At 68.5% G+C, this 115,343-nt stretch carries 99 protein-coding genes and 1 tRNA gene (1 of these 100 running past the window's edge); 51 read left to right on the forward strand and 49 right to left on the reverse strand.

What is annotated here, in order from left to right:
• Positions 1-418: 418 nt before the first annotated feature.
• Together CFN17_RS12065 and CFN17_RS12070 are read left to right on the forward strand one after the other, a co-directional pair.
• A complete protein-coding gene (locus CFN17_RS12065; protein ID WP_208747936.1) occupies positions 419-1,267 on the forward strand; it encodes an SDR family NAD(P)-dependent oxidoreductase in 849 nt (282 codons plus the stop codon).
• Positions 1,268-1,372: 105 nt separating this feature from the next.
• Positions 1,373-1,675, forward strand: coding sequence for an excalibur calcium-binding domain-containing protein (locus CFN17_RS12070; RefSeq protein WP_261792181.1), 303 nt, complete (start codon positions 1,373-1,375; stop codon positions 1,673-1,675).
• Between the two features lie 118 nt (positions 1,676-1,793).
• Here the strand turns inward: CFN17_RS12070 and CFN17_RS12075 are convergent, their stop codons facing one another.
• The 6 genes from CFN17_RS12075 to CFN17_RS12100 all read right to left on the reverse strand — a co-directional run bounded on the left by CFN17_RS12075 (position 1,794) and on the right by CFN17_RS12100 (position 11,769).
• Complete coding sequence (locus CFN17_RS12075; protein WP_208747937.1) at positions 1,794-3,710, reverse strand: bifunctional diguanylate cyclase/phosphodiesterase; 1,917 nt, start codon at positions 3,708-3,710, stop codon at positions 1,794-1,796.
• 144 nt (positions 3,711-3,854) lie between these two features.
• Positions 3,855-5,975 (reverse strand): bifunctional diguanylate cyclase/phosphodiesterase, encoded by a 2,121-nt coding sequence (locus CFN17_RS12080; protein WP_208747938.1) that lies wholly within the window; start codon positions 5,973-5,975, stop codon positions 3,855-3,857.
• A 174-nt stretch (positions 5,976-6,149) separates the two neighbouring features.
• The gene (locus CFN17_RS12085; RefSeq protein ID WP_261792462.1) at positions 6,150-8,312 is read right to left on the reverse strand and encodes an EAL domain-containing protein; all 2,163 of its coding nucleotides are present in this window, start codon (positions 8,310-8,312) and stop codon (positions 6,150-6,152) included.
• Between the two features lie 191 nt (positions 8,313-8,503).
• The gene (locus CFN17_RS12090; protein ID WP_208747940.1) at positions 8,504-9,700 is read right to left on the reverse strand and encodes a glycosyltransferase family 1 protein; all 1,197 of its coding nucleotides are present in this window, start codon (positions 9,698-9,700) and stop codon (positions 8,504-8,506) included.
• 359 nt (positions 9,701-10,059) lie between these two features.
• Entirely contained in the window at positions 10,060-10,299 is a 240-nt protein-coding gene (locus CFN17_RS12095; RefSeq protein ID WP_208751469.1) for a hypothetical protein, read from the reverse strand.
• Positions 10,300-10,332: 33 nt separating this feature from the next.
• Positions 10,333-11,769: a flotillin family protein gene (locus tag CFN17_RS12100; protein WP_208747941.1), complete on the reverse strand. Its 1,437-nt coding sequence runs from the start codon at positions 11,767-11,769 to the stop codon at positions 10,333-10,335.
• A 261-nt stretch (positions 11,770-12,030) separates the two neighbouring features.
• Between CFN17_RS12100 and CFN17_RS12105 the strand changes: the two genes are divergently transcribed.
• A complete protein-coding gene (locus CFN17_RS12105) occupies positions 12,031-13,470 on the forward strand; it encodes a phenylacetate--CoA ligase family protein (RefSeq protein ID WP_261792182.1) in 1,440 nt (479 codons plus the stop codon).
• Positions 13,471-13,509: 39 nt separating this feature from the next.
• On the opposite strand, the gene CFN17_RS12110 is transcribed toward CFN17_RS12105, so the two are convergent.
• The 10 genes from CFN17_RS12110 to CFN17_RS12155 form a co-directional block, all read right to left on the reverse strand.
• On the reverse strand, positions 13,510-14,346 hold the full coding sequence (locus tag CFN17_RS12110) for an HNH endonuclease (protein ID WP_208747942.1): 837 nt from the start codon (positions 14,344-14,346) through the stop codon (positions 13,510-13,512).
• Between the two features lie 37 nt (positions 14,347-14,383).
• Positions 14,384-15,595: a serine hydrolase gene (locus tag CFN17_RS12115; protein WP_208747943.1), complete on the reverse strand. Its 1,212-nt coding sequence runs from the start codon at positions 15,593-15,595 to the stop codon at positions 14,384-14,386.
• A 233-nt stretch (positions 15,596-15,828) separates the two neighbouring features.
• Positions 15,829-16,173, reverse strand: coding sequence for a ferredoxin (fdxA, locus tag CFN17_RS12120; protein WP_208747944.1), 345 nt, complete (start codon positions 16,171-16,173; stop codon positions 15,829-15,831).
• Between the two features lie 6 nt (positions 16,174-16,179).
• Positions 16,180-17,667 carry an aldehyde dehydrogenase family protein gene (locus tag CFN17_RS12125; RefSeq protein WP_208747945.1) on the reverse strand — a complete coding sequence of 496 codons (1,488 nt, stop codon included), beginning with the start codon at positions 17,665-17,667 and terminating at the stop codon, positions 16,180-16,182.
• Positions 17,668-17,728: 61 nt separating this feature from the next.
• Entirely contained in the window at positions 17,729-18,517 is a 789-nt protein-coding gene (locus tag CFN17_RS12130) for an SDR family oxidoreductase (protein WP_208747946.1), read from the reverse strand.
• On the reverse strand, positions 18,517-19,470 hold the full coding sequence (locus CFN17_RS12135; RefSeq protein WP_208747947.1) for a dihydrodipicolinate synthase family protein: 954 nt from the start codon (positions 19,468-19,470) through the stop codon (positions 18,517-18,519). The genes CFN17_RS12130 and CFN17_RS12135 overlap by 1 nt, the downstream gene beginning before the upstream one ends.
• A gap of 61 nt (positions 19,471-19,531) precedes the next feature.
• A complete protein-coding gene (locus CFN17_RS12140) occupies positions 19,532-20,335 on the reverse strand; it encodes an enoyl-CoA hydratase-related protein (RefSeq protein ID WP_208747948.1) in 804 nt (267 codons plus the stop codon).
• Between the two features lie 5 nt (positions 20,336-20,340).
• Complete coding sequence (locus CFN17_RS12145) at positions 20,341-21,609, reverse strand: CaiB/BaiF CoA-transferase family protein (protein ID WP_208747949.1); 1,269 nt, start codon at positions 21,607-21,609, stop codon at positions 20,341-20,343.
• The gene (locus CFN17_RS12150) at positions 21,606-22,988 is read right to left on the reverse strand and encodes an FAD-dependent oxidoreductase (protein ID WP_222612632.1); all 1,383 of its coding nucleotides are present in this window, start codon (positions 22,986-22,988) and stop codon (positions 21,606-21,608) included. Before CFN17_RS12150 ends, CFN17_RS12145 begins: the two co-directional genes overlap by 4 nt.
• Before the next feature lie 241 nt (positions 22,989-23,229).
• Positions 23,230-23,835 (reverse strand): helix-turn-helix domain-containing protein, encoded by a 606-nt coding sequence (locus CFN17_RS12155; protein ID WP_208747950.1) that lies wholly within the window; start codon positions 23,833-23,835, stop codon positions 23,230-23,232.
• A 522-nt stretch (positions 23,836-24,357) separates the two neighbouring features.
• Here CFN17_RS12155 and CFN17_RS12160 point away from each other — a divergent pair.
• Positions 24,358-25,662: an MFS transporter gene (locus CFN17_RS12160; protein ID WP_208747951.1), complete on the forward strand. Its 1,305-nt coding sequence runs from the start codon at positions 24,358-24,360 to the stop codon at positions 25,660-25,662.
• 27 nt (positions 25,663-25,689) lie between these two features.
• Positions 25,690-26,139 (forward strand): hypothetical protein, encoded by a 450-nt coding sequence (locus CFN17_RS12165; protein WP_208747952.1) that lies wholly within the window; start codon positions 25,690-25,692, stop codon positions 26,137-26,139.
• Between the two features lie 170 nt (positions 26,140-26,309).
• Here the strand turns inward: CFN17_RS12165 and CFN17_RS12170 are convergent, their stop codons facing one another.
• Positions 26,310-26,729, reverse strand: coding sequence for a DUF4383 domain-containing protein (locus CFN17_RS12170; protein WP_261792183.1), 420 nt, complete (start codon positions 26,727-26,729; stop codon positions 26,310-26,312).
• A 228-nt stretch (positions 26,730-26,957) separates the two neighbouring features.
• Between CFN17_RS12170 and CFN17_RS12175 the strand changes: the two genes are divergently transcribed.
• Positions 26,958-28,277 (forward strand): DUF6350 family protein, encoded by a 1,320-nt coding sequence (locus CFN17_RS12175; protein ID WP_208747954.1) that lies wholly within the window; start codon positions 26,958-26,960, stop codon positions 28,275-28,277.
• On the opposite strand, the gene CFN17_RS12180 is transcribed toward CFN17_RS12175, so the two are convergent.
• Positions 28,274-28,663 carry a hypothetical protein gene (locus CFN17_RS12180; RefSeq protein ID WP_208747955.1) on the reverse strand — a complete coding sequence of 130 codons (390 nt, stop codon included), beginning with the start codon at positions 28,661-28,663 and terminating at the stop codon, positions 28,274-28,276. The genes CFN17_RS12175 and CFN17_RS12180 overlap by 4 nt on opposite strands.
• Before the next feature lie 39 nt (positions 28,664-28,702).
• Here CFN17_RS12180 and purN point away from each other — a divergent pair, with 39 nt between their 5' ends.
• Positions 28,703-29,278, forward strand: a complete 576-nt coding sequence (gene purN / locus CFN17_RS12185) for a phosphoribosylglycinamide formyltransferase (RefSeq protein WP_208747956.1) — start codon at positions 28,703-28,705, stop codon at positions 29,276-29,278.
• 38 nt (positions 29,279-29,316) lie between these two features.
• Here purN and CFN17_RS12190 read toward each other — a convergent pair whose 3' ends face one another.
• A complete protein-coding gene (locus tag CFN17_RS12190; protein ID WP_208747957.1) occupies positions 29,317-30,669 on the reverse strand; it encodes an MFS transporter in 1,353 nt (450 codons plus the stop codon).
• Between the two features lie 152 nt (positions 30,670-30,821).
• Between CFN17_RS12190 and purH the strand changes: the two genes are divergently transcribed.
• Entirely contained in the window at positions 30,822-32,507 is a 1,686-nt protein-coding gene (gene purH, locus CFN17_RS12195; protein ID WP_208747958.1) for a bifunctional phosphoribosylaminoimidazolecarboxamide formyltransferase/IMP cyclohydrolase, read from the forward strand.
• Positions 32,508-33,801: 1,294 nt separating this feature from the next.
• Here the strand turns inward: purH and CFN17_RS12200 are convergent.
• A complete protein-coding gene (locus CFN17_RS12200; protein WP_208747959.1) occupies positions 33,802-34,818 on the reverse strand; it encodes a serine protease in 1,017 nt (338 codons plus the stop codon).
• 244 nt (positions 34,819-35,062) lie between these two features.
• Here CFN17_RS12200 and CFN17_RS12205 point away from each other — a divergent pair, with 244 nt between their 5' ends.
• Positions 35,063-37,285 (forward strand): NADP-dependent isocitrate dehydrogenase, encoded by a 2,223-nt coding sequence (locus CFN17_RS12205; RefSeq protein WP_208747960.1) that lies wholly within the window; start codon positions 35,063-35,065, stop codon positions 37,283-37,285.
• A 116-nt stretch (positions 37,286-37,401) separates the two neighbouring features.
• On the opposite strand, the gene CFN17_RS12210 is transcribed toward CFN17_RS12205, so the two are convergent.
• The 13 genes from CFN17_RS12210 to CFN17_RS12270 all read right to left on the reverse strand — a co-directional run bounded on the left by CFN17_RS12210 (position 37,402) and on the right by CFN17_RS12270 (position 52,836).
• A complete protein-coding gene (locus CFN17_RS12210) occupies positions 37,402-38,037 on the reverse strand; it encodes an SRPBCC family protein (protein WP_208747961.1) in 636 nt (211 codons plus the stop codon).
• 144 nt (positions 38,038-38,181) lie between these two features.
• Positions 38,182-38,652, reverse strand: coding sequence for a mucin-associated surface protein (locus CFN17_RS12215; RefSeq protein WP_208747962.1), 471 nt, complete (start codon positions 38,650-38,652; stop codon positions 38,182-38,184).
• Positions 38,649-39,923 (reverse strand): serine/threonine-protein kinase, encoded by a 1,275-nt coding sequence (locus tag CFN17_RS12220; RefSeq protein ID WP_208747963.1) that lies wholly within the window; start codon positions 39,921-39,923, stop codon positions 38,649-38,651. The genes CFN17_RS12215 and CFN17_RS12220 overlap by 4 nt, the downstream gene beginning before the upstream one ends.
• A 477-nt stretch (positions 39,924-40,400) precedes the next feature.
• Entirely contained in the window at positions 40,401-41,735 is a 1,335-nt protein-coding gene (locus CFN17_RS12225; RefSeq protein WP_208747964.1) for a hypothetical protein, read from the reverse strand.
• Positions 41,736-41,875: 140 nt separating this feature from the next.
• On the reverse strand, positions 41,876-42,946 hold the full coding sequence (locus CFN17_RS12230; RefSeq protein WP_208747965.1) for a Gfo/Idh/MocA family protein: 1,071 nt from the start codon (positions 42,944-42,946) through the stop codon (positions 41,876-41,878).
• Between the two features lie 188 nt (positions 42,947-43,134).
• On the reverse strand, positions 43,135-43,353 hold the full coding sequence (locus tag CFN17_RS12235) for a hypothetical protein (RefSeq protein ID WP_208747966.1): 219 nt from the start codon (positions 43,351-43,353) through the stop codon (positions 43,135-43,137).
• A gap of 18 nt (positions 43,354-43,371) precedes the next feature.
• Positions 43,372-44,883 (reverse strand): CoA-acylating methylmalonate-semialdehyde dehydrogenase, encoded by a 1,512-nt coding sequence (locus CFN17_RS12240; RefSeq protein ID WP_208747967.1) that lies wholly within the window; start codon positions 44,881-44,883, stop codon positions 43,372-43,374.
• 192 nt (positions 44,884-45,075) lie between these two features.
• The gene (locus CFN17_RS12245; RefSeq protein WP_208747968.1) at positions 45,076-45,780 is read right to left on the reverse strand and encodes an ABC transporter ATP-binding protein; all 705 of its coding nucleotides are present in this window, start codon (positions 45,778-45,780) and stop codon (positions 45,076-45,078) included.
• 2 nt (positions 45,781-45,782) lie between these two features.
• Entirely contained in the window at positions 45,783-47,225 is a 1,443-nt protein-coding gene (locus CFN17_RS12250; RefSeq protein WP_208747969.1) for an ABC transporter permease, read from the reverse strand.
• Positions 47,226-47,466: 241 nt separating this feature from the next.
• Positions 47,467-48,570 (reverse strand): sugar-binding protein, encoded by a 1,104-nt coding sequence (locus tag CFN17_RS12255; RefSeq protein WP_208747970.1) that lies wholly within the window; start codon positions 48,568-48,570, stop codon positions 47,467-47,469.
• 65 nt (positions 48,571-48,635) lie between these two features.
• A complete protein-coding gene (gene mmsB, locus CFN17_RS12260) occupies positions 48,636-49,904 on the reverse strand; it encodes a multiple monosaccharide ABC transporter permease (protein ID WP_208747971.1) in 1,269 nt (422 codons plus the stop codon).
• Positions 49,905-49,934: 30 nt separating this feature from the next.
• Positions 49,935-51,515, reverse strand: a complete 1,581-nt coding sequence (gene mmsA, locus CFN17_RS12265; RefSeq protein WP_208747972.1) for a multiple monosaccharide ABC transporter ATP-binding protein — start codon at positions 51,513-51,515, stop codon at positions 49,935-49,937.
• 130 nt (positions 51,516-51,645) lie between these two features.
• The gene (locus CFN17_RS12270) at positions 51,646-52,836 is read right to left on the reverse strand and encodes an ROK family transcriptional regulator (protein ID WP_208747973.1); all 1,191 of its coding nucleotides are present in this window, start codon (positions 52,834-52,836) and stop codon (positions 51,646-51,648) included.
• 248 nt (positions 52,837-53,084) lie between these two features.
• Between CFN17_RS12270 and CFN17_RS12275 the strand changes: the two genes are divergently transcribed.
• Positions 53,085-53,900 (forward strand): nitrilase-related carbon-nitrogen hydrolase, encoded by an 816-nt coding sequence (locus tag CFN17_RS12275; protein ID WP_261792463.1) that lies wholly within the window; start codon positions 53,085-53,087, stop codon positions 53,898-53,900.
• Here the strand turns inward: CFN17_RS12275 and CFN17_RS12280 are convergent.
• Entirely contained in the window at positions 53,879-55,579 is a 1,701-nt protein-coding gene (locus CFN17_RS12280; protein ID WP_208747974.1) for a PucR family transcriptional regulator, read from the reverse strand. The two genes, CFN17_RS12275 and CFN17_RS12280, sit on opposite strands and share 22 nt — an antisense overlap.
• Positions 55,580-55,690: 111 nt before the next feature.
• On the opposite strand from CFN17_RS12280, the gene CFN17_RS12285 reads away from it, so the two are divergent.
• Positions 55,691-57,226: an amino acid permease gene (locus CFN17_RS12285; RefSeq protein ID WP_208747975.1), complete on the forward strand. Its 1,536-nt coding sequence runs from the start codon at positions 55,691-55,693 to the stop codon at positions 57,224-57,226.
• Positions 57,223-58,950, forward strand: coding sequence for an NAD(P)/FAD-dependent oxidoreductase (locus CFN17_RS12290; RefSeq protein WP_208747976.1), 1,728 nt, complete (start codon positions 57,223-57,225; stop codon positions 58,948-58,950). The genes CFN17_RS12285 and CFN17_RS12290 overlap by 4 nt, the downstream gene beginning before the upstream one ends.
• A 67-nt stretch (positions 58,951-59,017) precedes the next feature.
• On the opposite strand, the gene CFN17_RS12295 is transcribed toward CFN17_RS12290, so the two are convergent.
• The 3 genes from CFN17_RS12295 to purU are packed head-to-tail and all read right to left on the reverse strand — an operon-like array spanning position 59,018 to position 60,937.
• On the reverse strand, positions 59,018-59,554 hold the full coding sequence (locus CFN17_RS12295) for a gamma carbonic anhydrase family protein (protein ID WP_208747977.1): 537 nt from the start codon (positions 59,552-59,554) through the stop codon (positions 59,018-59,020).
• A gap of 21 nt (positions 59,555-59,575) precedes the next feature.
• Complete coding sequence (locus tag CFN17_RS12300; protein WP_208747978.1) at positions 59,576-60,031, reverse strand: class I SAM-dependent methyltransferase; 456 nt, start codon at positions 60,029-60,031, stop codon at positions 59,576-59,578.
• A gap of 45 nt (positions 60,032-60,076) precedes the next feature.
• Complete coding sequence (purU, locus tag CFN17_RS12305; protein ID WP_208747979.1) at positions 60,077-60,937, reverse strand: formyltetrahydrofolate deformylase; 861 nt, start codon at positions 60,935-60,937, stop codon at positions 60,077-60,079.
• Positions 60,938-61,249: 312 nt separating this feature from the next.
• Here purU and glyA point away from each other — a divergent pair, with 312 nt between their 5' ends.
• The 11 genes from glyA (at position 61,250) to CFN17_RS12360 (ending at position 71,025) form a co-directional block, all read left to right on the forward strand.
• Positions 61,250-62,548, forward strand: coding sequence for a serine hydroxymethyltransferase (glyA, locus tag CFN17_RS12310; RefSeq protein WP_208747980.1), 1,299 nt, complete (start codon positions 61,250-61,252; stop codon positions 62,546-62,548).
• Between the two features lie 3 nt (positions 62,549-62,551).
• Positions 62,552-63,475 (forward strand): bifunctional methylenetetrahydrofolate dehydrogenase/methenyltetrahydrofolate cyclohydrolase, encoded by a 924-nt coding sequence (locus tag CFN17_RS12315; RefSeq protein ID WP_208747981.1) that lies wholly within the window; start codon positions 62,552-62,554, stop codon positions 63,473-63,475.
• A gap of 216 nt (positions 63,476-63,691) precedes the next feature.
• Positions 63,692-64,639 carry an ABC transporter ATP-binding protein gene (locus CFN17_RS12320; protein ID WP_208747982.1) on the forward strand — a complete coding sequence of 316 codons (948 nt, stop codon included), beginning with the start codon at positions 63,692-63,694 and terminating at the stop codon, positions 64,637-64,639.
• Positions 64,632-65,453: an ABC transporter permease gene (locus CFN17_RS12325; protein WP_208747983.1), complete on the forward strand. Its 822-nt coding sequence runs from the start codon at positions 64,632-64,634 to the stop codon at positions 65,451-65,453. Before CFN17_RS12320 ends, CFN17_RS12325 begins: the two co-directional genes overlap by 8 nt.
• Positions 65,450-66,298 (forward strand): ABC transporter permease, encoded by an 849-nt coding sequence (locus CFN17_RS12330; RefSeq protein WP_208747984.1) that lies wholly within the window; start codon positions 65,450-65,452, stop codon positions 66,296-66,298. Before CFN17_RS12325 ends, CFN17_RS12330 begins: the two co-directional genes overlap by 4 nt.
• A 25-nt stretch (positions 66,299-66,323) precedes the next feature.
• Positions 66,324-66,680: a VOC family protein gene (locus CFN17_RS12335; RefSeq protein ID WP_208747985.1), complete on the forward strand. Its 357-nt coding sequence runs from the start codon at positions 66,324-66,326 to the stop codon at positions 66,678-66,680.
• Positions 66,681-66,748: 68 nt separating this feature from the next.
• On the forward strand, positions 66,749-67,315 hold the full coding sequence (locus CFN17_RS12340; protein WP_208747986.1) for a hypothetical protein: 567 nt from the start codon (positions 66,749-66,751) through the stop codon (positions 67,313-67,315).
• Positions 67,316-67,325: 10 nt separating this feature from the next.
• Positions 67,326-68,159: an exodeoxyribonuclease III gene (locus tag CFN17_RS12345; protein WP_208747987.1), complete on the forward strand. Its 834-nt coding sequence runs from the start codon at positions 67,326-67,328 to the stop codon at positions 68,157-68,159.
• Positions 68,160-68,176: 17 nt separating this feature from the next.
• Positions 68,177-69,283, forward strand: coding sequence for a tryptophan--tRNA ligase (gene trpS, locus CFN17_RS12350; RefSeq protein WP_208747988.1), 1,107 nt, complete (start codon positions 68,177-68,179; stop codon positions 69,281-69,283).
• 4 nt (positions 69,284-69,287) lie between these two features.
• Positions 69,288-69,902: a 2'-5' RNA ligase family protein gene (locus tag CFN17_RS12355; RefSeq protein WP_208747989.1), complete on the forward strand. Its 615-nt coding sequence runs from the start codon at positions 69,288-69,290 to the stop codon at positions 69,900-69,902.
• On the forward strand, positions 69,847-71,025 hold the full coding sequence (locus CFN17_RS12360; RefSeq protein ID WP_261792185.1) for a YihY/virulence factor BrkB family protein: 1,179 nt from the start codon (positions 69,847-69,849) through the stop codon (positions 71,023-71,025). The genes CFN17_RS12355 and CFN17_RS12360 overlap by 56 nt, the downstream gene beginning before the upstream one ends.
• On the opposite strand, the gene CFN17_RS12365 is transcribed toward CFN17_RS12360, so the two are convergent.
• The 5 genes from CFN17_RS12365 to sdhC form a co-directional block, all read right to left on the reverse strand.
• Positions 70,988-71,752, reverse strand: a complete 765-nt coding sequence (locus CFN17_RS12365; protein WP_208747990.1) for a S9 family peptidase — start codon at positions 71,750-71,752, stop codon at positions 70,988-70,990. The two genes, CFN17_RS12360 and CFN17_RS12365, sit on opposite strands and share 38 nt — an antisense overlap.
• A gap of 118 nt (positions 71,753-71,870) precedes the next feature.
• Positions 71,871-72,653, reverse strand: coding sequence for a succinate dehydrogenase iron-sulfur subunit (locus tag CFN17_RS12370; protein WP_208747991.1), 783 nt, complete (start codon positions 72,651-72,653; stop codon positions 71,871-71,873).
• 1 nt (position 72,654) lies between these two features.
• A complete protein-coding gene (gene sdhA, locus CFN17_RS12375; protein ID WP_208747992.1) occupies positions 72,655-74,454 on the reverse strand; it encodes a succinate dehydrogenase flavoprotein subunit in 1,800 nt (599 codons plus the stop codon).
• Between the two features lie 120 nt (positions 74,455-74,574).
• Positions 74,575-75,039 carry a succinate dehydrogenase hydrophobic membrane anchor subunit gene (locus CFN17_RS12380; protein ID WP_208747998.1) on the reverse strand — a complete coding sequence of 155 codons (465 nt, stop codon included), beginning with the start codon at positions 75,037-75,039 and terminating at the stop codon, positions 74,575-74,577.
• Between the two features lie 3 nt (positions 75,040-75,042).
• On the reverse strand, positions 75,043-75,423 hold the full coding sequence (gene sdhC / locus CFN17_RS12385) for a succinate dehydrogenase, cytochrome b556 subunit (protein ID WP_091250876.1): 381 nt from the start codon (positions 75,421-75,423) through the stop codon (positions 75,043-75,045).
• A gap of 267 nt (positions 75,424-75,690) precedes the next feature.
• On the opposite strand from sdhC, the gene CFN17_RS12390 reads away from it, so the two are divergent.
• The 23 genes from CFN17_RS12390 to CFN17_RS12500 all read left to right on the forward strand — a co-directional run bounded on the left by CFN17_RS12390 (position 75,691) and on the right by CFN17_RS12500 (position 100,407).
• Positions 75,691-76,824, forward strand: a complete 1,134-nt coding sequence (locus CFN17_RS12390; protein ID WP_208747999.1) for a mannose-1-phosphate guanylyltransferase — start codon at positions 75,691-75,693, stop codon at positions 76,822-76,824.
• Between the two features lie 95 nt (positions 76,825-76,919).
• Entirely contained in the window at positions 76,920-78,119 is a 1,200-nt protein-coding gene (locus tag CFN17_RS12395; protein ID WP_208748001.1) for an amidohydrolase, read from the forward strand.
• A 567-nt stretch (positions 78,120-78,686) separates the two neighbouring features.
• The gene (locus tag CFN17_RS12400) at positions 78,687-79,151 is read left to right on the forward strand and encodes a MarR family winged helix-turn-helix transcriptional regulator (protein ID WP_208748003.1); all 465 of its coding nucleotides are present in this window, start codon (positions 78,687-78,689) and stop codon (positions 79,149-79,151) included.
• Positions 79,152-79,284: 133 nt separating this feature from the next.
• Entirely contained in the window at positions 79,285-79,716 is a 432-nt protein-coding gene (locus CFN17_RS12405; RefSeq protein ID WP_208748004.1) for an organic hydroperoxide resistance protein, read from the forward strand.
• Complete coding sequence (locus tag CFN17_RS12410; protein WP_208748006.1) at positions 79,713-80,744, forward strand: NADP-dependent oxidoreductase; 1,032 nt, start codon at positions 79,713-79,715, stop codon at positions 80,742-80,744. Before CFN17_RS12405 ends, CFN17_RS12410 begins: the two co-directional genes overlap by 4 nt.
• A 349-nt stretch (positions 80,745-81,093) precedes the next feature.
• Positions 81,094-82,161 carry a BMP family protein gene (locus CFN17_RS12415; RefSeq protein WP_208751474.1) on the forward strand — a complete coding sequence of 356 codons (1,068 nt, stop codon included), beginning with the start codon at positions 81,094-81,096 and terminating at the stop codon, positions 82,159-82,161.
• Positions 82,162-82,326: 165 nt separating this feature from the next.
• The gene (locus CFN17_RS12420; RefSeq protein ID WP_208748008.1) at positions 82,327-83,955 is read left to right on the forward strand and encodes an ABC transporter ATP-binding protein; all 1,629 of its coding nucleotides are present in this window, start codon (positions 82,327-82,329) and stop codon (positions 83,953-83,955) included.
• Positions 83,948-85,354: an ABC transporter permease gene (locus CFN17_RS12425; protein WP_208748010.1), complete on the forward strand. Its 1,407-nt coding sequence runs from the start codon at positions 83,948-83,950 to the stop codon at positions 85,352-85,354. Before CFN17_RS12420 ends, CFN17_RS12425 begins: the two co-directional genes overlap by 8 nt.
• Positions 85,351-86,661 carry an ABC transporter permease gene (locus CFN17_RS12430; protein WP_208748012.1) on the forward strand — a complete coding sequence of 437 codons (1,311 nt, stop codon included), beginning with the start codon at positions 85,351-85,353 and terminating at the stop codon, positions 86,659-86,661. The genes CFN17_RS12425 and CFN17_RS12430 overlap by 4 nt, the downstream gene beginning before the upstream one ends.
• Positions 86,662-86,663: 2 nt before the next feature.
• Positions 86,664-87,068 carry a cytidine deaminase gene (locus CFN17_RS12435; RefSeq protein ID WP_208748014.1) on the forward strand — a complete coding sequence of 135 codons (405 nt, stop codon included), beginning with the start codon at positions 86,664-86,666 and terminating at the stop codon, positions 87,066-87,068.
• A complete protein-coding gene (locus CFN17_RS12440) occupies positions 87,065-88,396 on the forward strand; it encodes a thymidine phosphorylase (protein WP_208748016.1) in 1,332 nt (443 codons plus the stop codon). The genes CFN17_RS12435 and CFN17_RS12440 overlap by 4 nt, the downstream gene beginning before the upstream one ends.
• Positions 88,397-88,566: 170 nt before the next feature.
• On the forward strand, positions 88,567-89,202 hold the full coding sequence (locus CFN17_RS12445; RefSeq protein WP_208748018.1) for a DedA family protein: 636 nt from the start codon (positions 88,567-88,569) through the stop codon (positions 89,200-89,202).
• A gap of 243 nt (positions 89,203-89,445) precedes the next feature.
• A complete protein-coding gene (locus tag CFN17_RS12450) occupies positions 89,446-90,195 on the forward strand; it encodes a DedA family protein (protein ID WP_261792186.1) in 750 nt (249 codons plus the stop codon).
• Positions 90,196-90,227: 32 nt separating this feature from the next.
• On the forward strand, positions 90,228-91,397 hold the full coding sequence (locus tag CFN17_RS12455) for an adenosine deaminase (RefSeq protein WP_208748019.1): 1,170 nt from the start codon (positions 90,228-90,230) through the stop codon (positions 91,395-91,397).
• A gap of 91 nt (positions 91,398-91,488) precedes the next feature.
• Complete coding sequence (locus CFN17_RS12460) at positions 91,489-92,088, forward strand: MazG nucleotide pyrophosphohydrolase domain-containing protein (RefSeq protein ID WP_208751475.1); 600 nt, start codon at positions 91,489-91,491, stop codon at positions 92,086-92,088.
• 212 nt (positions 92,089-92,300) lie between these two features.
• A complete protein-coding gene (gene eno, locus CFN17_RS12465; protein WP_208748021.1) occupies positions 92,301-93,581 on the forward strand; it encodes a phosphopyruvate hydratase in 1,281 nt (426 codons plus the stop codon).
• A gap of 86 nt (positions 93,582-93,667) precedes the next feature.
• Positions 93,668-94,399 carry a septum formation initiator family protein gene (locus tag CFN17_RS12470; protein ID WP_208748022.1) on the forward strand — a complete coding sequence of 244 codons (732 nt, stop codon included), beginning with the start codon at positions 93,668-93,670 and terminating at the stop codon, positions 94,397-94,399.
• Between the two features lie 121 nt (positions 94,400-94,520).
• Positions 94,521-95,186 carry a DUF501 domain-containing protein gene (locus CFN17_RS12475; protein ID WP_208751476.1) on the forward strand — a complete coding sequence of 222 codons (666 nt, stop codon included), beginning with the start codon at positions 94,521-94,523 and terminating at the stop codon, positions 95,184-95,186.
• Complete coding sequence (locus CFN17_RS12480; RefSeq protein WP_208748024.1) at positions 95,183-96,142, forward strand: Ppx/GppA phosphatase family protein; 960 nt, start codon at positions 95,183-95,185, stop codon at positions 96,140-96,142. Before CFN17_RS12475 ends, CFN17_RS12480 begins: the two co-directional genes overlap by 4 nt.
• A 95-nt stretch (positions 96,143-96,237) precedes the next feature.
• Positions 96,238-97,650, forward strand: coding sequence for a S8 family serine peptidase (locus tag CFN17_RS12485; RefSeq protein ID WP_208748026.1), 1,413 nt, complete (start codon positions 96,238-96,240; stop codon positions 97,648-97,650).
• Positions 97,651-97,688: 38 nt separating this feature from the next.
• Positions 97,689-99,170: an NAD(P)/FAD-dependent oxidoreductase gene (locus CFN17_RS12490; protein ID WP_208748028.1), complete on the forward strand. Its 1,482-nt coding sequence runs from the start codon at positions 97,689-97,691 to the stop codon at positions 99,168-99,170.
• Positions 99,171-99,311: 141 nt separating this feature from the next.
• The gene (locus tag CFN17_RS12495) at positions 99,312-100,301 is read left to right on the forward strand and encodes an N-acetyltransferase (RefSeq protein WP_208748029.1); all 990 of its coding nucleotides are present in this window, start codon (positions 99,312-99,314) and stop codon (positions 100,299-100,301) included.
• A gap of 32 nt (positions 100,302-100,333) precedes the next feature.
• Positions 100,334-100,407, forward strand: a tRNA-Leu gene (locus CFN17_RS12500).
• A 173-nt stretch (positions 100,408-100,580) separates the two neighbouring features.
• Here CFN17_RS12500 and CFN17_RS12505 read toward each other — a convergent pair.
• Positions 100,581-102,275, reverse strand: a complete 1,695-nt coding sequence (locus tag CFN17_RS12505) for a cytosine permease (RefSeq protein ID WP_208748031.1) — start codon at positions 102,273-102,275, stop codon at positions 100,581-100,583.
• Between the two features lie 304 nt (positions 102,276-102,579).
• On the opposite strand from CFN17_RS12505, the gene CFN17_RS12510 reads away from it, so the two are divergent.
• Positions 102,580-103,929, forward strand: a complete 1,350-nt coding sequence (locus CFN17_RS12510; protein ID WP_208748032.1) for an ABC transporter substrate-binding protein — start codon at positions 102,580-102,582, stop codon at positions 103,927-103,929.
• Positions 103,930-104,294: 365 nt separating this feature from the next.
• On the opposite strand, the gene CFN17_RS12515 is transcribed toward CFN17_RS12510, so the two are convergent.
• From CFN17_RS12515 to CFN17_RS12530, 4 genes are read right to left on the reverse strand one after another with little or no spacing between them, the layout of a single operon-like run.
• Positions 104,295-105,068: an ABC transporter ATP-binding protein gene (locus tag CFN17_RS12515; RefSeq protein ID WP_208748033.1), complete on the reverse strand. Its 774-nt coding sequence runs from the start codon at positions 105,066-105,068 to the stop codon at positions 104,295-104,297.
• Positions 105,065-106,216 carry an ABC transporter ATP-binding protein gene (locus tag CFN17_RS12520; protein ID WP_261792187.1) on the reverse strand — a complete coding sequence of 384 codons (1,152 nt, stop codon included), beginning with the start codon at positions 106,214-106,216 and terminating at the stop codon, positions 105,065-105,067. The genes CFN17_RS12515 and CFN17_RS12520 overlap by 4 nt, the downstream gene beginning before the upstream one ends.
• Positions 106,213-107,181, reverse strand: a complete 969-nt coding sequence (locus CFN17_RS12525) for a branched-chain amino acid ABC transporter permease (RefSeq protein ID WP_208748034.1) — start codon at positions 107,179-107,181, stop codon at positions 106,213-106,215. Before CFN17_RS12525 ends, CFN17_RS12520 begins: the two co-directional genes overlap by 4 nt.
• A gap of 9 nt (positions 107,182-107,190) precedes the next feature.
• Positions 107,191-108,453: a branched-chain amino acid ABC transporter permease gene (locus CFN17_RS12530; RefSeq protein ID WP_261792188.1), complete on the reverse strand. Its 1,263-nt coding sequence runs from the start codon at positions 108,451-108,453 to the stop codon at positions 107,191-107,193.
• Positions 108,454-108,962: 509 nt separating this feature from the next.
• Here CFN17_RS12530 and CFN17_RS12535 point away from each other — a divergent pair.
• Entirely contained in the window at positions 108,963-109,838 is an 876-nt protein-coding gene (locus tag CFN17_RS12535) for a hypothetical protein (RefSeq protein WP_208748036.1), read from the forward strand.
• A 292-nt stretch (positions 109,839-110,130) separates the two neighbouring features.
• The gene (locus tag CFN17_RS12540; protein ID WP_208748037.1) at positions 110,131-111,060 is read left to right on the forward strand and encodes a Bax inhibitor-1/YccA family protein; all 930 of its coding nucleotides are present in this window, start codon (positions 110,131-110,133) and stop codon (positions 111,058-111,060) included.
• 78 nt (positions 111,061-111,138) lie between these two features.
• Here the strand turns inward: CFN17_RS12540 and CFN17_RS12545 are convergent, their stop codons facing one another.
• Positions 111,139-112,377 carry an acetyl-CoA C-acetyltransferase gene (locus tag CFN17_RS12545; protein WP_208748038.1) on the reverse strand — a complete coding sequence of 413 codons (1,239 nt, stop codon included), beginning with the start codon at positions 112,375-112,377 and terminating at the stop codon, positions 111,139-111,141.
• A 20-nt stretch (positions 112,378-112,397) separates the two neighbouring features.
• The gene (galK, locus tag CFN17_RS12550) at positions 112,398-113,558 is read right to left on the reverse strand and encodes a galactokinase (protein ID WP_208748039.1); all 1,161 of its coding nucleotides are present in this window, start codon (positions 113,556-113,558) and stop codon (positions 112,398-112,400) included.
• A gap of 90 nt (positions 113,559-113,648) precedes the next feature.
• Between galK and CFN17_RS12555 the strand changes: the two genes are divergently transcribed.
• Positions 113,649-114,626 carry an aldose 1-epimerase family protein gene (locus CFN17_RS12555; protein ID WP_208748041.1) on the forward strand — a complete coding sequence of 326 codons (978 nt, stop codon included), beginning with the start codon at positions 113,649-113,651 and terminating at the stop codon, positions 114,624-114,626.
• A gap of 98 nt (positions 114,627-114,724) precedes the next feature.
• Positions 114,725-115,343 carry the 5' end (the start) of an AI-2E family transporter gene (locus CFN17_RS12560; RefSeq protein WP_208748042.1) on the forward strand. Its footprint extends 689 nt past the window's final position, so only the first 619 of its 1,308 coding nucleotides appear in the window; it begins with the start codon at positions 114,725-114,727; the stop codon falls past the right edge of the window.

Raw genomic sequence — 115,343 nt, forward strand, 5'->3', positions numbered from 1 at the left:
CCCACCCGGACCCTCCCTCACCACCCGCACCCCCACCCGGACCCTCCCTCACCACCCGCACCCCCGGACCGGACCCTCCCTCACCACCCGCACCCCCCCAACCCGACACCTGAGGGAGCGTCACCCCCAGGACCGCCGAACCTGAGGGAGCGTCACCCTCAGGACCGCGGAACCTGAGGGAGCGTCACCCACAGGACCGCCGAACCTGACGGAGGATCATCCTCAGGACCGCCGAACCTGAGGGAGGATCACAGCCGTGACTGCGACACCCGAGGGAGCGTCATAGGGGGAGGGGAACTCCCAGCATCCTCACGGGAAAGCCCCGGCTCCGGCGGAACGTTCTCCGAGGTGGGATCGTTAGAATGCGACGGGGCTGGATTCCCTAGATCAGCCGGCCACTTCGTTCTAAGGACACTCAATGACTGAGCGCACCATCGTCATCACCGGAGCCAGCGACGGCATTGGGGCGTCCGCAGCGCGGACCTTCGCCCGGCAGGGGGATCGGGTGGTCGTCGTCGGGCGTTCCGCGGGGAAGATCGGAGCGATCGCGAACGAGCTCGGCGCCGACCACTTTGTCTGCGACTTCGCCGAGCTCGGGCAGGTCCGCACCCTGGCGGCGCAGCTGAAGGAGAAGTACCCGCGGATCGACGTCCTGGCGAACAACGCCGGCGGCATCATGGGCCCGCGCGAGCTCACCGTGGACGGCCACGAGAAGACCATCCAGGTGAACCACCTGGCCCCGTTCCTGCTCACCACCCGGCTCATCGATGTGCTCACCGCCAGCCAGGCCACCGTGATCAACACTTCAAGCGTGGCCAACTCGCTGTTCGGCAAGCTGGACATCGACGACCTCGACGCCGCCCGGGGCTACTCCACCAACCGTGCCTACGGCAACGCCAAGCTCGCCAACATCCTCTTCACCACAGAGCTCCACAACCGCTACAACGCGGAAGGGATCTCGACGGCCGCGTTCCACCCCGGCGGCGTGGCCACCAACTTCGCGGCCGACTCCACGAGCCCCATGCGCTGGGCCTACACGTCATTCCTCAAACGCTTCATGCTGACCCCGGAGCAGGGCGCGGACACCCTCGTGTGGCTCGCCAACACCACCCCCGGGCACGACTGGGTTTCCGGGACCTATTACGCGAAGCGGACCCTCGCGAAGGCCAACAAGCAGGCGTACGACGCCGGCCTGGCCAAGGCCCTCTGGCAGCGCAGCGAGGCCATGGTGGCCGAGGACCGCGACAAGTTGGAGCGGCCCGCCTGAGCCTCTCCGCTGAGCCTTCTCGGTAACCGCGTCCCCCTGGGATAGCATTTCCCTGCCCCTCGCCGACTCGCGGCTGAGGGCTTCGACCTGGGGGAGTGCCCAAACGTGCGCCTGAAGAAACTGATTATTGCCTCGCTGGCGGGGACCGCCGTCGTCCTGAGCGCCACGGCCGTGCCGGCATCCGCCGCGCCCGCGCCGAAGTCCTACAAGAACTGCACGGAGCTCAACAAGGTCTACCCGCACGGCGTCGGCCGGGCCGGTGCCCGGGACAAGACCAGCGGCAAGCCGGTCACCACGTTCCGCGTCGACAACACGCTCTACAGCTACAACGACGGCGCCGGACCCCGCCACTGGGGCGAGCACGACCTCGACCGCGACAACGACGGCATCGCCTGCGAAAAGCGCTAGGTCCCGCCGGGCGATTCGCCGCAAACGGCCGCTAAGCCATGCTGCTTAGCGGCCGTTTGCGTCCAATGGGGGCATCGGGGGAGGCAGACGACGGCGGCGCTGCAGTGCCGCGGCAGGGTCACCGGCCGGCGTCGACCTTGTCCAGGGCGGTCAGGGCGCTCTCCATGGTCCCGGCGAGGTCGCTGGCCGGGGCCGGCTTGGCGAACAGGTAGCCCTGCAGCGAGTCGCAGCCGCGCTCCAGCAGGTACTTGGCCTGCTCCGGGGTTTCGATGCCTTCCGCCGTGACCTTCAGCCCCAGGGCGTGCGCGGCATTGATCATGGTGCCGAAGAACGGGAGCTGCTCCTGTCCGGTCTTGATCATGGCCACGAAGGAGCGGTCGATCTTGACCTTGTCCAGGGGCAGCTCCCGGAGCCGGCCGAGCGTGGAGTACCCGGTGCCGAAGTCGTCCATTGCGATCCGGACCCCGGCCTCCCGCAGCTGCCGGAGCTGGCCCAGCACGTCCGAGGACGCGTCGAAGAAGACGCTTTCGGTCAGTTCGAGCGTGAGCTGGCGAGGGTCGACGCCGGTGGTCCCGGCAATCGCGAGCACGTCCGCGGCGAAGTCGCGGTGCTGGAACTGCAGGCCCGAGACGTTCACGGCGACGCTGTACGCGGCGTCGCCGGCCAGCCAGGGCCGGATCTCGGCGCAGGCGCGGCGCAGGACCTCGTCGCCGATCTCGCGAATGAGGCCGCTCTGCTCCGCCACGGGCAGGAACTGGTTGGGCGGGACGAGGCGGCCGTGGCGTTCCCAGCGCGCGAACGCCTCGAACTGCACCACCGAGCCGATGCCCGGGGAAACCACCGGCTGGTAGTGCACCGAGATCTGCCCCAGCTCCACGGCCCGCCGGAGCCCGGTTTCGCCGTCGGCCTTGTGCACGGGCGTGTTCAGCATCTCGGGCCGGAACCGCAGCCAGTTGTTCTTTCCGCCGGCTTTGGCGGCGGTCATGGCGGCGTCGGCCTGCCGCAGCAGCTCCGCCCCGTCCAGTGTCTGCGCCGTTTTGGACGCCAGGCCCAGGCTCACACCGGGCCGGATCATGGTCGCCCCGACGCGCAGGGGCTCGTACAGGGCATGGGAGATCCGCTTGGCCACGGCGTCGGCGTTGAGGCATTCGGTCAGCAGGACGGCGAATTCGTCGCCGCCCAGCCGGGCCACGGTGTCGTGCGGGCGGACGCAGTTGCGCAGCCGGCTGGCCATCTCCACGAGCAGTTCGTCCGCGGCGGAGCGGCCCAGCATGTCGTTCAGCTGCCCGAAGTCGTCCAGGTCCAGCAGCAGAATGTCCACCGGGTCAGGGCGGCGCAGCGCGGCGGCGAGCCGCTCGTTGAACAGCGGACCGTTCGGCAGGCCCGTCAAGGGGTCGCGGAGGACCACGGCCTTGAGCTCGTCGTCGTGTTCGGCGAATGCGGCCGGGGCGGCGGCCGCACCGGCAGGACGACGGCGGACGAAGTCGCCGCTCAGGGAGCTGCCAACGGAGCTGCCGGCGGTGCCGCCGAGGGGGGCCCGCCCGGGCGAGGTTCCGGACGCGGCCGGGGTGCCGGCGTCGTGCTCGGCGTCGTGCCCGGCGTAGGAACCGGCGGGGAGGGGCGCGGCCCGGTGCCCGGCGCTGCGGACGGACAGCGCGACGGACGTCCCTGCCCCGGCACCGGGGACCAGGGCACAGGTGATCTCGACCGGGAGTTCGGTGCCGTCGGCCCGGCGCCCGGACCCGGCGAACGGCGGACGCGTCCCGGCAGGTTCCCTGTCAGCCGTCCCGGCAGACTGTCTTTCAACCGTTCCGGGTGCGCCCGGACGGGCCAGGCCGGCCAGGACGCCGTGGAACGCCTCGCGGGAGGACTCGGCCAGGATCAGGCTGTGGTCCGCGCCCAGGAGCTGTGTGCGGGAGTAACCGAAGAGCCGCTCCGCGGCCGGATTGAGGAAGGAAATGGACCCGTCCGGGCCGACCAGCAGCAGTGCGTCAGGACTGTGCTCCAGCAGTAATTGTGCGAATCCAGTTTCCACGATAATTGACAGCCCCCCAGGCGACGGATACGGATGACGGCGGCCCTGCGGAGAACAAGGCGCGCTGCGCTTCCTGCATCATATGTGGTGCAGGCTCCCCGGGCGTGATGGTCATCATGCCCGAAACAAATGTGTCGAAAAGCGCTACCCGGGCAGCGGCACGCCCTCCAGCGCCGCGATGGACGCCACCGCGTTCCGGACAGCCCGTGCCCTGCGGCCCGCCGGCTCGGGGCGGGAGAACAGGAACCCCTGCAGGGCATCGCAGCCGTGGTCCATGAGGTACCTCGCCTGGGCATGGGTTTCGATGCCCTCGGCCGTGACCTTCAGCCCCAGGCTGTGGGCCATGTGGATCATGGAGGTCAGGATGGGCAGCTTCTCGGCGCCGGTGTGCAGCATGGACACGAAGGACTTGTCGATCTTCACCACATCCACCGGCAGGTCCTGCAGCCGGCCCAGCGACGAATAGCCGGTGCCGAAGTCGTCCAGCGCCACCCGGATCCCGGCGTCGCGGAGGGTCTCGAGCTGGCCGATCACGTCCGAGTGGGCGTCGAAGAACACGCTCTCGGTGACCTCAAGCACCAGCTGGCGGGGGTCGACGCCGGTCCACGCCGCAATCTCCAGGACGCGCTCGGCGAAGTCCCGGTGCTGCAGCTGCACGCCCGAGACGTTTACGGCCACGCTCCGGAACGGGTCCTCCGCAAGCCACGGCGCGAGTTCGGCGCAGCTGCTCCGGAGGACGTCGGCCCCGATCTCCCGGATCAGTCCGCTGCGTTCGGCCGTCTCGATGAAGTCATCCGGCGCGATCAGCGCGCCCTCCCACTCCCAGCGGGCCAGGGCCTCGAACTGGACCACGTCCAGCCGGTCGCTTGAGACCACGGGCTGGAAGTGGACCGTGATCTGCCCCAGCTCCACGGCCCGCCGCAGCCCGGCCGTCAGCTGGGTGCGTTCCAGCAGGGCGGCGAGCATCTCGGGCTGGAAGTGGACGTAGCAGTTCTTGCCGGCTTCTTTGGCCGCGTACATGGCGAGGTCCGCCTGCCGCAGCAGCTCCGAGGACGTCTTGGTCACGGCGTCGCGGGACGCCACGCCCAGGCTCAGGCCCGGTCGCATGAGGGTCCCTTCGATGGAGACCGGGGCGTTCAGGGTGCTGACCACCCGCCGGGCCACGGTGTCGGCGTCGTGGCAGCCCACCAGCAGGACCACGAACTCGTCGCCGCCGAGCCGGGCCACGGTGCCGTGCGGGCCCACGCAGTTCTGCAGCCGCCGGGAAATCTCCACGAGCATCTCATCCCCGGCGTGGTGGCCCAGGACGTCGTTGACTTCCTTGAAGTCGTCCAGGTCCAGCAGGAGCACGTGCACGGGCTCCGGGGTGAGCAGCGCCGCGGCGGCCCGCTCGTTGAACAGCATCCGGTTGGCCAGGCCCGTCAGCGGGTCCTGGAACGCCAGCTCCTTGAGCTTGTCCGCCTGCTCGGCCAGTTCCTCGATGGCGCGGCGGGCCTGGTCCTGGGCACGCCGGCGCGAGGTGATGTCGCGGAAGTTCCAGATCCGGCCGACGATCTTGTCCGCCACCTTCTGCGGCCGCGAGTACAGCTCCACGGTGCGGCCGTCCGCGAACTCGAGGACGTCGTGGCTTTGCATCACCGAGTCGGCGTAGAGCGCCGAAACTTTCTCCAGGAAGTGGTCCGGGTCCGCGAGCTGGCCGGCGATGAACCGGACCAGCGCGCCCGGATCCTCCGAGGCCACCAGCTCCGGCGGCATGCCCCACAGTTTGAGGTACTGGTCATTGATCCCGGTGATCTGGCCTTCGCTGGAGACCACCAGGATCCCGTCCGCCGTCGTCTCCAAGGTCGCATCCAAAAGGGAGACGGCCAGCCGGCGGCCGGCGTCGGCGTCCTCCCGGTGCCCGGCGTCGCGGACGGCGACCGCCATGGCGGTGCCGGCGTCGACCGTCACGAGAGAGCACGTGATCTCGACGGCGAGTTCGGAACCGTCGCGGCGCCGGGCGACGGCGGCGAACGGCCGGCTGCCGGCGCGGCTCTTGCGGCCCAGCCGGCCGAAGACCCGCAAGAAGCCGCCGCGTTCCCCTTCCGCGAGCAGGACGGTGTGCTGCACGCCCAGCAGCTCCTCACGGGGATAGCCGAACAGCCGCTCCGCCGCCGAGTTCACGAAGGCGACCGTGCCGTCCGAGGTCAGCAGCAGAGACGCGTCAGGGCCCTGCTCCAGCAGGGCCTCACCAAACCCAATTCCCACGACGATACCGGCCCCCAAGCGACGGATGTTCACTTCAGCGATCAAGTTCCCGGACAGAATGCCAGGTCAACGCATTTCCCTGAATCATAGGGTCCTTCGGCCCAATGTCCAGCACATCGGCCCAGTAGTTCCGGCCTGCACTTCCGTCCCCGAGTTTTTCCGGGCCGTGGATCACCGGCGGATCTCCCGCGGTCACCGGTTCCCGGGCACCCGCTCGCCCCGCAGCGCGGCGATGGCCCGGGCCGCACGGTCCAGGCCGGGCCCCAGCCCGGTCTCCGGACGGGGCCCGGAAAACAGGAAGCCCTGCAGACAATCGCAGTCCAGGTTCATGAGGTATTCGGCCTGGGCAGCCGTTTCCACGCCCTCGGCCGTGACGGTCAGGCCCAGGCCGTGCGCCATCCCGATCATGGCGTTGAGGATGGGCAGCCGTTCCGTGCCGGTGCGGATCATGGCCACAAACGACTGGTCGATCTTCAGCGTGTCCACCGGCAGGTCCTGGAGCCGCCCCAGCGAGGAGAACCCGGTGCCGAAGTCGTCCAGTGCCACGCGGACGCCGGCCAGGCGCAGGGTCACCAGTTGCCGGATCACGTGGGCGTCGTCCTCGAAGAACACGCTCTCCGTGACTTCCAGGACGAGCTGGCGCGGGTTCACGCCGCAGGACTCCGTCACGGCCAGGACCAGTTCGGCGAAGTCTCCATGCTGCAGCTGGACGCCGGAGACGTTGACGGCCAGGGACCGGGAGGCGTCCTCGTCCAGCCAGGGCTTGAGCTCGGTGCAGGCGCGCAGCAGCACCTCGGTGCCGATCTCGACAATCAGGCCGCTGCGTTCCGCCGCCGGGATGAACTGCTTCGGCGCCACGAGCACCCCGTCCCGCTCCCAGCGGGCCAGGGCCTCGACCTTGGCCACCTTCCCCAAAGCCGCCGAGATGATCGGCTGGTAGTGGACGGCGATCTGCCCGTTGTCCACGGCCAGCCGCAGCCCGGCTTCGAGATCGTTGCGGTCCAGCAGGGCTTGCATCATCTCGGGCCGGAAGCGCTTGTAGCGGTTCTTGCCCGCCGCCTTGGCCGCATACATGGCGACGTCGGCCCGCCGGAGGAGCTCGGAGGCGTCCACGGCGTCCTCGCTGATGGAGGCCAGGCCCAGGCTCAGGCTGGGCCGGAGCATGGTCCCGTCGATCCACACGGGGACCCGCAGCGAGTCGACGATCCGGGCGGCGACCGCCTCGGGATCCAGCGAACCCACCAGGAGAACGACGAATTCGTCGCCGCCCAGCCGGGCCACGACGTCGTTCGGGCGGACGCACGTGCGCAGCCGCCGGCCGACCTCGATCAGCATCTGGTCTCCGGCGTGGTGGCCCAGGATGTCGTTGACTTCCTTGAAGTCATCCAGGTCCAGGAGCAGGACGTCGACGGCGGTGCCGCACGGGCCGGCGAGGGCGGTTTCGAGATAGTTGTTGAACAGCTGCCGGTTGGACAGCCCGGTCAGGCTGTCCGTGAACGCCAGCGCCTTGAGCTGGGCGGACTGGTCGGCGAGATCCGCCAGCGCGTGGGCAATGCGGTCCTGCGCCACCTTGGCCGCGGTGACGTCGCGGAAGCTCCACACCCGGCCGACCACCTGGTCCGCGACCTTCTGCGGCCGGGAATAGCGTTCAAACGTCCGGCCGTCGCGGAAGTTCAGGACATCGTGGCTCTCGGCCGCGGGATCGGCGTAGAGGGATTCGACGCGGCCGACGAACTGCGCGGGATCCTGTAGCTGGTCCAGGACGAACGCCAACACGGCGTCGTCGTCCCGGGTGGCCAGCAGCTCCCGCGGGATGCCCCACATGGTGAGGAACTGGTTGTTGACGCCGGCGATCTGGCCCTCGCTGCTGACCACCAGGATGCCGTCGGCCGTGGATTCGAGCGTCGCGGTCAGCAGCGACATCGCCTCGCGGAGGCTGTCGTCGGTCTCCGGCCGGTGCGAGGTGTCCCGGACGGCGACCACCATGCTCGCGGTGTCGGTGTCGGGGCCGGTCTTGAGGAGGGAATAGGCCACTTCGGCCGGGAACTCCGTGCCGTCCCGGCGCAGCCCGTAGGCGTCCACCGGAACTGTGGCGCCGGCGTCGGCCCCGGCATCACGGCGGAGGTTGAAGAACATCCGCTGGAAGCCGTTCCGGAACCCCTCGGCCAGGAGCCTGCGGTGGTCCGACCCCACGAGCTCCCCGCGGGCGTACCCGAAGAGGCGCTCGGCGGCGGGATTGACCATCCGGATGGAGCCGTCCTCGGCCAGTACCAGCAGGGCATCGGGGCTGGACTCTGCCAGCTGCCCGTAGCCGGCCGTGCCGGACGCTTCCGCCGGGTACGACGGCGCCGTCACGCGCCGACCGCCGGGCGAGCCTGAGACCACCAACAAACCATTCAAACCCCTCCCATCCGGAAATCATAGGCGTCCGGACGGTGCCCGGGGCAGTCAACACGGCGGGCCGGGCAGCACCCCGGCCGCCACCCCGCCCGCAGGGAAGCCACCAATCCCCGTTGCGCTATGACGTTTGGTGCTTAAGCCCGCGCTTAAACCCGTGGTCTGGCCGCCCCAAGTGACAGGGCAACGGGGCGGGAGTGGGGTGCCGGGGGCGACGCGGCCTCGGGATGGCCGATCACGGCCTTGTAGTGACCCACGAGCTCGGCGCTGAGAGCGGACCACGTCCTGCCCTGGACCGCGGCGTGCGCGGCCGCCGCGAAGGCACGGCGCTTGGCGTCGTCGCCGATCAGGTCCATCACGCGGGCGCGGAGCGCGGCGAGGTCGCCGGGTTCGTACAGCCATCCGGTCCGGGAATTCTCCACGAGGTCCAACGGGCCGCCCCGGCCCGTGGCCACCACGGGCACGCCGGATGCCATGGCCTCCTGGATGGTCTGGCAGAAGGTCTCGAACTCGCCGGGGTGGACGAAGAGATCGAAGGATGCCACCGCCCGGGGCAGGTCCGCGCCGCCGAGGAACCCGGTGAAGACGACGTCCGGCAGCGCCGCTTCCAGGGCCGGCCGCTGCGGCCCGTCGCCCACGATCACCAGCCGGGTCCCGGGAACATCGGCCAGCACGGCGAGGTCCTCCACCTGCTTCTCGGCCGCCAGCCGGCCCACATAGCCGATCACGCGCTCGCCGCCGGGGGCCACGGAAGCCCGCCACTCGGCGTCGCGCTTGTCCGGGGTGAACCGCCGGGTGTCCACGCCGCGCCGCCACATGTCCACGCGCGGAATGCCGCGGCCGCGGAGCTGGTTGAGCGCAAAAGTGGACGGGACCAGGGTCCGCGATGCCAGCAGGTGAATCTGCTCCACCCGGCTCCAGGCCCAGTTCTCCAGGAAAGGGACCCCGTACCGGGAGGCGTAGCCGGGGACCTCGGTCTGGTAGATCGCGACGGTGGGGATTCCTAGCTGGCGGGCGGCCTGGGCTGCCCGCCAGCCGAGCACGAACGGGGACGCGAGGTGGACGACGTCGGGTGCGTAGTCGGCAAGGATTCGCTTGACCCGATACACACCGCCTAACGCCACCCGCACATTCGCATAGCCGGCCAGCGGAACCGACGGGAGCCGGTGGACGTGGGCGCCGTAAACTTCGTCCGGGACGACTGTGTCCTTCGTGGACGGCGTGGACGGGGCGATCACGAGCACCTCGTCCCCGCGTTCCTGCAGATGTTCCAGCACGCGCAGGATGGAGTGGGTAACCCCGTTCATGAGCGGCAGGAATGATTCGGCGACGATTGCGATCCTCACCCCTCCACGGTGGGGGCGGCGGCTTGCGACGCGGGGGAGCGGGCGTAACCGGCAGGGGAAGATCGGGTTAACACACGGGCGAAGAAATCAGCGCAACATCGCGGGGAGGGCGTGAGCGATCGTCGTCATGCGTTGACGGCGCACCACGACCTATAGGCGGTGCCGGGCGGCATGGCGGAAGGACGGGCTATAGCGGATCGGGCCAGTTCCCGACCGGGCCGCGGGTCTGCATGCCGGAAACCTTCGGTAACCTGGCAGCCGGCCCGATGGGCTCACGCGTATTGCCTTCCATCTGAAAATACCTCCAGAGGCGACGGAACTTCAGGATACGCCCGCCGCCCCGCAGCGTCCAGAGCCCCTCAGCCCGGCTTGAGCACGTCCGGGAGTTCGTCGACGAAAACGGTCTGGGGCGGCTCGAAATAGATGACCAGGACCTGCTCGCCCACGGCGAAGACGCTGCTCTTGTCGAATGGATGGGCGTGGAACGCGCTGGTGCCGCCGCGGACGGGCAGCATGACCTCGCCGATGGTGCCCGGCCCGATCCGTCCGGTGACGCGGCCGATCTTCCCGGTCAGGCTCCGGTCAACATCCTTGTGCATCATGCGCCCCGGATTTCCGTCCCCATCCCGGCCCTACGCCTCCGGTGCCTTAGCTTCCCGTTTGGCCGCGCTCCGGCCGTTCTTGAGCGCGGACGAGAGCGCCGGCAGGTACTCGCCCACCTGTGCCAAAACCCCGCCGATCATCCGGTTGATTCCCTCGCCGCCGTTCAGGACAGTCATCTGGCCCACGTGGGCGAACGGCTCGGCCGCGGCCGCGATGATTGCCGGCATGTTCTCAGCCATTTGCTGGGAGATGACGGCGTCCTGGTTGGTGCCGAGCGCTTCGGCCCGGGCCTTGATGCCCTCCGCCTCCGCCAGCGCCTTGGCCCGGATCGCGGAGGCGGCGGCATCGCCGCGTGCCTTCGTGGCGGCGGCCTCGGCCTCTCCGGTGACCTTGGTGGCCCCGGCTGCGGCGGCTGCTGCGTTCGCGTTCGCCTGGGCCTGCAGTTCGGTCCGGCGCGCGTTGGCCTGGGCCTCGAGCTCGGTGCGCCGGGCCAGGGCCTCGGCGGCGCTGATGTCCGCGGATTTCTGGCCCTCGGCGTCGGTGCGCTTGGCGTAGGCCTTCGCGTCCGCGGGTTTCCGGATGGTGGTCTGGAGCTTCTGTTCCTCCCGGTCCGCCTCGAGCTTGGCCACCTCGGTTTCCTGGACCACCACCTGCTGGCGTGCCGTCGCGTCCGCCAGCGGGCCGGCCTGGGCCGCGTTCGCCTTGGCGCGCTCGGCGTTGGCCTGCGCCACCGACTGCCGGATCGCGGACACGCTCCGGGCATCGGCAATGAGGGCCTCGGCCTCCGCTTCCTTTTCCGCAGCCTCCCGGTTCCGGGTGGCCTCGGCGATCCGGGCCTCCATCTTGACGAGGGCGATGTGGGGCATGGCGATGTTCTGGATGTAGCCCGTGGGGTCCTGGAGGTCCTTGATCTGCAGCGAGTCGACCACCAGCCCCAGCTTCTCCATTTCGACGCCGCTGGCGCTGCGGACCTGGGAGGCCAGCTTGTCGCGCTCGCGGATGATTTCTTCCACCGTCATGCTGCCGATGATGGAGCGGAGGTGGCCTTCGAAGACGTTGTAGACCTGGCTCTCCATTTTGGGCTGCTGGCCCAGGAACCGCCGCGCGGCGTTGGCGATGAACGGCGGAGCATCCCCGATCTTGTAGATGACCACGCCTTCAACTATTACCTGGATGCCCTGGGACGTCACGCAGGAGACTTTGAGTTCGGTTTCATTCAGCGTCAGCGACAGCGCCCGCACAGTCTGGAGGCCGGGAAGCACCAGGGCCCCCTTGCCCGTGACGATCTTGAAGTCCATCCCCTCCCGGGTGTCCAGGGTGCCGCGGGTCAGGCCGGAGATGATCAGGGCCTCGTTCGGTTCGGCCACCTTCCACATCAGTTTCGTCGCCACCCAGATGACGCCGACGACGACGGCCGCGCCCAGGATGATCGAAATGAGCGGGTAGAACGCTGACAAGTCCGGCATGACCAGGTCCCTTCACGGCGGTGGAAAAGGTGGAAAGCAAAGCCCCTAACGATGCTGCTGGCAGTCCCGGCCGGCGTGGAAGGCGTGAACGAAGGCGCCGCCCCAGCCAGCTGTTGTACACAGTCTGGGGTCCTTGATGCTTGGAAGTCCAGCAATCCGGCCGTGCCAGTTCCCGGCGGTGCCGAAAGCCCCTGTCGGAGCAGCCCCGCACCGTGCCAGCGTGGGAGGGCGGGCACCGCGGGCGCGGGCCCGTGAAGGGGGATGGCGATGCGCCTCCGGGCCCGGCTGGCCGCTACGGCAGCCATGAGCGCGATTGCGGGAGACATCTGGCGGGCTGAGCGGGCCGGCCAGAACGCGATCGAACGGCGCCAGCGCGAGCGGCTCGCCGCGCTTGTGGAGTACGCACGCTCGGCCTCGCCCTTCTACCGCCGCCTGTACCGGGACGTCCCCGACCCAAAGGCCGCCACCGAGCCCGGCGGGGACCTGCTCGCGGTTTTGCGCGAACTGCCGCCGGTAGGCAAACGCGAGCTTATGGACAACTTCGACGACTGGGTGACCGACCCCCACATCACCCTCGCCGGCCTGAAAACGGATCTCCTCAGCGAGCCCGCGCGTGCCGGCACCGTCTACCGCGGCCGGTACCTGGTGCTGACGACGTCGGGATCCACCGGAGAGCCCGCGGTCCTGGTCCATGACCGCAACTCCTGGCTCGTGGCCAACCTGCTCGCCCGGATCCGCGAACGGCGGACCCTCGTGTCAGCCGCGGAAATCCGGGCGTTCCTGCGCCGGGGGCTCCGGGGCGCGGCGCTGATCGCCGACGGGGACCATTTTGCCGGCGTCGTCATGACGGAAATGGCGCGCCGCCGCAGCCCGTCCATCGCCCGGCGGCTCCGCGTCTTCTCCGTCCTCCGGCCGCTGCCGGAGCTCGTGGCGGAGCTCAACGAATTCCAGCCGACCATGCTCTACGGGTATCCGAGCGCCATGCTGCAACTGGCCGCCGAACAGAAGGCGGGCCGGCTCCGGATCCGGCCGGTCATGGCGGTCGCCTCCGGGGAGGCCCTGGCGGCGGACGATGCGGCGGCCATCGAGGCGGCCCTCGGCTGCCGCACCACGGTGCGCTACCTGGCTTCGGAGGCACTGGCCCTGACCAGCCGGTGCCGGCTGGGACAGTTCCATGTCAACGCGGACTGGTACATCGTGGAGCCGGTGGACGAGCACTACCAGCCTGTCCCGGCCGGGCAGCTCTCCCACACGGTGCTGGTCACCAACCTGGCCAACCGGGTCCAGCCGCTGATCCGCTACAACCTCGGCGACCGGGTGCAGATGGCCGCGGCCCCGTGCGCCTGCGGCAGCCCGTTCCCCGCGCTCCGGGTCGAGGGCCGCAGCGGCGACCTGTTGTCCTTTGCCGCCGGCGGGGGAGCGGTAACGGTGCTGCCGCTGGCGCTGGGCACCGTGATCGAGGAAACCCCCGGTGTCCGGCGGTTCCAGGCCATCCGCACCGGGCCGCGGCAGCTGACCGTGCGGCTCGAGCTCTGGCCGGAAAGCACGACGGCGGCCGTGCGGACGGCGGTTGCGGAACGCCTGGGTGCGTTCTTCGCCGCCCGGGGGGCCGACGTCGTGGAGGTCCGGTTTGCCGATGAGCCGCCCCTGCCGGACCGCAGCGGCAAGTTCCGCGAGGTCTGGTCCGCCTGGACGGGGTGAGCTGCTGCGTCCCGGCCGTCCGCCGTGTTGTGCTGGAGGCTAATGCTGGTCGAGGATCCTGCGGGCATCGCGCTGGGCCTGAAGCTGGTCCTCGGTCACGGTCTGTCCGGTCAGGTAACCGGCGGATGCCATGATCCTGCGCAGTTCGGCGACCGTCCGGGGCGCCGGCACACCGTGGTGGGCCATGGCGTGGCAGTTAGCGCACAGCGGCACCAGATCCGCGACAGGATCCAGCTCGTAACCGCCGCCCAGCTGCGATGCCGGGACCAGGTGGTGGACGGGAATGAAGTCCTTGCCGATCTCCCCGTAGGCGATTTCGAAGGAGAACCCGCACGCAGCGCAGCTGGTCCCGTGATGAGCGATGCAGGCCCGCCGGGAGTCCTGGCTGTGCTCGTACCGGTAGACCTGCACCCGGCTGACCGCATCCGCCGGGACGGTGCCCGGTACCGGCCGGGTGGGATCGGCCGGCGGCTGCGGGCCAAACTCGCTCCAGAGTCCGCGGAGCAGCGGTTCGTCGGCCGGTTCAACGGGTGTTCCGGAGCCGTGCAGCGCGTTCCAGTTGATGCCGGGTACAGCCTCCTGAAGGACCCCGGGCGGGACCTGGTCCCCGGCCGGAAGCAGGGAATCGAAGGCCACACGGACGGACCGCGGGGAACCCGCCGGCCGCTCCGACACGACCACGCCGTGGCCGATCAGGCCGGCGCCGTGCCGGTCGTGGAGCACCAGCCATGCCTCCGCGCCGGGAGCAGCGGCTGCCTTGCCGCCGAGCCCCCAGGTGGCCAGGAACCAGCCCGTATCGGCGACCTCTTCCACGACCTCCGGGTAGATCCACCCGTTCCATTCGTCGGGGTTCCAGACGAGGATGATGGCTGTCATGAGCCTATTGTCGCAGGGCCGATTGTCGCAGTGCTGGTCAGCCCGGCGGGGCCGCGGCGGCCTGGACATGATTGCCGGGGACCGCCTGGCAGGTGGCATTCAGGGTGTCCACCGCGATGGCCTCCATTTCGTGCAGGATGCGGGAGGCGCCGGACTGGAGCGGCTGCGGCGGGTAGGCCACGGCCATGGCCAGCTGCCGGGTTCCGTCCGCGCTGGTCAGGGCGATGGTGCCGTAGCCGGGCACGTCGCCGGGATGGCCGTAGTAGAAGTTGTTCGTGCAGAGGTCGTTCCAGCGGACGACGCCGAGTGCGTACCTGGCGTACAGCGGGCTTTCCATCTGTGTGACGGTGCCGGCCTTGAGCAGCCGGTTCTGCAGCAGGGCGCGGTAGAAGTTGTTCACGTCCGTCATGGAGGACACCATCCCGGCGGCGGCGTTGTCGATCTGGGCGGCCGGGTAGCTGACGTCGAGCCGTTTGCGGTCCAGCGTGATGTACCCGTGGACCATGTCCGCAGGCGGAAGGCCGGCCGCCGTCATGAGGGTCTCGTCCAGGCCCAGCGGCTCGATGATGTCCGTGCGGATCACCTCGCCGATCCGCCGGCCGCGCAGGCGCTCGACGATCAGCGCCAGGGCGATGTAGTTGGAGTTGGAGTACTCGAATCCCTGAGCCAGTTTTGCCTGCCAGGAGATCCGGCCCGCCATGGCCAGCAGGTCCGCCAGGCTCACCTTGGTGGTCAGCGCCTGCCGTACGGTGGCCGGATCGAAGAGGGGCCCGTCCACCGACGGCATGCCGGAGCGGTGCTGGAGCAGCTGGCGGACCGTCACGGGCCCGGGCGGGTGCATGACCTGGTTGAACTCCGGCAGGTACGTGCTGACCGGCGCGTCGAGCTCAAGCCGGCCTTCCTCCACCAGCTTGAGCACGGTCACCGCCACCATGGACTTGGTGATCCCGCCGATGTGGACCGGGTCCGTGATGGCGGCACGGGCACGGCCGTCGAGGGTGCGGACACCGTACGCGGCGGACCACTCGTCCGCGCCCAGGCGGAGCTGGATCAGCACCGCCGGGGCGCCGTTGTCCAGCATTCTGGTGCCGAAGTCCTCGAGCATGCTCCGGTAGCCGGGCTCGGACGGCGTCGGCTGCACCGGTGGTTCCGGCCCCGGACTGCATCCGCCCAGGACCGCCGTGAGAAGGACGGCGACGACGGCGGCCCTGAGCCGGAGGGTTGAGCCACGAATCCAGGTCACCGACATGGAGGGTCCTTCTTGCGGTCGGGTATGCACTCGGGGCAGGAGATGCCGTGGCCACCCCCTCCGCCTGGCCGGGCACAGTCCTGACCCTTGTGATGGTCCTCAGCCGGGCCTCCGCCGTCAAGGGCCGAAGGGGCGTGATTGGACGAAAATGGCCGCCAAGCGGAGGTGCTTGGCGGCCATCTTCGTCCAACGGGCAGGAGCGTCCGGCGGGAGTCCGGCGGGGAATGGTGCGGTCAGCCGGTGGCCCCGGCCGCCGCTGCAACCCCGGCCGCCGCGGCGCCGGCCACCATGGGGTGGTCGCGGTGGAGGTTCCCCAAGGCCGCGGCGCCCTGCGGGGAGCCCAGGTCCTCGAAGAATTCCACGTTGGCGCGCACATAGTCGAGCCATTCGTCCGGGACGTCGTCCGCGTAGTAGATGGCCTCGACCGGGCACACCGGATCGCAGGCGCCGCAGTCCACGCACTCGGACGGGTGGATGTAGAGCGAGCGTTCGCCCTCATAGATGCAGTCCACCGGGCATTCCTCGATGCACGCCTTGTCCTTCACGTCCACGCAGGGCTGCGCGATCACATACGTCACGGCAGGTCAGATCCCCGTGTAGACGGTCTTGCCCCACGTGAAGAAGTCCAGGGCGGACTTGCCCTGCTCGCGGAACGTGTTGGTGGAGGAGTCCTTGACGCCGCCGAACGGCACGTTCAGGTCCAGGCCCGCCGTCGGACGGTTGACCTTGATGACCCCGGCCTGGGCGCGGGCGGCGAAATCGGTGGCGAGGGTCAGCGAGTCGGTGCAGATGCCGGCGGTGAGACCGTAGCGGGAATCGTTGATGGCGGCGAGCCCGGCCTCGTAGTCCGGGACCTCCAGGACCGCCACCACGGGGCCGAAAATCTCCTCGGTCACGGCGGCGTCGTCAAAGGCAAGACCGGTGAGCACCGCGGGCGGGAACAGGAACCCGGCGTCCGTGCCGCCGTCGAGCTCGCTGTTGTCATAAGCGCCGTGCAGCAGTGTGGCGCCGCGTTCGACGGCGGAGCGCACCGCCGCCTGGTTCTGCGCGAACTGCTGGGCGCTCACCACAGCCCCCATGGACGCGTCCAGGCCGTCACCGGGGGTGTAGGCGGCGGCTTCCTCGACCAGCGCGGCGAGGAAGGCGGCGCGGATGCCGGGGGTGACGTAGACGCGGGAGGTCGCGGTGCAGGCCTGGCCGGTCAGCCCAAACGCGCCGGCGGCGACCACCTTGGCGGCCTTGCGGGGATCGGCGTCGTCCAGGACCAGCACCCCGTTCTTGCCGCCCATTTCCAGCTGCACCCGGGCCCGGCGGGCGTTCAGGATCTCCTGCAGGCCCAGGCCCACCGCGGTGGATCCGGTGAAGGACATCCCGGCGATCCGCGGGTCGCGGGCCAGGGCGTCGCCCACCACGCGGCCCTTGCCGTGGACCACGTTGAACACCCCGGCCGGCAGCCCGGCATCCTGCAGGGCACGGGCCAGGTGCGTCGCGGACAGCGGGGTGAGTTCGGCCGGCTTGATCACCACGGTGTTGCCGCTGATCAGCGCCGGGGCGGCTTTCCAGGCCGGGATCGCGATGGGGAAGTTCCACGGCGTGATGAGCCCGACCACGCCCAGCGGCTCGCGCCGGGTGGTGATGGTGGTGTCCGGCAGGCCGCTGGGCAGCACCTCGCCGGTGGCGGCCCAGCCGAGCGAGCCGAAGAACCGCAGCACGTCCGAGGCGCGCTTGACCTCGCCCTTGGCCTCGGCGAGGGTCTTGCCTTCTTCCCGGACGAGGTCCTCGGCGACGGCGGCCTGGCGTTCGAGCAGGAGGTCGCCGGCGGCCATGAGGATGGCGCCGCGGGCCGGGGCGGGCAGCGCGGCCCAGCCCGGCTGGGCGGCGGCCGCGGCCGTGATGGCGGCTTCTGCGTCGGCGGCCGTGCCGCTGGGGGAGAGGGCCGCGAGTTCGCCGGGGCGGGCCGGGTTCATGCGTTCGGTGTCCGCCTCGCCGAGCCAGACGCCGTTGATGAGGTGCCGGGCGGTGATCAGGTCCGGGGTGGTGGAGGTGGGGAAATCGGTCGCGGTGGAAGTCATGATGGTCCCCTTGAATGTTGGGATGGTCAGTGGTGGGAAGGTGGGTGGCGGGAAGCGGTGCCTACAGGCTGCGGATCAGGCCGCCGTCGCAGCGCAGTGCCACGCCGGTGATGTACGACGCCGGGGCGCTGCACAGGAACGCGGCGGCGGCGCCGAATTCCTCGGGTTCGCCGTAGCGGCGGGCGGGGATCATCTTGCGGGATTCGAGCTGGATTTCCTCGGCCGAGGTGCCGCGGCGCTTGGCGGCGGCCTGGTCGAGTTCCGCGACCCGGTCCGTGGCGATGCGGCCGGGAAGGAGCATGTTCACCGTGACGGCGTCCAGGGCGACTTCCGCGGCGAGGGTCTTGAGGTAGCCGGCCAGCGCGGCGCGGCCGGTGTTGGACACGGCCAGGTTGGGCAGCGGCGCCACGACGCCGCTGGATCCGACGGCCAGGATCCGGCCCCAGCGCCGTTCCCGCATGCCCGGCACGACGTGCGAGACCAGGGCGTGGTGCGGCCTGACGAGCTGCTCGAACGCGGCGGCGATGTCTTCGGCGCCGAGCGTGGCGGCCGCCCCGGGCTTCGGCCCCGGACCGTTGAGGACCAGGATGTCGATCGGTCCGAGCTCCGCCACGGTCTGTTCGACGGCGGCGGCCACCCCGTCGGGGGTGCCCAGGTCCGCCTCGATGGCGACGGCGCCGGGCCCGTAGGCGTCGGTCAGCTCGGTCACGATCTCCTTGGCCTGCACCAGGCGCCGGCCGGTGACGGCCACGCGGGCCCCTTCGGCGGCGAGGGCGCGGGCGATCGCGAGGCCGAGTCCGCCGGTGGAGGCAGCGACGAAGGCGGTCTTTCCGCTGATTCCGAGATCCATCAGTTCCTCCCTGCCGCCGTCAGCGCGCCGGTGGTCAGCGTTCCGGCCGGGGCAGGACGCGTGTCCAGGGCCTCGGCGGCCTCGGCCAGGTGGGCCAGCAGGGCTGGCCGGAGGAGGTCCGGGAATGGCGCCGCCGGGGTCCGCACGCCGGGGTCGGCGATCAGCCCGCGCCGGTACAGGCACTCCTTGCGGATGGCCAGGGCGATCCTGGCCTGCTGTTCGAAGTTGATCAGCGGCAGGTAGGGCAGCAGCTCCTGCCGGGCCGCCTCGTAGCCCCCGGCCTGCCAGGCCCGCACGCAGGCGATGAGCGCCTCGGGGTAGGAGAACCCGGTCATCGCCCCGGCCGCGCCGGCCAGGAGTTCATCCAGCAGGCCTTGGCCGCCCAGGCCGCCGAACACGGAGACGTCGACGGCGGCGGCGAGTTGGCCGATCGCCACGGAGGTGGGCGGGGCCTCGGCCTTGACCGCGATCACGAAGCCGCAGGCCTGCACCACGGTGATGAGGGACTCGGTGCTGATGCTGACGCCGCTGGCCAGCGGGTAGTCCTGCAGGACCACCTTGGCGCCGGTGGCGCGGTGGATGGCGTCCAGGTGCCGGATTACCGTGTCCGGGCGCGGCGAATTGGCCTGGACCATGACGGCCGCCAGGCGCCCGCCGGCGATGGCCTGGGCCGCGAGGACTTCCTCGATGGCCGGCCGGGTGGCCAGGGCCGTCACCCCCACCACCAGCGGCAGGCCGGTGCATTCGACGGCGGTTTCCAGGACGGCGGCGCGCTCCCCGGCGGTCAGCGCGGCGGCTTCGCCGAACACGCCCAGGACCGTCAGGCCGGTGGCGCCGATCGCCTCGTAGCGTTCGACGAGCCCGGCCAGGCTGTCCAGGTCAAGGTCCAGGCTGCTGCCCTGGAACGGGGTGGCGACGACGCCCCACACCCCGGGTGTCAGTGACTCCCGCATGGGATTCTCCTTTGCTAGTTGTTCCGGCATTCTCAGCGGCTGCATTCTCAGCGGCTGCATTTCAGCGTCCGGGCCAGACGGGCGGGCGCTTTTCCTGGAAGGCGCGGACGCCCTCGGCGGAGTCCTCGCTGTCCAGGGCCGCCATGAGGGCCGGCAGCCGGAGCCCGCGGGCCTCGGCGGCGCTCAGGTGCGAGGTCCGGGTGACCATCTGCTTGACGGCCCGCACGGAGGTGGGGGCGCAGGCGAGGACCGCCTCCACCCAGCGCTGCACGGCGGCGTCGAGCTCCTCCGCCGGAACCACTTCGTTGACCAGGCCCATGGACTGCATTTCCGCGGCCGGCGCCTTCCGCCCGGTGAGGAGCATGCCCATCGCCTGGGTGTGCGGGATGCGGCGCACCAGCTGGTGGATGCCGCCGTCGAGCGCCAGACGCCCGACGCGCGGTTCCGTCAGCCCGAAGCGGGCCGTGCCCGCGGCCACCACGATGTCGGCGCCAAGCACGATCTCCATGCCGCCGCCCAGCGCGTAGCCGTTGACCCGGGCGATCACCGGGATGTCCAGGCTGGTGCGCAGGCTCAGCCCACCGAAGCCGTTGGGGTCCAGGTCCGCCCAGTACTGCAGGCCGGTCTTGTCGACGGCGGCGGCGGACATGTCCGCCCCGACGCAGAACGCCCGGGTTCCGGCGCCGGTGATGACGACGGCGCGGACGTCGGGATCGGCTTCCAGCTGGTCCCAGATGGCGTTGAGCCGGGCCTGGGCGGTCCCGTCGACAGCGTTGAGGACGTGCTGGCGGTCGATCACGACGGTGGCGACGTGGTTCTCGATGCTCAGGGTGACCTCGTCCACCACCGCGGGGGAGTCTGTCATCGCGGTCACCGGAGCACCCCCAGCTGCTGCAGGCGCTCGATGGTCTCGGCGTCGAACCCGTTCTCCAGGAGCACCTCGACGTTGTGTTCGCCGAGCCGCGGCGCCGCCCGGCGGATGGTGGGCGGGGTGGCGGAGAGCCGGATGGGGGCGTTGAGCATTTTCACGGTGCCGACACCGGGGTGCTCGGCCTCCACGATCATGCCGTTGGCGTGTGTCTGGGCGTCGGCGAGGGTCTGCTCGAGCGTGTGCACCGGGGCGTTGAGCAGTCCCCGCTCCTCCAGCCGGGCGGTCCAGTACTCGGTGGTGTTGGTGGCGATGCGCTCGCGGAAGATCGCCTGCAGGGCCGGCTTGTGGCGGAACTGTTGCTCCAGGGTGGCGAACTCGTCCCGCTGCGTGAGGTCCTCGTCCAGGCCGAGGGCGTCCGAGATCCGGGCCAGCGGGTCCGGGGTGAAGCCGCCCACCATGCAGACGGCGCCGTCGGTGGTTTCAAAGACGCCGCTGAGCGGCATGGCGCCCCAGTTGACCTCGTAGCCGCGGTTGAGCTGCATGCAGGCCTCCTGCATCTGCAGGTGCAGCATGGAGTCGTACATGGTCACCTCCACCTTCTGCCCGACGCCGGCGGACTCGCGCGTGCGCAGGGCCAGCAGGATGCCCTGCATGAGGTGCATGCCGGTGATGTAGTCGCACAGGGTGGTGGGGTAGATCGCCGGTTTCACGTCGTCCGACTCGCGCCGCCACATCACACCGGAGTAGGCCTGGGCGATCGCGTCCTGGCCGCCCTTGTGCGAGTACGGGCCCTCGGGGCCGAAGCCCGTGCCGGAGGCCCAGATGATGCCCGGGTTCTCCGCCTTGAGGTCCTCGTAGCCGAAGCCCATCCGCTCCATCACGCCGGAGCGGAAGTTGCTGACCACGACGTCGGCATCGGCCAGGAGCCGGCGGAGCACGGCCTTGCCCTCGTCGGCGCGGGTGTCCACGGAGACGCTGCGCTTGTTGCGGTTGATGGACAGGAAGATCGGGTTGTCCTGGCCGTCCTTGTCCGGGAAGGAGTTGCGGGAGATGTCCCCGGCGCCGGGGCGTTCGACCTTGATGATGTCCGCGCCGTAGTCGCCCAGGAGCTGGGTGCAGGACGGGCCCATGAACACCTGGGTGAAGTCCACCACCTTGATGCCGTCCAGCGGCAGCGGGGTGCCGGCGCGCTCAGGTGCGGGCGCCGCCGTCGTGCGTTCCTGCCCTGTCCGTTCCTCTGCTGCCCGTTCCTGCGTCACCGTGCTCATGCCCCCACCACCGCATCGGCGTCGAGCGTGGCGTTCGACGACGGGACGTCGCCCGGGTCCGCGCCGTGCCGGCGCATCCCCTGCTGGATGTCCGCGGCGGAGACGTCCCGGACCAGGGTTCCGTTCTGGATGGCGAGCGCGGCGGCGACGCCGACGGCCTGGCCCATGGCCATGCAGGGCGGGATTTCGCGGGACATCTTCTGCGCCTCCGGGGTCGCGGAGTAGTGCCGGCCGGCCACTAGGAGCTGGTCCACCTCCTTGGGCAGCAGCGAACGGAAGGGGTAGTAGTAGTCGCGGCCGCGGGCCACGGTGTCGGCGAAGTGCCGGCGGGAGGTGACGTCCTCCTTGGTCATGACGTACTCGCCCTGGAGCAGGCGGGTCTGCCGGACGCCCATCTGGGACGCGACGTCGAGCATGTAGCAGTTCTCAAAGCCGGGCAGGTGGGCGCGGACGTATTCGACGGCCTCGGTGATCCGGTCCCGGGCGGCGAACTCGGCGGCGGTCATGTCCGCCGGGTCGACGCCGTCGTAGCCGGTCATGTGCGGGGCGTTGCACCAGACCACGCCCTCGATGGGGGTTTTGAGCCACCACAGTTCCCAGGCGCCGCCGAGGAGGCGCTTGATGGTGCGGTTGATGGCGCGGGCTTCCTTCGGGTTGGCCTGTTCGAAGGCCTCCGCGGCTTTGGTGTCCACGTTGCCGAGGCGGAAGACGAGGGTGGTGAGGTAGCTGTCCTTGACGTGGCTGGCGCCGGCGCGGGAGGCGACGTCGATGTCGCCGGTGGTGTCGATGACGACGTCCGCCATGAAAGCCTGGGGTCCGGACTTGGTCTCGCAGATAACGCCCTTCATGACCCCGTTGTCCACGATGGGGCGGGAGAACCAGGAGTGCAGGCGCAGATTGACGCCGGCCTCGCGGACGAGGTCGTTGGAGACCCGCTTCCAGCCGTCGGGGTCGAAGGCCGCGGCGTAGCAGACCGGCTTGGGGGTGGTGTGGGAGTGGAAGTCGAAGGTGCCGTAGCGGCCCCACTTGTTCCAGAGTTCCTCGGAGGTCTTGCGGTCGTCGGCCGGCGGGACGATGGCCAGGCCAAGCTTCTGGAGCCGTTCGACGTATTCGGAGACGATTCCGGTGACCGTGATTTCCTGGCCGTTGATCATGTCATCGAGCACCAGGACCATGCCGCCGGAGGCCAGGCCGCCCAGGGACGAGTAGCGCTCCAGCAAGGTGACGGAGGCGCCGGAGCGGGCCGCGGTGACGGCGGCGGCGACGCCGGCGGGGCCGCCGCCCACCACCAGGACGTCGGAGCGGGAGATGACCGGGGCGGTGAGGTCCTGCGTGGTGCTGGCCAGGTCAAGGGAGCGCATGGCTGTAGTCGAGTTCATGGGGATCCTTACGTTGCCGGAGGACCGCAGAAGCGGCAGCCGGTGAGGTAGAAGACGGTGAAGGAGGAGAAGTTGCCCGGGAGGAGGGCGCGGCGACGCTGACCGCGGACTCGCCCCGGCAGAGGGTATGGCAGAGGGTATGGCACAGCGCGGCCCGTCGCGGACCTGCTGTTGAGTGTGTCAATGTCTCCGGCGGGCACCTGGGTGCCGGCGGAGATGGCGGGCGGCTAGGGCCGCCTGATCACCACGCGTGAGGTGCGTTAACCCAAATTGCTACGCAGACCTCTTCGTAGCTGTTCTTGTACCAGTGCGGCGTGTCCGAGGAGAAGGTGATGGAGTCGCCCTCTTCAAGGGTGTAGCACTCGCCGTCCAGGTAGATGTCTTTCCGGCCGGAGAGGATGATGCCGAATTCCTCGCCGCTGTGCCGGAACGGGGTGGCGCTGGTGTCGTGGCCTGGCGGACTCACGATCCACTGGGCCTCGAGGGCGCCGTTGAGGTCGGGGGTGAGCAGTTCATAGACCGCCTCGCCCACGGACTTCTTGGTGACGCCTATGAGGTTTCGCCGCTCGCCCTTGCGGACCACCGGCGACCTGGTTTCTTCCTGTCCAAGGAAGAACTTCCCTACGGGGATGTCCAGGCCGTGGGCCAGCTGTGCCAGGGTGGTGAAGGACGGATTGGCCAGGCCCCGTTCGATCTGGCTGACGATCGCGGGGCTGAGGCCGGTGACTTCCGAAAGCTTCGCAAGGGTCATGCCTTTGTCCTTGCGCATGTTGCGGATCTTGTTGCCTACGGTGGCAAGCAGGACGCTCGTGCCGGCGGGGGATCCCGGGAGGCTCTCGTTGGTCATGGTCCGTCTTTCTCTGGATGAGTTGACCTGCATAACTATAGTGAAAATTTTTACCGAATCAATGGTTTTTTGAAGATTCTTGAGTTTTCACTTAACCGTTGACTCTGTGAAGATCTTCAATATAGTTGTGTGAGCTGCAGCACTCGGAACCGACGCACTGCGAACGGGATGAGGTGGCAACGGCCTTCTGGCGGAAGGCCCGCCCGGTCCGTCCCATCGGTCCGTCACCCCGCTCGTATCCCGACGTGGTGCAGTGACATCTGCCAAGCCATCCGCAGAACTTAATGTCGGCCGGTCAACGAAGGGCATGCTCCTTGTTGCCGGGCTGGATGGCCCGTTTGCATTCAAGCGCTACGAAGAGGCATGCGTAGCTATCTGGGCTAACCCACCTCCCATGGGGTGAACCGGTCCCGCCCGTGGACCAAGCCAAACGATAGTTTCGATTGCCGGTCGCCCCCACCCGGGGCTCCCGCCGGTGATCCATACCCTCACGCACCCCGACGGTGCGGGGGAAGGAAAATCATGACTGACACTGTCGTCAAGACTGACCTGGAGAGCGGCCGCACGTCCCGGCTCTCTCCGGAAATCCGCCGTGGGCTGCTCGGCCTCGGACTGGGCAACACCTTGGAGTGGTACGACTGGATGGTCTTTGGCCTGTTGTCGGCCTTCATCGGGCCCAAGTTCTTCCCGTCCCATGACCCTGTCGCCGCGACCCTGAGCGCCCTGGCCGTCTTCGCCGTCGGCTTCGCGTTCCGTCCCCTGGGCGGAATCCTGCTTGGCACCTTCGCCGACAGGATCGGCCGGCGCCGGGTGATGCTCTGGTCCATCATGATGATGGCTGTCACCACCCTGATCATTGCCGTGTCGCCGACCTACGACCAGATCGGCCCCGCAGCCGGCGTCATCCTGCTGGTCTGCCGCATCGTCCAGGGAATCTCCACCGGCGTGGAAGCCCCGCTGTCCACCGCCCACGCCGTCGAGCTCGTGCCCGAGGGCCGCGAGGGCTTTGTCGCTGGCATCATCTCCTTCTACGTCAACATCGGCATCCTGCTCGCCTCGCTGGTCAGCTACCTCTGCAGCCTCGTGCTGGGCGGATCCGTCATGGCCGACTGGGGGTGGCGGGTGCCGTTCGTCGTCGGAGCGGCCTTCGGCTTCGTCGTCGTCTACCTGCGGCGGACGCTTCCTGAAACCATGAAGCCCGAGGAACTGGCGAACAACTCCGCCAAAACGGTCTGGGGCGGGGTGCGCAAGCACTGGCTCAGCGTCCTGGCCATCACCTTCGTCGTCGGCGCGGCACAGGCCTACAACTACGCCTGGAACACCGGGCTCCCGACGGCGGCCCGAAGCGGCTTCAAGGAGGACGCCACCGCTGTCTTCGCGCTGACCACGGTCCTCGGCGTCGTGCTGGTGATCGGAAGCCTCATCATCAGCAAGGTCGCCGACGGCAAGTCGATGTCCAAATGGTTCCTGGTCACCCGCGCTCTGGCCATTCCGTCCGTGTTCCTGATGCTGATGTACGTCAAGCCCGGGATTGCCGGCTTCGCGGCCGTGCTCCTCGGCGGCTCGGTGGTGCTGGTCCTGAACATGACCCTGTACAACGTGGTCACCAGCTCCCTCATGCCCAAGGGCTGCCGCGGTGCCGGAACGGCCCTGGGTTACGGTGTGGGCGTCGCGCTCTTCGGCGGCACCGCCTCCTACCTGCTGGTCTGGCTCCAGTCCATCAACGCGTCCTGGATCTTCCCCGTGTACGTGGCCGTCCTGTCCGCGCTCAGCATCGTCTTCTACGTGCTTGCGCGGCGGAAGCACGGCCTCTTTATTGGGAATTAGGAACGGGAATTAGGAAGGGGAGCGGACGTGATCTCTTTTGACCTCAGCGACGCTGACGTGGAGCTCTATGAGGCCGCCCGCCGGATGCTCCTGACCGCCCACCACAGCGAGAACCACCGGGTGGCCGCGGCGATGCGGGGCGCGTCCGGGGCCATCTACCTCGGGCTGCACATCGGCTCAAAACGCCTCAATGTGTGCGCCGAATCCAGCGCCCTGGCCAACGCCCGCATGGCGCAGGAGGCATCGATCCGGTCCGTGGTGGCCGTAAGCATGGACGGGCACACAGAGCCGCAGGTCACGAATCCGTGCGGGCTCTGCCGGGAACTGCTGCGTGCCTATGGAGCCGGGATCACCGTCCTGGTCGATGCCGCGGGCGAGGTAGGCAAAGTCGGCCTCGCAGAACTACTGCCCTTCCCCTGGCTGCGCGCCGCGGAAACGGAGTGGGAAACCCTTCCGCCCCGCGTGAACCCCATCTGACCCGCAGCAGGGGCCGTTCTGGGCACTCAGAACGGCCCCTGCTGCCAGCTAGGTGGGTGCGGCCGGCCAAAAGGAAGCTGGTGCAGCCGCCGCGTTTCCGCTAAGCCACTGCACCAGCAGGTAGTACGAATTTTTTCGAATGCTATGAAACGTTACTCATTCGCGGCTCCCTAGGTCCCGGGGGTTGATGACCGGGTCTTCACGTCTTCTTCAAGATGCCTTGTCATAAGCCAGCCAGTGCCGGCCATTGCGATGCCCATTACCAGGAAGGCCCAGTTGTCCAGAGTGTTCAGCGACAGGAAGTTGGCCGCCGAATCCACGCCGACGATGAACCCGTAAATTCCAAGGACGATATACAGCAGGCCGGAGCCCATGAGGAAATTCCGGGCGCCCATGGCGGTCCGGGACATGGTCAGGCCGGCGGCGCCGATCGCGAGCTGAACGATGTTCAGCAACATCGACACCTGGAACAGGTTCAGGAACAGGGCCTTGGAATCGGGCCCGAAGAACCTCAGCTCGCTGTAGTGCGTGGTGATGCCGGGAATGAACCCCAGGATGCCCACGACGATAAGGACGATACCTACACCCATGCCGACGTTCTGTACATCTGTCCGACCGAAATGTACGCCGTGTGCGTGGGGAGATGCGGTAGTCATGTTGTGCCTCCAACCACTGATTGCGGACATTTACAATTTTACGGCCGGGGTATGGAAAAAGCGCCGGCCGCCGGCGCCGCGGAGGCGGCGGATTCCGCGGATCCGTGCGTTGTGCCTGTCGGAAACGGGCCGGGTGCCGGGCGCGTGGCACCATGGAACTCGATGAAACTGCGCGCTGATCAGACCGGACAACGTGGCCTTCCCATGCCCCTGTGGCTGCAGGGCGCCCTCGAGTCCGCCCAGGCCGCCGTGATCTCCGCCCTGATTGTGGTGGCACCGATCGTGGCTGTCTGGGCAACGGCAGGTTTCCGGGACAACGGGTTCGACGCCCTGGCCCGCCTGGCGGGCCAGGCCTGGCTGCTGATCCACGGCGTGCCCCTGCTCCTGGACACCGCCGCCTCCGGGTCAGCGGCGCATCCGGACTCCGGCACACTCTCACTTGTTCCCCTGGGACTGGCCCTCATCCCGTTCCTGCTTGCCTGGCGCGCCGGGCGCCGGCTGGCCCGCGCCTCCTACACGGACCAGTTGTGGCAGGCGCTGCTCGGCTCATGGCTCATATACGCGGGGTTCGGGCTCTCGACGGGCTTTGTCTGCCGCACCGCCGACGTCGGGATCAGCCTCTGGTCCGCGGCGCTGGTTCCCCTGATCGTGTTCGGGCTCGGCATGGTGGTCGGCGCGCGCCGCGAGGCAGGCTCCTGGAGCCGGCTGATCGGCGTCGACGCCGTGGCCTGGCTGTCCCGGACCAGCCAGCATTCGCGCTGGGCCGGCTCCTACCTGGGCTCGGCCATCAAAGCCGGGTCGGTGGCGCTGATGGCGAGCCTGGCGATGGCGGCGGCGCTGCTCGCCGTCGACCTCTTCATTCACTGGAACCTCGTGGTTGCCGTCTATGAAGGGCTCGACGCCGGCACGGCAGGCGGCGCGGTCCTCACCGTTGTGCAGCTGGGGTTCCTGCCCAACCTCGTGGTGTTTGCCCTGGCCTGGCTCTCCGGCGCGGGCGTAGCCCTGGGCGCCGGCTCGGCGGCCGGGCCGCTCGGGACCGCCGTCGGGCCGCTGCCGCCCATTCCGGTGTTCGCCGCGCTGCCGTCCGGGCCGCTGGACTTCGGCTTCGTGGCCCTCGTGGTGCCGGCGCTCGCCGGTGCCCTGGCCGGCTGGTGGTTCCTGCGCGAGGGCGAGAACCATTTCGACGAATGGCTCTCCATCAAGATCCGGACCCGCTGGTTCACGGCCGCGGCGTCCACCCTGGCGCTCGGGGCGGTGATCGGCGCCGTCGCAGGGCTGCTCGCGGCGGGGCTGGCCTGGCTTGCCGGCGGATCGGCCGGGATCGGCCGGTTCACGGAGATCGGCCCCGACCCGCTGCGCACGGCACTGTTCGTGGCCGCGGAGGTGGGGATCGGCGTCGTGATCGGCTATGCGGCCGGTCCCTGGCTGGAACGCCAGCAGAAGCTGCGCGAGGCGGACCTCGAGACGGTCACCGGCCGCTAGCGGGCCGGCCGGTACATGGTGTCCTGCAGCTGCGTCCTGCACTCCGACGTCGCCTGCTGCGTCAGGGCGTGGCGGACGCACTGCTGGTAGCCGCGGATCTGGTTGAAGAACAGGGTCGAGGCCAGGATCACCAGCAGCATGACGGCCGAGACCACCATCCCGGAAATGGTGCCGAACAGGACCAGCCGCGAGGCCTTGTATTTCACCGCGCGGATCAGCACCAGGATGCCCAGGACAATTCCGGCGGCCGTGAGCAGCGCCGTCAGCCACAGGTAGCCGACGTCGAGCTGGAAGACAAAGAACGCGCCCAGGACCGCGACGATGCACAGCCGGAACAGGGTGTGGGTCAGCTGCTGGGCATCGCCGGAGTCCGCGGGGGAATTCATGTTTGTCAGCCTACGCGAGCAGCCCCATAAGCTAGGACCATGCGCATCGTAGTCCTCGTTTCCGGTACCGGTTCCAACCTCCAGGCAGTCATCGACGCCGTGTCCTCGGGCGCGCTCGACGTCGAGATCGCCGCCGTCGGCGCCGACCGGCCGGGGACCTTCGGGGTGGAGCGCTCCGCCGCCGCGGGAATTCCCACGTTCGTGGTCGACTTCAAAGCCTACCCGGACCGGGCGGCCTGGAACGCGGCGCTGACCGACGCGGTCGCGGCCTATTCCCCGGACGTGGTGGTGTCCTCGGGCTTCATGCGGATTGTCAGCGCCGGCTTCATCGACGCGTTCGGCGGCAAGTACCTCAACACCCACCCGGCCCTGCTGCCGGCCTTCCCCGGCGCCCACGGTGTCCGCGACGCCCTGGCTTACGGTGTGAAGGTCACCGGCTGCACGGTGCACTGGGCCGACGCCGGCGTGGACACGGGCCCCATCATCGCGCAGGAGGCCGTTGCCATCGAAGACGGCGAGAGCGAGGACTCCCTGCACGAGCGCATCAAGGTGGTGGAGCGCCGGCTCCTGGTCTCCACGCTCGCGTCCCTCGCGGCAGCCCAGGCGCCTGCGTAGCGGGCCCACCTCTGCCCTCGTATTGGCTGGGAGGGGCGCTAGTCGAGGATGCGCTGCTTGGTCTCGGGGGCGAAGAACGCCATCCACAGCACGGCGAGCAGCACCACGACGCCGGCCAGCGCGAACGACGTCGCAAGCCCGAGCTCGGGCCACAGGAAGGCCGCAAAGACCAGCGGCCCGAACCCGGCGCCGAGGCGGGAGAAGGTCGAGGCCCAGCCGAAGCCGGAGCCGCGCAGCTCCGTGGGGTAGAGCTCGGAGACGTAGGCGTACAGCACGGGGATGGCCACCTGCACCACAAAGCCGAACACGAGCAGCCAGAACACGGCGGCGGTGGGGATGTCCACCACGATCGCCACAATGACCAGGGTCAGCGCGGACAGCGGGCCGGTGATGGCGAGGATCCACTTCCGGCCCACCCGCTCCACCAGCAGGGCCGCCGCCACCACGCCGAGGAGGCCGACGGCGGCCATGGACGCCGTGGTCAGGAAGGCCTTGTACTCCTCGAAGCCGGCGCCGATCAGGATCCGCGGCATCCATGTCAGCGACAGGTAGTAGACGAGCAGGATGCTGGAGAACAGGGCCCACGCCGCCGTCGTGATTTTCCAGTTGAACTGCCAGACGGCGCCCAGCTGCGTCCACGCGCTGCCGGCGGAGAGCCGGGGTGCGTGCTGCGGTGCGGGCAGGCTGTAAACCCGGGGCTCGGCGCCCGTGGCGTGGACCAGGCCGTCGATCACTTTCGCGGCCTCGTCCCGGCGGCCCTTGCGGATCAGGAACAGCGGGGATTCCGGCACGCTGCGGCGGATCCAGAACACCAGCAGCGCCGGCAGCACCATGACCAGCATGGTCAGCCGCCAGTCCGCGAAGGCCGCCACCAGCCCGGCGGACACAAAGCCGCAGAGGGCGGCGCCGACCGGCCACCAGCCGTCCATTGCCGTGAGTACCCGGCCGCGGTGCTTCCGCGGGGTGAACTCGCCCACCAGCGCGTAGTCCACCGGGATGCAGCCGCCCAGGCCGAACCCGGCCATGAAACGGAACACGACGAACCACATGTAATCCGGGGCGACCGCGCCGAGCACGGTGAAGATCGAGAAGATCAGCAGGGTCGCGGTGAAGGCCTTCCTGCGGCCGATCGTGTCCGCGATGGTGCCCCAGACGAACGCGCCCAGGGCCATGCCGATCAGGTTGGCAGTGCCGATCCAGGCGGCGTCGCCCGGGCTCAGGGACCAGTGCTTGGACAGCAACGGGATGAGGATGCCGTTGAGCGTCACGTCCCAGGCGTCGAACATGAAGCCCAGGCCGCCGATCAGGAAGATCCGGCCCTGGACCTTCCACCGCCACGGCAGTTCCTGGACCACCTGTTCGCCGCTGGGCACAGTGGTGTACGTGTTCATGTTGGCCTCCTGTGAAAACTCTACGTCGCCCGGGCCGGGACCGGGTGCGCGCTTCACACTCCGGCGCGCGGGGCGGTCCCTCGCCGTGACGCGATAAACTGGCCGCATCCCCACCACCCGCGGCCGTGCCGCGACATAAGACGGAGACTTTTGTGAGCTTTACGCAGCTTGACCGTGTATCCATCGACCGTGTGCCCATCCGCCGGGCACTCATTTCGGTCTACGACAAGACTGGTCTGGAGGAGCTCGCTCAAGGCCTGCACGCCGCCGGCGTCCGGATTGTCTCCACCGGTTCCACGGCCAAGAAGATCGCCGCCGCGGGCATCCCCGTGCAGGAGGTCGAGGAAGTCACCGGCTCGCCGGAAATGCTGGACGGCCGCGTCAAGACCCTGCACCCGCGCGTGCACGGCGGCATCCTCGCCGACCGCCGCGTCCCGGCTCACATGCAGACGCTGGCCGACATGGACATCGAGCCCTTCGACCTCGTCGTCGTCAACCTCTACCCCTTCGTCGAGACCGTGAAGTCCGGCGCCTCGCAGGACGACGTCGTCGAGCAGATCGACATCGGGGGACCGGCGATGGTGCGCTCCGCCGCGAAGAACCACGCCGCGGTCGCGATCGTGGTGGACCCGGCGTCCTACGGTGCCGTCGTGGAGGCCGCCTCCACCGGCGGCTTTGACCTGAAGACCCGGCGCCGGCTCGCCGCGAAAGCGTTCGCGCACACCGCGACGTACGACACCGCCGTCGCCACCTGGACCGCCAGCCAGTTCCTCGACGAGGACGGCGACGGCGTGGTCGACTGGCCCGCCTACGCCGGCCTGGCCCTCGAGCGTTCCGAGGTGCTCCGCTACGGCGAGAACCCGCACCAGCAGGCCGCGCTGTACGTGGACAAGGCCGCCCCGGCCGGCATCGCGCAGGCCGACCAGCTGCACGGCAAGGCCATGAGCTACAACAACTTCGTCGACGCCGACGCCGCCCTGCGCGCCGCGTTCGACTTCGCCGAACCCGCCGTCGCCATCATCAAGCACGCCAACCCCTGCGGCGTGGCCGTGGGTTCCGCCTCCGCCGCGGACCCGATCGCCGACGCGCACGCCAAGGCCCACGCCTGCGATCCCGTGTCCGCGTTCGGCGGCGTCATTGCCGCGAACCGCCCGGTCACGGCCGCCATGGCCCGTACCGTCGCGGGCATCTTCACCGAGGTCGTCATCGCGCCGGGCTTCGAGGCCGAGGCCGTGGAGATCCTGTCCAAGAAGAAGAACATCCGCCTGCTCGCCCTGCCGGAGGGCTACGGCCGGTACCCGACCGAGTTCCGCCAGGTCTCGGGCGGCGTGCTGGTGCAGGCCACGGACAAGGTCGACGCCGAGGGTGACAACCCGGCCAAGTGGACCCTCGCCGCGGGTCCGGGCGCCGACGCCGCCACCCTGGCCGACCTCGCTTTCGCCTGGACCGCCTGCCGTGCGGCCAAGTCCAACGCGATCCTGCTCGCGGACAACGGCGCCGCCGTCGGCATCGGCATGGGCCAGGTCAACCGGCTCGATTCCTGCAAGCTGGCCGTCGAGCGCGCCAACACGCTCGGCGTCACCGTGGAGTCCGACGTCGACGCCGCCGGCGGTGCTGCCGGTGCCTCCGGCGCCGAGTCCCCGGAGCGGGCCCGCGGCGCCGTGGCCGCCTCGGACGCGTTCTTCCCGTTCGCCGACGGCCTCCAGATCCTGATCGACGCCGGCGTCCGCGCCGTGGTCCAGCCCGGCGGCTCCGTCCGCGACGAGGAAGTCATCGCCGCGGCCAACGCCGCCGGGATCACGATGTACTTCACCGGAGCGCGCCACTTCTTCCACTAGGCCATCGGTCGGGCCCCGTCCGGAGGGCCTGTGCGGGGTCCTGATTTGGGGCCTTCTGGGGCCCGATGGCTGTTGTGCCGCATCTGGGGGCCCGATGGCTGTGGGGGCGAATCTGGGGGCCCGATGGCTGTGGGGCCTGTGCACGGACTTCGCGCCTGCAAGGTTTTCGCTGGGTTTCCGCCGGGTGCAGGCCCGGAATGGACATGCCCTCCCTTCCGGGGAGGGCATGTCCATTTTTGTGCCATTTTATGGGCTCCACCGTGGCGCGCGGCCCTGCGCCCTCGCAGCCGGAGGACATGCTCATTCTTCCCGCGGGACATGCTCATTCTTCGCGCTAAGGAATGGGCTGGCGGCCCTTGGGGAGGACATGCTCATTCTTCCTAGGGGACATGCTCATTCTTCGCGCCAACGAGTGGGCATAGGGGGAATATGTCCACTGCTGGTGCACCAGGGAGAGCATGTCCCACGGAACTCCGCCCGGAAAAGACCGCCTTGGGGACATGCTCATTTCTCGTGCAGCACAGTGCTCTGGCCCCGCATCAACTGGACAAGTTCTCCCTTCGCGGTCGGAGGCGTCCGCTCATGTGTCACGGAATGGGCTGGTCCCATATTGAGCGGGGTGGTCCTATGTCACGGAACGGGTTGGCCGCCGTCGGGAGAGCATGCTCATTGTTCCCAGGGGACATGCTCATTTTTCGCGCCAAGGAGCGGGCATATGGGGCATATGTCCAGTCCACGGCCCGCAGGGAGGGCATGTCCCGCGGCGTGCCAGGGCAGCCGGGCCGCAACGCCAATGCGGGCCACCCCCGGTCATCCCCACTGCTGGAGACGGGCCGGGAGTGACCCGCGCTGTTTCGGTGGCCTTCGTCCCACCAAGCGTGATCCCTTTGGGCCGGGCTGCGGTGCGGCCTGGCCCGGGTCAGCCCTGGCGGGCCCGGGGGAGCCTCGGCCGGACCGAGTTTCCTGAAGCCTGGGGAGCATCAGCCGCCGGACCCGGTCCCAGACCCGTCCGGCCCCGACCGAGCCTGCACCAGCCCCGGACCCTCGCCCCAGACCGGGCCGGCCCCCAGACCGGCCCGGTCCGCCTGCGATGCGCCGGCCCGGTCCGCCTGCGATGCGCCGGCCCGGCCCGCCCGGCCCGGCCCACTTGCGCCGGCCCGGCCCGGCCCGCCGGCCCGGTCCGCCCGCCTGGCCCGGTCCGCCTGCGATGCGCCGGCCCGGCCCGCCGGCCCGGCCCACCCGGCCCGGCCCCCCCGCCTGCGGCGCGGCCGCGTGCGTCCGGCGGGAACGAAGACTAGGACGCGGCCGCCGTCGAGTAGGCCTGCTGGATCACGGAGCCCCAGTACGGGCCGTACATCGTGGTGGAGTTGCTGCCGTAGCCGTAGCTGTTCACCGAGTTCTGGTAGCCGGAGGAGCTGGTGCCAATGAACCACGGACCGCCCGAGGAGCCGCCGGTCATGTTGCACGGGATGCCCTGGGTGTTGAACTGCGGGTTGTAGGGATCGTTCGTGGCGGTGCCGGAGCAGCTCTTGAGGGATTCACCGTTGAAGGGCGCCGCGGCGGGGTAGCCGAAGGACTTGTAGCTCAGGCCGCGGGCCGCGTTGAACTGCAGCCCGGAGCCGCCCACGACGTCCGTCAGGTACTGGCCGTTGAGGGTCGACATCACGGCGAAGCCGGTGTCGTAGGTCATGTCGCCCCCGGAGCTCCACTGGGTGGGGGCGTACAGGGCCCTGGCCGTCCACTTGCCGTAGGGGGCCGAGCCGTTGAGATAGGCCGGGACGAACGTGAACTTGGTCGCGAAGGCGCCCGGGCCCTCATTGACGCAGTGCCCGGCGGTGGAGACGGTGCTCTTGTTGCCGGAGGAGACCGAGTTGCCCGAGCACACATAGTTGGTGCCGCCGAGCGTGAAGAACACCTTGCCGATATGCGGAACGGGGGATTCGCTGGCGTTGGCCTTGGTCTGCAGGGTCTGGGACTGCTGCGCCTTGGACTGCTGCGTCGGTGCGGTTGCCTCGAACGTGCTCGGGGCGGCACCCTCCAGCAGTGCCGCCGCGGAGTTCGATGACTTCCCGTTGCGCTTCATGGCCTTGTCCGCCAGGACGTCGCCGGGGACGGCGTTTCGCATGCGCTCGGCGGTCCAGTACTCGGCCGCTCCCGTTTCGGTGACGGTGTGGCTGGTGACGTCGGAGGCGGGTGCCGGTGCCTTGGCCGGCGCGGGAGAGGCGGTGGCCGCCCCCGCAGCACTCAGGGCCAGCAGTGCCGCGGCCGAAAGGGTCAGCAGACTGGTGGCCAGAGTCTTGGGTGTTCTCATGGGTGTCCTAACCGGTGGAAAGCGGGGCGGCCGCCGTTGGCAGCCGTTGGATGGAACGAAACTACGGCAGTTTGACTAATCTGTAAAGTCATTTGTCAATTCTTGTTATGCCGCGTTGCGGGGTCACGCATCCGCCCGCGCACGACGCCGGTAGGCGTCTTTGGGGGCACCTCGGGTAAGTTAGAGGGGTTGAGATAACACAAGATTCAGGAAATACCCAGACCTTCAGGGAGACGCCCGAGCAATGGCAAAGATTATCTATACCCACACCGACGAAGCGCCGATGCTGGCTACCTATTCGTTCTTGCCGATCATCGAGGCCTTCGCTTCGACGGCCGGTGTGGAAGTGGAGACCCGCGACATCTCGCTGGCCGGCCGCATCATCGCCGCATTCGGCGATTACCTCACCGAGGACCAGCGCGTCAGCGACGCCCTGGCCGAACTTGGCGCCCTGGCGAAGACGCCCGAAGCCAACATCATCAAGCTGCCCAACATCAGCGCCTCCGTGCCGCAGCTGAAGGCGGCCATCGCTGAACTTCAGGGCCAGGGCTACGCCCTGCCGGACTACCCGGACAACCCCTCCTCGGACGAGGAGACGGACATCCGCTCCCGCTACGACAAGATCAAGGGTTCGGCCGTGAACCCGGTCCTGCGCGAAGGCAACTCGGACCGCCGTGCCCCGCTCTCGGTCAAGAACTACGCCCGCCAGAACCCGCACAGCATGGGCGCCTGGACCCCGGAGTCCAAGACCAACGTGGCGCACATGGACGCCGACGACTTCCGCTCCAACGAGAAGTCCGTGGTGATCGACGCCGACACCAACATCAAGATCCAGCTCGTCAAGGAAGACGGCACGGTCAAGGTCCTCAAGCGGGCCTTCCCGGTGCTGGCTGGCGAGGTCATCGACGGCACCGTGATGCGCGCCGCCGCTCTGGATGCCTTCCTCGCCGACCAGGTCGCCCGGGCCAAGAAGGACGGCGTGCTGTTCTCCGCCCACCTGAAGGCCACCATGATGAAGGTCTCCGACCCGATCATCTTCGGCCACGTCGTCAAGGCATACTTCGCAGACCTCTTCGCCACCTACGGCGAGCAGCTCGCCGCCGCCGGCCTGAGCCCCAACAACGGCCTCGCCTCCATCCTCAACGGACTGCAGGACCTGCCCGAGGACATCCGCGGCGACGTCCAGGCAGCCATCGAAAAGGGCCTCAACGAGGGCCCGGAACTCGCCATGGTCGATTCCGACAAGGGCATCACCAACCTGCATGTGCCCTCCGACGTGATCGTCGACGCCTCGATGCCGGCCATGATCCGCAGTTCCGGCCACATGTGGGGCCGTGACGGCCAGGAGGCCGACACCCTGGCAGTCCTGCCGGACAGCAGCTACGCCGGCATCTACCAGGTGGTCATCGAGGACTGCCGCGCCCACGGCGCCTTCGATCCCACTACCATGGGCACCGTCCCCAACGTCGGCCTCATGGCCCAGGCCGCCGAGGAATACGGCAGCCACGACAAGACGTTCGAAATCCAGTCTGCCGGCACCGTCCAGATCGTCGACGACGCCGGCACCGTCCTGATCGAACACCAGGTCGCCCCGGGCGATATCTGGCGTGCCTGCCAGACCAAGGACGTGCCGATCCGCGACTGGGTCAAGCTGGCCGTCACCCGTGCCCGCGCCTCCGCGACCCCCGCCGTGTTCTGGCTGGACAAGGGCCGCGCGCACGATGCCCGGATGATCGCCAAGGTGGAGGAATACCTCAAGGACCACGACACCGACGGCCTGGAAATCTCCATCATGTCCCCGGTCGAGGCCACGGCCTTCACCATCGAACGCCTCCGCAAGGGCGAGGACACCATCTCCGTGACCGGCAACGTGCTCCGCGACTACCTCACGGACCTGTTCCCGATCCTGGAACTGGGCACCAGCGCCAAGATGCTCTCGGTGGTTCCGCTGATCAACGGCGGCGGCCTGTTCGAGACCGGCGCCGGCGGATCCGCCCCGAAGCACGTCCAGCAGCTACTCAAGGAGAACCACCTGCGCTGGGACAGTCTGGGTGAATTCCTGGCCCTGGCCGTGAGCTTCGAGCACCTCGCCACCAGCACCGGCAACGCCCGCGCCCAGGTCCTGGCGGATACCCTGGACCGCGCCACCGGTACGTTCCTGCTGGAAGACAAGTCCCCGAAGCGCAAGGCCGGCGAGCTGGACAACCGCGGCAGCCACTTCTATCTGGCCAAGTTCTGGGCCCAGGAACTGGCGCGGCAGACCGACGACGCCGAGCTCGCCGCCGCGTTCGCCGCCGTGTCCGACGCGCTGGACTCCAGCGAGGACACCATTACCGGTGAGCTTCTGGCCGTGCAGGGTTCCCCCGTGGACCTCGGCGGCTACTACCGACCGGACGCGGCCAAGGCCTCCGCTGTCATGCGCCCCTCGGCGACGTTCAGCGAAGTCCTCGCGACGCTGACCAACTAGTGACGCTGACCAAGTAGCACCGGCCTGCTGTCGGACAGTACAACGCCCCGCTTCCCGATGGGAAGCGGGGCGTTGCGCGCTGCCGGCTCAGCGTTGCCGGCTCAGCGTTTGCCGGTTTAGCGGTCGCTGCCTGGCCGGAAGGGCGAGTCCGGCGCCAGGTCGGGGTCGGCGTCGACGTTCCGGAAGGTCGGCGCTCCGCCGTAGTCGACTTCCTCCTCCAGCGGCACCGCCGTCGTCGCCTCAGGGCTGGTTCCGGCACCCGCCACGCCCGCAACGCGGGCGCCGCCGTCAACCGTTGCGCCGCCGTCGATGGTTCCGCGCCAAGCGCCGGTCTCGGCGTCGCGGTCCTCAATGAATGCCTTGAACTTCTTCAGGTCCGAGGCGACCTGCCGCGAATCGAGCCCGACGGCGGCACCGAGTTTCTCGGCCGCGGTGTCCGGTTCCCAGGTGAGCTCGACACTGACGCGGGTTGCGCCGGCGCTGGCCGGTTCGAAGCGGACGGTGCCGGCGTTGACCGGCTCGTCGAGGCTTCCCCACGCGACCAGCCGGTCTGGTTCCTGGGCGGTGATCCGGGCGTCGTACTCGCGCTTCACGCCGCCGATGCTGGTCTTGAAATGGACGGTGGTGTCATCGAGCTGGGTGACGGAATCGACCCCGCTCATGAAGTGCGGGAAGTCTTCGAACTGGGTCCACTGGTTGTAGGCCTGGGTGAGCGGGACATTGACTTCAATGGATTCCTGGACAGTTGCCATGCGTTCATCACTCCTGCAGTCGGCGGACCGGGGCCCGCGGTTCTGATGGTCGTAGCGCTTCACAGCACCTGTCCACGCTAACGTGAATTCCGGAAAATAGTAAGCCTGCTGACGAAAAGCCTTGTCGGCGGGGCGGCTGGAGCCCTATCCCTTACCCTTGCCTTTCCCCTTGGCTTTGCCGTCGGCCGGAGCAGGGGCCGGGGCGACGGCGGCTGCTGCGGCGCGCTCGGCTGCAGCTTTGTCAGCAGCGGCTTTGTCGGCCGCCGCCTTCTCCGCCGCGGCCTTGGCGGCGGCGGCCTTCTCCGCTGCGGCTTTGTCCGCCGCAGCCTTTTGCGCGGTCAGATCCGCCCGGACGGCGTCGATCGACGACTTGATGCTTTGGTGGCGCCTGAAGGACACTTCGCCGTTCGCGGCGGCGGCATCCAGGGTGGTGAGCAGCCCGTCAAGGAGTTTCAGGGAGGCGGCAGGGTCACTGGCCGCGGCCGCCTTGCTGACGGCCAGGACCTGGGACTGCAGCTGCTGGGCCGCGTCGCGGCCCAGGTCGGGCGCGGGGGCACCGCAGCCGGCCAGGGCTGCGGCGAGCAGGACTGCGGTGATGGCAAGCGGGCGGCTCATGGTTCCACGCTCTTCTGCAGCTCTTTCAGGTGGTCCCCGAGCGGCCCCGTGACGGTGGGGTAGGGGACGACGTCGGCGGGGGCCGGGGTGGTCAGGCTGACCAGGATCGCGGTGCCCAGGGCGAGGAGGGTGACGACGCCGAGCACAAGGGCCATGCGCGTGCGGCGCCGGGCGCCGCGGAACCAAGCGGTTCCGCGCGACCAGGCGGCTCTCCGGGATGTCGCGGGACGGCGGCGCGGCCGCGGCGGCAGCGGGCCTGTGCCCGGCGTGGACAGCGGACGTGTCCCCGCCGCGGCGGCCGCACCGGTTCCGGTTCCGACAGCGGCCCTGGTCCGGTAACCGTGGCGTGGCCTGCGGGCCGGTTGTGCCGGCAGGGGCGGGAGCACCCGGGTGGGTTCCTCCTTGAGCTGCCCCGGCAGGGACCCAGGGGAGACGAGGGCGTGGCGCAGGGCTGACTCAAGTTGGGCGGCGGAGGGCCTGTCCAGCGGGTCCAGGGCGGTCATGGCCCGGATGAGCCGGGCCCACTCGGCGGGCACCTCCTCCGGTATGGCGGGGGCGCGGTGCAGCCGGGCGACGGCGGATTCGACGGCGCTTCCGGGGTATTCGACCTCGCCTTTAAGGCATTCGAGGAGCACCAGGCCCAGGGAGTAGATGTCGCTTGCCGGTCCGAGGTCGGCGCCCCGGGCCTGTTCCGGGCTGAGGTACGCTGCGGTGCCGACCATGGTTCCGGTGGCGGTCAGCCGGGTGCCGTCCATGATCCGGGCGATGCCGAAGTCGGTGAGCTTGGGACGCAGCGGTTCGCCCGGCCGGACCGGCACGAGGAGGACGTTGGCGGGTTTGATGTCCCGGTGGACGATCCCCAGCCCGTGGACGTAGGCGAGGGCGTCGGCGATTCCGGCCCCGACCACAGCCAGCTCGTCCAGCGGCAGCGCGCTGTGCCGGATCCTGCTGCGCAGGTCCTGGCCGTCCACGAGCTCCATGGTCAGGAAAGGGCGGGGTTCGTCGGGAATGCGGGTGTCCGTCCCGGCGTCGAACAGTGTCACCAGACTTGGATGGTTCAGCGTCGCGAGGAGCTGGATTTCGGCTTCCTGCCGGCGGAGCTCGTCGGGATCCGCTGACTGCGGTGCGAAGAGCTTCAGTGCCACGTCCCGGCCCAGGTTCAGGTCCTTGGCGGTGTAAACCGAGGCCATGCCGCCCCGGCCAATCACGTCCCCCAGCTGGTAGCGGCCGCCCAGGGGTTCAGCCTTGACGCCGTTGGGCGAAGTCTCCACGGTCTCGCACGTACCTTCCCGGTGCGCCGCGGCGGCGCCCCCACAGCATAATACGGGGCCGGGTATCTACTGCCGACACGCGCGGCCCGTGTCGGACGGTCAAACGGCACGCAACGTGCCGGATTTCACGGCCTGCGGTTCCTGCGCGTAAGGGCCCTGCCGCCGGAGCCGGTGCATGCCGTTGGGTCCCCCAGCGGACCCAACGACCTCGCTCCGGCGGCAACGGGCCTTCGTCTGGAGCGGCGCCGCGGGCTACGGCGGGCGCGGCCCGCACCCCGGGCGCGGTTGCGCGCCGGAGTGCTCCGGATGGGCGGGGTGCTGTTCTGCGGGTGTAGGCGGATTCAGCGTGGCTGTCAGCGGGGTGCCGGAAACCCGGCGGCGGACGGTCGAGTCCATTGGGAAATCTCCTGAATGACTGTCGAGGGGCGGCGAAGGCAGCCCGAGGGGCCGTGCTCTGTGGAGGCAGAGACGGCCCGACTAGTCAGGAGAAGAACCGGGATCCGCGCAGACGGCGGCGTAGTCGTGCTGGAGCGGACCGGTGACGGGATCGGTCCCGGTGGCGGGGACGTGGAAGTGCAGGCCGGGCATCCAGGCGGCCGTGCCGGCCGGCGTGTTGCCGGAGTGACCGCTGCCGGAGCCCGATCCCGGTGCAGGGGGCAGTGCTTCAGGCGCCGGCAGGCCCGTGCCGCCGTGCCAGGGGCTTGGGCCGGGGCTGTCGGGGGAGGCCGGCGCGCCCGGGCCGGGAGGCGGCTCTGCGTGCGGGGCCGCAGCCGCCTGGACCGGGGCTGGTACGGGGGCGGGTTTGGTCGGCAGCCAGCCGGAGTACGTGACCGGCATTAGGGCCGGGCGGTAGGTCGCAATGGCCGTCGCAGGGGCGGCGGGAAGAACTGCAGGGGGTGCCCCCGGGGTGGCGGCCTTGGCGGCGTCTGTCTTTGGTGAGGCAACGTCAACCGCCGGAAGCGGCGCCGTCGGGGCATCGGGGAGTGCGGCGGCGGGTGGGGCGTCGCCCGGGGAGTCGTCGCCCGGGAGCGTGCCGACGACGTCCCCCGGCAATGGCGTACCGGGATCGGCCGGGAGCCCAGCGTCAACCGGTGACCCAGTGCCCGGACCGGCGGGGTCAGGAACTTCGGGGATGGGAGCAACGGGGTCGGGAACTCCGGGGACGGGAGCACCGGGGTCGGGGATTCCGGGGGCCGGAGCTGCGGGGTCCGCCACCGGCGGAACGCCTCCGGTACCCGCCTCAGCGCCCGGGGCAGCCACGGGCGCGGCGGGGATGGCGGGGGCGGGGCCGGCGGGGGCCGGGTCTGCCGGGAGCGGCTCTGCGGGGATCTCTGCCGGCGGCACGCTGCCGGCGCCCGGCGCGGCAGACCCGGGCACAGCCCCGGTCACGGCAAGGCCCGGCGTCGGTGAACCAGGGGGTACCGGATCCGGGACCGGGTGTGCCAGTGCAGGCGACGCCGTGTCCGGGACGGAAACCGCCGGCTCAGCGCCGCCCGGCACAACGTCAGTGGGCTCGTCGGCGGCTGACACAGCGTCCGCCGTCCACGCGACCGTAGGGGCCGGGAGGATATCCAGAGCCACCTGGGCGCCGTCAAGTGCGGGAACCGGGAAGTCGTCGGCGTCAGTGCATTCGACGGCCGAGACGGCCTTCGCGGCGTCGGCTGCGGGCCCGTAAAGGGTGCAGCCGGCGTCGGCCTGCGCGGCTGTTCCGGACAGCATTAGCCATGCGGCGCCGGCGGCGGCGGCCAGGAGGACGCGGCGCAGGGGGCGGCAGGCGCGGGCCGCGCGGGAGGACGATGCTGCTGGATCCATGCGCGCACCCCCGCTCCCGGACGACTGGATAAGTGCCTACAGGGTAAGTCGGCCCTGAGGGGCGAGTCCAGAGCGGAACTGAAACTGTAGGCATACCGAGACCCGGCGCAGGGGCGGGGCCGGAGGCCGGGGGGACCTGCTCAGCGGGCGTCGTTCGGGTAGCTGACCCCGAGCTGTGCGCGCACGCCGTCGAAGAGCCGCATGGTGTTCAAGGAGTCCTCCAGTGGCATGACCGGGCTTTCGGTGAGCCCGTGCTGGATGCACCGCGTGACTTCGCGGAGCTCGTAGGTGTAGCCCCGCCCCACTACCGTGAACCGCTCGGTCCGGGGATCATCGAAACCGACCCTGACCAGCAGTTCCTTCGGGTTGTTGATGGACCCGGATGTCTGGAGAAAGCCCTTGCTGCCGGCCACGGTGGCCGTGCGGGGTCCATGCGCCAGCAGGGATGAGGTCAGCTGGGCCTGGGCGCCATGGTGGTAGCCCAGGGTCAGGGCGTTCTGGGCGTCGACGCCGTCGTCGTTGAGCCAGCCGGTGGCGCTGACTGTTTGCGGGAAGCCCAGGGTACCGAGCGCCCAGAGCAGCGGGTAGACCGTCAGGTCCAGCAGGGCGCCGCCGCCGTCCCTGGGTGCCCAGAGCCGGGAGCCGGGGGAGTACGGTGCCGGGAAGCCGAGATCGGCTCCGACCCACTTGACCTCTCCGATCTCACCCGAGCCAGCGATCTCGAACGCCCGCTGCATGCTGGGCAGGAACCGGCTCCACACGGCCTCCATGAGGAACAACCCGTTGGCCCGGGCCACCGCGATCAGCTCGGCGGCTTCCCGGGCGTTGATGGTGAGGGCTTTCTCACACAGCACGTGCTTGCCGGCGGTGAGGGCGGCGAGGGCGATCTCGTGGTGGTGGGCGTGCGGCGTGGCGACATAGACGACGTCGACCGCGTCGTCCGCGAGCAGACGCTCGTAACCGCTGGCGCCGTCGTGGTCTCCGTAGGCGCGGACAAAGCCGTAGTCCGCCGCGAACGCGTCGGCGGCTGCCTGGGTGCGGGAACTGACAGCGTACAGTTCGGCATCGGCCAGGAGTTCAAGGTCGCGGGTGACGGCTGCGGCGATGCCGCCGGTGGCGATGATTCCCCACCGCAGCCGGGCGCCGGTGGCGGTGCGGGGGTCCTGGTCGGGCTGGCTGAACAGCCACGGCTTTGCGATGAGGGCAGACATGGTGCCATCTTCTCACCCGCCTGCGGGAGGGTTGGGATTTTGGCTGCGGGAGCTGCGGGAGGGTTGGGGTTTTGGCTGCGGGAGCTGCGGGAGGATCGGTGGGGATCCTCCCGCAGCGCCCCGGTTCACCGTTCGGCGACGTCGAGTTTGTTGCCGATCGGCGTTTCCCGCCCGACCGCCATGCCTGGTCAGGCTGCCTGGTGCGCCCAGCTCTCACACGTGATTCCGACGGGGACGGCGTCGCTCAGCTCGACACTGAAGGAATCATGGGAGTGCCGGGTGACGAGGATGCCCCGGCGCCGCTGCAGCCCCCAGATGCGGAGCGATTCGACGGCAGCATTGATTTGCCGCTCCATGCTCGGGCGGTCCACGGCAGTGAAGGCGATGCGGGAGAAGGGGTGGTTCATAGCAGTTTTCCTAGCGGACTAATTGGAGGGGAAGTTGTAGGAGGCGCCGGAGGCGTGGTGGGTTTCGGGCCAGCGGGAGGTGATGACCTTGCCGCGGGTGTAGAAGGAGACGCCTTCGGGGCCGTAGATGTGCTTGTCGCCGAAGAGGGAAGCCTTCCAGCCGCCGAAGGAGTAGTACGCGACCGGGACGGGCAGGGGCACGTTGATGCCGATCATGCCGACATCCACGGAGCGCTGGAACTTCCGGGCCGCGGCTCCTGAGGAGGTGAAGATCGCGGTGCCGTTGCCGTACGGGTTGGCGTTGATCAGCTTGATGCCGTCCTCCAGGGTGTCGACGCGGACGACGACGAGGACGGGGCCGAAGATTTCCTCGGTGTAAGCGGTCATTTCGGTCTTGACGTGGTCGATCACGGTGGGCCCGACCCAGAACCCGTCCTCGTGGCCGGGGACGACGAGGTCGCGGCCGTCCACGACCATGGCGGCGCCGGCCTGCTCTGCCTCCGTCACCGTTTTGAGGATGAACTGCTTCGAGGCGGGGGTGATGACCGGGCCCATGTCGGCGTCGGATTCGGTGCCGTTCTTGACCTTGACGTCCAGGGCGCGTTCCTTGACCTTCCTCACGAGCAGGTCCGCGGCGTCGCCGACGGCGACGGCGACGGAGATCGCCATGCAGCGCTGCCCGGCGGAGCCGAACGCGGCGGCGGCGACGTGGTCGGCGGCGTTGTCGAGGTCGGCGTCGGGCAGGATGATCGCGTGGTTCTTCGCCCCGCCCAAAGCCTGGACGCGCTTGCCGTGCGCGGTGGCGACCTCGGTGATGTGCTTGGCGACCGGGGTGGAGCCGACGAAGGAGATGCCGTCGACGTCCGGGTGGGTCAGCAGGCCCGAGATCGTCTCGCGGTCCCCGTGCAGGACCTGGAAGACGCCGTCGGGCAGGCCGGCTTGCTGGAACAGCCGGGCCAGCAGCATCGCGGCGGAGGGAACGTTGCCGGAGGGCTTGAGGATGAACGCGTTGCCGGTGGCGATCGCCATCGGAGCCATCCACAGCGGCACCATGACCGGGAAGTTGAACGGCGTGATGCCGGCGACGACGCCGATCGGTTCCCGGAAGGAGAAGACATCGATGCCGGTGGAGACCTGGTCCGAATACTCACCCTTCAGCAGGGTCGGGATGCCGCAGGCGAACTCGATGACTTCCAGGCCGCGGCCGATCTCGCCCTTCGCGTCGGAGAGGACCTTGCCGTGCTCGGCCGTGATCAGCTGCGCGAGCTCGTCGACGTGGTTGGCGACCAGTTCGCGGAACTTGAAGAGCACGGCGGTGCGCTTGGCCAGGGAAATGTCGCCCCAGGACTCCGCGGCCTTCTTGGCGGCCGCGACCGTGGCCTCGAGGTCTTCCCGGCTGGCCAGCCGCAGCTCGCCGGTGACGGCGCCGGTGGCCGGGTTGTAGACCGGCTTCGTTGCCGTTCCGGTGCCTTCTGCCTCGGCGCCGTTGATGAAGTGGTTGATGGTGAGCGTTTCCAGCGTCGTTGTCATGGTTTCCTTGTGCTCAGCCGTGCGATGTGCGTTGGCGGTGGTCCCTAGTCGATGCAGGTTTGTCCTGACATACTTACATGCTAACAACGCTTGCGAATTGGAATCAAGAGGTTTTTCGCGCCGCGTTAACGCACCAAGGATGCCTGGCCGCGGCCAGGCATCCTTGTGAATGCCGCTGGGGCGGGACCAGCGTTAGCCGGTCACGGCCGCCGTGCGGGGCCGGACCTCCTCTTCGGTGAGCCGGCCTTGCTGGAGCCGGAACCGGCGGGCGGTCTTGTTGGCCAGGGTGCGGTCATGGGTGACCACCAGGATGGTGGTGTCGTGGTCCCTGCTGAGCGCGCTGAGCAGCTCGATGATGTGCTCGCCGGTTTGCTCGTCCAGGTTGCCGGTGGGCTCGTCGGCCAGGATCAGTTTGGGTTCGTTCGCCAGGGCGCGGGCGATCGCCACCCGCTGCTGCTCGCCGCCGGAGAGCCGGTTGATGCGGCGGACGTGCTTGTCCGGGTCGAGCTGGACCTGTTCGAGCAGCTGGCGTGCGCGCTCCTTCCGGGCGCCCTTGCGCATCCCGGCAAATTCCATCGGCAGCATCACGTTGTCCAGCGCCGTGAGGTTTGGGATCAGGTTGAACTGTTGAAACACGAATCCGATGTCCCGGCGCCGGTAGTGGGTGAGCTTCGCGTCGGGCATGCCGGCCAGGCTCACGCCGTTGACCACCACGTCGCCGCTGGTGGGCTTGTCCAGCGCGCCCAGCAGGGACAGCAGGGTGCTCTTGCCGCTGCCGCTCTTGCCCACGATCGAGGCCAGCGTGCCCTGTTCGAGTTCGAAGCTGACGTCGTTGACCGGTTTGATGGTCCGGTCGCCGGACTTGAACGTGCGGACCAGGTTCTTGACTTCGATCATGGCTACTCTCCTCGGAGAACTTCGATGGGGCGGATGCGGGCGGTGAGCAGGGCCGGGACAAGTGCCCCGATGATGGCGACGCCGAAGACGGCGGCGATGCCGGTGGCAATCACCTCGGGGGAGGCACTGGCCGTGACGGAGGTCAGCAGCTGGCTGGCCCCGCCGAAGGGGCCGCCTTGGCCGCCGGGGAAGCCGCCGCCCGCGAAACCGCCGGCGCCGCCACGCTGGCCGGTGGCCGCGCTCGTGATGCCGGTGGCGCTGCTGCTGGAACTGATCAGGGCGCTGGCGATCCCGCCGCTGGCAAAGGACGCGATGGCGGCGCCCACCACACTGCCGAGGGCCACCAGGACCAGGGCCTCCAGCACGAACTGCAGCCCGATGGTGCGGTTGGGGGCGCCGATGGCTTTCAGGACGCCGATCTCGCGGCGGCGTTCGCGGACCAGCATGATCATGATCAGCAGGATGATCAGGCCGGCGGTGGCCAGGGCGGCGGCGAACGCGATGAAGGAAATGTTCTTGACGCTGTCCAGCGAACTGACGGCGGTCTGCAGGTTCCGCTGGCCCTGGGTGACGTCGGCCTTGTCGGCGCCGAGCGCGGCCTGCAGGGCGGCCTTGGCGGCGTCCACGTTCTCCATGCTGTTGACCGTGACGATCATGGTGGACAGTTCGCCCGGCAGGGCTGCGAGGGTCTGCGCGGTGGGCAGCGTGACGTAGAGGGCGTTGTTGCCGAACGCGGTGCCGGCGTCGAACAGCCCCTTGACCGTGAAGGTCTTCTCGCCGATGGTGAAGGTCGAGCCGACGCTGAGGCCGTTCTTCGTGGCCAGCGTGGTGCCAAGCAGGGCGCCCGTGGATTCGGCCGTGTAGTCGCCCAGGCCCGAGCCCTGCGTCAGGGTCAGCGCCTTGCCGGTGGAGTCGATCTCGGCGCCGATGCCGGTGGCGGTGACGGGCAGCGAGAAGGTCCGGGCGGTGCCGCCGGTGGTTCCGTTACTGGTGCTGCCGGTGGCCTGGTTGCGGTTGCCGAGGGTGCCGGCGTCGACGGCGGCCGTGAGGCTCGTGGTCACGGTGGTGGCCGACTGGCCGCCCGGGCGGCCTCCGCCGGGTCCGGCCTGGCCGGTGGAGGACTGGGTGGCGGCCTCGGCGGCGTTGCGCAGGCGCAACGCCTTGGTGCCGACCACGCTGGTGACGTTGGGAACGGCCGCCGCGGTGGCGGCCTGGTCAGCGGTCAGCGGCTCGCCGCCGCCTTCGAAGCCCTGGCCGCCGGCCGGGTTCACGGTTAGGACGGTGCCCACCGAGGCGTTGAGTTCGGCGACCTTGCCGGTGACGGCCTGGTTGGCCACGAGCATGGCCAGGGCAAGTCCGATTGCGACGGCCAGCACGGCCACGACGGCGGCGGTCCTGACCTTGTTTCGAAAGGCGTTGCCTACACTCCGGGCAAGAACGCTCACGGTACTCCTAATTTTTCTTGGGTGTCTCTTGCCGGGCGGACTGCCGGCGGCTGCTCCCACAGTGGTACGGGCTGCTGTGCGGATCTCCCGCCGAAGCTATGGATCCGCTGTGAACCGCCTTGCAACGCAAGAGCCCCGGCCCTCCCGCGCGTGCGGGGGAGCCGGGGCTCTGGAGCCTGGCCGGCGCCGGTGGAAGCGGCGCCGGGTCAGGAACTGTGTGTCAGGAGCTGCCTGTCAGGAACTACTGCTTGGTGATCGGGCCGAGGACCGGATCGTTGACGTAGGCCGTGTGGACGTTCTCCGCCGTCACGATGACCGGCTTCAGCAGGTACGCCGGGACGACCTTGTTGCCATTGTTGTAGGACTTGTCGTCGTTGATCTCCGGCTTCTTGCCTGCCTGGATGTCGTTGACCATGGTGATCGCGTGCTCAACGAGCGCGTTGGTGTCCTTGTTGATGGTGGAGTACTGCTCGCCCGCCATGATGGACTTGACCGATTCAACCTCGGAGTCCTGGCCAGTGACAACCGGGATCGGCTTGCCGGCGGCCTTGACGGAGGTGATGATGGCGCGTGCCAGGGTGTCGTTCGGGGACAGCACGCCGTCCAGCGGGGCGGAGCCGTAGGTTCCGGCGAGCAGGGTGTCCATGCGCTTCTGGGCGTTCTCGGCCTTCCAGCCCTGGGTAACGGCCTGTTCGAAGGTCGTCTGGCCGGAGAGGACCTTCAGGGTGCCGTCGTCCATCTTCGGCTTCAGGACGCTCATGGCGCCGTCGAAGAAGACCTTCGCGTTGGCGTCATCCGGGGAGCCGGCGAAGAGTTCGATGTTGTACGGGCCTTCCGGCTTCTTGGCCTTCATGCCGTCCAGCAGGGCCTGGCCCTGGAGTTCGCCGACCTTGAAGTTGTCGTAGGCCACGTAGTAGTCGACGTCCGGGGTGTTCAGGAGCAGGCGGTCATACGCGATGATCGTGGCGCCGGCGTCCTTGGCCTGCTTGAGCTGGGTGCCCAGCTGCGCGCCGTCGATGGCGCCGACGATGATGACCTTGTCGCCCTTGGTGATCATGGCGCTGATCTGGTTCTGCTGGTCCGATACGCCGCCGTTGGCGAACTGGACGTCCGGCTTGTAGCCGGCCTTGGTGAGGCCGTCGTTGAACAGCTGCTCCGCGAGGACCCAGTTTTCCGAGGTCTTCTGCGGGAGCGCGACGCCGATCGAGGAGCCCTTGGGGAACGCCTCGCCGCCGGTGGTGGAACCGCTGGAGGTTCCGGTGTCCGAACGGCCGCAGGCTGTCAGCGCCAGTGCCGCAATAGCAGCGATCGCTGCTGCCTTTCCTGCTTTACCAATCATTCGCATTGCTTGGTTCACTTTCTTTTGGTGGTGTGCTGAGAAATCGGGGGATTGTGGACCGCGGGAGCCGCTCAGGCTCCTTCGGAGATAACCGCTTTGGTCTGGGTGGTTTCGTCGGCTTTGATTTCGCTGCTGCGGCCGAAGTTCTTCATCAGCATGCCGATGACGGACTTCTTGCCCTGGGTCTTGTTGTAGACGTCGAACGCGACGGCGATCAGGAGCACGAGGCCCTTGATGATCTGGGTGAGGTCGGCGCCGACGCCCAGCAGCTGCAGGCCGTTGTTCAGCACAGCCATGACGAGGCCGCCGATGATCGAACCGATCACGGTGCCCACGCCGCCGGTCACGGCGGCGCCGCCGATGAACACGGCCGCGATGGCGTCCAGTTCCCAGCCGACGCCGTCGAACGGTCCCGAGGCGGTGGAGCGGCCGACGAAGATCATGCCGGCGAGGCCGGCGAGGACGGACATGTTCATCATGACCAGGAAGTTGACCTTCTTGGACTGCACGCCGGAGAGCTCGGCGGCGTGCCGGTTGCCGCCGACGGCGTAGATGTGGCGGCCGATCACGGTCTTGGACGAGATGAAGCCGTAGATCAGGATCAGGACGGCGAGGATCAGGCCCGGGATCGGGAAGGACGTGCCCGGCCGGCCGGTGGCGAACAGGTACGTGGCGTAGAGGATGGCGCCGCAGATCAGGATGAGCTTGACGACGCTGATCCAGGCTTCGGGGACCTCGGCGCCGAGGGCCTTGGCATTGCGGCGCGAGCGGATCTCACTGACGATCACGAAGGCGACGGCGGCCAGGCCCAGAAGCAGGGTCAGGTTGTTGTAGCCGGTCTTCGGGCCGATCTCGGGCAGGTAGCCGGAGCCGATGTACTGGAAGTCGCCCGGGACCGGGATGGTGTTGGACTTGCCGACGAACTGGTTGGCGCCACGGAAGATCAGCATGCCCGAGAGCGTGACGATGAACGCGGGGATGCCGACGTAGGCGACCCAGAAGCCCTGCCAGGCGCCGATGGCGACGCCCAGGAGCAGCCCCATCAGGATGCCGATGTACCAGGGCAGGCCCCAGTCACGGATGAAGAGGGCCACGCAGACGCCCACGAACGCCGCGACCGAACCGACGGAGAGGTCGATGTGGCCGGCGATGATCACCAGGACCATGCCGATGGCGAGAATCAGGATGTAGGAGTTGCCGTTGAAGAGGTTGATGACATTGCCCGGCGTGAGCGTGCGGCCCTCCGTGAAAATCTCGAAGAACACGATCAGCGCCACGAGGGCGAAGATCATGCCGAATTGACGGGTGTTGCCGCCAAAGAGCTTCTTGAGCGCGTTCATTGTTTCAGTCCTTGTTTCCGGATAGTTCGGCTAGCTCTGGATGGTCCCAGAGGGCGAGGCGGTTTTGCGGGCGGACGTCATGAGTTTCATGAGGTTTTCCTGGCTGGCTTCGTCCTTGTTCAGCACGCCGGTGATGGCGCCTTCGAAAATCGTGTAGATCCGGTCCGACAGGCCCAGTAGTTCGGGCAGCTCCGAGGAGATCACGATCACGGCCTTGCCCTGGTTGGCCAGCCGCTGGATGATGCCGTAGATCTCGTACTTGGCCCCGACGTCGATCCCGCGGGTCGGTTCGTCCAGGATCAGCACGTCCGGGTCGGTGAACATCCACTTGGCCAGCACCACTTTCTGCTGGTTTCCGCCGGAGAGCTTCGCGACGCCTTCCTCGACCGAGGGAGTCTTGGTCCGCAGCGACTTCCGGTACTCCTCGGCGACGGCGTATTCCTTGTTGGCGTCGACCACGAAGTGCTTGCTGATCTTGCGCAGGTTCGCCGAGACCGTGGTGGCCTTGATGTCATCGAGCAGGTTCAGGCCCAGGGTCTTCCGGTCCTCCGTGACGTACCCGAGCCCGGCGTCGATCGCCTGGCGGACGTTCTTGAGCTGGAGCTCCTTGCCGTCCTTGTAGAGGTGGCCGGAGATGAACCGGCCGTAGGAGCGCCCGAACACGGACCGGGCCAGCTCGGTGCGGCCGGCACCCATGAGCCCGGCGAATCCGACGATCTCTCCCCGGCGTACGAAGAAGGACGAGTTCTTGCACACCAGCCGGTCCTGGATTGCCGGGTGGCCCACGGTCCAGTCCTTCACCTCCAGGAGCACCTCACCGATCTTCGGCTCGTGGTCCGGGAACCGGGATTCCAGCGTCCGGCCCACCATGCCCTTGATGATCCGGTCCTCGTCGACACCGTCGGCCTTGACGTTCAGGGTCTCGATCGACTTGCCGTCGCGGATGATGGTGATCTCGTCGGCGATCTGTTCGATCTCGTTGAGCTTGTGGGAAATGATGATCGAGGTGATGCCCCGGCCCTTCAGGCCCAGCATCAGATCCAGCAGGTGCTGGGAATCGGATTCGTTCAGCGCCGCCGTGGGCTCGTCCAGGATCAGGAGCTTGACCGACTTGTTCAGGGCTTTGGCGATCTCGACCAGCTGCTGCTTGCCGACGCCGATCTCCTTGATGGGGGTGTCCGGGTCCTCCCGCAGGCCCACCCGGGCCAGCAGTTCGGTGGCCCGGGTGCGGGCCTCGGCCCAGTCGATCACGCCGCGCTTGGTGGGCTCGTTGCCGAGGAAGATGTTCTCGGTGATGGACAGTTCCGGGATGAGCGCGAGTTCCTGGTGGATGATCACGATCCCGGCGTGCTCGCTGGCACGGATGTCCTTGAACTCCTGGACCTCGTTCTGGTACACGATGTCCCCGCTGTAGCTGCCATAGGGATACACCCCGGACAGGACCTTCATCAGGGTGGATTTCCCGGCACCGTTCTCACCGCAGATCGCATGGATCTCACCGGCCTTCACCCGCAGGTTCACATCGGCCAAAGCTTTAACGCCGGGAAATTCCTTGGTGATGGAACGCATCTCGAGGATGAGCGGATCGCTGTGCGTGTTGAGGGACGTCATCTGCCCTTACGCCTCCAATGCATGACTTCGTTGTCCGCCCCTGCAAACCGCAGGGTCGTCTGATGGAAAAGTAAACTGGATCACAGCCCTTGTCGTCAAGTCTTTAACGCAACGGCCCGATAACGAATGGTCAGTTCCGCCGGATTCCGGCGTGCTGGAAGACCAGCGCCGTGGCTCCGAGGGCCTCGGCGCGGTCGCCGAGCGAGGACATGGTGAGGGTGGTTGTCTCGCCAATCACGGGCACGGCGTGGCGGATCAGGCCCCGCCGGATCGGGTCCAGGAGCAGCTCGCCGAGCCCTGCCAGCGGTCCGCCGACCACGATGACCTCCGGGTTGATCAGGTTGGCTACATTGCCCAGGGCGCGGCCGACGGCGAGGCCGGCGTCGTCCACCACCCGGAGCGTCGCGGAGTCCCGTTCCAGCGCCTTGCGGACAATGTCCCCGGGGGTGAGCGGCTTGTCCTCGCCGCGGCTCAGGAGCTCGATCATGGTGGTGGTGGAGGCGATGGTTTCCAGGCAGCCGCGGTTTCCGCAGCGGCAGATCAGGCCGTGCTCGTGGATGGTGGCGTGGCCGATTTCACCGGTGATGCCGACGTTGCCGTAGTAGGGGGCTCCGTTGAGGATCAGCCCCGCGCCGATGCCGGAGCCGATCTTGAGGAACATGAGGTTGCTGACGCCGCTGTGCGGTCCCCACGTGACCTCGGAGAGGGCGCCCAGGTTGGCGTCGTTGTCCACGAAAACGGGGAGATTCAGGGCTTCTTCGAGGCGTTTGAGGATGTTGATGCCGACCCATTCGGGCAGGATCGCGCCCTGCGCCACGGTGCCGGTGCGCCGGTCGATGGGGCCGGGAATTCCGACGCCGGCGCCCACCAGGGCGCTGCGCTCCACGGCGCTGTCGGCGAGCAAGCGGTCCAGCACGCCGACGGCGGCCTGGATGCCTTCCTCGGCGTGGTGGCCGAGGGGGAGCAGTACGGATTCCTCGGCGATCACGTGGTAACTGAGCGAGGCCAGCACCACGCGCAGGTGGCGCCGGCCAAAGTCGATGCCGACGGCGACGGCCCCGTTGCTGTTGAGCCGGACGTTCAGTGCCCGCCGGCCGGAGCTGGTGATCGGTTCGGTGGAGGCCAGCCCGGCGTCCTGCATGATCTTGACGATGTTGGAGACCGTGGCGGTGGAAAGTCCGGTCTGGCGGGCCAGTTCGGCCTGGGTGGAAGGACCGGCGAGGAGGCATTCGATGATCCGCTGCTGGTTCAGATGCCGGAGTGCGGACTGCGAGCCCGGGTTCTTGGTTCGGCTCCTCGTTGAGCGCGTTGGTGAGGGCATGCTATGAAGCGTGACGCATCCGCGGCTTGTAGTCAAGAAGTTAACGCATTGATAACGGCCCCGTGGAATTCCGGACCCGCGACGGGCGGTCTGCCTGTCCGTTTTCCGCCGCGGGGACGTTCCGCCCTGCCGGCGGCCCGTCCGGGCGGAAATGCACCAAACCGGGCGGGCCGGGCCGGGGCTACGCTGAAGCACGAGAGTCCGCAGCGAACCTGCGGAGGCGTCCGGAAAATCTTGAGGTGGTAAAGGTGCTGCTGGCCCTGATGCAGGCGAACTCGGCCGTGCTGGACATAACGGCGAACTGCGCGGCGGTCGAGGGCGCGGCGCGGGCGGCGTCCGCCGCGGGCGCCCGGCTGCTGCTCACCCCGGAGCTCTTTCCGGTGGGCTACGCGCCGCGCCGGCTGCGGGCAGACCTGGACCCCGGCGCGCTGCCCGCGCTCCGGGAGCAGCTGGCGGGCATCGCCCGGCGCCACGGCATTGCCCTGGTCTACAGCCTGCCCGCCGTGACGCCCGCAGGGGAGTGGCACATCACCGCAACCCTGCTGGACGAATCCGGGGATGAGCTGCTCAGCTACGCGAAAGTGCACCTGTTCGGCCCCGACGAGCGCGCGGCGTTCGCGCCGGCGGCGGCCGCTCCCGGCGTCGTGGATTTCCACGGGATCACAACGTCACTGGTCATTTGCTACGACATCGAGTTTCCCGAGGCGGCGCGGGCCGCGGCCGTGCGCGGCGCCGAACTGCTGTTGGTGCCGACGGCCCTGGCCGGCGGATTCGACGCCGTCCCGAAGGTGCTGGTCCGGGCCAGGGCGCTGGAGAACCAGCTGACGGTGGCCTACGCCAACCACACCGGGGTGGAGGAAGCATACGACTTCCACGGCGGCAGCATCGTCGCCGGCCCGGACGGCTCGGTCCTGGCCGAGGCCGGGCCCGGTGCGGAACTGCTGTTCGCCGAACTCGGCGGGGCGGGGCCCGGGACTGACGCTATCGGGGCGGACGACGCCGATGCGGCGGTGGCCTACCTGCGCGACCGCCGCCCGGAGCTCTACCGTTCCTGGGGCGTCTGAGCGTCCTGGCGCCCGATGTCCGTGTACTGCAGCGCGATCCACAGTTCCGCGCGGGACTGGGCCCGGTTGAGGTCCAGGCCCAGCAGCTCGGCGACGATGCCGATCTGCCGGCGGACGCTGTTGCGGTGCAGTCCCGTCGTCTTCGCGGTGGCGTCCCAGCTGCCGTTTTCGCCCAGCCAGGCGCGCAGGACACCCAGCAGGCCGTCCCGGCGCTCCGGTTCCAGCTCCAGGACCGGTGCCAGCAACCGGGTCGCCAGCAGGGTACCGGCTTCGGTGCCCAGCAGGCCGGCCACGGACCAGGTCACCTCGTCCGCCCGGACGCTCCGGCGGCTGGTCAACACCCGGTTCCGCAGCGAGGAGGCGCGCTGATAGGCCTCCGGCAGGCTCTCGAATTCGGTGCCGCTGCCAACCACGAGGCGCCAGCCGAGCCGTTCCACCTCGGCGAGCAGGGCGTCGTCGACCTTTAACCGGGTAACGGCGGCAAAGCCGTAGTCGGTCAGCTCCACGAGTTTGGTGTCGAACAGCCGGCGCCATTCCAGCAGCTCCCGGACCTGCCCCTCGCCGGCGCGGCGCTGCCCGCCGCCGGCCTGGCCGCCCGCGCCGTCGTTGTCCAGCCGGATGCCCTGGACAACGCGCAGCTGGGCGGACCGGGTGGAGGAGGTGCTTTGTGCCAGCAGGTCCTTCAGTCCGGTGATGTGCCGTGCTGTGCCGGAGGCCGTGGTTTCCGGGTGTAGCAGCAGCGCCGTGGCCAGCTGGCTGGGTGCCAGGGAGCCGCTGGTGCGCTGCCGGACCAGCAGTTCCAGCAGCCCGACGGCGGTGGAGACAACGCTGTTTTGCGCCGGGGTCAGCGGGACGTCCGTGCCCAGGACGAGGGCGCCGAGGTTGGCGTCCCGGGTGCTCCGCAGCGGGTACCCGAAGACCAGCGCCGAGCCTGCGGCGTCGAACGAGTCTGTTTCCACCCGGGGACCGCTGCCGCTGAGCAGCCGCGCCAGCAGCGGCTGCAGGGCGGCGGAATCCGCACCGGGAAAAGCGCCCGGGCCTGCCGGGGCGGCCGATCCGCGGGCGCGCACCCGCCCGTCGGCGCCGACCAGTACGGCCCAGACCGGGACGCGCCGCGCCAGGGCCGCCAGGAGTTCGTGTTCGGGGCGTGCGGACAGGACGGCGCGCATGAGCTGCCGGTTGGTGTCGGCCAGTTGCCGGAAGGTCCTGGCGTTGTCCGACTCGAGGAGCCGGGAGAACTCGAGCCCGAGTGCGGCGAACGGGAGGCTCCCCGGAATGGAAACCAGGGTCAGGCCGTGCCGCCGGCACGCCTGCAGCACGGTGTCCGGCACGGCGTCGAAGTAAGGTTCCAAGCCAAAGCCGAGGGCGCCGACCCGGGCCGCGACCAGGCGCTGCACGTAGGCGTCCACGGCTTCCGCGCTGCCGCCTTCGGCCACGAACGGCAGGCCGGCCGTGAGCAGGAATTCGCCGTCGAGCAGGTAGGGGGTGGGGTTATCCAGCTCGCTCGGCTCGACCCAGCGCAGCCGGTCGCCGCCGTTGCCGGCGTCGTGCAGGACCTCGAGTGCCGGCAGCTGGCGGAGGAACTGTGCCAGCGTGACGAAGCCGAGCCGCTCGGCGTCCTCAGCAGCCACTGCCGGCTCCCTGCGAGCGGACCGCCCGGGCCGCCGACTCCGGTGCATTTGGTCTCATGGATGAAGCCTACAGGTCATTTTGCACCACCATGAGAGGTGGCTCACAAGCCTAGGGTGGTCAGGGGAATCCGACCACTACTGAAGATAAGGACGTCGACGATGACTGTGCCAACTCTGCTCAGGGAACACCCGCCGGCTCCCGCCGGCCGTCCCGGGCTCGCCGCCCAGCTCCTGCGCCGCAAGCCGATCGGGCAGCTGGTCAGCGAGGCCGAAACCGGACACGGCGGCACGCGCCTGGTCCGCAGCTTCGGCGTGCTGCAGCTGACCATGATCAGCGTCGGCGCCACGCTCGGCACCGGGATCCTGGTCATCCTGGGCGAATCGGTGCCGCTCGCCGGGCCGGCCATCTGGATCTCCTTCGCCATCGCCGGCTTCGCCGCGCTGCTCTCCGCGGTGTCCTATGCGGAGATGGCCGGCCTGGTGCCTGCCGCCGGGTCCAGCTACTCCTACACCTACGCCACCATGGGCGAGGGCATGGCGTGGATCTGCGGCTGGTGCCTGGTGCTCGAGTACGCCGTCTCCGTGGCCGCCGTCGCCGTGGGTGCGGGCCAGTACGTCAATGAGGCGCTGGCGGTCGCCGGCCTGGCGTTGCCGGACGCCCTTTCGCAGCCGCCGGGGGCCGGTGGGCTGCTGAACGTGCCCGCGATCGTGATCGTGGTCCTTGCCATGGTGCTTCTGGTCCGAGGCGCCAAGGAGAGCGCCTGGATCAATACCGCGATTGTCCTGGTCAAGGTCGGCATCCTGCTGTTCTTTTGCGCCGTGGCCTTCACGGCGTTCAACGGCGGGCACTTCGAACCCCTCATGCCGATGGGCGCCGCCGGCGTCTCGGCCGCGGCGTCCCGGGTCTTCTTCTCCTACATCGGCTTCGACGCCGCGTCCACGGCCGGCGAGGAAGCCCGAAACCCGAAAAGGGACCTCCCTCGGGCCATCCTGCTGTCCATGCTGATCGTCACGAGCATCTACGTGCTTGTCGCCGTCGCCGCCATCGGCGCCCGCCCCTGGGGCTGGTTCGACGGCACCGAAGCGGCCCTCGTGAAGATCCTCGAGGAAATCACCGGCCAGCCGTGGGTCGGCGTGGTGTTCGCCGTCGGGGCCGTGCTCGCGATCGCCAGCATCGTGCTGACCGTCCTCTACGGGCAGACCCGGATCCTGCTGTCGATGTCGCGCGACGGGCTCGTCCCGAAGGTCTTCGGCCGGGTCTCGGCCCGGACCGGAACGCCCGTCGCCGGAACCCTGATCGTGGGCACCGCCGTCGCGCTGACCGCCGGACTCGTGCCGCTCGGCGCCCTCGCGGACGCCACCAGCATCGGCACTCTCTTCGCCTTCGCGCTGGTCAACGTGGCCGTCATCTACCTGCGGCGGACGCGTCCGGAGCTCACCCGGAGTTTCCGCGTCCCGCTCTTCCCGCTGACCCCGATCCTGGGCGCCCTCATGTGCGCCTACCTCATGGCCAACCTCGGCGCCGAGACCTGGGCGGTCTTCGGTGTCTGGATGCTCGTGGGCCTCGCCGCCTACTTCGGCTACGGCCGGAAGAATTCCAGGGTGGCCGCCCTGGGCCACGAGGAATACCGTGAACTATCAGCCCGCCAGCCCGCCACCACCACAACCCCGGAACTGAAGGCAGACATCTCATGACCATCGCCACCGAACTGCCGGCCAACGCACCGGCCTCCACCCAGGCCCCCGCGCCGGGTTCAGCCCAGGCTTCCGCCCAGGCTCCCATCACCATGCTGAACCCGGACTTCCCGTTCAGCTACGACCACTACCTGGCCCACCCCGACGGCCTCGGCTCCGTGCCGGCGGAACTGTACGGGACGGAAGTCGCCGTCGTCGGCGCCGGCCTGTCCGGGCTGGTGACCGCCTACGAACTCATGAAGCTGGGCCTGAAACCGGTGGTCTATGAGGCCGACAGGATCGGCGGGCGCCTGCGGACCGCCAGCTTCCCGTCCGCGCCGGGCGTCGTCGCGGACCTGGGCGGCATGCGCTTCCCGGTTTCCGGCAAAGCCTTCTACCACTACGTGGACCTGCTCGGGCTCCAGACCCAGGACTTCCCCAATCCGCTGGCCTCGGCGACCTCCAGCACGGTCATTGAACTCGCGGGCCGGAAGCACTACGCGCAGACCGCGGCGGACCTGCCGCCGTTTTTCCTCGAGGTGGCCCAGGCGTGGAAGGCGGCCGTGAACGACGGCGCCCGGTTCGCCGAGATGCAGGAGGCCATCCGCGCCCGGGACACGGCCCGGATCAAGGAACTGTGGAACGCGCTGCTGCCGGTGCTGGACGAACAGACGTTCTACGGCTTCATCGCCGGCAGCGACGCCTTCAAGGAGGCCGGCTTCGCCCACCGCGAGGCCTTCGGCCAGGTCGGGTTCGGCACCGGCGGCTGGGACACCGACTTCCCCAACTCCATTCTCGAAATCCTCCGCGTCGTCTACACCGACGCCGATGACCGGCACCGGCTCATCGCCGGCGGCGCGCAGCGGCTCCCCGAGGCACTGTGGGAGCACGCGCCGTCGGGCATGGCGCACTGGCCGGACGGCACCTCCCTGGCGTCGCTGCACGCGGGTGCCCCGCGCGGTGCCGTGGACCGGATTGCCCGCGACGGCGACGCCGACTTCCGGATCCGGGAACGCTGGGGCCGCGAGTCCGCGTATCCGGCCGTGGTGACCACGTGCCAGTCCTGGCTGCTGTCCACCCGGATCCACACGGACGAATCCCTGTTCCCGGCCGAGCTGTGGACGGCGATCGAACGCTCGCACTACATGCAGTCTTCCAAGACCTTCGTCATGGTGGACCGCCCGTTCTGGAAGGACATTGACCCGGACACCGGCCGCGAGGTGATGTCGATGACGCTGACCGACCGGCTGAACCGGGCCACCTACCTGCTGGACAACGGCCCGGACCAGCCCGCCGTCATCCTGCTGTCTTACACCTGGAACGACGACGCCCTGAAGTGGCTCGCCCTCGACGCGGAGGAACGGGTGAAGCTCATGCTGCACTCGCTCGAGCAGATCTACCCCGGCGTGGACATCGCCAGCCACATCGTGGGCCAGCCGATCACCGTCTCCTGGGAGGCGGACCCGAACTTCATGGGAGCCTTCAAGGCCAACTTGCCCGGGCACTACCGTTACCAGCAGCGGCTGTTCACGCACTTCAAGCAGGACGGCCTGCCCGCCGAGCAGCGCGGGATCTTCCTGGCCGGTGACGATGTCTCGTTCACCGCCGGGTGGGCCGAGGGGGCCGTCACCACCGGCCTGAACGCGGTCTGGGGCGTGGTCAACCACCTCGGCGGCCGGACCCCGGCGGGGAATCCGGGCCCGGGCGAACTGTTGCCCGAGCTGGGCCCGGTCGCCCTGGACTGACGCCGCTCCCGGCCGGCCGGGCCGGGGAGTGCAGCCCGCCCCGGCTGCGCCGGCCGGGGAGTGCGTGCTATCCGGCGGCGTGCATGTCCCGGTGCATATTCATGTGCGCGCGGGCCAGTTCCCGGTAGTGCGCGGCGTTCTGCCGGACGCCCGCGAACTCCTCGTCGCTGAGCCCGCGCCGGACCTTGGCCGGCACGCCGGCAACGAGCGAGCGCGGCGGGATGACGGTGCCCTCGAGCACCACCGCGCCGGCCGCCACGAGCGAGCCCGTCCCGATCACGGCACCGTTGAGGATCGTGGCGCTCATGCCGATCAGGCAGTCGTCCTCCACGGTGCAGCCGTGCACCACGGCGCTGTGGCCGACGCTGACCCCGGCCCCCACGGTGCAGGGGAACCCGGGGTCAGCGTGCAGCACCACGTTGTCCTGCAGGTTGCTGCCCGCACCCACGGAGATGGCGGCGGTATCGGCGCGGACGGACACGCCGTAGAAGGCGCTCGAGTCCGCGGCCAGGGTGGCGTTGCCGATCACCGACGCCGTGGGCGCGACGAAGGCGGAATCATGGACGGCCGGGGTCTCGCCGGCGAAAGGGTATAGGGGAGCCATGCCTCCAGCCTAGGACACGGGTCAGTCCGGGGCGCGGAGGACCGTGAAGCCCTCCGCCGTGCCCGCGCTGTCGCCGATGCGCTCGCCGGCACCCTCGCCGGTGCTGCGGGGGCCGGCGGCGGGAAGGACGACGGCGATCGGCGCGCCGGATTCGGCCACCCGCCCGAGTTCCCGGACGACGTCGTCCCACTGCTCCGGCGGCAGCCCCGCCAGGGCGTCCACCGCCCAGACGGAAGAGAACGCCGCATCGGCGAACGGCAGCGACGCCGGGCCCGCGACGCTGGCCTCCAGACCGTGGGCCCGTGCGGCGTGGATGTTTTCCTCGGAGAGGTCGACCCCGGTGAAGTGGATGCCCGACTGCACAAAGTGCAGCCCGTCGGCGCCCGCGCCGCAGTCGAGACCCAGCACCGCGTGCCGGCCCTCGGACTTCAGCAGCGCCACGAACGACTCGAGCCGGTCTTTCCGGATGGTTTCCATAGCACTAGCCATAGCACTAATCAGGCACCGGTATAAGGACCGGTTTCAGTTAAAGACAACCGTCCGGTTTCCGTCGAGCAGGACGCGGTGCTCGGCGTGCCACTGCACGGCCTGGGCGAGGGTCCGGCCCTCCACGTCGCGGCCCATCTGGACGAACTGCTCGGCGGTGCGCCGGTGGTCCACCCGGATGACTTCCTGTTCGATGATCGGCCCTTCGTCCAGGGCCGCCGTGACGTAGTGCGCTGTGGCGCCGATGAGCTTCACGCCCCGGGCATGCGCCTGGTGGTACGGCTTGGCACCCTTGAAGGAGGGAAGGAACGAGTGGTGGATGTTGATGGCCTTGCCCGTGAGGTCGTTGCAGAGCTCGTCGGAGAGGATCTGCATGTACCGCGCCAGGACGGTGAGCTCGACGTCGTGTTCCTTCATCAGGGCGCGGAGGGCGTCCTCGGCCTGGCCCTTGGTGTCCGGGGTGACGGGGATGTGGTGGAACGGGATGCCGTAGAACTCCGCCAGGCCCTCGAGGTCACGGTGGTTGGACACGATCGCCGGGATCTCGATCGGCAGGGTGCCGGAGCGCTGCAGGAACAGGAGGTCGTTAAGGCAGTGCGCCGAGGTGCTGGCCATCAGCAGGGTGCGTACCTTCCGGCCGGCCGGGTTCAGGCTCCACTGCATCCCGAAGGCCTGCGCCACCGGCTCCAGCGCCGCCTGCAGCTCGGCCTGGGACGCCGCCGTCGTTGCCTCCACCCGCATGAAGAACGTGCCGGTGCCGTGGCTGCCGTACTGCTGGGAGTCCGTAATATTGCAGCCCGCCACGAGCAGGGCGCCGGCGACGGCGTGCACGATGCCGGGCCGGTCAGGGCAGGACAGGGTCAGGATGTAGGAAGCAGTCAGGAACTCGTTATTCACGAAGAACAGCCTACCTGCGCTTCAGCGGCGGTTTTGTAAGCGTTTTGGTACTGTTAACCCGTCGCAACTGGCGTTGGATGGCTAACCATCAGGGAGCGGCACTCACGAAGACCACGGATCGTACGCCTGGGCCGAGGGTCATGTCTTACCGGTTGGCAGCACCCCCGCTGCCGGGCCGTTGCCGGTGCCCCGCAGGGTGCCAACCGCCGCTGGTGCGGACCGCGTTCAAGCGGCCCGTAATCAAAGGACGGCGCAACGGGCGAGCCGGTAGCCTGACCAATAGCCGTACCCGCTGCCTACCAGGAGTTCCTCGTGACTACTACCACCGCTACCTCAGCTGCCGTGAGCAACCAGCCGCTGGCCGAACTCGACCCTGAAATCGCCGCCGTCCTGGACCAGGAACTTGGCCGCCAGCGCGGCACCCTGGAGATGATCGCCTCCGAAAACTTCGCCCCGCGCGCCGTCATGGAAGCACAGGGCTCCGTCCTGACCAACAAGTACGCCGAGGGCTACCCGGGACGCCGTTACTACGGCGGCTGCGAATACGTCGACGTCGCCGAGCAGCTCGCGATCGACCGTGTCAAGGCTCTCTTCGGCGCTGGGTATGCCAACGTCCAGCCGCACTCCGGCGCGCAGGCCAACGCCGCCGCGCTCCACGCCATGATCACCCCCGGCGACAAGATCCTGGGCCTGTCCCTGGCCCACGGCGGCCACCTCACCCACGGCATGAAGCTGAACTTCTCCGGCAAGCTCTACGACGTCGCCGCCTACCAGGTCGAGGAAGACACCTTCCGGATCGACATGGACAAGCTGCGCGAGCAGGCCATCGCCGAAAAGCCCCAGGTCATCATCGCCGGCTGGTCCGCCTACCCCCGGCACCTCGACTTCGCCGCGTTCCGCTCGATCGCCGACGAAGTCGGCGCCCTGCTCTGGACCGACATGGCGCACTTCGCCGGCCTCGTGGCCGCCGGACTGCACCCGAGCCCGGTCCCGCACTCCGACGTCGTGACCTCCACCGTGCACAAGACGCTCGCCGGCCCGCGCTCCGGCGTCATCCTGGCCAAGGAGGAATGGGCCAAGAAGCTGAACTCCGCCGTGTTCCCCGGCCAGCAAGGCGGCCCGCTCATGCACGTGATCGCCGCGAAGGCCGTGGCCTTCAAGATCGCCGGCACCGAGGAATTCAAGGAGCGCCAGGAGCGCGTCCTTGAAGGCGCCAAGATCATCGCCGAACGCCTCGGCCAGGCCGACGTCGCCGAGGCCGGCGTCTCGGTCCTCACCGGCGGCACCGACGTGCACCTGGTCCTGGTGGACCTGCGCAACTCCCAGCTGGACGGCCAGCAGGCAGAGGACCTCCTGCACTCCGTGGGCATCACCGTCAACCGCAACGCCGTGCCGTTCGACCCCCGCCCGCCAATGGTCACCTCCGGCCTGCGCATCGGCACCCCGGCCCTGGCCACCCGCGGCTTCGGCGCCGAGGAATTCACCGAGGTCGCGGACATCATCGCCACCGCCCTGAAGGCCGGCGCGTCCACCGACGTCGAGTCCCTGCAGGCCCGCGTGGACAAGCTCGCCGCCGACTTCCCGCTGTACCCGCAGCACGAGCAGTGGTAGCCCATGACTTCCACTGAGACAGCACGATCTGCTAAGACGACCGCTCAGGTTCTTGACGGCAAGGCCACCGCCGCCGCCATCAAGGCCGAGCTGACCGGACGCGTGGCCGCACTCAAGGCCAAGGGCATCACCCCCGGACTCGGAACCATCCTGGTGGGCTCCGACCCCGGCAGCACCTGGTACGTGGCCGGCAAGCACAAGGACTGCGCCGAGGTCGGCATCACGTCCATCCGCCGCGACCTGCCCGAGGAAACCACCCAGGACGAACTCCTGGCCGTGGTCCGCGAGCTCAACGACAACCCGGCCTGCACCGGCTACATCGTCCAGCTGCCGTTGCCCAAGCACATCGACCAGGACGTCATCCTGGAGGCCATGGATCCTGAGAAGGACGCCGACGGCCTGCACCCGATGAACCTGGGCCGGCTTGTGGCCAACGTCGGCGGGCCCATGCGGTCCCCGCTGCCGTGCACACCCAAGGGCTGCGTGGAGCTGCTGAGCCGGCACGGCATCGACCTCAACGGCAAGCGCGTCCTCGTGGTGGGCCGCGGCGTCACCATCGGCCGCCCCGTCGGGCTGCTGCTGACCCGCAAGGACGTCAACGCCACCGTCACCCTGGCCCACACGGGAACGGCGGACCTGCCGGCCGAACTCCGGCAGGCCGACGTCGTGATCGCCGCGGCCGGACAGCCGCACATGATCAAGGCCAGGGACCTCAAGCCCGGGGCGATCGTGCTCGACGTCGGCGTCAGCCGGGTCGATGACGGCACCGGAAAAGCCGTGGTCACCGGAGACGTGGAGCCCGCGGCGGCAGAGGTCGCCGCCTGGATTTCGCCGAACCCCGGGGGAGTGGGCCCCATGACCCGCGCCATGCTGCTGGCCAATGTGGTGGAAACCGCAGAACGCCAGTCAGCAGGGAAAGGCCGCTAAGCAGAGAAAAGCCGCTGAGCTGAGAAGTACCACTAGGGACCGCCCAGGATCCGGGCCGATGACAGGGCACCTGCTTCCCGCGAAGCAGGTGCCCTGTGTCGTTAAAGACATAACGGATCGAATACATCCGGAGTTTTTACGAAAAGACTCTTTCATAGTTTGCGGACGTGCACTACCGTGGTGCGGGTGTCCGAACTTGTCTCGAAAGAATCAGCAGTGAGCAGCCCGTCTGACGCCGCTCCGCAGTACGTCATCACCGCCGAAAACCTCACCAAGCGTTACGGCGACGTCACCGCCGTCGACGGCATCTCCTTCCGCGTGCCCGCCGGGGAAGCCTTCGGCCTGCTCGGGCCCAACGGCGCGGGCAAATCCACCACGATGAAGATGATAGGCGGGGTCTCCCAGCGCACCTCCGGGAATCTGACCATCATGGGCCTGGATCCCGAACAGCACGGGCCGGAAGTGCGCGCCCACCTCGGCGTCGTGCCGCAGCAGGACAACCTGGACGAGGAACTCAAGGTCCGGGACAACCTGCTGGTGTACGGCCGCTACTTCGGCCTGCCCATGAGCTACCTCAGGCCCAAGGCCGACGAGCTGCTGGAGTTCGCCCAGCTCACGGACAAGGCAAAATCCAAGGTGGACGCCCTGTCCGGCGGCATGAAGCGCCGCCTGACGATCGCCCGCTCCCTCATCAACGAACCCCGGATCCTGCTGCTGGACGAGCCGACAACGGGCCTGGACCCGCAGGCCCGGCACATCCTCTGGGACCGGCTGTTCCGGCTCAAGGAGCAGGGCGTCACCCTGATCCTCACCACCCACTACATGGATGAGGCCGAGCAGCTGTGCGACCGCCTGATCGTGGTGGACAAGGGCAGGATCATGGCCGAAGGGTCACCGGCCAGCCTGATCCGCGACTACTCCACCCGCGAGGTCCTCGAACTGCGTTTCGGCTCGGAACGCAACGCCAGTGTCGGCGCCGAGCTCGAGGGCATCGGCGAACGCCTGGAAACCCTGCCGGACCGGGTGCTCATCTACGCCCACGACGGCGAAGCCGCCCTGGAGCAGGTCACCGCCCGGGGCCTGCGCCCGCTCACCTCGCTGGTCCGCCGCTCCTCGCTCGAAGACGTCTTCCTGCGCCTGACCGGCAGGAGCCTCGTTGACTAGCGCGCATCCGCCGGCGGTTTCCGCCGCCCGCGCCCGCCGCTGGGGCGCGTTCTACTACGCGGAGCAGGTCCTGCGGGTCATGAAGGGCTACGGCTGGACCATTGTCATGTACGGCGTGGGACAGCCCGTGGCCTACCTCTTCGCGATGGGCGTCGGCCTGGCCACCCTGGTTGAGGCCAACGGCGCCGGTGCCTTCGGCGGCGTCAGCTACCTGACGTTCATCGCGCCGGCCCTGCTGATCTCGGCCGCCGTCATGACCGCCGCCAACGAGTTCACGTTCCCGGTCATGGACGGCTTCAAATGGCGGCGCGTCTACTACGGCCCCCACGCCTCGCCGCTGACCCCGGAGCAGATCGCCGGCGGCCAGATCATCGCCGTCACCGTGCGCTTCCTGGTCCAGTCCGCCATCTACTTCGCCGTCGTCGCACTGTTCGGGGCCGCCCCCGGCGCCTGGGCCTGGGTGTCGATCCTCATCGCCACCCTCGCGGGCCTGTCCTTCGGCCTGCCGCTCATGGCCTACGCGGCCACCATCAAGGACGACCGCGGCCAGTTCGCCATGGTCATGCGGTTCATCGTCATGCCGCTGTTCCTCTTCTCCGGCACGTTCTTTCCGCTGGACACCCTGCCGCTCGGCGTGCGCTGGATCGGCTGGATTTCACCGATCTGGCACGGAACGGAACTGGGCCGCGTCGTCAGCTACGGCTACGAGGAAGAACCGTGGCTCACGATCGTCCACCTCCTCTTCCTCCTGGGCCTCGCGGCCGCCGGCTGGATCCTGACCAAGCGCCGGTTCGCCCAAAGGATGGCCTCATGAGCGTGCTCACCGGAAACTTCAGCGCTGGGGACCACAGCGTCGCCGACGCCGCCCGCCGGCGGCGCTTCGGGCCCATCTACTCCCGCAACGTCCGCGCCGTCGTCGCCCGCGGCCTGATGGCGACCAAGAGCAGCAACTGGATGGTCATGGTCTCCGGGTTCTTCGAACCTGTCCTGTACCTGATCTCCATGGGCGTGGGCCTGGGCGCGATCGTGGGAACCGTCCAGGGCCCGGGCGGCCAGGCGATCAGTTACGCGGCGTACATCGCGCCGGCCCTGCTGGCGGTGTCCGCCATGAACGGCGCCGTCTACGACTCCACCTGGAACGTCTTCTTCAAGATGAACTTCGCCAAGCTGTACCAGGGAATGCTCTACACCTCGCTGGGGCCGCTGGACGTGGCGATGGGCGAGATCTTCCTGGCCCTGCTGCGCGGCTTCATGTACGCCACCGGCTTCACGGCCGTGATGGCGGTGATGGGCCTGATCACCACGCCGTGGGCCGTCCTGATGATCCCGGCCTCGGTGCTCATCGCCTTCGGCTTCGCGAGCTTCGGGATGGGGATCACCAGCTACATGAAGACGTTCCAGCAGATGGACTGGATCAACTTCGTGATGCTGCCGATGTTCCTCTTCAGCGCCACGTTCTACCCGCTGAGCGTCTACCCGCAGTACATCCAGTGGTTCATCCAGGCCATGCCGCTGTGGCACGGCGTGGAGCTGCTGCGGCAGATCAGCGTGGGCGTGTTCACCCCGGCGACGGCCGTGCATATCGGCTACTACCTCGTCATGATTGCCGTCGGCGTCCTGCTGACCACGAGCCGCCTGCGCAAGCTGTTCCTCAAATAGTCCGGCTGGCCCCTAAGGAGATTCGATGATCGGCAAATGGCACGCACTCGTGATCGACTGCGAGGACCCGGACGCGCTGGCGGGCTTTTACCAGGAGCTGCTGGGCATGATCCGGGTGCAGGAGGACGCGGACTGGATTTCGATCGGCGACGCCGCCGACCGTCCCGCCGTCGCCTTCCAGCGCGTGGAACGGCTGGTCAGGCCGCAGTGGCCCGACGCCGAGCACCCGCAGCAGATGCACGTGGACGTCACGGTGGGGGACCTCGAGGCGGGCGAAGCCGAGGTCCTGAAACTCGGCGCCACACCCCAGCCCGGCGGCGGAACGTCCTTCCGGGTTTACACCGACCCCAGCGGCCACCCGTTCTGCCTCGTGCGCTCGTAAGCCTGTCCCGACGTTCGCCCGGGGTGGAAGCGCCCCGGGCGGCCGGCCCCGTTTGCGATAATGGGCTCATGCAATCTCTGGGTAGCTCCTCCACGTCCAACGCCAGCTCGGCCACCAGCCGGTTCTCCACGTTCCGCATCAGCGGGCCGGGGATGCTGGTCTTCATCATCGCGTTCACCGTCGCCGTGATCTTCGCGGCCAACCAGAACGACGTCGTGGGCTGGATCGTGGCGATCATCGCCGGCTCCTGGCTGGCCCTGGCCGCGTTCGTGGTGTTCAGCATCCAAAGGGCCGCCCGGAAGGCCGCGGCCCGGCTCGATGAGGCCCAGAACGCCTTCAACGCCGCCACCGGGCGGGCACCGACGGCCAGCAGCGTGGACCACGGCGGCACCCGCGTGGTCAGCGAAGGCCGCTCGGGCGAAAGCGTGCGCGACATGAAGCTGGACCACTCCTTCAAGATCGTCCAGGTCCAGGTCCGCGTCATCGAACAGGAGCGGGCCAAGGGCGACGCCGCGGACCAGGAGACGATCCGCCGGGCCCTCGAGACCATCGAGATCACCGCCACCAATGCCCGGGACATGGTCAAATCCTCCGGCGGCAGCGACGAACCCGTCAGCGGAACCATCATCGACTAGAGTGGATCGGGTGAGCTCGGCATTGAAGAAGGACCACCTTCGCATCGCGACAGTCAACGTCAACGGCCTGCGCGCCGCCTATAAGAAGGGCATGGCGGAATGGCTTGAGCCGCGCGACGTCGACATTCTCTGCCTGCAGGAGGTCCGGGCGCCCGACGCGATCGTCGCGGAGCTCCTCGGTGAGGGATGGTTCATCCTGCATGCCGAAGCCGAGGCCAAGGGCCGGGCCGGCGTCGCCATCGCCTCCCGCGAAGAGCCGCTGGACACCCGGGTGGGGATCGGCGATGACTACTTCGCCACCACCGGACGCTGGGTCGAGGCCGACTACACCGTGCGGGACGCGGCCGGCCAGCCGTCCCGGCTGACCGTCGTGAGCGCCTACGTGCACTCGGGCGAGGCCGGCACGCCCAAGCAGGACGACAAGTACCGTTTCCTCGACGTCATGATCAAGCGGCTGCCTGAACTGGCCAAGCACAGCGACCACGCTCTGGTGGTGGGCGACCTCAACGTCGGCCACACCGAGCTGGACATCAAGAACTGGAAGGGCAACGTCAAACGTGCCGGCTTCCTGCCGGAGGAACGGGCCTATTTTGACCGCTTCTTCGGCGAGGAAATCGGCTGGAAGGATGTTCACAGGGGCCTGGCGGGTAGCGTCGACGGCCCCTACACTTGGTGGTCGCAAAGGGGCCAGGCCTTCGACAACGACACCGGCTGGCGCATCGATTACCACATGGCCACGCCCGCTCTCGCTGCCGCGGCAGTGTCAGCCGTTGTTGACCGGGCATCGTCCTGGGACACCCGCTTCTCCGACCACGCCCCGCTGGTAGTGGACTACCGGCTCTAGCTTTAAGGCTTCCACGCATGACCACCACTTCAACCGTGACCGACTCCGACGCCGCCGCTGACGCCCAGACGGCCGCCGCCAAAGCAGCCCCGGCGGCGACCGGCGCCCGGCACCGCATCCTCTCCGGCATGCAGCCCTCCGCCGACTCCCTGCACCTGGGCAACTACCTCGGCGCCCTGGTCAACTGGGTCCGGATGCAGGACGAGTACGACGCCGTCTTCTTCATCCCCGACCTGCACGCCATCACTGTGCCGCAGGACCCCGCCGAACTCGCCCACCGCACCCGGGTCACCGCCGCACAATACATTGCCGGTGGCGTGGACGTGGACAAGTGCACGCTTTTCGTCCAGTCCCAGGTGCCCGAGCACGCGCAGCTGGCATGGGTGCTGAACTGCATCACGGGATTCGGCGAGGCGTCCCGGATGACCCAGTTCAAGGACAAGGCCCTGAAACAGGGCTCGGACCAGGCCAGCGTCGGGCTCTTCACCTACCCCATCCTGCAGGCCGCGGACATCCTGCTCTATCAGCCGCACGGGGTCCCCGTGGGCGAGGACCAGCGCCAGCACGTGGAACTGAGCCGTGACCTCGCCCAGCGGTTCAACACCCGCTTCGGTCAGACGTTCACCGTGCCGCAGCCCTTCATTCAGAAGGAATCGGCGAAGATCTACGATCTGCAGCACCCCACCGCCAAGATGTCCAAGTCGGCGGAATCCCCGGCAGGCCTGATCAACCTGCTCGATGACCCCAAGGTCACCGCCAAGCGGATCAAGTCGGCTGTGACGGACGCGGAGACGGAAATCAGGTTCGACCGCGAGGCCAAGCCGGGCGTGTCCAACCTGCTGACCATCTACTCGGCGATCACCGGGCAAAGCGTCGACGCCCTGGTCGCAGCCTACGAGGGCAAGATGTACGGCCACCTCAAGGTGGACCTCGCTGAAGTGGTCACGGAGCACCTGACCCCCATCCGGAACCGCGCCAACGAACTGCTGGATGACCCGGCGGAGCTGGACCGGCTGCTGGCCCTGGGCGCGGACAAGGCCCGCGAGATCGCCTCGGCCACCCTGCGTGAGGTCTACGCCAAGGTGGGTTTCCTGCCGTACGCCGGCTCCCAGGGAGTCCGCTAGGTCAATGTCCTCCGTCAGCAAAGCCACCGCGACAGCCGCCACGTCGAACGGGCAGACCCGCAGTGAGGGCATCAGCATCGGTGTGATCCTGAGGTTCCCGGCGGCCATCGCTGAGGAGCTCCAGCGATGGCGGGCGTCCTTCGGGGACCCGATGGCCGCCGTCGTGCCGGCCCACATCACGCTGGTCACCACCACCATGACGCAGGACTGGGATGCGACCTGCAGCCATGTCCGGGACGTGGCCCGGCGGCAGGAGCCGTTCACGGTGACGATCGCCGGGACCGGGTCCTTCCGGCCTGTGTCCCCGGTGGTCTTCCTGAAGGTGGAGGACGGCTTCAGCGAATGCGTGAACCTGCACCGGCAGCTGCAGTCGGGACCGTTGGAGCGGGTGCTGCCGTTCAGCTACCACCCGCACGTGACGGTGGCCCACGATGTCGCCCCGGAAAGCCTTGACGAGGCCGAAACGGCCCTCAAGGATTACCGCGCCACGTTCCCGGTGGCTAGCATGGGACTCTACGAGCACGACGACAACGGGATCTGGCAGCTACGGGAAGAGCTCGACTTTGGGACCAAACCTCACCAGCACAGAGGCCAGGACGGCACCGCAGGCGCCCGCTGAGCCGCCCCTTCCCACCGACCTGGCCGGGCTGAGACTGGAAGTCATCCGCAAACGGGTGGAGTGGGGTCGGGCCCGGCGCTCCGGCGGCGGATGGATCGCTTCGCTGATGGCGATGGTGGCCTGGCTGGTGGCCAAGGTCAACGCGCTGCTGCCGGTGCGCGCGTACATGCACTACCTCCGCCAGCGCGGCCCGTTGTTGAGCGCCGGTATCGGGTTCAGGATGTTCTTCTCGGTCACGGGTCTGTTGGCCACCGGCCTCTCGATCGCGGGCCTGCTCCTCAGCGGACATCCCGCCCTGCTGGATCAGATCTTCAAGAGCGTCAACGCCGCCGCTCCCGGCCTGCTGCAGGTCAACGGCAGCCCGGGGCTCGTCGATCCCTACCAGCTGCTGAACCCGGCCAGCCTCGGCTGGGCCGCCCTGATCGCCGCCGCGGTCACCGTGTTCACCTCCCTGGGCTGGATCGGTGGCATCCGCGACGGGGTGCGCGGCATGATGCGGCTCGGTCCGCTGGTGATGAACCCGGTCCTGCAGATCTTCAAGGACGTCGGGACGCTGATCCTGATGGGCGTGGCGCTGGTGATCAGCTCCGCGGTTTCGCTGATCTTCGGCACGGCCGCGGGCTGGGTGACCGAACAGCTCAGCCTCGACCCCGCAATCGCCGGGCCCCTGACGACCTCCATCACGATCCTCGTGCCGCTCCTGCTCGGCTGGGGTACGGCGCTGATCATGTACCGGGTGGCCGCAGGCCTGAATCCGTCCCGCCGCTCCCTGCTGGAAGGAACCACGCTCGCCGCGGTGGGCGCCACCGTGCTGCAGATCTTCAGCACCCAGCTGCTGGCCAGCGCCGGGAGGAACCCCATCCTGGCGCCCTTCGCCATCATCATCGGCCTGCTGATCTGGTTCAACCTGGTCAGCCAGGTCTACGTGGTCTGCGCCGCGTGGGTGGCGATCCGGGAGGAGGATCTCAAGACGCAGCCCGCGGCCGCGGCGGCCCGCTGGGGCTCTCGGCAGGTCCAGCCGGGCAGGACACCGGTTGAGGCGCCCGCCGAGGGCCGGGCCCGCCGGCGGCCGCTGTCCGCCGCGTTCAGGCGTCGAGGTACTGGTCGGCCCACGCCGAAATAATCTTCGCGGCCCGCGCCGCCTGGCCCTTGCCGGTCAGAAGGTGGTCGCTGCCCTCCAGTGACACGAAGCTGCGCGGGTGGCGTGCCGTGCGGAAAATGGTGCTGGCGTTCTCGATCCCCACCGTGTTGTCCGTGGGGGAGTGCAGGACCATGAGCGGCTTGTGCAGCTGCCGGATGCAGTCCGTCAGGTCAGCGTTCTCCAGGTCCTCGACGAAGTGCCGCCGGATCTCCACCCGTTTGCCGCCGAGGTCCACCTCGGCGCTGCCCTCCGCCAGGATCCGGTCCAGCGCCGCGTCAAAGACGTGGGCCACGTGCTTGGGCGAGAACGGCGCCCCCACCGTGGCCACGGCCTTGAGTTCCGGGATCTGCCGCGCGGCGGACAGGACGGCCGCGCCGCCGAACGAGTGGCCCACCAGCAAGGACACGCGCCGGTCGGCGTCCCGCATGAACTCGACCGCCTTGACCGTGTCGGCCACCTTGTGGCTGAAGGACCCCTCCGACCACATCCCCGCGGACTCGCCGAGCCCCAGGTTGTCGAACCGGAGCATGCCCACGCCGTTGTCGGCGAGGGCCTTGCACATCCGCGACGCCGCCGGGCTGTCCTTGCCCAGGGTGAAGCCGTGCGAGAACACGCCCCAGCCCTTCACCGGGCCGTCCGGCAGGTCCACGATGCCGGAGAGCAGCTCGCCGGTGGAACCCTGGAAGGAGACTTTTTCTGAGCGGGACACGGTGTCCCCTTTCGTGTGAGGGCCGGAAGACGACGGCGGCGCCCCCACCTAAAAAGGTGAGAGGCGCCGTCGTCGTTGTTTCAATCCCGGAGGAACTTACGGGAGGTGGGACCGTTTGCTAGATCTTGCGGGACAGGATGGCCTGCTTGACCTCGGCGATGGCCTTGGTGACCTGGATGCCGCGCGGGCAGGCCTCGGAGCAGTTGAAGGTGGTGCGGCAGCGCCACACACCTTCCTTGTCGTTGAGGATTTCCAGGCGCATGTCGCCGGCGTCGTCGCGGGAATCGAAGATGAAGCGGTGCGCGTTGACGATCGCGGCCGGGCCGAAGTACTGCCCGTCGGTCCAGAACACCGGGCAGGACGAGGTGCACGCGGCGCAGAGGATGCACTTGGTGGTGTCGTCGAACCGCTCACGGTCCTCGGCGGACTGCAGGCGCTCCTTGGTGGGCTCGTGGCCGCGGTTGATCAGGAAGGGCATGACTTCGCGGAAGGACTGGAAGAAGGGTTCCATGTCCACGATCAGGTCCTTCTCGACCGGCAGGCCCTTGATCGGCTCGACCGTGATCGGCTTGGACGTGTCCAGGTCCTTCAGCAGGGTCTTGCAGGCCAGGCGGTTGCGGCCGTTGATGCGCATGGCATCGGAGCCGCAGACGCCGTGGGCGCAGGACCGGCGGAAGGAGACGCTGCCGTCCTGCTCCCACTTGATCTTGTGCAGGGCGTCCAGGACGCGGTCCGTGCCGTACATGGTGACCTTGAAGTCATCCCACGTGGCGTCCTCGGAGACCTCGGGGTTGTAGCGGCGCACGCGCAGGGTGACGTCGAAGGACGGGATTTCCCCGCCCCCGCCGACGCCGGCGGGCAGTTCGATCTTGGATGCTGGCTCAGCGAGTTCAGCGCTCATCTTAGTACTTCCTCACCATCGGCTCGTAGCGCGTAAAGACCACCGGTTTGGTGGCAAGCCGGATGCCGGCAATGGCTTCCGCGGAACCGTCCGCAGGAGCATGCTCATCCTTGTACGCCATGGAGTGCTTCATGAATTTTTCGTCGTCGCGGTCCGGGAAGTCCTCGCGGAAGTGGCCGCCGCGGGATTCCTCGCGGTGCAGGGCCGCCACGGTCATGACCTTGGCGAGCTCCAGCAGGAAGCCCAGCTCCACGGCCTCGAGGAGGTCCAGGTTGAAGCGCTTGCCCTTGTCCTGGACGCTGATGCGCTGGTACCGCTCCTCGAAGGACGCGATGTCCTTCAGGACCTGGTTCAGGGTCTCGGCGGTGCGGAACACCTGCATGTTGGCATCCATGGTGTCCTGCAGGTCCTTGCGGATCTGGGCCACCTTTTCGGTGCCGTCCGCGGTGCGGACGTGGTTGAGCAGTTCCTGCGTGTAAGCCTCGGGATCGGCCGGGAGCTCCACGAAGTCGGCCGTCTTGGCGTATTCCGCGGCGGCGACGCCGGCGCGCTTGCCGAACACGTTGATGTCCAGCAGGGAGTTGGTGCCCAGGCGGTTGGAGCCGTGGACGGAGACGCAGGCGACCTCGCCGGCGGCGTAGAGGCCCGGGATCACGGTGTCGTTGTCCTGGAGGACCTCGGCCTTGATGTTGGTGGGGATGCCGCCCATGGCATAGTGCGCCGTCGGGAACACCGGAACCGGTTCCGTGTACGGCTCCACACCCAGGTAGGTGCGGGCGAACTCGGTGATGTCCGGCAGCTTGGCGTCAATGTGCGCGGGCTCGAGGTGGGTCAGGTCCAGCAGGACGTAGTCCTTGTTCGGGCCGCAGCCGCGTCCTTCGCGGACTTCGTTGGCCATGGAGCGGGCCACGATGTCGCGCGGGGCGAGGTCCTTGATGGTGGGGGCGTAGCGCTCCATGAAGCGCTCACCCTCGGAGTTGCGCAGGATCGCGCCCTCGCCGCGGGCGGCCTCGGAGAGCAGGATGCCCAGGCCGGCGAGGCCGGTCGGGTGGAACTGGAAGAACTCCATGTCCTCCAGCGGGATGCCGCGGCGGAATGCGATGCCCATGCCGTCACCGGTGAGGGTGTGGGCGTTGGACGTGGTCTTGAAGACCTTGCCGGCGCCGCCGGAGGCGAACACCACGGACTTGGCCTGGAAGACGTGCAGTTCGCCGGAGGCGAGGTCGTAGGACACGACGCCGGCAACGCGCTTCTGCTTGTAGGGGGTGCCGTCCTCGCGGACCGCGTCTTCCTCGACCGTCAGCAGGTCCAGGACGTAGTACTCGTTGTAGAACTCAACGTTGTGCTTGACGCAGTTTTGGTACAGGGTCTGGAGGATCATGTGGCCGGTGCGGTCGGCGGCGTAGCAGGCGCGGCGCACCGGCGCCTTGCCGTGGTCGCGGGTGTGTCCGCCGAAGCGGCGCTGGTCAATGCGGCCTTCGGGCGTGCGGTTAAACGGCAGGCCCATCTTTTCCAGGTCCAGGACGGCGTCGATCGCTTCCTTGGCCATGACCTCGGCGGCGTCCTGGTCAACCAGGTAGTCGCCGCCCTTGATGGTGTCGAAGGTGTGCCACTCCCAGTTGTCTTCCTCGACATTGGCCAGGGCCGCACACATGCCGCCCTGCGCCGCACCGGTGTGGGACCGGGTGGGGTAGAGCTTGGTCAATACCGCTGTTCGGGCGCGCTGACCGGATTCGATCGCCGCGCGCATCCCGGCGCCACCGGCACCGACGATCACGACGTCGTATTTGTGGACCTGCATACCAGATGCTCTTTCTCTCAAAATTCGCTGTTTAACACCGCCGGCGTGGCCTGCGCGGTGAAGTCTCGTGACCCGGGCCCGCGCGGGCAGGCGGGGATCAGCGCCCGGAGGCGCGTGCCGCTACGGAGCGGGGCAGAAGCCGCCGGGCAGCTGGACGCCGTTGGCCACGGGGCACGGATCGAACGTGAAGATGACCAGGGTCCCCAGGATGATGATGACGGTCGTGGCCGCGTACAGCACGATCTTCAGCCACAGGCGCGTGGCGTCCTTCTCGGCGTAGTCGTTGATGATCGTCCGGACGCCGTTGGTGCCGTGCAGCATGGCGAGCCACAGCATGGCCAGGTCCCAGAACTGCCAGAACGGGTCGGCCCACTTGCCGGCCACAAAGCCGAAGTCGATCGCGTGGATGCCCTCGCCGACCAGGAGGTTGACGGTCAGGTGGCCGAAGATCAGCACCACCAGGACGACGCCGGAGAGGCGCATGAACAGCCAGGCCAGCATCTCGAAGTTGCCCTTGGACGAACCGGTGCGGCGGTACTTCGGGGAGATCTTCCCGCTGCGGGGACTCTGAATGGTTGCAGTCATGGCTTAGTGACCTCCAAGGGCGAGGGACAGGTGGCGGATGGCGAAGCCGGCCATGACAACGACCCAGAGGCCCAGGACCGTCCAGAGCATCTGACGCTGGTACTTGGCACCCTTCTTCCAGAAGTCGACGGCGATGATCCGCAGGCCGTTGAAGGCGTGGAACACGATCGCTGCGACAAGGCCCGTTTCACCCAGGGCCATGAGGGGGTTCTTGTAGGCGCCGATCACGGCCGTGTAGGCCTCGGGGGACACACGCACCAATGAGGTGTCCAGCACATGGACCAACAAGAAGAAGAAAATCACTACACCAGTAATGCGGTGTCCAACCCAAGACCACATGCCTTCACGGCCGCGGTACAAGGTGCCAGCTGGTTTTGTCGGCACTGAATAAACCTCCCTGCGACACAGCGGCGCTGGCATGGGATCCACGCGGGGGGAACGCCTGCTGCGAGAGCACTCGTAAGCTCAAGCCTAAATCTAGGCTTCGCTCACAGCTTATTCAATTTCGGAACCCGGTGTTGACCGGCCCCGGCGCGGTTTTCCGTCGCTTTTGAGACGAACGCCACATTTGCTTGCGGCTGCGCGGGTGGAAGGGCCCGGATCCGGGGCCAACCGGGGGTGATCCGGCCGCCGTCGGCTAAAGTAGCCCTGATGACTACACACAAAGTGACAAGCCAGGATTCACCGCTGGACCGTTTCATGGCGGTCATTCCGGCGGGCGGGGTGGGGACCCGCCTCTGGCCCCTGTCGCGGGCGGCAGCCCCGAAGTTCCTTCATGACCTCACCGGTTCCGGCAGCACGCTGCTGCGCGCCACCTACGACCGGCTCCAGCCCGTCGCCGGTGAACACGTGCTGGTGGTGACAGGGGCAGCGCACCGGGAAGCCGTCTGCCGGCAGCTGCCCGAAGTCCTGGAATCCGACCTCGTCCTGGAAAGCGAGCCGAAAGACTCCGGCGCCGCGATCGGCCTCGCCGCCGCCATCCTCCACGAGCGGGATCCGGACACCATCATGGGCTCCTTCGCCGCGGACCAGGTCATCAGCCCGGACGGACTCTTCCAGGACGCCGTCCGCGAGGCCGTCTACACCGCGGCCGCCGGGAAAATCGTCACGATCGGCATCAAGCCCACCCACCCCTCCACCGGGTTCGGCTACATCCGCTCCGGCGCGAACCTGAACATCCCGGATGCCCCCAGCGCGCAGGCCGTGGTGGAGTTCGTGGAGAAGCCCAGCGAGGAAGTGGCCCAGCAGTACGTCGACAGCGGCGACTACGTCTGGAACGCCGGCATGTTTGTGGCGCCGGTATCGCTGATGCTCAAGCACCTCGAGGCCAACCAGCCCGAGCTCTTCGCCGGACTGCAGGAGATCGCCAAGGCCTGGGACACCCCGGAGCGCGACGCCGTCACCGCCCGGGTCTGGCCCACCCTGCCCAAGATCGCCATCGACTACGCCGTCGCTGAGCCCGCCGCCGCTGCGGGCGACGTCGCCGTGGTGCCCGGAACCTTCCGCTGGGACGACGTCGGGGACTTTGCCTCCGTGGGCCGGCTCAACAGCGCCAAGGAAGTCGACGAGGTCACGGTGCTGGGCGAGGGCGCGCGCGTCTTCACCGAGAACGCCAGCGGCGTCGTGGTCTCCGACACCAAGCGGGTGATCGCCCTTATCGGCATCAAAGACGTCGTGATCGTTGACACCCCGGACGCCCTGCTGGTCACCACCAAGGAACACTCGCAGCGGGTCAAGCAGGCCGTGGATGCCATCAAGGCCAAGGGCGACACCGACGTCCTGTGAGGCAGCCCGGGCCCGGCAGTCACATCGCGTTCAGCAATCCGTAACGCGCCGTACCCCGATGCCGCTATTCACCGTCCGCTCGATAGAGTTGTTCAGTGCGCAACTATTCGACTGAAGCAGAGCCCACGACCCTCGTGGGGCCGTGGCTGGAGCCCCTCCTGCCGGAGCTGATCGCCTTCCGCCGCGACCTGCATGCGCACCCCGAACTGTCGTTCAAGGAGTTCCGGACCACCGACAAGCTGGCGAAGCGGCTCGAGGAAGCCGGGCTCAAGCCCCGCCGCCTGGAAGGCACCGGCCTGACGGTCGACGTCGGACAGGGACCCATCGCCACCGCCCTCCGCGGCGATATCGACGCCCTGCCGATCATCGAGGAAACGGGCCTCGAGTTCGCCTCCAAGAACCACGGCGTCACCCACGCCTGCGGCCACGACGTCCACACCACCACGATGCTCGGCATCGCCTTGGTGCTGCAGCGCATGCACGAGCGCTCCCCGCTGCGGGGCACAGTCCGGATCATCTTCCAGCCCGCCGAGGAGACCATGCCCGGCGGCGCCACCTCCTGCATCGAGCAGGGCGTCCTGGACGGCGTGCCCCGCATTCTCGCGCTGCACTGCGACCCCCGGATCGAGGTCGGCAAGATCGGCACCCGGATCGGGGCCATCACCTCCGCCTCAGACACCATCAAAATTGAACTCTCCGGCCGCGGCGGACACACCTCCCGCCCGCACCTGACCGAGGAACTGGTCTTCGCCCTGGCGCAGATCGCCGTCAACGTTCCCGCCGTGCTGTCCCGCCGCGTCGATGTCCGCAGTGGCGTCTCCGTGGTCTGGGGCCAGATCTCCGCGGGCTCGGCCCCCAATGCGATTCCCGGCAGCGGGTACATGGCCGGCACCATGCGGTGCCTGGACCGCGAGGCCTGGCACGACGCCGGCGAGCTGCTCGACGAGGTCGTCCGGCAGATCGCCGAGCCGTACGGCGTCGACGTCCACCTGGAACACACCCGCGGCGTGCCGCCGGTGGTCAATTCCGAGCACGAGACCGCGCTGATCGAGGCCGCTGCGCGCGCCGAAATCGGCGAGAGCGCCGTGGTCCTGACCCCGCAGTCCATGGGCGGCGAGGACTTCGCCTGGTTCCTGGCCGACACCCCCGGCGCCATGATGCGCCTTGGCACCAAGACCCCCGGCGGGGAAGAGTACGACCTCCACCGCGGCGACTATATCGTGGATGAGCGGGCCCTCGGCCTCGGCATCCGGGTGCTTACGGCAGCGGCCCTGCGCACCATCCGCGACCTCTAAAGTCCCGGCCCGGGCCCTGTGCCCGCGGAGTTCCACCACCTTTGTCTCGCTGTCCGGAGGGGGTATGGCGCGGGATGGCCTGCCTCGTGCGCAACCGTTGAGCATGCTCTCCGGGTGGGCCGGCGCGTGCGTAACCATTGAGCATGCTCTCCGGGTGGGCCGGCGCGTGCGTAACCATTGAGCATGCTCTCCGGGTGGGCCGGCGCGTGGACATGTGGGGCATTTGTCCGTTGCTGCGGCCAGGGGGAGAGCATGTCCCGCGGCGTGGGGGACGAGGAATGGGCATGCCCTTTGGTAGGGCCGCTGGGTGCGTGAGGAATGGGCATGCTCTCCTGTTGGGCCGGAGGGTGCGCGAGGAATGAGCATGCTCTCCGGGTGGGCCCGCGCGTGGACATGTGGGGCATATGTCCGTTGCTGCGGCCAGGGGGAGAGCATGTCCCGCGGCGTGGGGGACGAAGAATGGGCATGCCCTTTGGTAGGGCCGCTGGATGAGCATGTCCCCTCGGGAATAGTTGGGTTGTGCACAACTGAATTGTGCACAGGTAAATTGTGCGGTAGTCTCGAACTATGACGACGCCAGAGACCGCCCGCCCCGCCGGTCCGGAAGCCCTGCGCCTGAACCGGCAGGTGTGCTTCGCGATGTACTCGGCCTCCCGCGCCGCCACGGCGGTGTACCGGCCCATGCTGGAGGAGCTCGGCCTGACGTACCCGCAGTACCTGGCCATGCTGGTGCTGTGGGAGGCGGAACCGCGCAGCGTCCGTGAACTGGGGGAGGAGCTCGGGCTCGACTCCGGCACGCTCTCGCCGCTGCTCAAGCGGCTCGAGGCCCTCGGGCTGGTCGAGCGCCGCCGGTCCGCCGAGGACGAGCGGCGGGTCGAAATCTTCCTGACCGACGCCGGAGCGGCCCTGCGTGAAAAGGCCGGCGGCATTCCGCAGCGCCTCGCTGACGCCGCCGGGCTCACCGCCGTGGAACTCGACCAGCTCCGCGAAACCCTGGGCCGGCTGACCGCCGCGCTGCACGCCTCCCACTGAGCCTTCGCGGCGGACGCCACCGACGTCGAAATCGCTGGAGGCGTGCCAACTCGCCGGATGATTACGGCGACTGCGCACGCTTCCGGCGATTTCCCCGCTGAACCCCTGATTTCCTCGACGAGAACGGATACTCATGAAGACCCTTTACACAGCCGAGGCCCTGGCCTCCGGCGAAGGCCGCGACGGCACCGCTGTCAGCAAGGACGGCAAGCTCAGCGTCACCCTCGCCAGCCCGGTGGAACTTGGCGGTGACGGCGCGGGGACCAACCCGGAGCAGCTTTTTGCCGCGGGCTACGCCGCGTGCTTCCACTCCGCTCTCCGCCTGGTCGGCCGCCAGCAGAAAGCCGACCTGAGCGATTCCGCCGTCGCCGCGAAGATCCACCTCGGCGCCCTCGACGGCGGCGCCGGCTACGGCATCGCCGCCGAACTGGAAATCGCCCTGCCCGCCGTGGACCGCGCAACGGCCGAGACCCTCGTGGCGAAAGCCCACGAGGTCTGCCCCTATTCCAACGCCACCCGTGGCAACATCACTGTCGACATCACGATCCTGGAGGTCGCCGCATGAGCACCAACACCAGCACCCGCACCCTGCCCGCCACCACGCGGGAGATCCAGCTCGCCTCCCGCCCGCACGGCCGTCCCGTCCCGGACAACTTCCGCCTCGCCGAATCGGTGCTGCCGGAACTCCAGGACGGCCAGGTCCTGGTCCGCAACCTCTACATCTCCGTGGACCCGTACATGCGCGGCCGCATGAACGACGTGAAGTCGTACTCTGCACCGTTCGCCCTGGACGCCGCCATGGAGGGCGGCGCCGTCGGCGAGGTCATCGCCTCCCGCTCGGCCGACCGCGCGGTGGGGGACACCGTCGTGCACAGCCTCGGCTGGCGGGAATACGCCGTCGTCGACGCGGCCGCCACCGCCCCGGCCCGCACGGACCTGGCCCCCGCCTCCGCTTTCCTCGGCGCGCTCGGCATGACCGGCCTGACCGCCTACGCGGGGCTGCTGAAAGTCGCGGAGTTCAAGCCCGGCGAGGTCGTCTTCGTCTCCGGCGCCGCCGGGGCCGTCGGCTCCCTGGTGGGGCAGATCGCCAAGGCGATGGGCGCCTCACGCGTGATCGGCAGCGCGGGCTCCCCGGAAAAGGTGGCCCGCCTGCTCGAGCTCGGCTTCGACGCCGCCTTCAACTACCACGACGGACCAGTGGCCGAACAGCTGGCTGCGGCCGCGGGGGAGCGGGGGATTGACGTCTACTTCGACAACGTCGGCGGCGAGCACCTCGAGGCCGCGCTGTCCGCCCTCACCGTCGGCGGCCGGGTGGCCATGTGCGGTGCCATCGCCCAGTACAACTCCACGGAGCCGACGCCGGCGCCGCGGAACCTGATGCTGGCGATCGGCAAGCAGCTGACCCTCAAGGGATTCCTGGTCGGCGGCTACTGGCAGTACATGGGCGAGTTCGTTGAGAAGCTCTCGGGCTGGCTGGCCGACGGCACGGTCCGTTACGACGAGACCATCGTGGACGGCCTGGAGAACGCCCCGCAAGCCTTCATGGACCTGCTCGACGGCGGCAACACCGGCAAGATGCTCGTCCGGCTGTAGCCAGCGCCGGCACAGCCCCTGTACGCGGACGCCTCCGGCGCCGGTCCCCTCGGGGCCGGTGCCGGAGGCGTCCGCATGCCCGGGCCCGCAGCCGGGACCGGCTACCGCAAGGTAACAAGTTCTCAACAATCTGGGTAATTGCTGTGAAGTCTGCTACGTCGACGTGTCGCAGGACACTACAGTGGCTTCATCAGTGCGCCTCGGCGCAGTGCTGCGAATCCATCAGTGACAACAGAATTCAGCGGAACACCGCAGACAGACACTCATTGAGCTCCCGTCGTAGCGCTTACTCTTTCTTCCTGGAGGAAAATTGAAGAACTCTCTGCGTGCCACCTTCAAGCGCGGATCAATGGCCGGCGTCGCCACCGCGGGCGCGGCTGCACTCCTGCTGTCCGGCTGCGGGGCTGCCCCGGAGGCCAGCACCGCCACCCAGACCGCCAGCAACTACACCGGCTGCATCGTGTCCGACTCGGGTGGGTTCGACGACCAGTCGTTCAACCAGTCTTCCTACGAGGGCCTGAAGAAGACCGAAAAAGACCTCGGCATCAAGACCAACCAGGCGGAGTCCAAGACCAACAACGACTTCGAGCCGAACCTGCGCGCCATGGTCGCCGCGGGCTGCAACCTGACCATCACGGTCGGCTTCCTCCTCGGCGACGCCACCAAGGCGCAGGCCACGGCGAACCCGGACAAGCACTTCGCCATCATCGACTACGGCTACGACACCCCGATCAGCAACGTCAAGCCGATCATCTACGACACCGCCCAGGCCGCATTCCTGGCCGGCTACCTCGCAGCCGGCACCACCAAGACCGGAACGGTCGCCACCTTCGGCGGCATCAAGATCCCCACGGTCACCATTTTCATGGACGGCTTCGCCGACGGCGTGAAGTACTACAACGAAAAGAAGGGCAAGGACGTCAAGCTGCTGGGCTGGGACAAAGCCAAGCAGGACGGCTCCTTCACCGGTGACTTCGAAAAGCAGGACAAGGGCAAGCAGTTCACCCAGAACTTCCTGGACCAGGGCGCCGACATCGTCATGCCCGTCGCCGGTCCGGTCGGCAAGGGCGCGGGCGCCGCGCTGAAGGAAGCCAAGGCCGCAGGCAAGGACGTCAAGCTCATCTGGGTTGACTCCGACGGCTTCCTCACGGCCCCGGATTACAAGGACATCATGCTCTCCTCCGTCATGAAGCTGATGGGCGAGGCCGTCGAGACCGTCGTCAAGCAGGACAAGGACGGCCAGTTCACCAACGCGCCGTATGTCGGCACCCTCGCGAACGACGGCGTCCAGCTGGCTCCGTTCCACGACCTGGACTCCCAGGTTCCGGCCGAACTGAAGTCCGAGCTCGACCAGATCAAGAAGGACATCGCCGACGGCAAGCTGAAGGTTGAATCCGCAGCAAGCCCGAAGTCCTAACTTCCTTCGCTAAGCGCCACGGCCCGTCCGGTCACCACCGCACGGGCTGTGGCGCTTTTCGTTGCGGCCCCGCTGCGGCCCGGACCGCAGGCACTAAGCTGGTGCTGCAGCCCCCACTACGCGTCCGGACCAAGCCTTCCGGACACCTCGAGATTGGTCAGAGTTTTGAAACTTGAACTCAAGGGCATTACTAAACGCTTCGGCTCCCTGGTAGCAAACGATCACATCGATGTGGTTGTTGAACCCGGGCAGATCCACTGTCTGCTCGGCGAGAACGGCGCTGGCAAGTCCACGCTGATGAACGTCCTCTACGGACTGTACGAGCCCACCGAGGGCGAAATCCTGATTGACGACAAACCGGTCACCTTCCGCGGCCCCGGCGACGCCATGGCCGCCGGCATCGGCATGGTGCACCAGCACTTCATGCTCGTCCCCGTCTTCACCGTCGCGGAAAACGTGGCCCTGGGCGCGGAAACCACCAAGACCGGCGGATTCCTGGACCTCGATGACACCCGGCGGAAGATCCGGGAGATCTCCGACCGCTACGGCTTCGACGTCGACCCCGACGCCCTGATCGAGGACCTCCCCGTCGGCGTGCAGCAGCGGGTGGAAATCATCAAGGCCCTGGTCCGCGACGCCAAGGTGCTCATCCTGGACGAACCCACGGCCGTGCTGACCCCGCAGGACACCGACGAGCTCCTGGACATCATGCGCCAGCTCAAGAGCCACGGCACCTCCATCGTCTTCATTTCGCACAAGCTCCGCGAGGTCAAAGCCGTCTCGGACACCATCACCGTCATCCGGCGCGGCAAAGTTGTGGGCACGGCCGATCCCGGCGCCTCCACCACCGAGCTGGCATCCATGATGGTGGGCCGCGCCGTGAGCCTGACCCTGGACAAGGCACCCGCCAATCCGCAGGAAACCACGTTTGAGGTCAAGGACCTCACCGTGATCGCGCCCAGCGGCCAGCACGTCGTGGACGGCATCAGCTTCGGGATCGCCCGCGGCGAGATCCTCGCCGTGGCCGGCGTCCAGGGCAACGGCCAGACCGAACTGACCGAGGCCATCCTGGGCCTGCACGACCGGGTCCACGGCTCGATCACCCTCGACGGCGAAGAACTCCTGGGCCGCAGCGTCAAGGACGTCCTGAACGCCGGCGTCGGGTTCGTCCCCGAAGACCGCTCCCTGGACGGTCTGATCGGGACCTTCTCGATCGCCGAGAACCTGATCCTGGACCGCTACGACCGGGCCCCGTTCGCCAAGGGCATCAGCATGAGCCCGGCCAAGGTCCTGGAGAACGCCAAGACCCGGATCGAGGAATTCGACGTCCGCACCCCGTCCGGCTCCCTGGCCGCCGGCACGCTGTCCGGCGGCAACCAGCAAAAGGTCGTCATGGCGCGGGAACTGTCCCGGCCGCTGCGGCTCTTCATCGCCTCCCAGCCCACCCGCGGCGTGGACGTGGGGTCCATCGAGTTCCTGCACAAGCGGATCGTCGCTGAACGGGACCATGGCACGCCGGTCATGATCGTCTCCACCGAACTGGACGAGGTCATTGAACTCGCCGACCGGATCGCCGTCCTCTACAAGGGCCGGCTGGTCGGAATCGTCCCGGCCGGCACCGGCCGCGACGTCCTCGGCCTGATGATGGCCGGAGTGTCGCCGGCCGAAGCCCAGGCCGAGGCCGCCGGGCGGCACCCGGCGCAGAGCCCCGCAGATACCCCCGCCCCGAACCCGGCAACCGCCCCGTCCGAGCAGGAGCCCCGCTCCGGCGCCGTAGGAGACCACCATGAGTGAGAACACCGGGCCGCGCCGCGCGGCCGCACCGGACCCGGACCGGATTCCGGCAGACCAGGCCATCGACGCGGACATTGAGACGCCCGACGAGGACGACGAAGCGTACGTCACCTCGCTGGACACCGCCGGCGGCGCCATGCAGCCCTCCGCGGTCCCGGTCTCGACCCAAAGCGGCCACCTTCCCGGCACCCCGGACGAGCCCGAGTCGCTGATGCGCAGAATCTTCACCGGCAACGGCATGGTGACCATCCTGGCCGTGCTGCTCGCCCTGGTCCTCGGCGGACTCCTGATCGCCGTCACGGACAAAGTGGTCGGCACCACCGCGGGCTACTTCTTCGCCCGTCCCACGGATTTCCTCACCGCCGTCTGGTCTGCCGCCACCCGGTCCTACGTCGCCCTCTTCCAGGGCGCGGTCTTCAACCCCCGCGGGACCGGCGTGGCCGGGCAGTTCGCCCCGCTCATGGAGACGCTGACCATCGCCACGCCCCTGATCACCGCGGGCCTCGGCGTGGCGCTGGCCTTCCGCGCCGGCCTGTTCAACATTGGTGCGCAGGGCCAGATCATCATGGCCGGCATCCTGGCCTCGTGGGTCGGTTTCGCCCTGCACCTGCCGCTGGGGCTGCACCTGCTGCTGGTCCTGGTGGCCGGCGTCGTCGGCGGTGCCGTCTGGGGCGGAATCGTGGGCGTGCTCAAAGCCCGCACGGGTGCCCATGAGGTCATCGTGACCATCATGTTCAACTACATCGCCCTGTATCTGCTGCGCTACCTGCTCGACACGGACCTGTTCCAGCGCCCGGGCGAGTCCACCCCGATTTCCCCGATCCTGGACCCCAACGCCGTGTACCCGCTGCTCTTCGGCAGCCAGTACCGGCTCCACTTGGGCTTCCTGCTGGCCATCGCGGCCACGGTCTTCGTCTGGTGGCTGCTGAACCGTTCCACGATCGGCTTCGAATTCCGGGCCGTCGGCGCCAACCCGAAGGCCGCCCTCACCGCCGGCATCAACGTCTCCCGGGCCACGGTCCTGGTAATGACCATCGCCGGTGGCCTGGCGGGCCTGGCCGGCGTCGCCCAGGTGGCCGGGACCGAGAAGGTCCTGACTGACGGAGTCGCGGCGACCTACGGTTTTGACGCGATCACCGTGGCCCTGCTGGGCCGCTCGTCCCCGTGGGGCACCTTCGCGGCCGGCCTGCTGTTCGGAGCATTCCGGGCAGGCGCCGTCCAGATGCAGATCCAGACCGGAACGCCGATCGACATCGTGCTCGTCGTCCAGTCGCTGATCGTGCTGTTCATCGCGGCGCCGCCCCTGGTCCGGGCCATTTTCGGGCTCAACCCGCGCAAGAAGAAGTCCGCCACCGCCGGCACCCCCAAGCAGGCAGCAACCACCGGAGGTGCCGCATGAGCACAACAGCAACCTCGCCCGTCAAACCGCAGCCGGAGAAGAACCACACGCCGGGGCAGTCCGCCAAGCCCGTGACCTGGAAGGTGCCGGTCACGCTCGCGGTGCTCGCCGTCGTCGCCTTCATCTTCTTTGGCCTGCTGGGCCCGCAGGGGACCGCCAAATTCGGGGTGTCCTCCGGCGGCGACTTCTTCCAGCTGCCGGCAATCGAAGTGCCCGCCTTCCTGAGCGGCATGGTGCTCTCCGTGGTCCTGCTGGGCCTCGCCGGCTACGCCCTGGTCCTGAAGGCGAACCGGAACGCCCGGCCCCCGCGCTGGCTGCCGGTCACTTTCACGGTGGTGTTTGTGGTCGCCTTCCTGATCTGGGTGGTGGGCGGCGCCCGGACCCCCAGCATCTCGCTGGCGGGCCTGATCGCAGGGTCCGTGACGCTCGCCGTGCCGATCGTCTTCGGTTCCCTGTCCGGCGTGCTGTGCGAACGCGCCGGCGTCGTGAACATCGCCATTGAGGGCCAGCTGCTGGGCGGCGCCTTCACAGCCGCGCTCGTGGCCAGCCTGACCCACAACCCCTACCTGGGCCTCCTGGCGGCGGCCGTCGCCGGCGCCCTCGTCTCGATGGTCCTGGCCCTGTTCAGCATCAAGTACGTGGTCAACCAGATCATTGTCGGCGTCGTGCTCAACGTCCTGGTCTCCGGCCTCACCGGCTTCCTGTTCACTACCGTGATGCAGTCGGACCCGGAGAAATACAACTCGCCCGGCCGGCTGCCCATCATCGACATCCCGGTGCTCTCCGGCATTCCCGTGATCGGCCCCATCCTGTTCAAGCAGTCCGTGGTGGGGTACCTGATGTATGTGGCCGTGATTGTGGTGTGGATCGCACTGTTCAAGACCAAGTGGGGCCTGCGCGTCCGGGCTGTGGGCGAACACCCGCAGGCCGCCGACACCCTGGGCATCAAGGTCAACGCCACCCGCTTCTGGAACGTCACGCTCGGCGGCGCGGTGGCCGGGATCGGCGGCTCGTTCTTCACCCTCGTCGCGATCGACAGCTTCACCAAGGAAATCTCCGGAGGCCGCGGGTTCATCGCCCTGGCCGCCATGATCCTGGGCCGCTGGAACCCGATCGGGGCATTCTTCGCCGCGCTGCTGTTCGGCTTCGCCGACAACCTGCAGAGCATCGTGACGATCATCGGTACCCCCGTGCCGAGCCAGTTCATGGCCATGCTGCCGTACCTGGTGACCGTGTTCGCCGTGGCCGGACTCGTCGGCCGCTCGCGGCCGCCGGCGGCCGACGGCATACCGTACGTCAAGGGCTGACCGTGGAGACCACACCGGTTGACTGGGCCGCGCTCGAGGCTGCGGCGGTTTCCGCCATGAAGAACGCCTACGCGCCGTATTCGAAGTTTCCGGTGGGGGCGGCAGCCCTCACCGGGGACGGCCGGATCGTCAGCGGCTGCAACGTCGAAAACGCCAGCTACGGGCTGACCCTGTGCGCCGAGTGCGCCTTGGTCGGCAACCTGCAGATGACCGGCGGCGGACTGCTGCGCGCCTTCTACTGCGTCGACGCCGGCGGCAACGTCCTCATGCCCTGCGGGCGCTGCCGACAGTTGCTCTACGAATTCCGGGCTTCCGATATGGAGCTCATGACCACCCAGGGAATCAAGACCATGGACCAGGTCCTTCCCGATGCCTTTGGCCCCCAACACCTGGAGGAACCCCGGTGACACTTTCGACACAGCCCGCCAGTACGACTGAAGCGTTCGACGCCGTCGACATCATCCGCATCAAACGGGACAAGGGCGTGCTCAGCCCCGCCCAGATCGACTGGACGATCGACGCGTACACCCGCGGCGCCATCGCCGACGAACAGATGGCCGCCCTGAACATGGCCATCCTGCTCAACGGCATGGACCGCGCCGAGATCTCCCGCTGGACCGCGGCCATGATCGCCTCCGGCGAGCGGATGGATTTCTCCAGCCTGCGCCGGCCCGACGGCGGCATGAAGGCCACGAGCGACAAGCACTCCACCGGCGGCGTGGGGGACAAGATCACTCTCCCGCTGGCCCCGCTGGTGGCCGTCTTCGGCGTGGCCGTCCCGCAGCTCTCCGGCCGCGGCCTGGGCCACACCGGCGGGACCCTGGACAAGCTCGAGGCGATCCCGGGCTGGCGCGCGGCCCTGAGCAACGAGGAAATGATGACCCAGCTCCAGGACGTCGGCGCCGTCATTTGCGCCGCCGGCGCGGGACTGGCCCCGGCCGACAAGAAGCTCTACGCGCTCCGGGATGTTACCGGGACCGTCGAGGCCATCCCGCTGATCGCATCCTCGATCATGAGCAAGAAGATCGCGGAGGGCACCGGATCGCTGGTCCTCGACGTCAAGGTGGGCAGCGGCGCGTTCATGAAGGACGAGGACCGTGCCCGCGAGCTCGCCGAGACCATGGTGGCCCTGGGCAAGGACGCCGGCGTGAACACCGTGGCCCTGCTGACCAACATGAACACGCCACTGGGCCTCACTGCGGGCAACGCGATCGAGGTTGAGGAGTCGGTGGAGGTCCTGGCCGGCGGGGGCCCGGAAGACGTCGTCGAACTCACCGTACGGCTCGCGGAGGAAATGCTGGCGTGCGCCGGTGTCCGCGACGCCGACCCCCGGGCCGCCCTGCGCGACGGCCGGGCCATGGACGTGTGGAACCGGATGATCGAGGCCCAGGGCGGCGACCCGCGCGCCAAGCTTCCGGTCGCCAAGGAATCCGAGGTCATCTACGCCCCGGCCGACGGCGTCCTGGTGGAGCTCGACGCGATGGCCGTCGGCGTCGCCGCATGGCGCCTCGGCGCCGGCCGCGCCCGCAAGGAGGACCAGGTCCAGGCAGGGGCCGGGGTGCGGATGCACGCCAAACCGGGCGCCACGCTCCGCGCCGGCGAGCCGCTCATGACGCTGCTGACGGACACCCCGGAGAAGTTCGGCCGTGCCAAGGAAGCGCTGGAGCACGCCGCCGTGATCGCACCGGAAGGCTCCCGGCCCGCCCAGAAGCTGATCATCGACCGCATCGCCTGAGGACCCGGCGGGCCGACAACCCCGCGTTGCCCCATCACGTATGGCCCTTAAACAGCCCTCAACCCAGAGATTTGGCCGCCATGCGTGATGGGGCAACGGGCTGGGCGGGGCAGTACACTGACAGCACAACTTTCCGGGAGAAACCGGGCCCCGCCGTGCGTTAGGAAGCTGTGCAGGCAATCAACGACTTCATCCTCGCCGCCGCAGGGCAGCCCTGGGTCCTCGTTCTCGTGTTTGCCTGCTGTGTCATCGATGGCTTCTTCCCGCCGATCCCCAGCGAATCGGTGGTGGTGGGCCTCGCCGCCGTCGCTGCCACCGCGGGCGTCCCCAACCCGGTGCTCCTGATCGCGACCGCCGCCGCCGGGGCCTGGGTGGGAGACAACCTCGCCTACCTGATCGGCCGCAGGACCGGGACCCGCCGCTGGGCCTGGATGCGCGGCCCCCGGATGCAGGGGGCCTTTGCCTGGGCCGGACGGGAACTGCGGAAACGGGCCGCGTCACTGATCCTCGTGGCGCGCTTCGTACCGATCGGGCGGGTGGCCGTCAACCTGACCGCCGGCGCAACGCACTACCCGCGGCCCAGGTTCATGGGCCTGACGGTGCTCTCGGCGGTGCTCTGGGCCGGGTACTCGGTGGGGATCGGCCTGTTCGTTGGTCCGTGGTTCGAGAAGAACCACGTCCTCGGCGCGAGCATCGCGATCGTCTGCGCGATTGTCCTGGGCCTGTTCGTCGACTTCGTGATCAGCAGGGTCCGCGGCCGCACAACGGAGGAACCGGCCTCTTCGGTCCCGCCCGCCGAGACCTAGCGCATCCGTTGCAGCACCCGGTGCAACCTGCTCCGCCGTGACACGGCGGCCGCCCGAAGATCCGCCGCCTGCAACGTAGCGGACCGCGCCCCGGGCGTGGGACACTTAGGAGCGATTTGCGTCACGTCCGCAGGGCGCAGTCCGTCCCAGGTTCCACCCGCACGCCAGTGGCATCGCCGTCACGGTGTGATTGTCCGTAACCGTTCACCCGTCCGCACCCATTCATCGAGGAGCACCGCCCGCATGGAGTTCATTAACGAGGCCGTGCTCCATGCCGCGGGTCAGTGGTGGATCTACCCCCTCCTGCTGGTCTTCTTCTTCGTGGACGGCTTCGCGATGGTGGTCCCCAGCGAGACCCTCATCGTTGCCCTTTCGGCGTACTCCGTGCACAGCGGCCAGCCCAACCTCTGGATCCTGGGGCTCACGGCACTCGTCGGGGCGATGGCCGGCGACAACATGGCGTACCTGCTCGGCCGGAAGATCGGCCTGGAACGGTTCCGCTGGATGCGGAAGCCCAAGGTCCAGAAGGTTTTCGCCTGGGCACACTATGAGCTCGAAAAGCGCGGCGCCGTCCTGATCTTCACGGCCCGCTACATCCCGTGGGGCCGCGTGGCCGTCAACTACGTGGCGGGAACGACGGCGTTTCCGCACCGGAGATTCTTCTTCCTGGACGCTTTCGCCTGCCTGACGTGGGTCGCCTATTCGATCGGCATTGGCCTGCTGGCCAGTTCCTTCCCGTGGCTGCACCACAACCCGCTGCTCAGCGCCGGGATCGCCGTGGTGTTCGCGATCGTGCTCGGGGTCCTCATCGACCACCTGCTGCGCTGGTGGCACAAGCGCCTGGGGCGCCACGACACGCGCCCGGACCGGACCGCGGAAGCGCCCGCCCCGGAACATGCGGCCCAGGGGCACGCTACCCAGGGGCACGCTACCCAGGGGCACGGCGCGATGCTGGCCGGCCCGGGCTCTGAAGCCGGAGCCTCCGGAAAGTAGCATCCGGCGCCCCGCGACCCTATGGTTGGAACGTGACTGAGACTATTCCTGACGCTGCCCCTGACCTCGACTTCGACCTGAAGGTCCTCCCCAAGGTTTCCCTTCACGACCACCTGGACGGCGGCCTGCGCCCGGCCACCATCATTGAACTGGCCGAGACCGTCGGGCACACGCTGCCCTCGACCGATCCCGTCGCCCTGGGGGAGTGGTTCCGGGAATCCGCCGATTCCGGTTCGCTGGTGCGCTACCTGGAAACCTTTGACCACACCATCGCCGTGATGCAGACCAAGGAAGGCCTGTTCCGCGTCGCCAAGGAATTCGTCGAGGACCTGGCCGACGACGGCGTCGTGTACGGCGAAGTTCGTTGGGCCCCCGAGCAGCACCTGCAGAAGGGCCTCAGCCTGGATGAGGTCGTGGAGGCCGTCCAGGCCGGACTCGACGCCGGCGTGGACGCCGTTGCCGAAACCGGCCGCGACATCCAGGTGGGCCAGCTCATCACCGCCATGCGCCACGCCGACCGCGGCCAGGAAATCGCCGAACTCGCAGTCCGCCACCGGAACCGGGGCGCGGTGGGCTTTGACATTGCCGGCGCCGAGGACGGCTTCCTGCCCGCCCGCTTCCGGGACGCGTTCACGTACCTCGCCCAGCACAACTTCCCGGCCACCGTGCACGCCGGCGAGGCCGCCGGCCTGGACAGCATCCAGTCCGCCCTGGTGGACGGCCGCGCCCTGCGCCTGGGCCACGGCGTGCGGATCGCCGAGGACATCTCAATCGAATTCGAAGAGGTCGACGAGGCCTGGGAGGACTCCGAAGGCTTCGGCGAGGAAGTCAGCGACACCATCGGCATGGTGACCCTGGGCGAGCTCGCCAGCTGGGTGCGGGACCGCGGCATCGCCCTGGAGATCTGCCCGTCCTCGAACCTGCAGACGGGCGCCATCTCCGGCTTCGGTGAAGGGATCGAAAGCCACCCGCTGGACATGCTCTACCAGCTGGGCTTCAACGTCACCATCAACACCGACAACCGCCTGATGAGCGGCGTGACCCTCACCGACGAGTTCGAACTTCTGGTCGAGACCTTCGACTACGACCTCGACGACCTGCTGGAGCTCACCCTCAACGCCGCCGAGGCCGCCTTCCTCCCGCTGGAGGAGAAAGAAGCGCTGGTCGAATACATCAACGAGGCCTACGCCGACCTTGGCTAACGAGGACCCGACACCCGTCCGGGGGCAGCCCGTGCCCGCGGCAGCGGAGCTCGTCTCCGTCATTGCCGCCCTGCGCGAGCACTGCCCCTGGATGGGTGCCCTCACCCACGAGTCCCTCGTCGAGTATCTCCTCGAGGAGGCCTACGAGGTGGCCGAAACCATCGAGACGGGCGGCGGCGACACCGAGCTCAAGTCCGAGCTCGGTGACGTGCTGCTCCAGGTGGTCCTGCACGCCCGGCTCGCCGAGGAGCGCGGCGCCTTCGACCTCGACGACGTCGCGCGCTCCCTCAGCGCCAAGATGATCCGGCGGAACCCGCACGTGTTCCGCCCCGACGGCTCCCTGCAGGATTCCTTCCCGGCAACGGTCGAGGAAATCGTCCTGACCTGGGACGCCGTCAAGAAAGCCGAAAAACCCGACCGCGGCCACGCCTTCGACGGGGTTCCCGCGGCGCTTCCCGCGCTTGCCCGCGCCCAGAAACTCCTGGACCGTGCCGAACGCGCCGGCCTGCCCGCGGCCGCGGCCGGCACCAATGCGGCCGGCACCGCCGTCGGGATCCCCGGCACCGAAGACGAACTCGGTGAGCTGCTGTTCGGGATCGCGGCCGGCGCCCGGGCGCACGGGCTCGACGCCGAACGCGCCCTGCGCGGCGCCCTGCGCCGCTTCCAGGACAGCCACGGCCCCACGCCGTAGCAACAGCAGTGCCGGCCCCGCGTCGGCGGCACTATAGCGCCGGGATTCTGGAACCAGCATCATGACGTCCGGGGTTTGGATAGGTTTCCGTAACCTCCGCCACTCTCGACTAGGCTAGTAGCGACGACGACGTCGGTCTTTCCGTCTGATGTACAGCCAGATCCCAAGCAGTCAGATTCCCTGCAGATCGCTTCACCCAAAGGAGCATATCCATGGCGCTTATCGATGCCATCCACGCCCGCGAAATCCTCGATTCCCGTGGCAACCCGACCGTAGAAGTTGAGGTCCTGCTCTCCGACGGCCAGATCGGCCGCGCAGCAGTTCCCTCCGGCGCCTCCACCGGCGAACACGAGGCCGTTGAGCTCCGCGACGGCGACAAGGGCCGCTACCTCGGCAAGGGCGTCCAGAAGGCCGTTGACGCCGTCATCGACCAGATCGCCCCGGCCCTGGTCGGCTTCGACGCGACGGACCAGCGCAGCATCGACCAGGCCATGATCGACCTCGACGGCACCGCCAACAAGGGCAAGCTCGGCGCCAACTCCATCCTCGGCGTCTCCCTTGCCGTGGCCAACGCCGCAGCCGCCTCCGCCGACCTGCCGCTGTACAAGTACCTGGGCGGCCCGAACGCCCACGTCCTGCCCGTGCCGCTGATGAACATCCTCAACGGCGGCTCCCACGCAGATTCCGACGTCGACATCCAGGAATTCATGATCGCCCCGATCGGCGCCGAGACCTTCTCCGAGGGACTGCGCTGGGGCGTTGAGGTTTACCACAACCTCAAGTCCGTCCTGCAGGCCAAGGGCCTGTCCACCGGCCTCGGCGACGAGGGCGGCTTCGCCCCGAACCTGCCCTCCAACCGCGCCGCCCTGGACCTGATCCAGGAAGCCATCAAGAACGCCGGCTACACCCCGGGCAAGGACATCGCCCTGGCCCTGGACGTCGCCTCCTCCGAGTTCTTCACCGACGGCGCCTACCAGTTCGAGGGCAAGGCCCTGAGCGCCACCGAGATGAGCAACTACTACGCCGAACTCGTGGCCGACTACCCGCTGGTCTCCATCGAGGACCCGCTGGACGAGAACGACTGGGAAGGCTGGAAGACCCTCACCGACGCGATCGGCGACAAGGTCCAGCTCGTGGGCGACGACCTCTTCGTCACCAACCCGGTCCGCCTCCAGCAGGGCATCGAGTCCGCCACGGCAAACTCGCTGCTCGTGAAGGTCAACCAGATCGGTTCGCTGACCGAGACCCTGGACGCCGTGTCCCTGGCCCAGCGCGCCGGTTACACCACCATCACCTCGCACCGCTCCGGCGAGACGGAGGACACCACGATCGCCGACATCGCCGTTGCCACCAACGCCGGCCAGATCAAGACCGGTGCACCGGCCCGCTCCGAGCGCGTCGCCAAGTACAACCAGCTGCTGCGCATCGAAGAGGAACTCGACGACGCCGCACGCTACGCCGGCCGCAGCGCCTTCCCGCGTTTCAAAGGCTAGTTAGCCGCTAAAACCGGTGACCGGTGGCTATGGTTGAAAGACCATGGCCACCGGTTCTGTTTTTGGTCCGCTGTTGAAGGAGTGACATGGCTACCCGACGCCCCAATGTTCCCCGGGCTACGCCCGCGGCGCCCAAGGCGGCCACGCCGCCGGCGGACGCCGGCACGGGGCCGGCAGGCGACGGCGGCGACGTGATCCGGGCGGACTTCGGCGGCGCGAAGGCATCGGCAGCAAAGCCGCCGACATCGGCAGGGGCAGCGGCCCCTGGGGCGGCCAAACCCGGACCCCGGTCTCCGGCGTCGGGCACCCCGGCCCCCGGCAAGCGCCGCCCGGCAGCAGCGCCGGGAACCAGGCCGGCACCCGGAAAAGCCGGCGGAAAGCCCGCCCGCCGCCCGGCCGCGGGGGACGCCGGCGACTCGCTCGATCCCGTCCCCGCCAAGGCATTCTCCGGCAGGCTGCTGGCCCTCGGCGTCGTCATGGTCGCCATCACGATCCTGCTTGCCCCGACCGTGAAGATATTCCTCGACAAGCGCGCCGAGATCGCGGCCCTGCAGGCGGATATCGCGGCCAAGCAGGCCAAGCAGGAGGACCTCAAACGCCAGGTGTCGCGGTGGCAGGATCCCAACTACGTCAAGCAGCAGGCCCGCGACCGCATTAACATGGTTATGCCCGGAGAGACGGGCTACTGGGTCTTCGGCAGCGATCTTCCTGCCGCTCAGGCCAGTGGCTCGGCAGGGGCAGCAACAGCACAAGACCCGGCCAACCTGCCGTGGGTGGACGCCCTGTGGGAGTCCATCCGGCGATCGGCAACAGACTAGGAGCGGCGCCCGCCGCCGCGGTTGTCCCGCAGGCAACCGCAGACCAGGGCAGGAAGGTGCCACTCCCGTGGACCAGAACCGAGTGGACCAGAACCAGGAACACACAGTGCCGGAAAATACAGTGCCGGAAAATACAGCGCAGGCGTCCCGCCGGCCGTCCCCACACGACCTCGAGGTCCTCAGCCGCCAGCTGGGCCGGCCGGTGCGGGACGTCGTCGAAATCCCGGCCCGCTGCGCGTGCGGCAACCCGCTCGTGGCGGCCACCTCGCCGCGGCTCAGCAACGGCACGCCGTTCCCCACTACGTTCTACCTCACGCATCCGGTGATCACGTCCGCGGTGTCACGGCTGGAAGCGGCCGGGCTGATGAACGAGATGAACGACCGGCTCGCCGCCGACGCCGGCCTCGCCGCCCGCTACCGCGACGCCCACGAGGCCTACCTGGCCTCCCGCGCCGAAATCGGCGCGCGCTCCGGCACCGGCGCCGTCCCGGAGATTGACGGCATCTCCGCCGGGGGCATGCCGACCCGCGTCAAGTGCCTGCACGTCCTGGTGGGCCATTCGCTGGCCGCCGGGGCCGGCGTGAACCCGCTTGGCGACGAGGCCATCGCGGCCATCGCCGAGTGGTGGACCGCGGACCGCTGCTATTGCGACGGCGCCTGGGACACCGGGGGAGAGGCCCCTTCCCGGGACCTCAGCCGCCACGGGCCGCAGGGCCTGCCCGAGATCGTGGGACGTCCCGCCCCCGTGCGCAAGTCCCGCACCGCCGGTACGGAGGACGTAAAGTGACCCGCGTTGCGGCAGTGGACTGCGGCACCAACTCGATCCGCCTGCTGATCGCAGATATAGAAACAGAGGCCACCGCCGCCCGGCCCGCCCCGCGGCTGAGCGACATCGTGCGCGAAATGCGCGTCGTCCGGCTCGGCCAGGGTGTGGACTCCACCGGCGAACTTGCCCAGGAAGCCCTCGAGCGCACCTTCGCGGCAACCCGGGACTACGCCGCCCTCATCCGCGGGCACGGCGCCGAAAAAGTGCGTTTCGTAGCCACCTCGGCCACCCGAGACGCCAGCAACCGCCAGGTCTTCGTCGACGGCATCCGCGGCATCCTCGGCGTCGAACCCGAGGTCATCACCGGCGACGAGGAAGCCGCGCTGTCCTTCGCCGGCGCCAGCAGCGTCCTGCCCTCCCGCGGCGCCGACCCCGTGCTGGTGGTGGACCTCGGCGGCGGCAGCACCGAGTTCGTGCTCGGCAACGCCGACGGCGTCATCGCCGCCCGCTCGGTCGACGTCGGCTGCGTCCGGATGACCGAACGGCACCTGCGCGCGGACCCGCCCACCGCGGAACAGATCGCGGCTGCGGAGGCCGACGTCGACGCTGCCATCGCCGAGGCGGCACGGACCGTGCCGCTGGACCGCGCCACCGCCGTCGTCGGCGTCGCCGGCTCCGTCACCACGATCACCGCGCACGCGCTGCGCCTGCCGGAGTACTCGCCGGCCGCGATCCACGGCACCGAACTGGACCTGGAAGCGGTGCGGAAAGCCTGCACCGAACTGCTGGACATGACCCGGGCCGAACGCGCGGCCCTGCCGTACATGCACCCGGGCCGGGTGGACGTCATCGGGGCCGGCGGCCTCGTGTGGCGCCGGGTCCTGCAGCGCCTGGCCGAGGCCACGGCCGGCCGCATCACCACGGCGGTGACCAGCGAACACGATATTCTTGACGGAATTGCCCTCAGCATCAGCTAATTTTGACCGCGATGTTATGCATCAGCCGGTGTGCACCAGCCGTTGTGTACCGACACCGTGCTTGTGCCGCTGGCGCTTGCGCCGATAGGACCTGTATGACCAGAGCAACAGCCCGGCGCCGCCGGACCGCCTCCGCGTTGATGGCCTTGGCCCTTGCCGGCGGCACCGCCTCGGCCGCCCTCACGGCTGCCCCGGCCGCCTACGCCGACTCCTGGCGGGACAAGGAGTACTGGCTCGCCGAATCCGGCATCACCAAAGCCTGGGACGTGTCCAAGGGCGCCGGCGTCAAGGTCGCCGTAATCGACAGCGGCGTGGACGGCGCGCACCCGGATCTGGCGGGCGTGCTCGCCGGAGGCACGGACATCTCCGGCGCCGGAAGCCCCAACGGGCAGGAAAGCATCGGGGCCAAGCCCGAGCACGGGACCCTGGTGGCCACCATGCTTGCCGGGCGCGGGCACCAGCCCGCCGGGTCCACGGCCAAACCGACGGCCAGCGCCTCCGGCCCTGCAGCGGGCGCTGCCGTCGGACCCGACGGGATCGTCGGCGTCGCCCCGGAGGCCCGGATCCTGTCCGTCTCCACCTGGCTGGGGTCCGCCAACCCGGGCGGCAAAACCGACCAGGACCAAATCCCGGAGGCCGTGCGCTGGGCCGTGGACAACGGCGCCCGCGTCATCAACATCTCCCTTGGCAGCACCTCGCCGGAATGGCCGCAGAGCTGGGACGCGGCATTCCTCTACGCCGAACAAAAGGACGTCGTGATCGTCGCCGCCGCGGGCAACCGGGTGGGCGGCAACATCCAGGTCGGGGCCCCGGCCACCATCCCCGGGGTGCTGACCGTCGCGGGCCTGGACCGGACGGGGACGGCGAGCATCGACTCCTCGTCCCAGGGCATCAGCATCGGCGTTGCCGCACCCGCCGAGGGCCTGGTCGGCGGGATGCCCGCCGGCGGCTACGCCGAGTGGGCAGGAACCTCCGGCGCCACCCCCATCGTCGCCGGCGTCGCCGCCCTCATCCGCTCCAAGTGGCCCGAGATGTCCGCGAGCCAGGTCATCAACAGGATTGTCAGCACGGCCAAGGACGCCGGGGCCCCGGGGAAGGACCCGCTGTACGGCTTCGGCGTGCTCGACGCCGAAGCCGCCCTCAAAGCCGACGTCCCGGAAACCAAGGTCAACCCGCTGGGCTCCATTTCCGACTGGATCAGGGTCCAGCGGCGCGGGAACCCTGCCACGACGGCGCCGGCCGCCGCGCCCTCGCCCCCGAGCGCCGAGCCCACCCTGCCCGAGGCGACCGTGCCGGTCGCGGAGAAACCCTCGCAGCTGGACAGCGCCGTGCCGGCCGCCGTCGTGCTCGGCTTCGGCCTGCTGTTCGTCGGTATCATCGCCGGGGCCGCCGTGCAGTTGCGTGCCGCGATGCGCACCCCGCCGACGGACACCCGGGGCGGGTCGGAGGGCCCGGGCGGGGCCGGTTCGGGGACCGCGGATTCATTGGATTCCAGCAGCCAGTCATAGTTAGTGAAGGTTTTCACAAACTACTGTATTCTTGACGCATGGCATCCTCCCTTCAGCTCCAGGACCGTCCCCGTGTGCTCGTCGTCGGCGGCGGGTACGTCGGCCTGTATGTAGCCCTCAAACTGCAGAAAAAGATCGCGAATGCAGGTGGCATCGTCACCGTCGTCGATCCGCTGCCCTACATGACCTACCAGCCCTTCCTGCCGGAAGTTGCCGGCGGCAACATCGAGGCCCGCCACGCGGTCGTCTCGCACCGCCAGCACCTGAAGCAGACCGAACTCATCCAGGGCCGCGTCACCTCGATCGACCACGCCAACCGCACTGCGGTGGTGGCCCCCTCCGACGGCGGCGCCACCTTCGAGGTGCCCTACTTCGACGTCGTCCTGGCCGCCGGCGCCATCACCCGCACCTTCCCGATCAAGGGCCTCGCGGACAAGGGCATCGGCCTGAAGACCATCGAGGAAGCCGTTGCGCTGCGCAACAAGGTCCTCGAGCGCATCGAGACCGGTTCGCTCATGACGGACCCGGCCGAGCGCGCCCGCGCCCTGACGTTCGTCGTCGTCGGCGGCGGCTTCGCCGGCATCGAATGCATCACCGAAATGGAAGACCTTGCCCGCGCCGCGGTCAAGAACAACCCGCGCGTCAAGCAGGAGGAAGTCCGCTTCGTCCTGGTCGAGGCCATGGGCCGCATCATGCCCGAGGTTACGGCGCAGCAGGCCGAGTGGGTTGTTGGACACCTCCGCAGCCGCGGCATCGAGGTCCTGCTCAACACCTCGCTGGACAACGCCGAGGGATCCCTGAAGCTCATCAACCTGCCGGACAAGACCCTGGCCCAGGAATTTGAGTCTGACACCCTGGTCTGGACCGCGGGCGTGCAGGCCAACCCGATGGTCCGCTCCACGGACTTCCCGCTCGAGCCGCGCGGCCGCGTCCGCGTGCTGCCGGACCTGCGCATCGCAGGTGACGAGGGCATCATCGACAACGCCTGGGCTGCCGGCGACATCGCCGCCGTTCCCGACCTCACCGGCGGCGGCCTGCCGGACGGCACCTGCGTGCCGAACGCCCAGCACGCGCTGCGCCAGGCCAAGCGCCTCGCCAAGAACCTGTGGGCCTCCCGCTGGAACAAGCCGCTCAAGGACTACAAGCACAAGAACCTGGGCGCCGTCGCCGGCTTCGGCGAATGGAAGGGTGTCGCGAACATCAACCTGCTGGGCCGCATCGGCCTCAAGGGCCCGCTGGCGTGGCTGGCCCACCGCGGCTACCACGGCCTGGCCATGCCGACCGTTGAGCGCAAGATCCGCGTGATCACCGGCTGGTTCTGGGCCTTCTTCCTGGGCCGCGACACGACGCAGCTGATGGACCTGGACAACCCGCGCGGCGCATTCGTGGCCGCAGCGACCCCGGCGCCGAAGCCCGCACCGGCACCGGCACCGGAGGCGGCCAAGCCCGCAGCTGACGCCAAGGCCGACGCCAACGTGTCAGCCAAGGAGTCAGCCTCGGTTCCCGCAGACGCCAAGTAAACACCGGCCGTAACTTAGCGGTTGCCATACGACGGCGGCTGTTCCCCTCCGGGGAGCAGCCGCCGTCGTTTGTTGTTCCGGTCCCGGCAGCCGCACCACTGAAGGGAACAGCCGCCGGACCCCGGCGCCTAGACTGGCATCATGACAGGCGAAAAGGACCTCCATACGCTGCTGGCAACGATGCACCCCGTGCGCCGCGACGGCGAATACGTCTATGTTCTGTGGCCGCACGGCAGGCCGCTGGCGGGGGAGATCATGGCCGCCGTGCGGGAAGCCGAGGGACTGACAGTGGTGATGCCCCGGGACGACGCGGACGCCATGGGACTCTCCTATGACTTCGTGGGCGCCTGGATAACCCTCGAAGTGCATTCCTCGCTGGAAGCAGTGGGCCTCACGGCCGCCGTCGGAGCCGCCCTGACCGAGGCGAAGATCAGCTGCAACGTGCTGGCCGGCTTCCACCATGACCACCTGCTGGTGCCGGTGGCGGATGCCGACCGCGCCCTGGAAGTCCTGCACGAACTAGCCCTGCGCGAATCCGCCCCGCACGAATTCGACCCGCACGAGCTCGCCCAGGACAGCAGCCGGGAGCCCGCCGCACCGGCACTGCGGCTGCGCGTCGAACAACCGGAGGACCGGCCCGCCCTCCTGGCCCTCACCGCCGCCGCCTTCGCCGTGTCCCCGGTGACCGGACTGCCGGTGGAAGGCGAACCGGAGGAAGTTGACCTGCTCCGCCGGCTCTTCGGCTGCGCAGAGTACCTGCCGGAGTTCAGCATTGTCGCGGAGCTTGACGGCGAGATCGTGGGCCATGTGATCAGTACCCGGGCCCGGGTGGGGGACCTGGACCTTCTCGGACTCGGGCCGATTGGGGTGGTGCCCCGGCTGCAGCGGCACGGCATCGGCACCGCGCTCATGAAGGAGACCGTGGCACGGGCCAACGCCGCGGGGGAGCGGGGGATCGCCCTGCTGGGCAGCCCCGGCTACTACTCGCGGTTCGGCTTCGTGCCGTCCTCCTCCCTCGGGGTGGCGCCGCCGGTGCCGGCATGGGGCGCGAACTTCCAGCTGCTCCCGCTCGCCCTCTGGCCCGGCGGCGTCAGCGGCACTTTCCGCTACGCCGCGCCGTTCGAGGGCTGATCCGGCCTGCGACGGGATACCATTGACCGGGCGCCCTAGTAGCCCAATTGGCAGAGGCATCGGACTTAAAATCCGCGTGTTGTGGGTTCGAGTCCCACCTGGGGCACAAGCCGGGAACCGGCGTGTTCGAACAGTCCGTGGGACGGACGGAAGCGCCCCACCCGCCATCGGGTGGGGCGCTTTTCGGGTCTTGGCCCCGCCCCCGATAATGGTTACCCTGGGCCACTACTCCTTACCATGCTAGTGAGCACCTGGCCGGGCGGCAATGATTGATTTGCGCTATGCCGGGCGGGCCGGGAGAACGTACCGGCCGGCCTTGTCGGTGGCCAGAGCCAGGGAACTGATGTACTGCGGGCCGCCGTCCGGTGCCCGTTCCGCCGACAGCATCATGTCCGGCCGTTCGAAGTGCAGGCCGCTGACGTGGCAGGGCAGCGTGGCGCCGCTGGGATTCCCGTCGGCGTCGAACATCGGCAGGTCGATACCGTCGTCGGTGCGTCGCAGGTAGAACCGGCCTTTCGTGACAATCGCCATGATCGGGGTGACGACGACGGCGATCGCCACGGCGAACACCGGCGAGAACGGCTGCACGGCGGAGCCGAAGGCGCCGAAGAACATCGCGATCGAGACCCCGGCGGAGAGCGCGAGCGAGACGACACCGACCGGGTTCCAGTCGTGCAGCATGCCGCGGCGGAACTCCGGGTGGAGCGGCGAGAGCTTCAGGAGCCACTTGTTGACCATGATGTCGGTGGCGACCGTGACGATCCACGCCATCGCGATGTTGGCATAGAAGCCGAGGATGGTGTTCAGGAAGTCGAACATGTTCGCCTCCATCAGTACCAGGGCGATGCCGAGGTTCACCACCACGAAGACGAGGCGGCCGGGGTAGGTGCGGGTGACGCGGGTGAACGAGTTGGTCCAGGCAAGGGAACCCGAGTAGGCGTTGGTGACATTGATCTTGATTTGCGAGATCACCACCAGGACGACTGCCAGCGTCATGGCCAGCCAGGCCGGCATCATCTCCGTGTAGACGCCGAGGAACTGGTGCACGGGCTCATTGGCGGTGGCCGAGGCGGCCGGGTCGAGGGTGCCGATCAGGTACACGGCGATGAAGAGGCCGATCGCCTGCTTGATCGCACCGAACACGACCCAGCCGGGTCCGGCGAGGATCACGGCCCGCCACCAGGCCACGCGGTTCTCGGCGGTCTTGGGCGGCATGAAGCGCAGGTAGTCGATCTGCTCCGCGATCTGGGCAATGAGTGACAGGCAGACGCCGGCCGCGAGCATGACCGAGGCGAAGCTGGGGCCCCCGTTGCCGTCGCTGCCGCCGTAGGCGAAGAACTCGCTGATCGAACCGGGGTGGGTGGCCACCAGGAAGCCGAAGGGAAGCACCATGAGCACCAGCCAGAGCGGCGTGGTCCAGACCTGCAGCTTTGACAGGACCTTCATGCCGTAGATGACCAGCGGAATGACCAGGATTGTCGACACGGCGTAGCCGGCCCAGCGCGGCACCCCCAGTCCGATCTCGAGCCCCTGGGCCATGATCGAGCCTTCGAGGGCGAAGAAGATGAACGTGAACGTGGCGAAGATGATGTTGGTGACCACCGACCCGTAGTAGCCGAACCCCGCTCCGCGGGTGATCAGATCGAGGTCGATGTTGTAGCGGGCCGCGTAATATGCGAGCGGGAAACCTGTCACGAAGATGATCGCGGCGGCCACGGCGATGCCGAGCAGCGCGTTGGTTGTCCCGTGGGCGATGCCGATGTTGGCGCCGATCGAGAAGTCGGCCAGGTAGGCGATGCCGCCCAGGGCGCTGGTCGCGACCACGCCGGTGCCCCACTTGCGGTACGAGCGCGGCGCGAACCGGAGGGTGTAGTCCTCCAGGCTCTCCTTGGTGGCGTTCCTGGTGTCGGAGTCGGCCGGGGACTGTGGGGCCGGGGCGGTGGTGGCGCTGGCGGGCTGTAAGTCCGTTGACATGGGGCGACCTTTCGCAGAGGGAACAGCGGGCAGTGGTGCGGACGCGATTCTGCCGAAGACATGTTTCCGGCATGTTCCCGGCTGCGCTCATGCATGTGTCGTTCGCCGCGGGCCAGAGGGCCCGGCTTTCGCCGCAGGCCGGCCCGGCGCCGGGCGCCAGATTTCCTCTATGCAACGAGTGTTATAAGGATGTGATCGTAGTCACTTATTTTCGGGCCGAATTTGCATTAGCTTGAAGTGGAATCAGGAACACCTGATCTTTCGCGTCAAAGGCCGTTCGCACCTTTAGATGAGGAGCTTGTACATGACTTCACTCCCTCGGGTCGCGCCCCGCATCGCTAAGCTCACAGTGCTTAGCGTGGGCGTCGCCCTTCTGGCTACGGCTTGCGGTGGTTCGTCCACCCCGAGCTCGACGGGCTCCAGTTCAGCCGCGGCCGCCGGCATCGCATGCCCGGCACCCAGCGCTACCGGCGGCGGCACCTCAGCTGCCAGTGACACCGGCTCCGTGCCCGCATCGGCCACCACCACCGACACGCCCCTGAAAATCGGCTCGCTCCTGCCGACAACGGGTTCGCTGGCCTTCCTCGGCCCGCCCGAAATTGCCGGTGTCAACCTCGGCATCAAGGAAATCAACGACGCCGGCGGCGTCCTGGGCAAGCCCGTCGAGGTCATCCACCGCGACTCCGGCGACACCAAGACCGACATCGCCACCCAGTCCACCACGGCACTGCTCGGCCAGGGCGTCGGCGCCATCATCGGTGCCGCTTCCTCGGGCGTGTCCAAGACGGTCATCAACCAGATCACCGGTGCCGGCGTCGTCCAGTTCTCCCCGGCGAACACCTCGCCGGACTTCACCACGTGGGACGACAAGGGCCTCTACTGGCGCACCGCTCCCTCGGACGTGCTCCAGGGCAAGGTCCTCGGTAACTACATCGCCACCTGTGGCGCCCAGACCATCGGCATGATCGTCCTGAACGACGCCTACGGAACCGGCCTCGCCAAGAACGTCCAGGCCGCTTTCGAGGCAGCCGGCGGCAAGGTTGTGGCTCAGGAGCTCTTCAATGAAGGCGACTCCCAGTTCAGCAGCCAGGTGGACAAGGTCCTCGCCGCCAAGCCGGATGCCATTGCCCTGATCACCTTCGACCAGGCCAAGAGCATCGTTCCGCTCATGACGGGCAAGGGTGTCAAGCCCAACCAGATCTTCATGGTGGACGGCAACATGTCCGACTACAGCAAGGACTTCCAGCCGGGAACCCTCAAGGGCGCCCAGGGCACCATCCCGGGCACCTTCGCCAAGGATGACTTCAAGAAGAAGCTCCTCGCGATCGACCCGGCCCTGAAGGACTACAGCTACGCAGGTGAATCGTACGACGCTGCCAACCTGATCGCTCTGGCAGCGGAAGAGGCCAAGAGCACCAAGGGTACGGATATCGCCGCACACCTGAAGGATGTCTCTGAAGGCGGCGAGAAGTGCAACACCTTCCCGTCCTGCGTCACCCTGCTCCGCAACGGCAAGGACATCGACTACGACGGCCAGTCCGGCCCCGTAACGTTCTCCGATGCCGGCGACCCGACTGAAGCCTACATCGGCATCTACGAGTACCAGGATGACAACACCTACAAGCCCGTCAAGGAAGAGTTCGGCAAGCTGTAAGCCGCACTCCGCCTGACACGGAAGGCCCCCGCCCCCAGGGCGGGGGCCTTTTGCGTGCCCGGAGGGCCCGACGCCGGCGAGGCGAGGGCGGGTGTCACGCACTTCTACTCAAGAGCCTGCGCTGCGTGACGCCGTCGTCGCCTTGGTGGTGAAGCAAACGGTGACTTAGGAGCTGAGGGTGACGGAGGCAGGCGCTTGTGAAAGCGCCGTTGTTGCGCGAGGCACGAGCGCAGGCGCCGAGCAAGTGGCTGCGGAGTCGCCCGGAGTCCCCAGAGCGGCCGCGGAGTCCGAAGGCGCGCGGGGCACGCAGAAGGGCCGCCACCGGCTGGTGACGGCCCCTCAGCGAAGCGGTACTGCTGGTACTCCTACTCGACGGTGTCCGCGAGCGTCCCGAGGTAGAGCTGGATGACCTTGGGGTCCTTCATCAGTTCCCGGCCGGTGCCCGTGTACGCGTCCTTGCCCTGGTCCAGGACGTAGCCGCGGTCGCAGATCTGCAGGCAGCGGCGCGCGTTCTGCTCGACCATGATGACGGAGACGCCGGCCCGGTTGATCTCGTGCACCCGCAGGAAGGTCTCATCCTGTTTGACGGGGGAGAGGCCGGCCGAGGGCTCGTCGAGCAGGAGCACGGCGGGATCCATCATCAGGGCCCGGCCCATGGCCACCATCTGGCGTTCGCCGCCGGAGAGTGAACCCGCCCGCTGGGCGCGCCGCTTGCCGAGTTCGGGGAACAGGCTGGTGACGAAGTCGAACCGTTCGGCGTAGTCCTTGGGCCGCTGGAACATGCCCATCTGCAGGTTTTCCTCGATGGTCAGGGCCGCAAAGACGTTGTTCGTCTGGGGTACGAAGCCCACACCCTTGGTGACCAGCTTGTTGGCCTTGAGCCCGGTGATGTCCTGGCCGCGGACCACGACCGAGCCGGAGTGGACCTTGACCAGGCCGAACATCGCCTTCAGCAGCGTGGACTTCCCGGCGCCGTTGGGGCCGATGATGCCGATCAGTTCACCCTTGCGGGCCTCGATGCTGCAGCCGTTGAGGATGTTGACCCCCGGGATGTACCCGGCCACGAGGTCGGTGACCTTGACAACCGAGTCGCCGTCGAAGGCGGGCTGGGCGGTCGGTGCCGCGCTGGTGGCGCTCATTCTGTGTCCTTATCAGTGCTGGTCGGTTTCCCGGGGCTCTCCGGCTGATCAGTGTTCGCCGGCTCCCCGGAGACGCCCGACTGGTCCCCGGGCGTCGGTTCCCCGGCGCTGCGGCGGCCGTGCGGGGCCCCGTTCGCACCGGGCTCCTGCGCCTCGGTGGCGAGGACATCGGCCGAGATGATGCCGGCGTTGTCCGTGCCGACGATCGATTCCTCGTCCGCGACAAGCTCGGCAGCCAGTTCCTTGATGCCCTCCGCGTCGCCGAGGTCGACGTCGTGGTGGGCGCCGAGGTAGGCGTCGATCACGGCGGGGTTCTTCATGACCTCCGCCGGCGGACCTTCGGCCACGATCTTGCCCTCGGCCATCACGACGACCCAGTCCGCAATGTGACGGACCATGTGCATGTCGTGCTCGACGAACAGGACCGTCATGCCTTCGGACTTGAGGTTCTTGATGTGGTCCAGCAGCGACTGCGTCAGGGCCGGATTAACGCCGGCCATGGGCTCGTCGAGCATCACGAGCTTGGGACGCACCATGAGCGAGCGGGCCATTTCCAAGAGCTTGCGCTGGCCGCCGGACAAGGACGCCGCGTAATCGTCCTTCTTGGCGTCCAGCTTGAACTTCTCGAGCAGGACGTTCGCCTCTTCGGTGATCTTGCGCTCCTGGCCGCCCCAGATGCCCTTGAACAGGGCCTTGGAGAGCCGCTCGCCGGACTGGCTGGAGGCGCCCAGGCGCATGTTCTCCATGACAGTGAGCTTGCCCATGACCTTGGTGAGCTGGAACGTGCGCACCATGCCCATCCGGGCCACCTTGTAGGAGGACACCCCGGCGAGGCTCTGGCCCTCAAACTGCCAGCTGCCCGAGTTTGGGGTGTCGAAGCCCGTGAGCAGGTTGAACAGCGTGGTTTTGCCGGCCCCGTTCGGGCCGATCAGGGCCGTGATCTTGTGCCGCGGAATCTCCAAATATTCGACGTCGACGGCGTTGATGCCGCCGAAGCTGCGGGTGACGTTCTCCGCCACCACGATCGGGTCACGCTTCTTGCAGCCTGGCCCGACCTCGCCGACGGCGATCGGCCGGGTGTCGGTCATGTAGTCGACTTCTTCCGACATGCGGGGTTCGCCGCGCGATTCTTCGCTGGGAATGCTCATGCGAATGCCAGCTCCTTCTTGTTGCCGAGGACGCCCTGGGGCCTGAAGATCATCAACAGCATCAGCGCGACACCCACCAGGATGTAACGCAGCTGACCGGCCTGGACCGTGTTCAGCCAGGTGATGGTGCCGGACTCGATCAGGCCGTAGAGGATGCCCTGGGTGAGGGAGAGCACCACCCAGAAGATCATGGCGCCGACCACCGGGCCGAGCACCGTGCCGAGGCCGCCCAGCAGCAGGCAGGTGTACAGGAAGAACGTCAGTTCGGTGCCGTAGTTGGCGGGCTGGACCGCGCCGCGGGGGAGCGTGAAGATCATGCCTGCCAGGGCACCGAGCGCGCCGCCGATGATCAGGGACTGCATCTTGTAGGCGTACACGTTCTTGCCCAGTGAGCGGACGGCGTTCTCGTCCTCGCGGATGCCCTTGAGCACGCGGCCCCAGGGGCTGCGCATGAGCAGCCAAACCAGGGTGCAGAACAAGGCCACGACTGCCCAGGCGACCACCCGGATGAAGAAGTCGCGGTTGTTCATGCCGATGTAGGTCCCCGGCGGGAAGGGGTTCATGGCGTAGAAGTCGCCTTCGAAAGCGGCCAGGCCGTTGGCCGAACCGGTGACGGAGGTCAGCTGGTTGGTCGTGACGATGTAGCGCACGATTTCAGCCGCCGCGATGGTCACGATGGCCAGGTAGTCCGCCCGCAGCCGCAGCGTCGGGATGCCCAGCAGCAGGGCGAAGATGGCCGAACACACGACGGCGATGAGCAGTCCGACGAAGAACGGCACGTGGAACGTCAAGGTGGAGATGGCGAAGCCGTAGGCCCCCACCGCCATGAAGCCGGCCTGGCCGAAGTTCAGCAGGCCGGTGTAGCCGAAGTGGACCGCGAGGCCGAGGGTGGCGAGGGCGTAGGCGGCTGTCGTCGGGCTGAAGAGTTCGCCGGCGGCGCTGGAGAAAATAAATCCGAAATCCATGGCTGTCTCCTAACCCACGCGCTCGCGGCGGCCCAGAATGCCCTGAGGCCGGAACAAGAGGACAACGATCATGATGAACAACGCTCCCACGTATTTGAGGTCGGCCGCGAGACCGAACACGGTGGTCAGCTCCACGAAGATGCCGACGATGATGGAACCGACCAGGGCGCCCCAGACCGTGCCGAGGCCGCCCAGGGTGACAGCGGCGAAGATGAGCAGCAGGATCTGCGAGCCCATGTCGAAGGTGACGCCGGGCCGGTAGTAGGCCCACAGGATGCCGCCGAGGGCGGCGAGCATGCCGCCGACCACCCAGACGATCCGGATGACGGAGTCGACGTCGATGCCGGAGGCCGCGGCCAGGGCCGGGTTGTCGGCCACCGCGCGGGTGGCCTTGCCCAGCCTGGTCTTCAGAAGGACGACGCCGAGGGCTGCGATCACGGCGGCGCTGACGATCAGGGAAAAGAGGTTGTTGGGGGAGATCGAGACCGGGCCGATCAGGATTTCCGCGCTCTGGGCAAACGGCAGCTGCTGGGTGGCGCCGCCGAAGTAGAACTGGATGATGTAGCGGACGGCCAGGGCGAGGCCGATGCTGACGATCATCATCGGAACAAGCCCGGTGCCGCGGCGCCGCAGCGGCTTCCACAAGCCTGCGTCCTGGGCGTAGCCGAACAGGCCGCCGCCCACAATCGCCAGGAGGACGGCCAGCCAGAACGGCAGGTTCATCCCGTTGAATGCAAAGACCAGCACGGCGCCCAGGGTGACCATTTCACCGTGGGCGAAGTTCGTCAGGCCCGTGGTGCCGAAGATCAGCGAGAGGCCAACGGCCGCGAGGGCGAGCAGCAGGCCGAAGCTCAGGCCGGCCACGAGCCGGTTAATCAGGTTCTGGCCGAAGTTCTGCTCCGCCACAACAATGCCTTTGCCGAAGGCGAAGATCACCGAGAGGTTGGAGGTCTGGCTGAACGTGACCTTGCGGGGGTTTTCCTGGCCCTCGGCGAGCTTGATGCCGCTCGGCAGCGTGGACTCGTCGAGTTTGACCTCGTAGGTGCCCTGGGTGGGGACGCCGATGGTCCAGGCGCCATTGGCTCCCGATTTTGCGGTTCCCGTGAAGTCGCCGTTCGTGGCGGTGATGGTGACCCCGGGGATCGGTGCGCGGTCATCGCCGCGCAGGAAGCCGCTGATGCTGTTCGTGAACTGGGTGGCCGACGGGGATGGTGTCGGCGAAGGGGTCGTGGCGCTGGATGCCGGGGCAACGATGAGCAGTAGTGCGGCCATGGTGGCAAGTACCGCCCCCACCGACCTCAGTAGACTGCCGCGCCGTCTCTGCGACAGGCCGCTCGTTGTGCTTCTCAAATTGAAAACCTCCACATGGGGGTGCTGTGGGTTGCGCCTTTGCAACCGCTGCGAACGGTCAGGGGGCGGGGTCCTGCCTGCAGTGGTGTACTGCGGGCATTGCTTGTGATGTCCGTCACCCTGTGTGGCCTATGCTACAGCGCGGGGAGGCCGATGAATGCCGTTGCGAGCAGGCAGAACGTCGCGATCGGGTAACAACCGTGTAGTGCGGCAGGAGCTATGTTTTAGCGCAGCTTAAGAAAACTTTTGTTGATTCCGAGTATGCCTAAACAGTGGCCGCTCTGACCCCGGGCTCCAAGCTTTTCCCAAGCCGTCCCGCGTTATGGTGCGAAGAGCGCCGGCGTCCGAGGACGGGATGCCGGGACCCGGATCTCCAGTCCGGGACCAGGTGCCGGCGCCGGCAGCGGGGGCCGATCTTGGAGGGCCGAGCGATGAACCGGGTGGTCAGGCTGTGCCTCGCGGGCACGCTTGTCCTGGCGGTCCTGGGGATTCCGGCACTCAGCCTTGGACCCGAAACCGCCGGGGCCCAGGCCTGCGTGCCCGGTGCGGGCCCGCCGTCCAATCCCTACCCCGGGAGCACCGCGGCGGCGTCGGGCTTCGAGTCCGCCACCTTGGACGGGTTTGGCGTCTCCACCTCCGGGACGGGAACGGCCTCGGTGTCCACCGCCATATCGCATTCCGGCAACTGTTCGGCCGTCCTGCACACCACGACAGCGCCGGGCTCCCTGGCCCGCATGACAGTCGGCCTGAAGCCGGGGGCGACCGAAGCGTATGCGGACGGCTGGTTCAATATCGCCGCGGAGGGCGGGGCGGGAAACAATGTTCCCTACTTCCGGTTCTTCTCCGGCGGCGTCCGTGTCCTGGATGTCTTCCGGCAGAACGTCTCCCATGAGCTGATGCTCCGGACATCCTCACCGGAAGGGTTCATGTACACCACGCTGCGGCGGGAAGTTCCCGGCGACTCCTGGCACCGGCTCATCATGCACGTGGTGCCCAACGGACCCGCGACGGAGGTGCAGATCTGGTGGGACGGGCGGTCCGTCTATGCGGGGACGGTCAGTGTGCCGGCGATGACGGTCGATACGGTGCAGCTCGGCTCAGAACATGACCAACAGATGGCAGACATCTATGTCGACGACGTCATCGTCAGCAGCGGCACGGGAAGTCCGGTGCCGGTTCCCGGGCCGCTCCCGGCACCCAAAGGGGAACCGTCGGCACCGCCGAACGACCTCCGGGTGGACAACCACTCGTTGGTTCTGGCGGCGGGCACCGTCTACAGGCGCGGCAGGCCACTCCGGATGGGCTGAGTGGGATCCGCTGACCGGGGCCGGTCGGTGCCCGGCGTTAGGCCTGTCGTCCGGTTCCGGCGTTAGGTCACGGTTCGGTTGCGGCGGCCGTAGCAGGGAACTATCCCTCCCGGCCGGCCGTGGGAATTGGTAGCGTGACTTTACAAAGCCTGCTGCAGAGCGGCCCTGTGGCTTCCTGCACGGCCGGCTGCCTGCCCGTAGGCTTCGCATTGTCCGCGCTGCATTTGTCCGCATCACTCATTCCGTATCGCACCGGATCACCACCTACCCCTAATCTTGGAGGAAACCCGCAATGGCATCTGGCGGAAACCCGATCTTCAGCGGAAAGAATTTCCGTGAAGCCACCCAGGCCCCGCCCGCCCCGCAGGCGTACGGCCAAAACCCCTACGGCCAGGCCCCCTACGGCCAGAACGGCTACGGCCAGGCCCCCGGCCAGGTCATGGACGCCCGGGGTGCGTGGAGCTCCGCGCAGCAGGGCATGACTCAGGATCAGCTGCAGGACCTGTACAACCGCCCGGCTGCCGGCCCGGCAGATATCGGCCGGATGACCTACGACGACGTGATCGTCAAGACGGCCGGATGCCTCGGTGTCCTGGTGGTCGGCGCCGCCGTGGCGCTCGCCGTTCCGCAAGGCACCGGGTCCATGCTGATGATCCTCGGCGCGCTCGGCGGCTTCGCCCTGGCCATGGTCAACACGTTCAAGAAGCAGCCCTCTCCCGCGCTGATCCTGGCGTACGCGCTGCTCGAGGGATTCTTCCTCGGCGGCCTGACCCGCATCCTGGACAACATGTTCCCGGGTGTCGGCATCCAAGCCGTCGTCGGGACCCTGTCCGTGTTCGCCGTGACCCTGGTGCTGTTCAAGAGCGGCAAGGTGCGGGCAACGCCCAAGGTCATGCGGTTCTTCATGATCGCCCTGATCGGCTACGCGGTGTTCGCGCTCATCAACCTGTTCATGATGATGACCGGTGCCGTGACGACGCCGTTTGGCCTGAGCACGAGTGTGGAGATTTTCGGCATCCCGCTCGGTGTCTTCATCGGCATCCTGGCGATCGGCCTGGCCGCGTTCTCGCTGATCATGGACTTCACCAGCATCGAGGCGGCCATCAGCGCCGGCGCCCCGCAGCGGTTCTCCTGGACCGCCGCTTTCGGCCTCACGGTCACCCTGGTCTGGCTGTACGTCGAGATCATCCGCCTGCTGGCCATCCTCCGCGGCGACGAGTAGCCGCCGTCCTTCCCGACACCGGCTCTGTCACGCAGGAGCCCCGCCGGACGGCGGGGCTCCTGCGTTTTAAGCGCGGCGTCAGCTCAGGCGCTCGAGGACCACCGCCATGCCCTGGCCGCCGCCGACGCACAGCGTGGCCAGCCCGAGGGCGGCGTCACGGGTGCGCAGGCCGTTCAGGAGCGTGGTGGTCATGCGGGCCCCGGTCATGCCGAACGGGTGTCCCAGGGCGATCGCGCCGCCGTGGACGTTGAGCTTCTCCGGATCAATCTCCAGCTCCCGGGCACTGGCCACCACCTGGACGGCGAAGGCTTCGTTGAGCTCCACGAGGTCGACGTCGCGGATTGTCAGGCCGGCGAGCGTGAGCGCCCTGCGGCTCGCCTCCACCGGGCCCATGCCCATCAGTTCCGGGGACAGGGCGCTGACCCCGGTGGACACGATCCGGGCGAGGGGTTCGAGGCCGAGTTCGCGGGCGCGCGTGTCGCTCATGACCACGACTGCGGCCGCCCCGTCATTGAGCGGGCAGGCGTTGCCGGCGGTGACGGTGCCGTGGCTGCGGAACACCGGCTGCAGGGCGGCGACACCCTCGGCGCTCACGCCGGGCCGCGGAGAGTCGTCGCGGTCCACCACCGAGCCGTCGGCGCGGGTGTACGGCGTGATTTCGCGGGCGTAGAACCCGGAGGTGATCGCCGCCTCGGCCCGGTTCTGGCTGAGCACGGCCCACGCATCCTGTTCCGCGCGGCCGATCCCGTAACTCGTCGCGACGTTCTCCGCGGTCTGGCCCATGGCGATGTAGACGTCCGGCATACGGCCGCCCAGGCGCGGGTCGGTCCAGGGCGTATTGGAGGCCGCGCGGGCCTCGGTGCGTTGCCGCGCCGCCTGGAACTTCGGGTTGTGGCTGCCAGGGTCGGTCTCGCCGGCCCCGGCCCAGTCCCGGTACCGGGACACCGACTCCACGCCGGCGGCGACGAACGCGTGCCCTTCTCCGGCTTTGACGGCGTGGAACGCCATCCGGAGCGTCTGCAGGCTGGAGGCGCAGAACCGGTTGATGGTGGCGGCGGGAACGTTGTCCAGCCCGGCCAGGATGCCGGCCACCCGCGCCATGTTGGAGCCGGCCTCGCCGCTGGGCTCGGCGCACCCCAGGTAGATGTCGTCGAGGCCCGGACCCGGCCCGGCGGCGGCGTCGAACCCGGCCAGCGGCGCCAGGGCGGCCGTGATCATGGCGGCGGCGAGGTCGTCGGGCCGCTCATCCTTCAGCGACCCCTTGAACGCGCGCCCGATCGGGCTCCGGGCGGTGGAAACGATGACGGCTTCAGGCATGCGCCAAGACTACGCCCCGGCTATGCCAGCCGCACGGCCCCGGCGGCGGGGCGGACGCTGAAGATCTCCGGCGCGGTGTAGCCGGCACGGGAGAAGGCCTGCCCGACGGCGGCACGGACCTGCGGCTCGGACCCCGCCGGCGTCAGGGCGATCGCGGAGCCGCCAAAGCCTCCGCCGGTCATGCGGGCACCGAGCGCGCCGGCGGACCGTGCGGTGTCCACGGCCAGGTCCAGCTCGGCACAGGAGATCTCGAAGTCATCGCGCATCGAGGCGTGGGAGGCGTCCAGCAGGGGACCGATCACGGCCGGGCCCAGGGTCTCCAGCAGCTCCACCGTCTGCAGCACGCGGTCGTTCTCGGTGACGACGTGCCGGACCCGCCGGAACGTTTCAGCGTCCAGGAGCCCGCTGGCTTCCTCCAAGTCCTCCAGCCCGACGTCGCGCAGGGCCCGCACGCCGAGGACTTCGGCGCCGAGCTCGCACGATTCCCGCCGGGCGGCGTATTCGCCGTCGGCGTGGGAGTGGGAGACCCTGGTGTCGATGACCAACAGCACCAGCCCGGCGGCGTCGGCGTCGAACGGGACCTGGCGGACGCTCTGGTCCCGGCAGTCGAGGAAGACGGCGTGCCCGGCCGTGGCCCGGAGCGAGGCGGACTGGTCCATGATGCCGGTCGGCGCTCCGACGAAGTCGTTTTCCGCGCGCTGGGTGGCCAGGACCATGTCCTGGGCGGACAGGCCGGCGGAGGTGAGGTCGTTCAGCGCCGTGATCACGGCGCATTCAATGGCGTGGGAGGAGGACAGGCCGGCGCCGCGCGGGACGTCGGAGTCCAGGAGCAGGTCCACGCCCGGGACCGTGACCCCCACTTGCTGCAGCGCCCAGATGACACCGAGCGGGTATTTGGTCCAGCCCCGCGCGGCGGCGCGGTCCAGCGAAGCCGTGTCCGCCGTCGTCAGTCCCTGGTTGCCGAACGTGGAGAGCATCCGCACGGCCGAATCCGGCCGGATCCCGACGGCCACCCGGGCCGTCCGGTCGATCGCGAACGGCAGGACGAAGCCCTCGTTGTAGTCCGTGTGCTCGCCGATGAGGTTGACCCGTCCCGGCGCCCGCCACACGCCGTCGGGCCGGACGCCGAAGACCGCCTCAAACCGGCCCGCGAGCCCGCCGCTGTCCGTGGAGGGGATCATGGCCTGGCACCTGCGCTGCTGGAAGTCATGGAACCAAGGTATACGGGTTCGCAGGGTTGTTTGTGTGGTGCGGGCTGTACGGTGTTCACCATGGACCCCACAGCAACTGACTCCGCATCCGGCACTGCAACAGGCGCCGATGCCACCGTGCGGCGGTACGCCACCGGGCGGCAGTACGAGCTCCGGCGCGGGGACGCGCTGGCCGTCGTCACCGAACTCGCCGCCGGGCTGCGGCTCTACAGCCGCGGCGGGACCGCTCTGACAGAGAGCTATGGCGACGCCGACATCCCGCCCGGCGCCACCGGCATCACCCTGGCGCCCTGGGCCAACCGGGTGGAAGACGGCACCTGGTACCTCAACGGCAAGAAGATGCAGCTCGACATCACCGAGGTCTCCCGCCACAACGCCAGCCACGGCCTGCTGCGGAACTCCGCCTACGAACTGGTCGATGAGGACGAATTCTCCGTCACCCTGGAGGCAGCCGTGTTCCCGCAGCACGGCTACCCGTTCCTGCTGCGGCACCGGGTCCGCTACGAGCTCGCCGACGACCTCGGACTGGTGGTGCGCCAGAGCCTCATCAACGACTCCCGGGACCCCGCGCCGTTCGTGCTCGGCGCGCACCCGTACCTGCGGCTGGGCGACGTGCCCGCCGAGGACCTCACGGTGACCGTCAGCGCCCGGACCCGGCTGGTCGCCGACGACCGGCTCATCCCGCGCAGCACCGCGCCTGTCAGCGGCGATTTCGACCTCCGCGGCGGACAGCCCGTGGGGACGCTGGACCTGGATTCGGCGTACACGGACTTGGAGTTCGACGGCGGCGTCGCCCGGCACACGTTGCGGGCACCGGACGGGCGGACCGTGAGCCTGTGGCAGGATGCCGCCTGCGGCTATGTCCACGTTTTCGTGACCACGGAGTTTCCCGGCCGGACCAAGGCGGTCGCGATCGAGCCGATGACCGGGCCCGCGAACGCGTTCAACAGCGGCGAGGGACTGCGCTGGCTGGCACCGGGGGAGCAGTTCTCCATGAGCTGGGGCATCACCGCCTCCTTGACTGACGCGGCTGACTGACGCCGCCGGCTGATACCGGGGGAAGCCGGCCCAACGGACTGTCCCGGCGCGCCGCGGGCCGGTTTCCCATTAACCGGCGGCTGGGGAAGTATGGGGCTATGACGCCAGCTGAGGACGCCACCCCCGCCACCAACCCCGCTGTTTCCGCGGCAGGGACCGGATACCGGGCCCGGCCCAAAACGGACCGCGAGATTGACCAGGACATCCCCTACGGCGTGCGGATCGCCGCCGCCTGGGCCTGGCGCGTCGGGCTGATCATCCTGGTGCTCGGCGGCCTGGTCTGGCTGCTGAGCCATGTCAGCTTCCTCATCATCCCGGTGATGGTGGCAGCCCTGCTGTCCGGGCTCCTCAGCCCGATCGTGCGCTGGCTGGCCCGGCGCAGCGTGCCCAAGGGCCTGGCGGTCGCCATCACGGTGCTCGGCTTCATCGGCGTGATTATCGGCGCCCTGGTCCTGGTCGGGCGCCAGCTCACCCAGGGGTTCGGCGAGCTGTGGTCCCAGGCGCTTGAGGGCGTGCAGCAGGTCCAGACCTGGCTGTCCGAAGGCCCGCTGCACTTGACGGCCGCCCAGATCGACAAGTACATCCAGGACGCCACCGCCGCCCTGCAGAACAACAGCAGCAGCATCCTCAGCGGGGCACTGACCTTCGGCAGCACGGCCGGGCACTTCGCCGCCGGCCTGGTGCTGGCGCTGTTCGTGCTGATCTTCTTCCTGCTGG

Source organism: Arthrobacter sp. PM3 (genome assembly GCF_003352915.1).
In the GTDB taxonomy this organism is placed as follows: Bacteria; Actinomycetota; Actinomycetes; order Actinomycetales; family Micrococcaceae; genus Arthrobacter.

Excerpts from the sequence above, each read along its gene's own strand:
- CFN17_RS12065 (WP_208747936.1), top strand. The coding sequence starts at position 419 with ATGACTGAGCGCACCATCGTCATCACCGGAGCCAGCGACGGCATTGGG.
- CFN17_RS12095 (WP_208751469.1), bottom strand. The coding sequence starts at position 10,299 with ATGCACAAGGATGTTGACCGGAGCCTGACCGGGAAGATCGGCCGCGTC.
- CFN17_RS12100 (WP_208747941.1), bottom strand. The coding sequence starts at position 11,769 with ATGCCGGACTTGTCAGCGTTCTACCCGCTCATTTCGATCATCCTGGGC.
- CFN17_RS12105 (WP_261792182.1), top strand. The coding sequence starts at position 12,031 with ATGGCGATGCGCCTCCGGGCCCGGCTGGCCGCTACGGCAGCCATGAGC.
- CFN17_RS12110 (WP_208747942.1), bottom strand. The coding sequence starts at position 14,346 with ATGACAGCCATCATCCTCGTCTGGAACCCCGACGAATGGAACGGGTGG.
- CFN17_RS12115 (WP_208747943.1), bottom strand. The coding sequence starts at position 15,595 with ATGTCGGTGACCTGGATTCGTGGCTCAACCCTCCGGCTCAGGGCCGCC.
- CFN17_RS12125 (WP_208747945.1), bottom strand. The coding sequence starts at position 17,667 with ATGACTTCCACCGCGACCGATTTCCCCACCTCCACCACCCCGGACCTG.
- CFN17_RS12130 (WP_208747946.1), bottom strand. The coding sequence starts at position 18,517 with ATGGATCTCGGAATCAGCGGAAAGACCGCCTTCGTCGCTGCCTCCACC.
- CFN17_RS12135 (WP_208747947.1), bottom strand. The coding sequence starts at position 19,470 with ATGCGGGAGTCACTGACACCCGGGGTGTGGGGCGTCGTCGCCACCCCG.
- CFN17_RS12140 (WP_208747948.1), bottom strand. The coding sequence starts at position 20,335 with ATGACAGACTCCCCCGCGGTGGTGGACGAGGTCACCCTGAGCATCGAG.
- CFN17_RS12145 (WP_208747949.1), bottom strand. The coding sequence starts at position 21,609 with ATGAGCACGGTGACGCAGGAACGGGCAGCAGAGGAACGGACAGGGCAG.
- CFN17_RS12150 (WP_222612632.1), bottom strand. The coding sequence starts at position 22,988 with ATGAACTCGACTACAGCCATGCGCTCCCTTGACCTGGCCAGCACCACG.
- CFN17_RS12155 (WP_208747950.1), bottom strand. The coding sequence starts at position 23,835 with ATGACCAACGAGAGCCTCCCGGGATCCCCCGCCGGCACGAGCGTCCTG.
- CFN17_RS12160 (WP_208747951.1), top strand. The coding sequence starts at position 24,358 with ATGACTGACACTGTCGTCAAGACTGACCTGGAGAGCGGCCGCACGTCC.
- CFN17_RS12170 (WP_261792183.1), bottom strand. The coding sequence starts at position 26,729 with ATGGGTGTAGGTATCGTCCTTATCGTCGTGGGCATCCTGGGGTTCATT.
- CFN17_RS12175 (WP_208747954.1), top strand. The coding sequence starts at position 26,958 with ATGAAACTGCGCGCTGATCAGACCGGACAACGTGGCCTTCCCATGCCC.
- CFN17_RS12180 (WP_208747955.1), bottom strand. The coding sequence starts at position 28,663 with ATGAATTCCCCCGCGGACTCCGGCGATGCCCAGCAGCTGACCCACACC.
- purN (WP_208747956.1), top strand. The coding sequence starts at position 28,703 with ATGCGCATCGTAGTCCTCGTTTCCGGTACCGGTTCCAACCTCCAGGCA.
- CFN17_RS12190 (WP_208747957.1), bottom strand. The coding sequence starts at position 30,669 with ATGAACACGTACACCACTGTGCCCAGCGGCGAACAGGTGGTCCAGGAA.
- CFN17_RS12200 (WP_208747959.1), bottom strand. The coding sequence starts at position 34,818 with ATGAGAACACCCAAGACTCTGGCCACCAGTCTGCTGACCCTTTCGGCC.
- CFN17_RS12205 (WP_208747960.1), top strand. The coding sequence starts at position 35,063 with ATGGCAAAGATTATCTATACCCACACCGACGAAGCGCCGATGCTGGCT.
- CFN17_RS12210 (WP_208747961.1), bottom strand. The coding sequence starts at position 38,037 with ATGGCAACTGTCCAGGAATCCATTGAAGTCAATGTCCCGCTCACCCAG.
- CFN17_RS12215 (WP_208747962.1), bottom strand. The coding sequence starts at position 38,652 with ATGAGCCGCCCGCTTGCCATCACCGCAGTCCTGCTCGCCGCAGCCCTG.
- CFN17_RS12225 (WP_208747964.1), bottom strand. The coding sequence starts at position 41,735 with ATGGATCCAGCAGCATCGTCCTCCCGCGCGGCCCGCGCCTGCCGCCCC.
- CFN17_RS12230 (WP_208747965.1), bottom strand. The coding sequence starts at position 42,946 with ATGTCTGCCCTCATCGCAAAGCCGTGGCTGTTCAGCCAGCCCGACCAG.
- CFN17_RS12235 (WP_208747966.1), bottom strand. The coding sequence starts at position 43,353 with ATGAACCACCCCTTCTCCCGCATCGCCTTCACTGCCGTGGACCGCCCG.
- CFN17_RS12240 (WP_208747967.1), bottom strand. The coding sequence starts at position 44,883 with ATGACAACGACGCTGGAAACGCTCACCATCAACCACTTCATCAACGGC.
- CFN17_RS12245 (WP_208747968.1), bottom strand. The coding sequence starts at position 45,780 with ATGATCGAAGTCAAGAACCTGGTCCGCACGTTCAAGTCCGGCGACCGG.
- CFN17_RS12255 (WP_208747970.1), bottom strand. The coding sequence starts at position 48,570 with ATGCGAATGATTGGTAAAGCAGGAAAGGCAGCAGCGATCGCTGCTATT.
- mmsB (WP_208747971.1), bottom strand. The coding sequence starts at position 49,904 with ATGAACGCGCTCAAGAAGCTCTTTGGCGGCAACACCCGTCAATTCGGC.
- mmsA (WP_208747972.1), bottom strand. The coding sequence starts at position 51,515 with ATGACGTCCCTCAACACGCACAGCGATCCGCTCATCCTCGAGATGCGT.
- CFN17_RS12270 (WP_208747973.1), bottom strand. The coding sequence starts at position 52,836 with ATGCCCTCACCAACGCGCTCAACGAGGAGCCGAACCAAGAACCCGGGC.
- CFN17_RS12280 (WP_208747974.1), bottom strand. The coding sequence starts at position 55,579 with ATGCACCGGAGTCGGCGGCCCGGGCGGTCCGCTCGCAGGGAGCCGGCA.
- CFN17_RS12285 (WP_208747975.1), top strand. The coding sequence starts at position 55,691 with ATGACTGTGCCAACTCTGCTCAGGGAACACCCGCCGGCTCCCGCCGGC.
- CFN17_RS12290 (WP_208747976.1), top strand. The coding sequence starts at position 57,223 with ATGACCATCGCCACCGAACTGCCGGCCAACGCACCGGCCTCCACCCAG.
- CFN17_RS12295 (WP_208747977.1), bottom strand. The coding sequence starts at position 59,554 with ATGGCTCCCCTATACCCTTTCGCCGGCGAGACCCCGGCCGTCCATGAT.
- CFN17_RS12300 (WP_208747978.1), bottom strand. The coding sequence starts at position 60,031 with ATGGAAACCATCCGGAAAGACCGGCTCGAGTCGTTCGTGGCGCTGCTG.
- CFN17_RS12315 (WP_208747981.1), top strand. The coding sequence starts at position 62,552 with ATGACTTCCACTGAGACAGCACGATCTGCTAAGACGACCGCTCAGGTT.
- CFN17_RS12330 (WP_208747984.1), top strand. The coding sequence starts at position 65,450 with ATGAGCGTGCTCACCGGAAACTTCAGCGCTGGGGACCACAGCGTCGCC.
- CFN17_RS12335 (WP_208747985.1), top strand. The coding sequence starts at position 66,324 with ATGATCGGCAAATGGCACGCACTCGTGATCGACTGCGAGGACCCGGAC.
- CFN17_RS12340 (WP_208747986.1), top strand. The coding sequence starts at position 66,749 with ATGCAATCTCTGGGTAGCTCCTCCACGTCCAACGCCAGCTCGGCCACC.
- trpS (WP_208747988.1), top strand. The coding sequence starts at position 68,177 with ATGACCACCACTTCAACCGTGACCGACTCCGACGCCGCCGCTGACGCC.
- CFN17_RS12355 (WP_208747989.1), top strand. The coding sequence starts at position 69,288 with ATGTCCTCCGTCAGCAAAGCCACCGCGACAGCCGCCACGTCGAACGGG.
- CFN17_RS12370 (WP_208747991.1), bottom strand. The coding sequence starts at position 72,653 with ATGAGCGCTGAACTCGCTGAGCCAGCATCCAAGATCGAACTGCCCGCC.
- sdhA (WP_208747992.1), bottom strand. The coding sequence starts at position 74,454 with ATGCAGGTCCACAAATACGACGTCGTGATCGTCGGTGCCGGTGGCGCC.
- CFN17_RS12380 (WP_208747998.1), bottom strand. The coding sequence starts at position 75,039 with ATGACTGCAACCATTCAGAGTCCCCGCAGCGGGAAGATCTCCCCGAAG.
- CFN17_RS12390 (WP_208747999.1), top strand. The coding sequence starts at position 75,691 with ATGACTACACACAAAGTGACAAGCCAGGATTCACCGCTGGACCGTTTC.
- CFN17_RS12400 (WP_208748003.1), top strand. The coding sequence starts at position 78,687 with ATGACGACGCCAGAGACCGCCCGCCCCGCCGGTCCGGAAGCCCTGCGC.
- CFN17_RS12405 (WP_208748004.1), top strand. The coding sequence starts at position 79,285 with ATGAAGACCCTTTACACAGCCGAGGCCCTGGCCTCCGGCGAAGGCCGC.
- CFN17_RS12410 (WP_208748006.1), top strand. The coding sequence starts at position 79,713 with ATGAGCACCAACACCAGCACCCGCACCCTGCCCGCCACCACGCGGGAG.
- CFN17_RS12415 (WP_208751474.1), top strand. The coding sequence starts at position 81,094 with ATGGCCGGCGTCGCCACCGCGGGCGCGGCTGCACTCCTGCTGTCCGGC.
- CFN17_RS12425 (WP_208748010.1), top strand. The coding sequence starts at position 83,948 with ATGAGTGAGAACACCGGGCCGCGCCGCGCGGCCGCACCGGACCCGGAC.
- CFN17_RS12430 (WP_208748012.1), top strand. The coding sequence starts at position 85,351 with ATGAGCACAACAGCAACCTCGCCCGTCAAACCGCAGCCGGAGAAGAAC.
- CFN17_RS12450 (WP_261792186.1), top strand. The coding sequence starts at position 89,446 with ATGGAGTTCATTAACGAGGCCGTGCTCCATGCCGCGGGTCAGTGGTGG.
- CFN17_RS12460 (WP_208751475.1), top strand. The coding sequence starts at position 91,489 with ATGGGTGCCCTCACCCACGAGTCCCTCGTCGAGTATCTCCTCGAGGAG.
- eno (WP_208748021.1), top strand. The coding sequence starts at position 92,301 with ATGGCGCTTATCGATGCCATCCACGCCCGCGAAATCCTCGATTCCCGT.
- CFN17_RS12470 (WP_208748022.1), top strand. The coding sequence starts at position 93,668 with ATGGCTACCCGACGCCCCAATGTTCCCCGGGCTACGCCCGCGGCGCCC.
- CFN17_RS12485 (WP_208748026.1), top strand. The coding sequence starts at position 96,238 with ATGACCAGAGCAACAGCCCGGCGCCGCCGGACCGCCTCCGCGTTGATG.
- CFN17_RS12490 (WP_208748028.1), top strand. The coding sequence starts at position 97,689 with ATGGCATCCTCCCTTCAGCTCCAGGACCGTCCCCGTGTGCTCGTCGTC.
- CFN17_RS12495 (WP_208748029.1), top strand. The coding sequence starts at position 99,312 with ATGACAGGCGAAAAGGACCTCCATACGCTGCTGGCAACGATGCACCCC.
- CFN17_RS12505 (WP_208748031.1), bottom strand. The coding sequence starts at position 102,275 with ATGTCAACGGACTTACAGCCCGCCAGCGCCACCACCGCCCCGGCCCCA.
- CFN17_RS12510 (WP_208748032.1), top strand. The coding sequence starts at position 102,580 with ATGACTTCACTCCCTCGGGTCGCGCCCCGCATCGCTAAGCTCACAGTG.
- CFN17_RS12515 (WP_208748033.1), bottom strand. The coding sequence starts at position 105,068 with ATGAGCGCCACCAGCGCGGCACCGACCGCCCAGCCCGCCTTCGACGGC.
- CFN17_RS12520 (WP_261792187.1), bottom strand. The coding sequence starts at position 106,216 with ATGAGCATTCCCAGCGAAGAATCGCGCGGCGAACCCCGCATGTCGGAA.
- CFN17_RS12525 (WP_208748034.1), bottom strand. The coding sequence starts at position 107,181 with ATGGATTTCGGATTTATTTTCTCCAGCGCCGCCGGCGAACTCTTCAGC.
- CFN17_RS12530 (WP_261792188.1), bottom strand. The coding sequence starts at position 108,453 with ATGGCCGCACTACTGCTCATCGTTGCCCCGGCATCCAGCGCCACGACC.
- CFN17_RS12535 (WP_208748036.1), top strand. The coding sequence starts at position 108,963 with ATGAACCGGGTGGTCAGGCTGTGCCTCGCGGGCACGCTTGTCCTGGCG.
- CFN17_RS12540 (WP_208748037.1), top strand. The coding sequence starts at position 110,131 with ATGGCATCTGGCGGAAACCCGATCTTCAGCGGAAAGAATTTCCGTGAA.
- CFN17_RS12545 (WP_208748038.1), bottom strand. The coding sequence starts at position 112,377 with ATGCCTGAAGCCGTCATCGTTTCCACCGCCCGGAGCCCGATCGGGCGC.
- galK (WP_208748039.1), bottom strand. The coding sequence starts at position 113,558 with ATGATCCCCTCCACGGACAGCGGCGGGCTCGCGGGCCGGTTTGAGGCG.
- CFN17_RS12555 (WP_208748041.1), top strand. The coding sequence starts at position 113,649 with ATGGACCCCACAGCAACTGACTCCGCATCCGGCACTGCAACAGGCGCC.